The sequence below is a fragment of the Flavobacterium sinopsychrotolerans genome, assembly GCF_900110375.1.
Taxonomy (GTDB): domain Bacteria; phylum Bacteroidota; class Bacteroidia; order Flavobacteriales; family Flavobacteriaceae; genus Flavobacterium; species Flavobacterium sinopsychrotolerans.
Genome location: NZ_FODN01000001.1, coordinates 115,344 through 230,686 on the forward strand (window position 1 = coordinate 115,344; position 115,343 = coordinate 230,686).

At 34.6% G+C, this 115,343-nt stretch carries 101 protein-coding genes, 4 tRNA genes and 1 pseudogene (2 of these 106 cut by a window edge); 35 read left to right on the plus strand and 71 right to left on the minus strand.

Translation table 11 applies throughout. The features are described 5' to 3' along the window. Positions 1 to 584, plus strand: partial view of an SDR family oxidoreductase gene (locus tag BMX64_RS00495; protein ID WP_167543006.1) — the 3' portion only. 298 nt of this gene lie to the left of the window's left edge; 584 of the gene's 882 nt are visible here — the last part of the coding sequence; its start codon lies beyond the left edge, outside the window; its stop codon occupies positions 582 to 584. 117 nt (positions 585 to 701) lie between these two features. Here the strand turns inward: BMX64_RS00495 and BMX64_RS00500 are convergent, their stop codons facing one another. The 4 genes from BMX64_RS00500 to BMX64_RS00515 form a co-directional block, all read right to left on the minus strand. Beyond that, on the minus strand, positions 702 to 1,016 hold the full coding sequence (locus BMX64_RS00500; RefSeq protein WP_091164632.1) for a response regulator: 315 nt from the start codon (positions 1,014 to 1,016) through the stop codon (positions 702 to 704). A gap of 70 nt (positions 1,017 to 1,086) precedes the next feature. Then, entirely contained in the window at positions 1,087 to 1,617 is a 531-nt protein-coding gene (locus BMX64_RS00505) for a YceI family protein (protein ID WP_091164637.1), read from the minus strand. A gap of 49 nt (positions 1,618 to 1,666) precedes the next feature. Continuing rightward, positions 1,667 to 2,419 carry a pirin family protein gene (locus BMX64_RS00510; RefSeq protein ID WP_091164642.1) on the minus strand — a complete coding sequence of 251 codons (753 nt, stop codon included), beginning with the start codon at positions 2,417 to 2,419 and terminating at the stop codon, positions 1,667 to 1,669. 88 nt (positions 2,420 to 2,507) lie between these two features. Beyond that, positions 2,508 to 3,089: a Crp/Fnr family transcriptional regulator gene (locus tag BMX64_RS00515; protein ID WP_091164645.1), complete on the minus strand. Its 582-nt coding sequence runs from the start codon at positions 3,087 to 3,089 to the stop codon at positions 2,508 to 2,510. Between the two features lie 147 nt (positions 3,090 to 3,236). On the opposite strand from BMX64_RS00515, the gene udk reads away from it, so the two are divergent. From udk to BMX64_RS00550, 7 genes are all read left to right on the plus strand, one after another. Next, entirely contained in the window at positions 3,237 to 3,845 is a 609-nt protein-coding gene (gene udk, locus BMX64_RS00520) for a uridine kinase (protein WP_091164648.1), read from the plus strand. A 152-nt stretch (positions 3,846 to 3,997) separates the two neighbouring features. Continuing rightward, the gene (locus BMX64_RS00525; protein WP_091164651.1) at positions 3,998 to 4,321 is read left to right on the plus strand and encodes an FtsB family cell division protein; all 324 of its coding nucleotides are present in this window, start codon (positions 3,998 to 4,000) and stop codon (positions 4,319 to 4,321) included. A 125-nt stretch (positions 4,322 to 4,446) separates the two neighbouring features. Further along, positions 4,447 to 5,811, plus strand: a complete 1,365-nt coding sequence (locus BMX64_RS00530) for a methylmalonyl-CoA mutase subunit beta (protein WP_091164655.1) — start codon at positions 4,447 to 4,449, stop codon at positions 5,809 to 5,811. A 72-nt stretch (positions 5,812 to 5,883) separates the two neighbouring features. After that, on the plus strand, positions 5,884 to 6,117 hold the full coding sequence (locus tag BMX64_RS00535; RefSeq protein ID WP_091164657.1) for a hypothetical protein: 234 nt from the start codon (positions 5,884 to 5,886) through the stop codon (positions 6,115 to 6,117). After that, the gene (locus BMX64_RS00540) at positions 6,107 to 6,403 is read left to right on the plus strand and encodes a type II toxin-antitoxin system RelE/ParE family toxin (RefSeq protein WP_091164661.1); all 297 of its coding nucleotides are present in this window, start codon (positions 6,107 to 6,109) and stop codon (positions 6,401 to 6,403) included. The genes BMX64_RS00535 and BMX64_RS00540 overlap by 11 nt, the downstream gene beginning before the upstream one ends. 33 nt (positions 6,404 to 6,436) lie before the next feature. Next, a complete protein-coding gene (scpA, locus tag BMX64_RS00545; protein ID WP_091164664.1) occupies positions 6,437 to 8,575 on the plus strand; it encodes a methylmalonyl-CoA mutase in 2,139 nt (712 codons plus the stop codon). Between the two features lie 328 nt (positions 8,576 to 8,903). Beyond that, complete coding sequence (locus BMX64_RS00550; RefSeq protein WP_091164666.1) at positions 8,904 to 9,422, plus strand: hypothetical protein; 519 nt, start codon at positions 8,904 to 8,906, stop codon at positions 9,420 to 9,422. Positions 9,423 to 9,494: 72 nt separating this feature from the next. On the opposite strand, the gene BMX64_RS00555 is transcribed toward BMX64_RS00550, so the two are convergent. The 5 genes from BMX64_RS00555 to dapF all read right to left on the minus strand — a co-directional run bounded on the left by BMX64_RS00555 (position 9,495) and on the right by dapF (position 13,652). Then, complete coding sequence (locus tag BMX64_RS00555) at positions 9,495 to 10,136, minus strand: lysozyme family protein (RefSeq protein WP_091164670.1); 642 nt, start codon at positions 10,134 to 10,136, stop codon at positions 9,495 to 9,497. Between the two features lie 97 nt (positions 10,137 to 10,233). Then, the gene (locus BMX64_RS00560) at positions 10,234 to 11,148 is read right to left on the minus strand and encodes a DUF2279 domain-containing protein (RefSeq protein WP_091164674.1); all 915 of its coding nucleotides are present in this window, start codon (positions 11,146 to 11,148) and stop codon (positions 10,234 to 10,236) included. Positions 11,149 to 11,150: 2 nt separating this feature from the next. Then, positions 11,151 to 12,191 (minus strand): endolytic transglycosylase MltG, encoded by a 1,041-nt coding sequence (mltG, locus tag BMX64_RS00565; protein ID WP_091164678.1) that lies wholly within the window; start codon positions 12,189 to 12,191, stop codon positions 11,151 to 11,153. Positions 12,192 to 12,282: 91 nt separating this feature from the next. Then, complete coding sequence (locus tag BMX64_RS00570; RefSeq protein WP_091164681.1) at positions 12,283 to 12,816, minus strand: GNAT family N-acetyltransferase; 534 nt, start codon at positions 12,814 to 12,816, stop codon at positions 12,283 to 12,285. Positions 12,817 to 12,848: 32 nt separating this feature from the next. Then, positions 12,849 to 13,652, minus strand: a complete 804-nt coding sequence (gene dapF, locus BMX64_RS00575) for a diaminopimelate epimerase (RefSeq protein ID WP_091164685.1) — start codon at positions 13,650 to 13,652, stop codon at positions 12,849 to 12,851. Positions 13,653 to 13,789: 137 nt separating this feature from the next. Between dapF and BMX64_RS00580 the strand changes: the two genes are divergently transcribed. Further along, positions 13,790 to 15,190, plus strand: coding sequence for a trypsin-like peptidase domain-containing protein (locus BMX64_RS00580; RefSeq protein WP_091164689.1), 1,401 nt, complete (start codon positions 13,790 to 13,792; stop codon positions 15,188 to 15,190). A 158-nt stretch (positions 15,191 to 15,348) separates the two neighbouring features. Next, positions 15,349 to 16,797: a glyceraldehyde-3-phosphate dehydrogenase gene (locus BMX64_RS00585; RefSeq protein WP_091164692.1), complete on the plus strand. Its 1,449-nt coding sequence runs from the start codon at positions 15,349 to 15,351 to the stop codon at positions 16,795 to 16,797. Between the two features lie 282 nt (positions 16,798 to 17,079). Here BMX64_RS00585 and BMX64_RS00590 read toward each other — a convergent pair whose 3' ends face one another. Continuing rightward, positions 17,080 to 18,486 (minus strand): APC family permease, encoded by a 1,407-nt coding sequence (locus BMX64_RS00590; RefSeq protein ID WP_091164695.1) that lies wholly within the window; start codon positions 18,484 to 18,486, stop codon positions 17,080 to 17,082. Positions 18,487 to 18,842: 356 nt separating this feature from the next. On the opposite strand from BMX64_RS00590, the gene BMX64_RS00595 reads away from it, so the two are divergent. The 3 genes from BMX64_RS00595 (at position 18,843) to BMX64_RS00605 (ending at position 21,702) form a co-directional block, all read left to right on the plus strand. Continuing rightward, positions 18,843 to 19,211, plus strand: coding sequence for a hypothetical protein (locus BMX64_RS00595; protein ID WP_091164697.1), 369 nt, complete (start codon positions 18,843 to 18,845; stop codon positions 19,209 to 19,211). Positions 19,212 to 19,228: 17 nt separating this feature from the next. Next, the gene (locus BMX64_RS00600; RefSeq protein WP_091164700.1) at positions 19,229 to 20,734 is read left to right on the plus strand and encodes a tetratricopeptide repeat protein; all 1,506 of its coding nucleotides are present in this window, start codon (positions 19,229 to 19,231) and stop codon (positions 20,732 to 20,734) included. 89 nt (positions 20,735 to 20,823) lie between these two features. After that, positions 20,824 to 21,702 (plus strand): NAD(P)-dependent oxidoreductase, encoded by an 879-nt coding sequence (locus BMX64_RS00605; RefSeq protein ID WP_262987359.1) that lies wholly within the window; start codon positions 20,824 to 20,826, stop codon positions 21,700 to 21,702. A 120-nt stretch (positions 21,703 to 21,822) separates the two neighbouring features. Here BMX64_RS00605 and BMX64_RS00610 read toward each other — a convergent pair whose 3' ends face one another. Beyond that, positions 21,823 to 22,050, minus strand: a complete 228-nt coding sequence (locus BMX64_RS00610) for a CDGSH iron-sulfur domain-containing protein (protein WP_091164708.1) — start codon at positions 22,048 to 22,050, stop codon at positions 21,823 to 21,825. Positions 22,051 to 22,308: 258 nt separating this feature from the next. Between BMX64_RS00610 and BMX64_RS00615 the strand changes: the two genes are divergently transcribed. Both BMX64_RS00615 and BMX64_RS00620 read left to right on the plus strand, forming a co-directional pair. Further along, a complete protein-coding gene (locus BMX64_RS00615; RefSeq protein ID WP_091164710.1) occupies positions 22,309 to 23,628 on the plus strand; it encodes a serine hydrolase domain-containing protein in 1,320 nt (439 codons plus the stop codon). 272 nt (positions 23,629 to 23,900) lie between these two features. Beyond that, the gene (locus tag BMX64_RS00620) at positions 23,901 to 24,956 is read left to right on the plus strand and encodes a glycosyltransferase family 9 protein (RefSeq protein WP_091164714.1); all 1,056 of its coding nucleotides are present in this window, start codon (positions 23,901 to 23,903) and stop codon (positions 24,954 to 24,956) included. A gap of 376 nt (positions 24,957 to 25,332) precedes the next feature. Here BMX64_RS00620 and BMX64_RS00625 read toward each other — a convergent pair whose 3' ends face one another. Next, a complete protein-coding gene (locus tag BMX64_RS00625) occupies positions 25,333 to 26,826 on the minus strand; it encodes a C40 family peptidase (RefSeq protein WP_091164717.1) in 1,494 nt (497 codons plus the stop codon). A gap of 727 nt (positions 26,827 to 27,553) precedes the next feature. On the opposite strand from BMX64_RS00625, the gene BMX64_RS00630 reads away from it, so the two are divergent. After that, a complete protein-coding gene (locus tag BMX64_RS00630; protein WP_262987356.1) occupies positions 27,554 to 28,897 on the plus strand; it encodes a Kelch repeat-containing protein in 1,344 nt (447 codons plus the stop codon). A 266-nt stretch (positions 28,898 to 29,163) separates the two neighbouring features. On the opposite strand, the gene BMX64_RS15615 is transcribed toward BMX64_RS00630, so the two are convergent. The 5 genes from BMX64_RS15615 to BMX64_RS00655 form a co-directional block, all read right to left on the minus strand. Continuing rightward, a complete protein-coding gene (locus tag BMX64_RS15615; RefSeq protein ID WP_091164725.1) occupies positions 29,164 to 29,349 on the minus strand; it encodes a hypothetical protein in 186 nt (61 codons plus the stop codon). 97 nt (positions 29,350 to 29,446) lie between these two features. Further along, on the minus strand, positions 29,447 to 31,714 hold the full coding sequence (locus BMX64_RS00640; RefSeq protein ID WP_091164729.1) for an aconitate hydratase: 2,268 nt from the start codon (positions 31,712 to 31,714) through the stop codon (positions 29,447 to 29,449). A gap of 122 nt (positions 31,715 to 31,836) precedes the next feature. Beyond that, positions 31,837 to 34,608 (minus strand): bifunctional aconitate hydratase 2/2-methylisocitrate dehydratase, encoded by a 2,772-nt coding sequence (locus BMX64_RS00645; RefSeq protein WP_091164734.1) that lies wholly within the window; start codon positions 34,606 to 34,608, stop codon positions 31,837 to 31,839. A 397-nt stretch (positions 34,609 to 35,005) separates the two neighbouring features. After that, on the minus strand, positions 35,006 to 35,959 hold the full coding sequence (locus BMX64_RS00650; RefSeq protein WP_091164738.1) for an AAA family ATPase: 954 nt from the start codon (positions 35,957 to 35,959) through the stop codon (positions 35,006 to 35,008). Between the two features lie 118 nt (positions 35,960 to 36,077). After that, entirely contained in the window at positions 36,078 to 37,505 is a 1,428-nt protein-coding gene (locus tag BMX64_RS00655) for a peptidylprolyl isomerase (protein ID WP_091164741.1), read from the minus strand. A gap of 762 nt (positions 37,506 to 38,267) precedes the next feature. Here BMX64_RS00655 and BMX64_RS00660 point away from each other — a divergent pair. Both BMX64_RS00660 and BMX64_RS00665 read left to right on the plus strand, forming a co-directional pair. Next, positions 38,268 to 39,710 (plus strand): alpha-amylase, encoded by a 1,443-nt coding sequence (locus BMX64_RS00660; protein ID WP_091164742.1) that lies wholly within the window; start codon positions 38,268 to 38,270, stop codon positions 39,708 to 39,710. A gap of 188 nt (positions 39,711 to 39,898) precedes the next feature. Next, the gene (locus BMX64_RS00665) at positions 39,899 to 41,488 is read left to right on the plus strand and encodes a peptide chain release factor 3 (RefSeq protein ID WP_091164743.1); all 1,590 of its coding nucleotides are present in this window, start codon (positions 39,899 to 39,901) and stop codon (positions 41,486 to 41,488) included. A 114-nt stretch (positions 41,489 to 41,602) separates the two neighbouring features. Here BMX64_RS00665 and BMX64_RS00670 read toward each other — a convergent pair whose 3' ends face one another. The 20 genes from BMX64_RS00670 to BMX64_RS00765 form a co-directional block, all read right to left on the minus strand. Next, positions 41,603 to 41,962 (minus strand): hypothetical protein, encoded by a 360-nt coding sequence (locus tag BMX64_RS00670; protein WP_091164744.1) that lies wholly within the window; start codon positions 41,960 to 41,962, stop codon positions 41,603 to 41,605. A gap of 451 nt (positions 41,963 to 42,413) precedes the next feature. After that, on the minus strand, positions 42,414 to 42,725 hold the full coding sequence (locus BMX64_RS00675) for a DUF3467 domain-containing protein (RefSeq protein WP_073354716.1): 312 nt from the start codon (positions 42,723 to 42,725) through the stop codon (positions 42,414 to 42,416). A gap of 1 nt (position 42,726) precedes the next feature. Beyond that, positions 42,727 to 47,040: a DNA-directed RNA polymerase subunit beta' gene (gene rpoC / locus BMX64_RS00680; RefSeq protein ID WP_091164755.1), complete on the minus strand. Its 4,314-nt coding sequence runs from the start codon at positions 47,038 to 47,040 to the stop codon at positions 42,727 to 42,729. Between the two features lie 243 nt (positions 47,041 to 47,283). Beyond that, the gene (rpoB, locus tag BMX64_RS00685; protein WP_091164759.1) at positions 47,284 to 51,096 is read right to left on the minus strand and encodes a DNA-directed RNA polymerase subunit beta; all 3,813 of its coding nucleotides are present in this window, start codon (positions 51,094 to 51,096) and stop codon (positions 47,284 to 47,286) included. A gap of 276 nt (positions 51,097 to 51,372) precedes the next feature. Next, a complete protein-coding gene (gene rplL, locus BMX64_RS00690; protein WP_091164762.1) occupies positions 51,373 to 51,741 on the minus strand; it encodes a 50S ribosomal protein L7/L12 in 369 nt (122 codons plus the stop codon). Positions 51,742 to 51,831: 90 nt separating this feature from the next. Then, positions 51,832 to 52,344, minus strand: a complete 513-nt coding sequence (gene rplJ / locus BMX64_RS00695) for a 50S ribosomal protein L10 (RefSeq protein ID WP_091164765.1) — start codon at positions 52,342 to 52,344, stop codon at positions 51,832 to 51,834. 22 nt (positions 52,345 to 52,366) lie between these two features. After that, on the minus strand, positions 52,367 to 53,056 hold the full coding sequence (gene rplA / locus BMX64_RS00700; protein ID WP_091164772.1) for a 50S ribosomal protein L1: 690 nt from the start codon (positions 53,054 to 53,056) through the stop codon (positions 52,367 to 52,369). 13 nt (positions 53,057 to 53,069) lie between these two features. Then, positions 53,070 to 53,507, minus strand: a complete 438-nt coding sequence (gene rplK, locus BMX64_RS00705; RefSeq protein WP_066082293.1) for a 50S ribosomal protein L11 — start codon at positions 53,505 to 53,507, stop codon at positions 53,070 to 53,072. Positions 53,508 to 53,575: 68 nt separating this feature from the next. Next, positions 53,576 to 54,127, minus strand: a complete 552-nt coding sequence (gene nusG, locus BMX64_RS00710) for a transcription termination/antitermination protein NusG (RefSeq protein WP_091164783.1) — start codon at positions 54,125 to 54,127, stop codon at positions 53,576 to 53,578. Positions 54,128 to 54,137: 10 nt separating this feature from the next. Next, complete coding sequence (secE, locus tag BMX64_RS00715; RefSeq protein WP_066082297.1) at positions 54,138 to 54,335, minus strand: preprotein translocase subunit SecE; 198 nt, start codon at positions 54,333 to 54,335, stop codon at positions 54,138 to 54,140. Positions 54,336 to 54,352: 17 nt separating this feature from the next. Then, positions 54,353 to 54,423 (minus strand) — tRNA-Trp (locus tag BMX64_RS00720). A gap of 57 nt (positions 54,424 to 54,480) precedes the next feature. Beyond that, positions 54,481 to 55,668: an elongation factor Tu gene (gene tuf / locus BMX64_RS00725; RefSeq protein ID WP_091164787.1), complete on the minus strand. Its 1,188-nt coding sequence runs from the start codon at positions 55,666 to 55,668 to the stop codon at positions 54,481 to 54,483. Positions 55,669 to 55,721: 53 nt separating this feature from the next. Next, positions 55,722 to 55,793 (minus strand) — tRNA-Thr (locus BMX64_RS00730). Positions 55,794 to 55,877: 84 nt separating this feature from the next. Further along, a tRNA-Tyr gene (locus BMX64_RS00735) sits at positions 55,878 to 55,958 on the minus strand. A gap of 33 nt (positions 55,959 to 55,991) precedes the next feature. Next, positions 55,992 to 56,065 (minus strand) — tRNA-Thr (locus tag BMX64_RS00740). Between the two features lie 90 nt (positions 56,066 to 56,155). Then, on the minus strand, positions 56,156 to 56,458 hold the full coding sequence (hpf, locus tag BMX64_RS00745; protein WP_091164791.1) for a ribosome hibernation-promoting factor, HPF/YfiA family: 303 nt from the start codon (positions 56,456 to 56,458) through the stop codon (positions 56,156 to 56,158). Positions 56,459 to 56,488: 30 nt separating this feature from the next. Next, entirely contained in the window at positions 56,489 to 57,385 is an 897-nt protein-coding gene (locus tag BMX64_RS00750) for a tyrosine-type recombinase/integrase (RefSeq protein ID WP_091164794.1), read from the minus strand. 69 nt (positions 57,386 to 57,454) lie between these two features. Continuing rightward, the gene (gene rpsU, locus BMX64_RS00755) at positions 57,455 to 57,649 is read right to left on the minus strand and encodes a 30S ribosomal protein S21 (RefSeq protein WP_035670421.1); all 195 of its coding nucleotides are present in this window, start codon (positions 57,647 to 57,649) and stop codon (positions 57,455 to 57,457) included. Between the two features lie 307 nt (positions 57,650 to 57,956). Further along, positions 57,957 to 59,126: an acyl-CoA dehydrogenase family protein gene (locus tag BMX64_RS00760; RefSeq protein WP_091164795.1), complete on the minus strand. Its 1,170-nt coding sequence runs from the start codon at positions 59,124 to 59,126 to the stop codon at positions 57,957 to 57,959. 167 nt (positions 59,127 to 59,293) lie between these two features. Continuing rightward, complete coding sequence (locus tag BMX64_RS00765) at positions 59,294 to 60,190, minus strand: ComEA family DNA-binding protein (RefSeq protein ID WP_091164798.1); 897 nt, start codon at positions 60,188 to 60,190, stop codon at positions 59,294 to 59,296. Between the two features lie 259 nt (positions 60,191 to 60,449). Here BMX64_RS00765 and BMX64_RS00770 point away from each other — a divergent pair, with 259 nt between their 5' ends. Beyond that, positions 60,450 to 61,901, plus strand: coding sequence for an amino acid permease (locus BMX64_RS00770; protein WP_091164800.1), 1,452 nt, complete (start codon positions 60,450 to 60,452; stop codon positions 61,899 to 61,901). A gap of 74 nt (positions 61,902 to 61,975) precedes the next feature. On the opposite strand, the gene BMX64_RS00775 is transcribed toward BMX64_RS00770, so the two are convergent. The 7 genes from BMX64_RS00775 to BMX64_RS00805 form a co-directional block, all read right to left on the minus strand. Then, on the minus strand, positions 61,976 to 62,203 hold the full coding sequence (locus BMX64_RS00775; protein WP_066082307.1) for a PspC family transcriptional regulator: 228 nt from the start codon (positions 62,201 to 62,203) through the stop codon (positions 61,976 to 61,978). Between the two features lie 55 nt (positions 62,204 to 62,258). Further along, entirely contained in the window at positions 62,259 to 63,539 is a 1,281-nt protein-coding gene (locus BMX64_RS00780; RefSeq protein WP_091164802.1) for a DUF2851 family protein, read from the minus strand. A 119-nt stretch (positions 63,540 to 63,658) separates the two neighbouring features. Continuing rightward, on the minus strand, positions 63,659 to 64,141 hold the full coding sequence (locus BMX64_RS00785; protein WP_091164813.1) for a 3'-5' exonuclease: 483 nt from the start codon (positions 64,139 to 64,141) through the stop codon (positions 63,659 to 63,661). 216 nt (positions 64,142 to 64,357) lie between these two features. Next, the gene (locus tag BMX64_RS00790) at positions 64,358 to 65,719 is read right to left on the minus strand and encodes a pyridoxal-phosphate dependent enzyme (RefSeq protein WP_091164817.1); all 1,362 of its coding nucleotides are present in this window, start codon (positions 65,717 to 65,719) and stop codon (positions 64,358 to 64,360) included. Between the two features lie 209 nt (positions 65,720 to 65,928). Beyond that, a complete protein-coding gene (locus tag BMX64_RS00795) occupies positions 65,929 to 67,887 on the minus strand; it encodes a putative porin (protein WP_091164820.1) in 1,959 nt (652 codons plus the stop codon). A gap of 661 nt (positions 67,888 to 68,548) precedes the next feature. Continuing rightward, the gene (locus tag BMX64_RS00800) at positions 68,549 to 70,177 is read right to left on the minus strand and encodes a RagB/SusD family nutrient uptake outer membrane protein (RefSeq protein WP_091164823.1); all 1,629 of its coding nucleotides are present in this window, start codon (positions 70,175 to 70,177) and stop codon (positions 68,549 to 68,551) included. Positions 70,178 to 70,194: 17 nt separating this feature from the next. Next, the gene (locus BMX64_RS00805) at positions 70,195 to 73,281 is read right to left on the minus strand and encodes a SusC/RagA family TonB-linked outer membrane protein (protein ID WP_091164829.1); all 3,087 of its coding nucleotides are present in this window, start codon (positions 73,279 to 73,281) and stop codon (positions 70,195 to 70,197) included. A gap of 200 nt (positions 73,282 to 73,481) precedes the next feature. Between BMX64_RS00805 and BMX64_RS00810 the strand changes: the two genes are divergently transcribed. Then, complete coding sequence (locus tag BMX64_RS00810; protein ID WP_091164836.1) at positions 73,482 to 74,141, plus strand: ribonuclease HII; 660 nt, start codon at positions 73,482 to 73,484, stop codon at positions 74,139 to 74,141. 1 nt (position 74,142) lies between these two features. Here BMX64_RS00810 and lipB read toward each other — a convergent pair whose 3' ends face one another. Together lipB and BMX64_RS00820 are read right to left on the minus strand one after the other, a co-directional pair. After that, positions 74,143 to 74,847 (minus strand): lipoyl(octanoyl) transferase LipB, encoded by a 705-nt coding sequence (gene lipB / locus BMX64_RS00815; RefSeq protein ID WP_091164839.1) that lies wholly within the window; start codon positions 74,845 to 74,847, stop codon positions 74,143 to 74,145. Positions 74,848 to 74,929: 82 nt separating this feature from the next. Next, positions 74,930 to 75,661, minus strand: coding sequence for a hypothetical protein (locus tag BMX64_RS00820; protein WP_244273184.1), 732 nt, complete (start codon positions 75,659 to 75,661; stop codon positions 74,930 to 74,932). Positions 75,662 to 75,865: 204 nt separating this feature from the next. Between BMX64_RS00820 and lysS the strand changes: the two genes are divergently transcribed. Beyond that, positions 75,866 to 77,575, plus strand: a complete 1,710-nt coding sequence (gene lysS, locus BMX64_RS00825; protein WP_091164842.1) for a lysine--tRNA ligase — start codon at positions 75,866 to 75,868, stop codon at positions 77,573 to 77,575. Between the two features lie 84 nt (positions 77,576 to 77,659). Here the strand turns inward: lysS and BMX64_RS00830 are convergent, their stop codons facing one another. The 16 genes and pseudogenes from BMX64_RS00830 to BMX64_RS00905 all read right to left on the minus strand — a co-directional run bounded on the left by BMX64_RS00830 (position 77,660) and on the right by BMX64_RS00905 (position 93,364). Next, on the minus strand, positions 77,660 to 79,657 hold the full coding sequence (locus BMX64_RS00830; RefSeq protein WP_091166507.1) for a TonB-copper family protein: 1,998 nt from the start codon (positions 79,655 to 79,657) through the stop codon (positions 77,660 to 77,662). Between the two features lie 87 nt (positions 79,658 to 79,744). Further along, positions 79,745 to 80,593: a hypothetical protein gene (locus tag BMX64_RS00835; RefSeq protein WP_091164846.1), complete on the minus strand. Its 849-nt coding sequence runs from the start codon at positions 80,591 to 80,593 to the stop codon at positions 79,745 to 79,747. Positions 80,594 to 80,730: 137 nt separating this feature from the next. Then, positions 80,731 to 81,072 carry a hypothetical protein gene (locus BMX64_RS00840; RefSeq protein ID WP_091166508.1) on the minus strand — a complete coding sequence of 114 codons (342 nt, stop codon included), beginning with the start codon at positions 81,070 to 81,072 and terminating at the stop codon, positions 80,731 to 80,733. Positions 81,073 to 81,329: 257 nt separating this feature from the next. Beyond that, positions 81,330 to 82,592, minus strand: coding sequence for an alginate export family protein (locus BMX64_RS00845; RefSeq protein ID WP_091164852.1), 1,263 nt, complete (start codon positions 82,590 to 82,592; stop codon positions 81,330 to 81,332). 2 nt (positions 82,593 to 82,594) lie between these two features. After that, entirely contained in the window at positions 82,595 to 83,275 is a 681-nt protein-coding gene (locus BMX64_RS00850; RefSeq protein WP_244273186.1) for an SCO family protein, read from the minus strand. Between the two features lie 18 nt (positions 83,276 to 83,293). Continuing rightward, on the minus strand, positions 83,294 to 83,992 hold the full coding sequence (locus BMX64_RS00855) for a formylglycine-generating enzyme family protein (protein ID WP_396180220.1): 699 nt from the start codon (positions 83,990 to 83,992) through the stop codon (positions 83,294 to 83,296). A gap of 101 nt (positions 83,993 to 84,093) precedes the next feature. After that, positions 84,094 to 84,399: pseudogene (locus BMX64_RS00860) on the minus strand (c-type cytochrome); the annotation flags it as partial. Positions 84,400 to 84,523: 124 nt separating this feature from the next. After that, complete coding sequence (nirK, locus tag BMX64_RS00865) at positions 84,524 to 86,014, minus strand: copper-containing nitrite reductase (RefSeq protein ID WP_091164862.1); 1,491 nt, start codon at positions 86,012 to 86,014, stop codon at positions 84,524 to 84,526. A gap of 109 nt (positions 86,015 to 86,123) precedes the next feature. Continuing rightward, positions 86,124 to 86,360, minus strand: a complete 237-nt coding sequence (locus BMX64_RS00870; protein ID WP_091164864.1) for a cytochrome C oxidase subunit IV family protein — start codon at positions 86,358 to 86,360, stop codon at positions 86,124 to 86,126. A gap of 3 nt (positions 86,361 to 86,363) precedes the next feature. Continuing rightward, entirely contained in the window at positions 86,364 to 86,945 is a 582-nt protein-coding gene (locus tag BMX64_RS00875) for a cytochrome c oxidase subunit 3 (RefSeq protein ID WP_091164866.1), read from the minus strand. A 23-nt stretch (positions 86,946 to 86,968) separates the two neighbouring features. Then, complete coding sequence (locus BMX64_RS00880; RefSeq protein WP_091164867.1) at positions 86,969 to 87,694, minus strand: carbonic anhydrase; 726 nt, start codon at positions 87,692 to 87,694, stop codon at positions 86,969 to 86,971. A 122-nt stretch (positions 87,695 to 87,816) separates the two neighbouring features. Then, positions 87,817 to 88,782, minus strand: coding sequence for a DUF438 domain-containing protein (locus tag BMX64_RS00885; RefSeq protein ID WP_091164868.1), 966 nt, complete (start codon positions 88,780 to 88,782; stop codon positions 87,817 to 87,819). An 8-nt stretch (positions 88,783 to 88,790) separates the two neighbouring features. Next, positions 88,791 to 90,566 carry a nitric oxide reductase activation protein NorD gene (locus BMX64_RS00890; protein WP_091164869.1) on the minus strand — a complete coding sequence of 592 codons (1,776 nt, stop codon included), beginning with the start codon at positions 90,564 to 90,566 and terminating at the stop codon, positions 88,791 to 88,793. Positions 90,567 to 90,577: 11 nt separating this feature from the next. Then, positions 90,578 to 91,357, minus strand: coding sequence for a CbbQ/NirQ/NorQ/GpvN family protein (locus BMX64_RS00895; protein WP_091164870.1), 780 nt, complete (start codon positions 91,355 to 91,357; stop codon positions 90,578 to 90,580). 133 nt (positions 91,358 to 91,490) lie between these two features. Beyond that, the gene (locus BMX64_RS00900) at positions 91,491 to 92,918 is read right to left on the minus strand and encodes a cbb3-type cytochrome c oxidase subunit I (RefSeq protein WP_091164871.1); all 1,428 of its coding nucleotides are present in this window, start codon (positions 92,916 to 92,918) and stop codon (positions 91,491 to 91,493) included. 11 nt (positions 92,919 to 92,929) lie between these two features. Beyond that, positions 92,930 to 93,364 carry a c-type cytochrome gene (locus BMX64_RS00905; protein ID WP_091164872.1) on the minus strand — a complete coding sequence of 145 codons (435 nt, stop codon included), beginning with the start codon at positions 93,362 to 93,364 and terminating at the stop codon, positions 92,930 to 92,932. 306 nt (positions 93,365 to 93,670) lie between these two features. Between BMX64_RS00905 and ric the strand changes: the two genes are divergently transcribed. From ric to nadB, 11 genes are all read left to right on the plus strand, one after another. Next, positions 93,671 to 94,402: an iron-sulfur cluster repair di-iron protein gene (gene ric / locus BMX64_RS00910; protein WP_091164874.1), complete on the plus strand. Its 732-nt coding sequence runs from the start codon at positions 93,671 to 93,673 to the stop codon at positions 94,400 to 94,402. Between the two features lie 40 nt (positions 94,403 to 94,442). Continuing rightward, complete coding sequence (locus BMX64_RS00915) at positions 94,443 to 96,545, plus strand: ribonucleoside triphosphate reductase (protein WP_091164887.1); 2,103 nt, start codon at positions 94,443 to 94,445, stop codon at positions 96,543 to 96,545. A gap of 160 nt (positions 96,546 to 96,705) precedes the next feature. Then, a complete protein-coding gene (nrdD, locus tag BMX64_RS15545) occupies positions 96,706 to 96,867 on the plus strand; it encodes an anaerobic ribonucleoside-triphosphate reductase (protein ID WP_073203594.1) in 162 nt (53 codons plus the stop codon). Next, positions 96,851 to 97,540: an anaerobic ribonucleoside-triphosphate reductase activating protein gene (locus BMX64_RS00920; RefSeq protein WP_091164891.1), complete on the plus strand. Its 690-nt coding sequence runs from the start codon at positions 96,851 to 96,853 to the stop codon at positions 97,538 to 97,540. The genes nrdD and BMX64_RS00920 overlap by 17 nt, the downstream gene beginning before the upstream one ends. Before the next feature lie 55 nt (positions 97,541 to 97,595). Then, positions 97,596 to 98,045, plus strand: coding sequence for a CopD family protein (locus BMX64_RS00925; RefSeq protein ID WP_091164897.1), 450 nt, complete (start codon positions 97,596 to 97,598; stop codon positions 98,043 to 98,045). A gap of 11 nt (positions 98,046 to 98,056) precedes the next feature. Further along, positions 98,057 to 98,521 (plus strand): hemerythrin domain-containing protein, encoded by a 465-nt coding sequence (locus BMX64_RS00930; RefSeq protein ID WP_091164898.1) that lies wholly within the window; start codon positions 98,057 to 98,059, stop codon positions 98,519 to 98,521. A gap of 63 nt (positions 98,522 to 98,584) precedes the next feature. Next, entirely contained in the window at positions 98,585 to 99,019 is a 435-nt protein-coding gene (locus BMX64_RS00935; RefSeq protein ID WP_091164899.1) for an RrF2 family transcriptional regulator, read from the plus strand. A gap of 135 nt (positions 99,020 to 99,154) precedes the next feature. Next, on the plus strand, positions 99,155 to 99,865 hold the full coding sequence (locus BMX64_RS00940; protein ID WP_091164901.1) for an endonuclease/exonuclease/phosphatase family protein: 711 nt from the start codon (positions 99,155 to 99,157) through the stop codon (positions 99,863 to 99,865). A 206-nt stretch (positions 99,866 to 100,071) separates the two neighbouring features. Further along, entirely contained in the window at positions 100,072 to 101,331 is a 1,260-nt protein-coding gene (locus BMX64_RS00945; protein ID WP_091164904.1) for a pyridoxal phosphate-dependent decarboxylase family protein, read from the plus strand. A gap of 74 nt (positions 101,332 to 101,405) precedes the next feature. Beyond that, positions 101,406 to 102,335 carry a quinolinate synthase NadA gene (nadA, locus tag BMX64_RS00950; protein WP_091164907.1) on the plus strand — a complete coding sequence of 310 codons (930 nt, stop codon included), beginning with the start codon at positions 101,406 to 101,408 and terminating at the stop codon, positions 102,333 to 102,335. Further along, positions 102,335 to 103,864: an L-aspartate oxidase gene (gene nadB, locus BMX64_RS00955; RefSeq protein ID WP_091164918.1), complete on the plus strand. Its 1,530-nt coding sequence runs from the start codon at positions 102,335 to 102,337 to the stop codon at positions 103,862 to 103,864. Before nadA ends, nadB begins: the two co-directional genes overlap by 1 nt. A 141-nt stretch (positions 103,865 to 104,005) precedes the next feature. Here nadB and BMX64_RS00960 read toward each other — a convergent pair whose 3' ends face one another. Further along, complete coding sequence (locus tag BMX64_RS00960; RefSeq protein ID WP_091164928.1) at positions 104,006 to 105,820, minus strand: hypothetical protein; 1,815 nt, start codon at positions 105,818 to 105,820, stop codon at positions 104,006 to 104,008. Between the two features lie 259 nt (positions 105,821 to 106,079). On the opposite strand from BMX64_RS00960, the gene BMX64_RS00965 reads away from it, so the two are divergent. The 3 genes from BMX64_RS00965 to BMX64_RS00975 all read left to right on the plus strand — a co-directional run bounded on the left by BMX64_RS00965 (position 106,080) and on the right by BMX64_RS00975 (position 108,537). Then, on the plus strand, positions 106,080 to 106,673 hold the full coding sequence (locus BMX64_RS00965) for a Crp/Fnr family transcriptional regulator (RefSeq protein ID WP_091166511.1): 594 nt from the start codon (positions 106,080 to 106,082) through the stop codon (positions 106,671 to 106,673). A 6-nt stretch (positions 106,674 to 106,679) separates the two neighbouring features. Further along, complete coding sequence (locus BMX64_RS00970; RefSeq protein WP_143056042.1) at positions 106,680 to 107,912, plus strand: hypothetical protein; 1,233 nt, start codon at positions 106,680 to 106,682, stop codon at positions 107,910 to 107,912. A 67-nt stretch (positions 107,913 to 107,979) separates the two neighbouring features. Further along, positions 107,980 to 108,537 (plus strand): fasciclin domain-containing protein, encoded by a 558-nt coding sequence (locus BMX64_RS00975; protein WP_091164934.1) that lies wholly within the window; start codon positions 107,980 to 107,982, stop codon positions 108,535 to 108,537. Between the two features lie 69 nt (positions 108,538 to 108,606). On the opposite strand, the gene BMX64_RS00980 is transcribed toward BMX64_RS00975, so the two are convergent. From BMX64_RS00980 to BMX64_RS01015, 8 genes are all read right to left on the minus strand, one after another. Then, the gene (locus BMX64_RS00980; RefSeq protein WP_091164938.1) at positions 108,607 to 108,978 is read right to left on the minus strand and encodes a group III truncated hemoglobin; all 372 of its coding nucleotides are present in this window, start codon (positions 108,976 to 108,978) and stop codon (positions 108,607 to 108,609) included. A gap of 11 nt (positions 108,979 to 108,989) precedes the next feature. Beyond that, positions 108,990 to 109,283 carry a cupin domain-containing protein gene (locus tag BMX64_RS00985; RefSeq protein WP_091164941.1) on the minus strand — a complete coding sequence of 98 codons (294 nt, stop codon included), beginning with the start codon at positions 109,281 to 109,283 and terminating at the stop codon, positions 108,990 to 108,992. Then, entirely contained in the window at positions 109,283 to 110,050 is a 768-nt protein-coding gene (locus BMX64_RS00990) for an ABC transporter permease subunit (RefSeq protein ID WP_091164947.1), read from the minus strand. Before BMX64_RS00990 ends, BMX64_RS00985 begins: the two co-directional genes overlap by 1 nt. Further along, positions 110,034 to 110,756: an ABC transporter ATP-binding protein gene (locus BMX64_RS00995; RefSeq protein WP_091164950.1), complete on the minus strand. Its 723-nt coding sequence runs from the start codon at positions 110,754 to 110,756 to the stop codon at positions 110,034 to 110,036. The genes BMX64_RS00990 and BMX64_RS00995 overlap by 17 nt, the downstream gene beginning before the upstream one ends. Beyond that, a complete protein-coding gene (locus BMX64_RS01000) occupies positions 110,753 to 111,982 on the minus strand; it encodes a nitrous oxide reductase family maturation protein NosD (RefSeq protein WP_091164954.1) in 1,230 nt (409 codons plus the stop codon). Before BMX64_RS01000 ends, BMX64_RS00995 begins: the two co-directional genes overlap by 4 nt. A gap of 81 nt (positions 111,983 to 112,063) precedes the next feature. After that, on the minus strand, positions 112,064 to 113,080 hold the full coding sequence (locus BMX64_RS01005) for a nitrous oxide reductase accessory protein NosL (protein WP_244273188.1): 1,017 nt from the start codon (positions 113,078 to 113,080) through the stop codon (positions 112,064 to 112,066). Positions 113,081 to 113,144: 64 nt separating this feature from the next. Continuing rightward, complete coding sequence (nosZ, locus tag BMX64_RS01010; RefSeq protein WP_091164956.1) at positions 113,145 to 115,118, minus strand: Sec-dependent nitrous-oxide reductase; 1,974 nt, start codon at positions 115,116 to 115,118, stop codon at positions 113,145 to 113,147. A gap of 28 nt (positions 115,119 to 115,146) precedes the next feature. Next, positions 115,147 to 115,343, minus strand: partial view of a c-type cytochrome gene (locus BMX64_RS01015; RefSeq protein ID WP_091164959.1) — the 3' end only. 292 nt of this gene lie beyond the right edge of the window; 197 of the gene's 489 nt are visible here — the last part of the coding sequence; its start codon lies beyond the right edge, outside the window — the gene reads right to left on this strand; the stop codon is at positions 115,147 to 115,149.

Sequence of the window (115,343 nt, forward strand, 5' to 3'; positions counted from 1 at the left end):
ATGCTGCCGGAAATTTCATTTCTCCAACCGAAAGATTATCTGCAAATGCCTTTGATACTGTAATTGATATCGTTTTAAAAGGTTCCAAAAACTGTACACTTGCTTTTGGAAAACATTGGATTGACACCAAACAAAAATCATCTACTATCTTAAATATCGTTACGACTTACGCTTGGACAGGTTCTGCTTACGTGGTACCTAGCGCAACTGCAAAAGCAGGAGTTTTGGCAATGACACGAAGTCTTGCGGTAGAATGGGCAAAATACGGAATTCGTTCGAATGCAATTGCTCCTGGACCGTTCCCAACTAAAGGTGCGTGGGACCGATTGTTACCTGGAGATTTAGCTGAAAAATTTGATATGGCTAAAAAAGTGCCGTTAAAACGTGTGGGAGATCATCAGGAATTAGCCAATCTAGCGGCTTATTTAGTTTCTGATTTTTCAGCATATATCAACGGTGATGTCATAACAATTGATGGTGGCGAATGGCTTAAAGGCGCTGGACAGTTCAATTTACTTGAAGCAATTCCAGAAGAACTTTGGGATCAGTTGGAAATGATGATAAAAGCAAAAAAGAATAAATAATAGTTTTATATAAAATAAAAAGAGAGAGTCACATGGCTCTCTTTTTTTAGTTGACACTACTAAATATTTTAGTAAACATCCTATTTTCTTAATTTCTTAATGGTAAAAAAAGAGTTTTTAATTTTTATTGTTATGCAAGCCCAGTAAGATTTCACTTTTCAGTAAACCACTTCCACCTCCATAATGCTGGACAATACTAATATTTGGATTTTTATTTTTGAAAAAAACACACAATTCAACTTCACTTTCTTCCTGAATTCCAGAACCTAACAAGACAATGGAAAAATCTTTTTTTAGAAAAATTTCCTTCGCTTCCTCATCATTCATAACGCCTACTCCATTCCAATTCTCGTTTGCATTTATCAATCGGATAACGGTTTCTAGAATTTCGGGATGTCTTCCTATGTATAAAATATTTATGGTTTCCATCATTCTATTTTATTAAAAAACACAAACCTCAAAGAAAATAATCCTTTGAGATTTGTGTTTATTTACTTTAAAATTATTGTTGCAAAAATTGCAATTCGATGTTCAAACGAACTTCTTCGCTTACTAAAACACCTCCTGTTTCAAGAGCCGAATTCCAGTTTAATCCCCAATCTTTTCTATTAATTTTTCCTTCTAATTCAAGTGCCATTTTAGTATTTCCCCAAGGATCTTTCATTAATCCTCCGTATTCTGCAGCTAACTCTACTGATTTTGTAATGCCATGTAAGGTTAAATCCCCCACTAATACGTATTCACCTTCATTGATTTTAGTGAAAGAAGTAGCGCTAAATTTAATTTCTGGAAATTGTGTAGCATCAAAAAAATCCGCACTCAATAAATGAGTATCTCTATCTGCGTTTCCTGTTGTTATAGAATCAATTGCTCCTGTAAATTCAATTTTCGAGTTTTCTAAATTGCTGTCTTCTGCTTCAATCGTTGCATCAAATTTTGAAAATTTACCTGAAACATTAGTAAACATCATGTGTTTTACTTTAAAACCAATTTCTGAGTGTGTTGGGTCAATTACCCATTTTGTTGTTGACATAGTAGTATTTTATTTAAATTAATATTATTTATTTCTATTATTTAGCAGATTACAATTGCATTGGAACTTCCATCAATAGGATCTCTGCATTAGCTGAATTAGCGGTAATTTTTATTGTATTCGTATCCCAAATTCCTAATCCGTCACGTTCATTTAAAGCGATGTTTCCTAACGTGAAATCTCCTTTTAAAACAAAAGCATAAATTCCATTTCCTGGTTTTTTCAATTCGTAAACAGTAGAAAAATCATTGTCAAACTTCCCAATATGAAACCAAGCATCTTGATGAATCCAAACGCCTTCATCTTCTGGATTTGGTGATAAAATTTGCTGTAATTTATTGTGACGATCATTTAAATCTAAAGTGATTTGGTCATAACGAGGCGTTACATTTTTTTTATTTGGATAAATCCAAATCTGTAAAAATTTGACCAACTGATCTTTGTTTTTATTGTACTCGCTGTGAAAAATTCCGGTACCAGCACTCATCGCTTGAATATCACCTTCCTTGATTACGGTAGTATTTCCCATACTGTCTTGGTGTTCTAAATCACCTTCGAGCGGAATAGAAATAATTTCCATGTTATCATGCGGATGTTTCCCAAAACCCATTCCTTGGCTGACTCTGTCATCATTCAAAACGCGTAAGACTCCAAAATTCATACGTTCTGGATTTTGATAATTGGCAAAACTAAAGGTATGATAGGATTCTAACCAACCATGATTAGCGTGACCGCGAGTATTTGCTTTATGCAAAACCGAATTAGTAATTACACCATCTATTTTTTTATCTGTATTTTCCATTGTCCTGTTCTTTAATAGTATGATGCAAAGTTGCGTCAAAAAAAAAGCGCATGCATTGAACTAGGACAAGAAATGAAAAAAGCGAAATCTAGAGTTTAGCAATTTTAGTTCTTACTTTACTAAGAAACTCGGCTGAAATTCCCAGATAAGAAGCAATATAATGCTGGGCAACGCGCTGTGAAAGTGTGGGATAATGTTCGAGAAACTCTAAATATTTCTCGGTTGCCGATTTAGAAATCGTATTAAATAAACGGTCTTGAGTAACGGCAAGACTTCGTTGCATCAGAATACGGAAAGCACGTTCAAACTTTGGGGCTTTGGTAAATAATTCCTCTTTTGTTTCTGGACTAAAAAGGAAGAATTCACAATCTTCCAAAGTTTCAATGTACACTCTGCTGGGTTTATCCTCGTAAATACTAAAAGATATATCACTCACCCAGGCATTCTCGATAGCAAATTGTAGAATAACTTCAAAACCATTGGCATCAATATAATATTTTCGGACACAACCTTTGATGACAAATGCTTCAAAACTACACATCTCGTCCTCCTGAAGCATAATCGTTTTCTTAGGAACGGCTTTATACTCCAATAAAGAATTGAAAACTTCTAATTCATTCGCGTCAAAAGTGACATACCGACTTATATTTTTATTGATTTGTGAATACACGTTTTAAATTTTAGAAACTAAAGATAGAAAAACATCAAGTAATAACTCCCAATAAATATAGTAATTTAGCAATATTTCTTAAAAAAAGAAAAACTGCTCCCGATTAAATTCCTATTTTTGTCCCAATAAAAACATAACAAAAAATTTATGCTCATTATAGGAATTGCAGGTGGTACAGGAAGCGGAAAAACAACCGTTGTACATCAGATTATGAATGAATTACCACAAACTGAAGTTGGTATTATTTCTCAAGACTCATACTACAAAGAAAATCACGGACTTTCATTTGATGAAAGAGCATTAATTAATTTTGATCATCCGCGTGCTATTGATTTCGAGTTATTAGTGGCTCATCTCAAGGAATTAAAAGAAGGAAACAACATCAATCAGCCCGTTTATTCTTTTGTAACACATAATAGGACAGACGATACCGTTTTTACACATCCTCGAAAAGTGATGATTGTCGAAGGAATTTTAATCTTGGCAAATCCAGAATTAAGAGAATTATTTGATGTAAAAATATACGTTCACGCCGATTCTGACGAGCGATTAATCCGCCGTATGAAACGCGATATCGCGGAACGTGGCCGAGATATGCATGAAGTAATTAACAGATACCAAACAACATTGAAGCCAATGCACGAGCAGTTCATCGAACCAACCAAAGCATTTGCCGACATCATAATACCAAACGACAAATACAATACCGTAGCCATTGACGTGGTTCGTGCGGTAATAAATCAAAAAATTCTATAATTTAGTTGTAATTTTAGTGCAATAATTATTAGGAGCTATTTCCCGTCTCTTCCTGAAGACGAGATTGCAATCTTTTAGGATGTGAATCTTCCTTCGTCATCATCACATCCTAAAAGGATTTTCACTTTAATCGGGGCTAAAAAAAATAAAAAATGACAAATCCGTACAAAGACAAATCTTGGTTTAAATTCTTGAGTAACAAATATGTCTGGGTTTTGTTGTTTTTTTGTACATGGATGATTTTTCTGGACAACTATTCGTATTTTGACCATCGTATTTTGGATCAACAAATTGAAGATCTAGAGGATAATGCTACTTATTATAAAGAAGAAATAAAGAAAGATCAGCAGAACATCAAGCAATTAAAAAATTCAGAACAAATAGAAAAATACGCCCGGGAAAAATACTATATGAAAAAAGATAGTGAAGATATTTATATCATCGAATTCGAAGGTGACACGATTGAAAAAAAATAAAACCCCATCCCCAACCCTTTCCAAAGAGAAGGGAGTGTAAAATTTAGAGTAATTAATAAAACATAACACCAAGTTTCGGCTCCTCTTCTTTGTAGAGGGCTGGGGTGAGGAAAATAACAAACAAAATGGCTGCAAACCTTTTCGATGATTTCAATCCCATTTCCTCCAAACAATGGAAACAAAAAATCCAATTTGAACTCAAAGGAGCGGATTATAATGAAACCTTAGTTTGGAATTCTCCGGAAGACATTCAGGTAAAACCTTTTTATCACAAAGATGAATTTACTAAAGCTTTTCCTGTTTCCACTAAAGCCTCTGAGTTTAAAATTTGTCAAAATATATTTGTCTACGATGTTGAAAAATCAATAGAAAGAGCGCGCGACACCTTGAGTCGTGGTGCTGACAGCCTTCGGTTTACAATAGAAAATGAATCAATTGATATTACCAATCTTTTGGAGCAATTACCATTAGAAAAAGTAACCGTTTATTTTAATCTGGGATTTATTTCAATCGATTTCGTCAAAAAAATTGACGCTTTCGCAAAAAAAAATAATACTGTTATTTTTTGCAATCTGGATCCAATTGGACAATTAGCCAAAGATGGAAACTGGTTTGTAACTAACGAAAAAAGCAATTTTGACACACTGAATTTACTATCGAAAGAAACAAAATCAGTGTCATTAATCAGTATCAATTCCGCTTTGTATCAAAATGCCGGAGCTAATATGGTGCAGCAAATTGCTTATAGTTTAGGACAGGCAAATGAATATTTCAATCGAATAGAAACCATAAACCAACCTATTGTTTTTGAAGTTGCCGTTGGGACAAATTACTTTTTTGAAATTGCAAAACTACGTGCGTTGCGATTACTTTTTAATCTGATAGCCAAAGAATACAACCATAATCTAGATTGCAACATTATTGTTTCGCCAACCAAACGAAACAAAACATTATACGATTACAACGTAAATATGTTGCGTACCACAACCGAATGTATGAGTGCAATTATTGGCGGAGCAGATGCTATTGCAAATTTACCTTACGATGCCTTGTACCACAAAGACAATGAATTTGGCGACCGAATTGCGCGAAATCAATTGTTAATTCTTAAAAACGAAAGTTATTTTGACAAAGTTAATAATCCGGCTGACGGCAGTTATTATATCGAAAATCTCACCAATCAATTAGCTGAAAAAGCGTTGGCATTATTTAAAGATATTGAGGCAAATGGCGGTTTCTTAAAACAACTTAATGATGGAATCATCAAAAGAAAAATTCAGGAAAGTGCTGATACAGCTCAGGAATTATTTGATTCTGGGAAAGAAATTCTATTAGGCACTAACAAACATCCTAATAAACAGGACAAAATGAAACATGATTTAGAATTGTTTCCTTTTGTAAAAGTCAAACCTAGAAAAACCTTGATTACGCCCATAATCGAAAAACGTCTCGCAGAGAAAATAGAACAGGAAAGATTGGATCTTGAATAGTCAGGCCGAATCTGTTATTTAATTTAATACCAATGGAAAAGAGTATATTTACTTTACTAAAAACATAAAATAATGGAAGCCATAAGACAAATCGTTAAGGTGAAAAATCACAAAATAAGTATCACATTGCCGGATGATTTTAATGCTGATGAAGTTGAAGTGATTATTCTTCCAAAGTCGAATAATGTAGAAATCCCTCAATGGCAAATGGACCAAGTTAAAGAAAGAACTGAGAAATATCTTAAGAATCCTTCTTCAGCTCAAGATATCGATGATTTTCTAAAAGATATTGACAGTGAATTATAAAATTGTAATTGTAGAGGAAGCTAAACTTGATTTCAAAACAGCTTTGGATTGGTACAAAAGCATTCAACGTAGATTGGGCGATACGTTCTCCAATTCTTTTAAGAAAAGTTTAAAAATAATTAAGTCAAATCCGCTACTTTTTCAAATAAGATATGACAAGACCAGAGTAGCTTTAATTGAAAATTTTCCATACTTAATTCATTTCAACAACTACGATAACACAATTGTCATTACAGCTATTTTTCATACTTCACGAAATACTGAAATATGGATTGAAAGGAATTAAAATTTCAAAAAATATAATCTTTGCACTAAACAAATGAAAAGAAAAGATTTACAACATATAAAATTAGAGAGCACACCGTTGAAAGTGGAGAATGAAAATTCTTTGTCTGATGCTTTTCTAACCGCAGAGGGAATCGAACTAAAACCAACATATTCAGAACAAGATATTGAGCATCTTACTCATCTTGATTTTGGAGCTGGTTTTGCACCAAATTTACGCGGACCTTACGCTACAATGTACGTTCGCCGACCATGGACTGTGCGCCAATACGCCGGATTTTCGACCGCTGAAGAAAGCAATGCTTTTTACAGAAGAAATCTGGCAGCGGGTCAAAAAGGACTTTCCATCGCTTTTGATTTGCCTACACACCGCGGTTATGATTCGGATCATGAACGCGTAGTGGGCGATGTAGGAAAAGCAGGAGTTGCGATTGACTCCGTGGAAGACATGAAAGTATTATTCGACCAAATTCCGCTGGATGAAATGTCCGTTTCCATGACGATGAATGGCGCTGTTTTACCTATTATGGCTTTCTATATTGTCGCCGCCGAAGAACAAGGCGTAAAACCCGAATTGCTTTCCGGTACGATACAAAATGACATTTTGAAAGAGTTCATGGTACGAAACACATATATTTATCCGCCAACGCCTTCGATGAAAATCATTGCTGATATTTTTGAATTTACCAGCAAAAAAATGCCAAAATTCAATTCGATTTCAATTTCCGGATACCACATGCAAGAAGCGGGAGCCACTGCTGATATTGAATTAGCTTACACTTTGGCCGATGGACTGGAATACATTCGAACAGGATTAGCAACCGGAATGAAAATTGATGAATTCGCTCCAAGATTATCTTTTTTCTGGGCGATTGGTATGAACCATTTTATGGAAATTGCCAAAATGCGTGCGGGAAGAATGATTTGGGCGAAACTAGTCAAACAATTTGAACCAAAAGACGATAAATCATTAGCATTGCGAACCCATTGTCAAACTTCGGGTTGGAGTTTAACAGAGCAAGATCCTTTTAATAATGTAGCACGAACTTGTATTGAAGCTTCCGCAGCCGCTTTTGGAGGAACACAATCTTTACATACCAATGCATTGGATGAAGCCATAGCTCTACCAACGGATTTCTCGGCTAGAATTGCCAGAAACACGCAACTATATTTACAAGAAGAAACTAAAATCACTAAAACCGTCGATCCTTGGGCTGGCAGTTATTATGTTGAAAGCTTAACGAATGAAATAGCCGAAAATGCTTGGAAACTTATCGAAGAAGTTGAAGAACTGGGTGGAATGACCAAAGCCATTGAATCCGGAATTCCAAAACTTAGAATCGAAGAAGCGGCAGCCAGAAAACAAGCAAGAATAGACAGCGGTCAGGATATTATTGTAGGTGTCAATCAATACCGATTAGAAAAAGAAGATCCTTTACAGATTTTGGATGTGGATAACCAAATGGTCCGCAAGCAACAACTGGAGCAATTAGACCGAATCAAAGCCACCAGAGATTCTGAAAAAGTTCAGGATTCGCTGAAAAAATTAATCCTTTGTGCGCAAACTGGTGAAGGGAATTTACTGGAAATAGCTGTTGAAGCGGCCCGAAACCGAACAACCTTAGGAGAAATTAGTGACGCATTGGAAACGGTTTTTGGAAGATACAAAGCACAAATTAAATCCTTTAGCGGTGTGTATAGCAAAGAAATAAAAGACGACAAAAGCTTTGAAAAAGCAAAACAACTCGCAGATGAATTCGCTAAAAAAGAAGGACGTCGCCCACGAATAATGATTGCCAAAATGGGACAAGACGGACACGATCGTGGTGCAAAAGTTGTGGCTACCGGTTATGCTGATGTTGGTTTTGATGTAGACATTGGCCCACTTTTTCAAACACCGGCTGAGGCTGCCAAACAAGCGGTAGAAAATGACGTGCATATCCTGGGTGTTTCCTCTCTTGCAGCAGGACACAAAACGCTAGTACCACAAGTGATTGAAGAACTAAAAAAATACGGTCGAGAAGATATTATGGTAGTTGTAGGCGGAGTAATTCCGGCACAAGATTATCAGTTTTTATTTGATGCCGGTGCAGTTGCTGTTTTTGGACCCGGTACAAAAATCAGCGAAGCAGCTATTAAAATATTAGAAATTTTAATAGGGAGTTTCGAGTAAAAATAACTCATAAAAATTTTATGACTTACAAAGCATCAATCGAAAGGTTGGTGCTTTTTTTTTGTTAAAACACTGATAGTAAATCATTTAAATCCTATTAAAAAAATATGAAATTCTACCTTTATATTAACATTGTTTATGGAATACGTTAACACTCAAACCTTTAAAAAATAGGTAAATTTACATAAACTTATGATAATTTATATTTTAAATCATTGATAAACAGATAATTAAATATTTAAAAAAAAGGGGAAGAAAAGACAAGCCTTAGCATTCATTAGCATATTACAAGTATTAAAACTCATTAATTAATTTAAAACTAAATATTATGAAATCACTTATTATTATCATTCTTCTAAGTTTTTCTTTCACAGCATTGGCTCAGGTAACGGAGAAAGGAAAAATCAAAATTGAGGAACTCCCTGGTGTAGTCATTAAAAGGGTTGGAACTGATTTTTCAGTTTATGTCCCTGATAATAATCCGGACCAAAGAGTAAAAATAGTAGAAGAAAAATTCATTGCTTATGATCTAGGGAAAGATGCTGAAGGAGCTGAAGAATATCTAGTAGTAATGGAAGTAAAAAATGGTTCTTTGTCTGCTACTTATAATGAAAACGGAAAATTAATACGTGTTGTAGAAGAATTCAAAAACGTAAGACTTCCTAGTGATGTTATCTATTCTATCTACAGTACGTATCCGGGATGGACAATTGTAAATGATAAATTTCTCTACACACAAGAGGAAGGAGATATTATAAAAAAACAATATAACGTTAAAATTAAAAAAGATAAAGAAATTATTAAACTAGTGGTACGTCCCACTGGGGAAATTATTAAAGCTAAATAATCCTTTTAACGTAAAAGAAAGAGGCTGCTAAAATTATTTTTAGCAGCCTCTTTCTTTAGTATTTGTAACTAATTATATATTCTTGACATTTGCGTTGATATTTGCTACAATAAATGAAGTATCATAACCTCCAAACATTTTCATATAACTTTTTATAGAGCTCCCATATGCGTCTCTAAAATTACGCTTGCCTTTATTTTTAAAATATTTTTTTACAGTACCAGCTCCTCCAAGATGTGCAGCAGCCAATATACCGGATTCTGTGATACGAATGCCGTTCATAATTGTGCCCTCATATTTTTCAATTTCTTTTTTTAGCTCCCATTTATTTTTTGCCAGAAGTGCAATAAATGCTTTTTCTTGCAATTCAGGACTATTCAAAAAAGCGGACCTATTATGTATTCCAACCGATTTTAAGGTTTCTATACCAAACTGATATTTACCTAAATAGCCTAGAGAATTAACTGTTTTGTATTTACTCTCCGATTCTCTGTAGCCAATGGCTTCCTTAAAACCAATAAAGAAATTTCCGGTAAAAGGGATGTTTAAATTGGTGTATTCGCTTTGTTCTTCCGATGGATATAAGTAGTGTGTTCCATCTTGTTCACTGATAAGAAACCAAGGATTAGTTTCTAAATTAAAAGGTTTAAAACCTGAGCTCAAAAAAACTGTAATAACAGTCAGACTTGTGTAAAAATACCACTTCTTTATCATAAATTGTTTTTCTTCAAAACGCTGTCCCGTTAAGAAATTTCTATGCGCAAAGATACAACAAAAATAATAACGCTGATAATCAGTAAGTTAAACTTTTCTAAAAATAGATTAAGTGGTATTTTACATCGTTGAAACGCACAAATTCGATGGTTGGTGCAGGAATTTTAACGGTATTAAATACAGAAAAAACAGTCTTTAGAAAATGAGAATTAGTCTTTATTTTTGTTAAATCGACATCCAAACTCAGGTAAAATTGTCTGAATCGTTGTGGATTTATGGTCGAAAAAGGAATGTTAGTATCTCTATTTCCGGTTGTCATACCTTCAGCCCCATAACCCAATGCTAAATTCAGCCATTTTGGTATTTTAGAACCTTTAGCAAAAGAATGTAAATTGACCGAAAGCCAATAGGTTTGTCCATTGTAGTCTTTTAGAATTTGTTCTGTAAATGAACTTCCTAAAACCTCAGGTCTGTAGTCGGCATATTTTGTAGTATGAAAAGAGAATTTCGGCGTAATACGTTGTTCGTTCCAGATTAATTCTTGAGAAACATATAAAGCTGTACCAGAAGCGTTAGCAATGATGTCACCGGCAGAAGCACCCCATTCAGAAGAATATCCGTCTAAAACCTCAACGGCTGTTAGAAATGCTAAGCCAAGGCCAGCACCATACAGCAATTGATTTTTTTTAGTAGCTCCGCTCCAATGTAGCATTTCGGTACCAAACCGGCCCAAATGATACGACGAAAATACATGGCCGGCTTTATCCATCTGAAGCCACTCGGAATTGTCATTTATAAAATGAAAATCAGATTTGGGATACTCGGCATACCAAAGTTGGTTCAAGCCTATCAACGTTCCCGTGGCCAAAACAGCTTCCGAAATGATAACGGTATTTTGCCTTTTCTTATTTAAAGAATCGGAGGGTTTAAAAAAACTTTCCTCACGATTTTGTGAGAAACCAATTTGAAATCCAATAAACAATAAAAGTATAAGGAGTGCTTTAAATTTCAAAATTATCTTTTCACACCTTGACTGTTGATCCAATCCGAATATTTTTTGGCGTTTTTATTGTGTTCTTCTAAAGTAGCAGCAAACTCATGATACCCAAAACGCTCTACACTCGCACAGAAATAAATAAAGTTATTTTTTTCAGGATCCAAAACAGCTTCTAACGCTGTGATGTCAGGCATAGCAATAGGTCCAGGAGGCAGACCAACATTCATATATGTATTATAAGGATGCGACATTGTCAAATCATTGTAAAAAACTCTTTTGATTACCTGATTAAAATCATTCGATTTCTTTTTCATCGCAAATATTACGGTTGGATCAGCCTGCAATGGCATTCCAGCTCTTAAACGGTTCAAATACACACCTGCAATTCTTGGTCTTTCGTCTTTTTTTACGGATTCTTTATGCACTATTGAAGCCAAAATCGTTGCTTCAATTGGAGTTAACCCTTGTTTTTGCGCTTTGGTAACTCTTTCCTTATTCCAAAAATTACGGTATTCTTTAATCATTTTATCGCGAAACTTTTCAGCCGTTGTGTTCCAATAAATCTCATACGTATTCGGAATAAACATTACTAAAATATTCTCTTCATTAAACCCGTTTTCTTTCAAGAAAATAGAATCTTTGAACGTATTCAATAATGATAAACTGTCGGCTTCTATTTGAGAACCTACACGTCCCGCTAAATTTTCTACACGTTCCTGATTATTGAAAGCCAATTTTACAGGCGAATTAAGTCTCAAGGTTTTTACCAACTCATAACTGTTCATTCCTTTTGTGAATAGAAAACGCCCCGGAATTACATTATCAGAATAGCCTCTTTTACTGGCCACCATTTCAAAACGCTCCATATTCTCCACATAAGGTGCAATTATCTTCTTAACATCCTCGTATTTTGAGTCAGTTGGGACATAGACAAACACTTCTTTATCTGCAAATTTTGTATTGGCGGCAAAAATCTGACGCAAAATAATCAATCCGTAAATCATTAATATTGATATTAAAACAACAGACGTAATAGTGATGATTTTCTTGATATTCATATGTGGTATTATTTTTTTTTCTGGAATAATGATACAACTATTCCTCCTATTTGTTTGATTTTTAATTGATACTGGTTCAAAACTAAAAATTTTAAAATTTAGTATTGATTAATTGAAAAATAGCTTCGTCTTTATAAATACCGTTCACAAAGGTCCAGTCTTTCTTTACACCTATTATTTCGAATCCAAATTTAGTAAAAAGAGCTTTACTTGCTTCATTTTCGGTACCAATATTTGCATATAATTGGTGCAAATTAAGATTAAAAAAAGCATATTCGATTAATAACCCCAAAGCTTCGGAACCAATATTCTGTTTTCGGTTTTCGTTATTTTGGATAACGATGCCTACTCCAGCCCTATTATTCTTTGGATCAAAATCAAACAAATCGATTAAACCCAAAGCGGGAAAATCCTGATCCTGACAAATAGCCAATCGCAATTGCTTGGCTTCATAAATATCCTGATGGGCATTTTCTAAATATTGTTTGACTAAAAACCGGCTGTAAGGCGTATGTGTATTACTAACTTCCCAAATGCTCTGATCGTTTTCTATGGCATATACAAACTCCAAATCATTGGGTTCTAATGCTCGAATATAGATATTATCGCCTTTTAATGTTTTCATTTAGGTATTTGGTTCTTGGTTTTGGGTTTTAGTTAAATCTCAATCGTTCCTTTAAATACAAATTCAGCTGGTCCTTTCAGAAAAACATTAGTAAAATGTCCATCTTTTTTATCAAAAGAAACGACTAATTTTCCGCCTTCCACATTCAAATCAATGGAAGAAGCATCCGTTTTTCCCAACACATTCATTGCAATTGCAACTGCTGTAGCGCCTGTTCCGCAAGAAAGAGTTTCATCTTCAACGCCTCTTTCGTACGTTCGAAGCGAAAAAGTGGTATCGTCAATCTGTTTTACAAAATTGATGTTGCTTCCTGCTTTTCCGTACAAATCTCCGTATCGAATAGCGGCTCCTTTTTCCTTTATATTGTAATTTTCTAAATCGTCTACTAGTTGCACATGGTGTGGCGAACCTGTATTCAGAAACACATGATCTGGACTTATTTTTACCTCTTCAACATCAATCATTTGAAGTGAAACCAATCCGTCATCGCCAATTGTTGCGTGGTGTAAACCATCTGTGGCTATGAAAGTAGTGCTGTTCTCGATTACGTTGAGCTTTTTGGCGAAAGCCACTAAACACCTGCCACCGTTACCACACATGGAACTTTGGTTTCCATCTGAGTTGTAATAGACCATTTTGAAATCAGTGGCCGTTGCGAGATTCGAAGCAATCGTGTCATTTTCCAATAGAATAAGACCATCGCCTCCTATTCCCAAGCGTCTGTCGCATAAATGTGCAATAAGTTGTATATTCTCCTTTGGGAAAAATTCCGAACGGTTATCAACCATTACAAAATCATTTCCTGTTCCTTGGTATTTATGAAATTCTAGTTGCATTTTAATTTGTATTGAGTCCAACAAAAGTACGAACTATTAATGAAATGTTAATCATTGTTAAAGAGCGTTAAACTGTATTTTAAAAAAGCAATTTAGTTTTATTTTTACGGGTAAATATCTTAAAAAACGAATTTAATATGAAAAAATTTTCAACTCTATTTTTAGTTTCGTTGTTAAGCGGAGCGGTTACTCTTGGAGCTTACAAATTATTATTTGACACCAATGGATATTTTTCTAATGACAAAAGTTCAGCGGTTACCATGGCGTCCAATTCTTATGGCAAGAAAGTAGGATTATCAGCAGATGTCATAGATTTTACTGAGGCTGCAGAGAAAACCATCCATACGGTTGTTCACGTAAAAAACGTTTCGAGAAGAACAATAACGAATCCCATGTTAGAATATTTTTATGGGTATAAAGGCGGACAATCTCAAGAACAAGTGGGAACAGGTTCTGGAGTTATCATTTCTGAGGACGGGTATATCGTAACCAACAATCACGTAATCAAAGGCGCATCAGAAATTGAAATTACCTTAAACAACAAAAAATCATATCAGGCAAAACTTATTGGAACTGATTCAAAAATGGATATTGCCTTATTGAAAATTGACGCGGAGGAGAAATTACCCTATACCGTTTTTGCCAATTCTGATTCGGTGAAAGTCGGCGAATGGGTTTTGGCAGTCGGAAATCCATATAATTTAACTTCCACGGTAACCGCCGGAATTGTTTCGGCGAAAGCCAGAGATTTAGACACCAGCGGAATCCAATCTTTCATACAAACAGATGCTGCGGTGAATCCCGGAAATAGTGGTGGTGCCTTAGTGAATACGCGTGGTGAACTTATAGGAATCAACACGATGATTTCTTCCATGACCGGTTCTTACGTAGGCTATTCCTTTGCGGTTCCTTCGAATATTGCCCGAAAAATCATTGAGGATCTTATGGAATTTGGGAATGTACAACGCGGAATTCTGGGAGTTGAAGGTGGTGAATTAAACGGAACTGCTTCTAAAGAATTAGGGATTTCTCAAACACAAGGATTCTATATTAATAAAGTAACAAAAAATTCCGGTGCTGAAAAATCTGGGCTCACCAAAGGCGACATCATTATTAAATTAGACGAACAGAATGTTGCTACTTTTGCTGATCTTTCCGGATACATCAACACAAAAAGACCCAATGACAAAGTACAAGTTACATACATCAGAGACGGAAAAACGAAAATCATTCCTGTAATTCTGAGCAAAAATGAATTCTTCAGTACGGAATTCAAAGGCATTGAATTAGAAAATATTGAGGCTGCTGACAAAAAGAAATTCAAAATTGATTATGGCGTGCGAATTAAATCTATTAACACCCAAAATTTGAAACAATACGAAGACGAGTTGATCGGAAATATTATTTTGAGTATTGATAATATCAAAGCTACTGATGTGGAAACGGTTTCTAAACTTTTGAGTAAAAAAGAGGAAAACCAAACCGTACGCATTGAAATGATTAATAAAAACGGTGAAATACTGCGTGTAATTCTCTAACGCATTCCTTTTTTCAAAAACTAAAGCCATCTTAAAAAACAAGATGGCTTTTTTATTTTATAAATAAATCACAAAATAGCTTACGAAATCGATTGAAATGGGTAATTTTGCGCCAAATTTTAAAAAATACACTAACTTATTTTCATTAAATTTTCAACATGGACACCACAACTTTATACGAAAAAGAAGTTTCTTTTCAAGCCGACAGGCGACGTGCGGGAGTAAAACTGATTAAAATCATCAGCGATTTATGGTACGATAAATCCATTGAGATGGTCTTATTTCGCAATCAATTAATTGACCGAAATGTCAGTGACATCATCAACCTGCATGAATATGCCGGAGAATTTGTGGGCAAACCCATTTCTATCTTTGATTCTGTTAAAATTGCAAAAGCTATTTTAGAATTGAATTTACCTCCTGCAAAATTAGATATTGGAAAACTTACGTATGAATACCGTTTAGAAGATGAAAAATATCCAGACGCAAAGTATTTTGTAATTGACAAATTAAAAAACGCCAAAAACTCAGAGGAAATTCATCCAAAAGATGTGGTGCTGTATGGTTTTGGGCGTATTGGTCGTTTATTAGCCAGAGAATTAATGTCGAAAACTGGGAAAGGAAGTCAATTGCGATTACGCGCTATCGTAACACGCGATAAAAATGATGCTACTTCTCTTGAAAAAAGAGCTTCCTTGTTGCGATACGATTCTATTCATGGTGATTTTCAAGGATCCGTAACTGCTGACCCTGAAAATAATGCTTTGATTATCAACGGAACCACCGTTCATGTCATTACGGCAAACGGTCCTGAAGAAATTGATTATACACATTACGGAATTGATAATGCTTTGGTTATTGACAATACGGGTGCTTTCACCACACATGAAGCTTTGAGCAGACATTTAGTTTCTAAAGGTACCGATAAAGTATTGCTTACCGCTCCCGGAAAAGGAGTTCCTAATATTGTTCATGGTGTAAATCAAAACGAATATAATCCGGATGAAATCAACATTTTTTCGGCGGCATCGTGTACTACAAATGCTATCACGCCAATCTTGAAAGCTGTTGAAGATACCTTAGGAGTTGTCAAAGGACATTTGGAGACCATCCATGCCTATACCAACGACCAGAATCTTGTGGATAATATGCACAAAAAATACCGTCGTGGAAGAGCTGCAGCCTTAAATATGGTGATTACCGAAACGGGTGCCGGAAGTGCTGTTGCAAAAGCATTGCCTTCATTGGAAGGAAAATTAACCTCAAATGCGATTCGTGTGCCGGTTCCTAATGGTTCATTGGTCGTTTTGAATCTGGAAGTTTCAAGAACAACTTCGGTTGAAGAAATCAATGCCATCATGAAGAAATATGCATTGGAAGGCGAATTGGTGGAGCAAATAAAATATTCCATGAATAACGAGTTGGTTTCTTCGGATATCATCGGTACATCGCAGCCTGCTATTTATGACAGTAATGCCACAATTGTTTCAAAAGACGGAAAAAACATCGTGTTATACATTTGGTACGATAACGAATATGGTTATAGCCACCAAGTAATCCGATTAGCAAAATACATTGCCAAAGTAAGACGTTTTACGTATTACTAGCCTACCATTTACAGGTTGTGGCTTGCAGTTGTATTTTTTTTAGTTTTAGTTTTTAGTCTCCTTAGTTTTAAATTTAAGACAACCGCAACCCAACCTGAATTCAATAGAAAATCCGTCGCGTTATCAAAACGAGACGGATTTTTTTTGTTTTATGTTTTTTGTTATTCTACCAAATTGGAACGCAGATGACGCGGATTAAACGGATTTTCACTGATTTCTAAAAAAGTAATATTTGAAAATTCGATTTAACATCCAAAAATTCATAACTCATAATTAAAAAAACTACTCCTTAGCTTTTGTCAAATAATAAACCGGAATACCAATCAGCATAATCAAAACACCCCACCCACTGGTGCTGGTTTTAGTATACAACAAAGCAATACAAATTGCTGTGGCGATAATTAGATACAATCCCGGCAAAAATGGATATCCAAAAGCTTTATACGGTCTTTCGGCATTTGGCATTTTCTTGCGAAGAATAAATATTCCTAGGATCGTAAGGATGTAAAATATCAAAACGATGATAACCACAAAATCCAATAAATCTCCGTATTTCCCAGTAAGACATAACGCCGAAGCCCAGATACACTGAGCCCAAATAGACCAAGCAGGAACACTGGCATGATTCAATTCAGCGGCTTTCTTGAAAAAAACACCGTCTTGCGCCATCGTATAATACACTCTCGCACCCGCCATAATCAATCCGTTGTTGCAGGCAAAAGTTGAAATCATAATCATCACAGCGATAATTAGTGTTCCCACCGAACCAAAAATACTTTGCGAAGCCACAACAGCCACACGATCCGATTCGGCTGTAGCAATATCATACAAAGGCACAACAGCCAAGTACATGATATTAGCCAAAATATAAATTACACTTACAATCAAGGTTCCTAAAAACAAACTCAATCCCACATTTCGTTTTGGATTTTTTATTTCACCGGCGATAAAAGTGACTCCTTCCCAAGCCACACTGGAGAACATAGAACCTACTAATGCTGCCGAAATTCCAGATATCAAAGCCGTTCCGCTAATAGGCAACCAAGAGCCCGTTTCTACATTTAGTGTTTGTGACGTCCAGGCATTGGTCCAGTTCGCATCCCAAACTTCCGCTTTGGCAGCCATAAAACCAAAAATAATCAAACCTGCCAACGATAAAATTTTGATAACCGTCAGAACCGTTTGTAAAATCTTAGAATTTTTCACCCCGCGACTATTAATGTAACTCAACAAAATAATAGTAAAAATAGAAACAATCTGAGCCGCATTGAGTTTGAAATCCCCAATCTCATATAAAATATTTTTATCACTTAAAGGCGCGTACAAATAGGCGGCAAATTTAGCAAAAGCCACACCCACGGCGGCAATAGTACCGGTTTGAATCACGGCAAAAAAGCTCCAACCGTACAAGAAACCCACCAGTTTCCCGTACGCTTCCTTAATGTACACATATTGACCACCCGCTTTAGGAAACATCGCGCTCAACTCGCCATAACTCACGGCGGCAATCACCGTAATGGCGCCCGTAAGCACCCACATAGCAATCAACCAACCGGCCGATCCCAACTGCCGAACCATATCCGAGCTTACAATAAATATCCCGGAACCTATCATAGAACCCACCACAAGCATTGTTCCGTCAAGTAATCCTAATTCTCTTTTAAAATCGTCTGGTTTTTGGTCTTCCATATTTTTTGTTTTGGGGTTTTGGTTTTAGTTGGCTAAAGATATACTTTTTTTAGAAATTTCATAAAAAGGACGAAAAAAGTGAGATTGTTCCTTTGGGCGTGACCCTGCAGCAGCTTTGTCGTCCCTCCTCGCTACTTTGGGTCGGGCGGTACGCTGTATCTTTATTTTCTTAAAGAAAGAAAATAAAGGATGCCGCTTCCCTCCCTCACGCAAACCGAAATAACTATAACGTTTATTCTTTTCAATAAAAATTGTAAGAAAAATTTAATATATTTGAGAAAATATAAAAACGAAATAAAGTTTCGCCTATACTAGTTTGCAGCAATAAAAGCAAAAAAAAACTACAACAAATAATTATGAAAAAGGCACTAATATTTTTACTTATTACGACATTTATCACGCAGACAATTGGACAAACCAAAGAGAACAAAGCTGATTATAAAAAGTTGCAAGAAAAAATTGAAAAGATGGGATATGATAATCAAAACATTCAAAAACAATATGACAATCTTACCATCCAGTATCAACAAACTAATGACAGACTTAATAATTATCTAACTTTTACAGGAATTGTTGCGTCCATTTTTGGACTATTAATTGCATTAGCTGGAATTTATATAGGTTTCGAAAGTTTAAGATCACAAAACAGAAGAAAAGATGCAATTAAAACACTTGAAGACGCAAAGGGCTATGTAAACGAAAAAAAACGGAATTTGATATCTTAATTGATGACAAAAAGAAGTTGTTACAAAGTGAATATGATAAATTAATTCAACTCATTAAAGATAAACTTTTAAGTGACATAGCAATTGAAACTTCGAAAATTAAAGAGGCTGCAGAAAAAAAGACTGAAGAAATTCAAAGCCTTTCAGTTGAGCAGCAGACTAACAAGACAATTGAGTTACTAGAAAAAAGGCTTGAATTCTTTGAAAACGTTGGTATACCTGATGATCCAGAAATTCTTTTTTCAAAAGCAAAAATATTAAGAGAGAAAAATATGCATAAAGAAGCTATTTTACTCCTTGAAAAATTAGTTGATAAAGTGCCTTTACATAAAGAAGCTTATTGGTATTTGGGATTTGAATATTCTGAATTAAAAGACAATGATAATGCAATTAAAAATTACAAAAAACAATTAGAAATTAATCCTACTGATTCATCAGCCTATAACAATATAGCATTAAAATACAAAGCTAAAGACAACTTATTAGATGCATTAGAATCTCTGAATAAGGCTATTGAAAATTCCAACAAAAAGGAACTTTATTATACTAATAGAATTGATATTCTTAAAAAGCTAAACAGTTTTGATCGTGCAATTGAAGATTATATCAGTTTGTTAGGAATTAATCCGGATAAAGCTGACTACTATAATGAATTAATAAAGCTATTAAGGCACGAAAACAGAATTAACGATACAACAAATTTCTTTGACAAGGCAATTAACCATTTCAAAGAAAATGAACCTGAGCTTTCGAACAGCTTTAATTTTTCAAAAGCAACATTTTTAGGAGAGATTGGAAAAGAACAATCTGCAATTGAGATACTTCAAGTATTAATTGATAGTAATTACAAAATAGAAAGATGCTACATTAGAATTGCCGACTTAAAAAACAAGATTGGAAAGACCGAAGAAGCAATAAGTATTTTATCTAACGGTATTTCTAATAACCCGCTATCTTCAGAATTATATGTCTATAAAGCATACATTGAATCAGGAATTAGTGAGGATGATTCAAAATCTACCATTGATATTGGGGGTAAATCAATTAACACGGAGACATATTATTTCATTTCAGGAAGATTTTTTTATAAAAGAGATAAATTTACATTAGCTAAACATAGTTACAAAGGAGCATTGAAGTTAATAGAGGCAAAACTTCAAAATGAGAAAATTGAAGAAGGCGATTTAATGAACTACTATGAAACAACAATAATACTTCAAAAGTCATTGACTGTATTTAACGAACAATATCGCAAACTAATAGTTAGTGAAAAATATCTAATTATTTTGATGGTATTAGATATAATAAATAGACTTAATACTAACTTTAATGACGCCGAAAGAGAGAAGGCTATCACAGAAATAAAAAGCCTAAACATAGAAGCAAAAGATAAAGATTTGTTAAATTGGAATTTTGATGATATTAGTGGTTTTATCGAAAAAACAAAAGGAGGTGATTTAGCTTTTTTCACAAACAAATTAATAAAATATATAGAAAGAAAAATAAATTTAGATGAACTTTAAATTAATTACTGCTGGTAATCCCGACCGCGCTGATATGCCACAATCGTTCGCGCAGTTTTGCAAACTGTGCCCAGAATGAGCAAAATAATATAAATAACACAAAAACTATGAATACATTAAAATTAGGATGGACAGGTCTTGGCAACATGGGAAATCCAATGGTGATGAACCTACTCAAAGCAGGTTTTGAAGTAACTGTTTTCAATCGTACCAAAGAGAAAGAAGCGCCATTACTGGCTGGAGGAGCAAAATCAGCAAGCAGTTCGCAAGAACTAATGGAAACTTGCGACATCGTTTTGACCATGCTGTCCAATGACGCAGCTATCAAAGAAGTTTTTGAGGGACCATCAGGTTTATTGTCTAAATCCAATCCTGGCAAAACCATCATCAACATGAGTACGGTTGCTCCGGAAACCTCGCGTTATTTAAACACCATTTGCAAACAACATAAAGTACATTTTATAGACGCTCCCGTTTCTGGAAGTGTAAAACCGGCACAAGACGGAACGCTGGTTATTCTTGTGGGTGCTTCAACTGAAGATTACGAATTAGTAAAACCCATATTTGACGTTTTGGGTAAAATTGCGATTCATGTTGGCGAACCTGGCGTGGCAAGTTCGGCTAAATTGGCCATCAATTACTTATTAGGATTGAATCTTCAAGGCATAGCCGAAACGGTTTTATTTGCCGAGAAAAATGGCGTAAGCAAAGAAGACATGCTCAACATCATCAATCAAGGTGCTTGTGGAAACGGAATCACGAATATAAAAACACCTTCTATTCTTAACGATTCCTATCCGGCAGCATTTGCTTTGAAACATTTAGTCAAAGATTTAAGACTGGCCAAAGAAGCCGGACTCGATTCCCCGTTGATTCATCCTTTGTACGACAGTTATGCAGCAGCAGAACAAGAAGGATTAGGCGATCAAGATGTGATGGCAATTATCAGCAGTTTGAAAAATAAGTGATATTTGAATAGCAGTACATTCAGCGAATAAACCATTGATTTTAATTGGTTCAAATAATAAACAGTAAAGCTAAATCTTTAGGATTTAGCTTTTCATATTTAATCGAATCAGAAAACGATATTACTTCGTTTTCATTGGAGGCAAGTCAAATGCAGCTGATTCATGCTCAAAACCATTGCGGTGGGAACCATCACAAAAAGGTTTGTTTACGGATAATCCGCAACGGCAAAGACCTAGAGCGGTTCTTCCTTCTAATCCGTATGTTTTTCCTTCGCAGTCTGTTATTTCAAAATCGCCTTCTATTTTTATAGATCCATTGCGATTGATTGTTAGTTTAGTCTTGCTCATAATGCTTTTTAATTTTTAGAGTTCAAAGATTGCAAAATATTTCAGGACCTTTTTGCATTGCTGTGCTTTTTTATGATTCCAAATCGTAATTTACATTAATTCTATTTTGTGTAACCCGATATCGAGGAAATTTGATTGGGTAAGACTTTCCAAAAATACACTCTTTTCTGAACGAACAATCAGCATCAAATAATCAATCTACTAAACAAATAATTGACTATTTTTAGAACTTTAAACCAACCCATTAATCAAACTCTCATGACAAAGAAAATCGCAATCACCTTATTTTTTGGATTCCTAGTTGGAACAGGCTACGCTCAAAAAATGAACGTCGCCAAACTAGACAGTTTATTTCAGATTTTGGAAGCCAAAGATAAATTCATGGGAAGCATTGCCTTGTCACAAAACGGAACACTACTTTATTCGAAATCCATTGGAATGGATGACATTGAAAGCAATAAAAAAGCAAGTAATTTATCCAAATACCGTGTGGGATCAATTTCAAAAATGTTTACTTCGGCATTAATATTTAAAGCGATTGAAGAGAAAAAATTATCGTTGAATCAAACCATTGAAACTTTTTTCCGAACCATCGAAAATGCCAATAAAATAACCGTTGGTAATCTACTAAATCACCGAAGTGGCATTCATAATTTTACCAGTGCTCCGGAATACATGAACTACAACACCCAACCGAAATCTGAAAAAGAAATGGTGGAAATAATTGCCAAAGGAAAAAGTATTTTTGAACCCAACAGCAAAGCCGATTACAGCAATTCCAATTATGTTTTATTGAGTTACATTCTTGAGAAAACCTATAAAAAGCCATTCAAAACCATATTGAACGATAAAATTGTAAAACCATTAGGCTTAAAAAACACCTATGTAGGAAGCAAAATTAATATTCAAAACAACGAAAGCAATTCCTATTCATTTTCTGAAAAATGGAAAAAAGAACCGGAAACGGATATGTCGATCCCAATGGGAGCTGGCGCAGTGGTTTCTAATCCACAGGATTTGACGTTGTTTATTGAAAAGCTTTTCACCAATGCCATAATCTCAGAAAGCAGTCTGAAGCAAATGACAACGCAGCAAGACAACTACGGAATGGGGATTTTCCAATATCCATTTTATGAGAAGAAAAGCTTTGGCCATACAGGAGGTATTGATGAATTCAGATCATCATTAGCGTATTTCCCAGAAGACAAATTAGCTGTTGCATTAACCTCTAACGGCAGAACTTATGACAATAATGACATCATGATTGCCGCTTTGAGTACGTACAACAACAAACCGTTTACAATTCCAACTTTTAAAACTATTGCGCTAAAAAGCGAGGATTTAGATCCTTATTTAGGGGAGTATTCAGATGCTGGATTTCCAATGAAAATTACCATTACAAAACAAAATACTAAACTTTTTGCACAGGCAACAGGTCAATCTGCCTTTCCACTGGAACCTACTGAAAAAAACAATTTTGAATTTAAAATGGCAGGAATAAAATTAGAATTCAAACCAAATGAAAAGCAGATGATTTTAAAACAAGGCGGGGGAAAATTTACTTTGACAAAAAAATAAAAAAAATTCTATAAGAGCGAATCTTAATTACAATCCTTTGGCATACATTTTTGCTGAATTTCATAAACAGCACCTATAAAACCCGGATATTTTTAAGCACAACTTAAGATCCTATTATATTAAAGACAAGAAACTGCATTATTTCGATCTAAATTGTACATTTGCCGAGTAAAGAAGTACATTTTGGATTTAACATCACTAATTAAAAAAATCCCTAATCAACTTTAATTTCTAACTAAAAATAGGTTCAACACTATACTAGATTTCCAAACATGAGCATCTTACAAAAAATAAATGTCTACCGAAGAATTGTGACGCATGGACTAACCAAGCATATTGGTAATTCACATAAGAAGCAAAATTATGATTTGAGTCAAAAAATTGAAATCAAAAGAATTTTAATTTCCAGGCCAAATCATAGATTGGGAAATCTGTTATTAATAACTCCTTTGGTTCAAGAGATTGAAAGAACATTTCCTGATTGTAAAATTGATTTATTTGTAAAAGGCGGTTTAGCGCCAATTATATTTCAAAATTACAAAAACATTGATTCCATTATTGAGCTCCCTAAAAAACCTTTTAATCACTTAATCAGTTACTTTCAGGTTTGGATAAAAATAAAAAAGCAACGTTATGATATTGTTCTTAATGTTTCCAAAAATTCTTCATCAGGACGTTTGTCTACAAAATTTGCTGATGCAAAATATAAGTTTTTCGGTAGTTCAGATACGGAAATGGAATTAAAATACGCCGATTATCAGCATATCGCAAAATACCCGGTGTATGAATTTAGAAGTTTTTTAACCAAGTTAGGGTTTAAAGCAACCGAAAATCCAGTTCCGTCATTGAATCTCAAATTAAACGCTTTAGAAATTGCTGAAGGTGAAAAAACAGTTAAAGAACTAGTCAAAAATGACAAAAAAACCATTTCCATATTTACATATGCAACTGGTGATAAATGCTATTCAAAATCCTGGTGGGAAGAATTTTATGAAAAATTAAAATTAGAATACGCAAATGATTATAATATTATTGAAGTTTTACCAGTTGAAAACATTTCACAAATAGGGTTTAAAGCAACAACTTTTTATAGTAAAGACATTCGTGAAATTGCATCCGTAATTGCTAATACCGAAATTTTTATCGGTGCAGATAGTGGAATTATGCATTTGGCCAGCGCTTCTTTAACTCCAACAGTAGGACTGTTTTCAGGTCAAAATCAAAAAACATACGAACCGTATAACAATAATAGCGTTGCTATAAATACCAATATTGGTAGTATGGACGAATGGATTAAAACAATAAATAATATTCTTGCTAAAAATTAAATTTTAGTATGATTCTTTAAATAAAATTTATTTAATAAGACAAAATCAGTTTTTCCAATTAAATATTCAGACAGATATTAATTTTTTGTACTTCACAGTGGGATTGTGAATACTAAAACATATAAGATATTAAAAAATATTAATACGTGTCTCTTTACATCAATTCTAAAACTGACAATAATATAACTTCTGACTGAATTAAAAGTAGGAAAGGAAATTAATCATTTGGCTTTTCAGTTAAGAAACAACCAAAACAATGAAGATATAGAAAATGGGATGAACTTTTAGAAAATGGAACTTAATCCGTTGCAACATTCATAAATTTAGTAAAAACAGATAAAACTTTACTATTTTTTGAAAAGTCTAATTTTTGGAATTATTGTACAACTCTATTTATTTGACTAAAATTCTTTTCGTAATATTTTTCTTTTGTAGAAGATATAATTACACCGTTACTAACCGAAGAGTGAATAAACTTAATTTCACCTTCGCAAACTTCAACAACCATACCCACGTGGTTGATTTGGCTTCTGCCGTTAGTCTTAAAGAAAATCAAATCACCTTTTTGGGCTTCTTCTGTATTGACTTTGGTCCCAAAACCAGACTGTTCACGTGATGTCCTAGGAAGTTTAATATCAAATGCGCCAAAAGTAGTACACATTAAACCTGAACAATCAAACCCGGATTTTGTAGTTCCTCCGGTACGATAACGCGATCCTATATTCTCTGAAGCACGTTCTATCAATTGATCTAAAAAATCATGATCAAAAGTTGGTTTTGCAAAATTATTAAATTCAGTCTTGTTAGTTATAATTCCACTATCAGAATCTTTACTTATAGCAATGCTTTTTTGTGCAGGCAAATTATTCACACGAATATTCAATTTATAGCCTATAGGAAGTCTATTCTTAATACCTGGATTTTGTTTTTCTAATTCCTGTACGGAAATTCCATATTGTTTTGCAATGGCATATTTAGTTTCTTTTGGCAATACTTCGCGAACAATCTCGGAGGTAACAGCATTTTCGACTGTATTAGTTTGAGAAATTATGGTGTTGTCTACGGTTTCAACATCCGTTTTTTGTTCAGAAATTACGGAATTTTCTAAATTTGGTAAAATGGTGTTTGATTGGGAGGTAATTGCAATTTCTTCTTTTTTAGGAAACTCTTTGCTTTCTTGAATGATGTCTTTTATTTCGATGGTTGCAGATGTATTTGCAGGAATAGTGATTTGCTGACCTGCTCTAAGCGCTTTACCTTCTAATGTTGGATTTGCTCTGTCTAATTCCTTAACAGCGATTCCGTATTGTTTTGCAATAGAATATTTCGTTTCCTTTGGCAAAACTTTCCTCCTGATTTCCTCTGTCGTTGGGCTTACAGCTTCACTTGGTTTAGGGACAATTTCTAATTCCTTTTTCGGGGAAGTTTGATTTGATGGAGAAACTGATGAAGACTCAGTTGTTGAAGATGCATTTCCAGGTATAACAATTTTTTGACCAATTCTCAATCCGGATGATTCTATTGCCGGATTAGCCTGATTCAATTCTTTTAAACTAATTCTGTATATTTTTGCAATTCCGTAAAGTGTTTCTTTAGGCTGTACTTCATGCTCTTTTCCAGAATAATTTGTGGCAATTTTAGAATTTGTATTTTTTGTAGATGAACTAGGAATCAATAAAATAGAATTGAGTTTTAAAAGATTTTTAGCTTTTGGATTTAATTTTAGAATAGCACTTTGTTTAACTTCATATTTCTCAGCTATGCTAGAAATAGTTTCTCCTTTTACAATGGTGTGCTTCGTGATATTTTCCTGAGAAAAAAGAACGATACTATTCAATAAAAACAATGTTACAATTAATCTTAAACTCATATTCATTTATTTCAAATTACTTACCCCATTTTATTCTACACAGCGATTTCGGGATATAATTATTAAATCTCGCTATGGGTTGCTTTTTACTGTTCTATTCAAAAAATTGTAAAAAAATTCCTTATCTCTTTCAAAAAAAGAGGTTCAGCATGTGTTCATTTTAAATTCTAGTTGATTTTTATTTCAATTGCAAAAACAGCTGAAATAGTAATGCCGTACAATCCTACTTTGTATTGTTGGGCTGAAAATAAAAATTATAAAGAAAATTGATTCTAAAAACAATCATAAAAGGCTTCTTTAAAAAATTAAATTTTCTGAAAAGCTAATATAAATGATTTAATCAAAAAACACAGTCTTTTTTTTAATTTTAACGTTCAAAAAACAAAATTTAGCCTTTTTTTTTGAATTTCGCCCCTATTTTCAGCTTTAGTCTCTTTTCTTTTTCGAAATTTTTTTTCGTTCCAAATCAACAAATGCGAATTGAAATTCTGATTTTTGATTTGTAGCCCTGATGTGAGTGGAAAGCCTTTTGAAGCGGAATTGGCTATTTTTCCTGAGAAAAAGTTTGTAGCACAGAGCAGGATTAGCTTTTTAAAAAAGACTTTTTCAATAACTCATTATAAACAAATCAATAAATTCCTGCTAAAAATTAGTCACGCAAAACGCGTATTACTTGAAAAATAAGAGTAATTTTAAACTATTAACAAGCTCTAAATAAAAATATACTTTGAAAAAAATAATTTTAATTTTATTTTTCTATCCGATATTTTCCTTTGCACAAAATATAAAAGGTAGTGTAATGGATAAAAAAAGTAATCTGCCCATTGAAGATGTTAATGTATTGCTCACGCAATTTAACACGAGTACCTTAACTGATGAAAAGGGAAAATTTAATCTAAACATTCCTAAAGAATTCCAAGAAAAAGATTCAATATCCTTTTCTCACATTAGATACACCTCAAAAAACATTAGCCTCTCTCAATTGCAGAAAAATGAATTTTCGATTTTTCTCAATGAAAAAATAGAATATTTAGACGGCCTTACGCTTTCCGCGAATAAACAATTAAAATCAAAAATAGCCTTTAGAAAATTAGCCGCTGCAAAATATGCGATCTCAGCTTTTGGCTCAATTTTAAAAGACAACAAAATCTATGTGATTGGAGGTGACGCTTCGTCTAAAACCGACGCTTGGAAAAAAGTCCAATATGAAAAGCCCGATCCTACAATGGAAGACTACCTTAGAGAACTCAGTTTTCAATTTTCAGGCCAATCGTATAAAGGAAACCTACTGATTTATGACATAAAAACAGATAAATGGGAAATCTCTAAAATAAAATTTAGAAAAAGAGCCTATCATAATTTAAACGAATACAACGACAAAATTTATGTTCTGGGAGGCAAAAAAATTTCAGTAAATGGAGTATTTGAATATCTGGATGATAAAATTGAAGTGTATGATATAAGCAAAAACACCATTATCGTTGACAATACTAATCCTCATCAGGCTTCCGAATTTGCTTCGTTTACCCATAAAAGCACCATAATTATTATGGGGGGCTCTATAAAAATGAAAGAAAGTGGATCAAAAGAATACTCTAATAAAGTTCATTCCTATGATATAAATTCTGGCTATTGGTATGAATTAGCAAATATGCCCACAGCTAAAGAAACCAACGGAATCCTGATTAAAGACAAAATATATCTGATTGGAGGTTTTAACACAAAACCCTTGTCAGCGGTGGAAAGTTTTGATTTACTCACCGAAAAATGGAAAACGGAAGGCGAGTTGTTTTTTGGAGTAAGAAATCCTGCAATTACTCAAAACGATGGAATAATATACTTTTTTGAAAACGAAAAAATATACACCTACAATACAATCACAAAACAACTAAAGGAATACTTAATCAATTTACCTATGAAAGCCTCCAAGCTTTATTTTTCGGAAAACAAATTGTATTTACTTGGCGGCTACATTGAAAACTATTATTCTAAATATCCTTCGCCTAATCTTTTCAGCATTGACATCAATGAATTTGAAAATACAAAACCAAACAGGTCGAAATTTTTATAAATTCTTAATTTACGAATAAAAAACCCACCTTATTTGACATAAGGTCACTCCATTTTATTTTCATGTCCCGTCCTGAAATAGCGATACACAAAACAGATCGTTATGGAAGAAAACATTAATTATGTAAAGTGTACTCAAAAGGACTAGACATCATTCAAATCACGTATGAACAACATCACTCCACTTTTCAGCAAGTTTAGTGAGGTTAGCTCGCATTAAATCATCAGGAGTCATCGCTATTCTAAACTCGCAATTGGCTTCAAAATTTAAAAGCCAAGGTTTAGTATAGATAGAATTGCAGATGCATCAGGAACTTCAACTACCATAATAGCGCCTCGATGACCGTCTTGTTCGGAAAAATAAACACTCTCTGGTTTGATACCATCAATCACTCGACTGATTATTTCGCCAGCTGTTACTATTATTATCAACATTTTAACTTCAATTAACATGGTCTTAAAAAATAAATATTGTTCTTCGAAGAAAACCCATAAAACGAAAAAACTCCCAAGTTTCCTTGAGAGTTTTAGAAATATATTATTGAAATGCTTACGCTTTTCCAGCAGCAGCAATCAAGTTTAATGCTGAACCAGCAACGAACCAACCAATTTGTCCTTCGTTATAGGTATGGTTTGCCAAGATCATATCTTTGGTTCCATCAGCGTGAACGAATTCTAATGTTAATGGCTTTCCTGGAGCAAAATCAACTAAATCTGTGAAGTTGATCGTGTCATCTTCTTGAATTTTTTCGTAATCAGCTTCATTTGCAAATGTCAATCCTAAAAGACCTTGTTTTTTAAGGTTTGTTTCGTGGATACGCGCAAATGATTTTACCAATACCGCTTTCACACCTAGGAAACGAGGCTCCATAGCAGCATGTTCACGAGAAGATCCTTCTCCGTAGTTATGATCTCCCACCACAATTGAAGGAACACCGGCTGCTTTGTAAGCACGTGCTACAGCAGGAACTGCATCGTAAGTACCAGTCAACTGATTTTTCACTGTATTTGGTTTTTGATTGAATGCATTGATAGCACCAATCAACATATTATTAGAAATATTATCTAAATGTCCACGGAAACGCAACCATGGTCCAGCCATAGAGATGTGATCTGTTGTACATTTTCCGAAAGCTTTGATCAATAATTTAGCACCTGTAATGTTTTTCCCATCCCAAGGTAAGAATGGCGCTAATAATTGTAATCTTTCTGAAGTTTCACTAACCGCGATTTGAACACCTGAACCATCTTCTGCCGGTGCTTGAAAACCCGGGTCTTCAGCATCAAATCCGTTTTTCGGCAATTCGTCGCCTGTTGGCACTTCTAACATCACTTCTTCACCATCTTCGTTTATTAAGGCATCCGTCAACGGATTGAAACTTAAATCTCCGGCAATTGCCAAAGCCGTTACCAATTCCGGTGAACCTACGAAAGCCAAAGTGTTTGGATTTCCATCGGCACGTTTGGAGAAGTTACGGTTGAAAGAGTGAACGATTGTGTTGCGTTCTTCTTTTTCTGCTCCTTCTCTATCCCACATTCCGATACATGGTCCGCACGCATTCGCAAATACCGTCGCACCAATCTTATCGAAAGTATCGATAAAACCGTCACGCTCGATTGTATAACGAACCACCTCAGAACCTGGAGTGATAGTGAATTTTGATTTTAATTTTAATTTTTTGTCGGTGACTTGTTTGGCTATTGAAGCTGCGCGAGCGATGTCTTCGTAAGAAGAGTTCGTACAAGAACCAATCAAACCTACTTCAATTTTCAAAGGCCAGTTGTTTTTGATAGCTTCCTCTTTCATTTTTGAAATTGGAGTCGCTAAATCCGGAGTATAAGGACCGTTCAAATGTGGCTCTAATTCGTCTAAGTTGATTTCAATTACTTGATCAAAATACAATTCTGGATTAGCATAAACTTCCGCATCACCTGTTAAATATGGAGCAATTTTATCAGCTGCATCTGCAACATCAGCTCTATTTGTAGAACGCAAATAACGGCCCATGGAATCATCATAACCAAATGTAGAAGTTGTAGCACCAATTTCGGCACCCATATTACAGATTGTTCCTTTTCCAGTACAAGACATAGAAGTTGCGCCTTCTCCAAAATATTCAACGATAGCTCCTGTTCCACCTTTGACAGTAAGAATTCCTGCTACTTTAAGGATAACGTCTTTTGGAGCTGTCCAACCGGAAAGTTTTCCAGTTAATTTTACTCCAATTAATTTAGGAAATTTTAATTCCCAAGCCATTCCTGACATAACATCAACGGCATCTGCACCACCAACACCAATGGCTACCATTCCTAAACCACCTGCGTTTACAGTATGAGAGTCAGTACCAATCATCATTCCACCTGGAAAAGCATAGTTTTCCAAAACTACTTGGTGAATAATTCCTGCTCCTGGTTTCCAGAAACCAATTCCGTATTTATTAGATACTGAAGAAAGAAATTCAAACACTTCATTACTTTGTGTTTTTGCTCTGGCCAAATCGGTTACTGCATCAACTTTAGCTTGAATCAAGTGATCACAGTGTACTGTTGTAGGAACAGCCACTTTAGATTTACCTGCATGCATGAATTGCAACAATGCCATTTGAGCCGTTGCATCTTGACAAGCAACTCTGTCCGGAGCAAAATCAACATAATCCGCACCTCTTACAAAAGCCTTTGACGGCATTCCATCCCAAAGGTGGTTGTATAAAATTTTCTCTGTTAAAGTAAGTGGCCGACCAACTATCTCACGTGCTTTGTCCACACGAGATGTCATATTTGTGTACACTTTTTTAATCATTTCAATATCAAAAGCCATAAGATTTATATATAATTGTTACTATTTTATTTTAGACATACAAGATACAAAAAAATAGAGTATAAAAAAAGCCTGAGTCATTAGACACAGGCTTTTAAACTATAATTAACTAATTATGTGAATTATTTAACTAATAACTTATGAGAAGGCGCAAACTTAGTCAGATTGATCCCTTCCACTGCTGTTTTATATTCTTCTATTGTTGGCGTTCTACCAAGGATTGTAGATAAAACCACAACTGGTGTAGAGGAAAGTAATGACTCTCCCTTTTTACCCTCAGCATCTTCAACAACTCTTCCTTGGAAAAGACGAGTAGATGTTGCCATCACAGTATCTCCTTTAGCAGCTTTTTCTTGGTTACCCATACAAAGATTACAACCTGGACGTTCTAAGTACAACATGTTTTCGTATGAAGTACGCGCTGCGCCTTTAGGAACATTATCGTCAAATTCGAAACCAGAGTATTTTTGTAAAATTTCCCAGTCACCTTCTGCTTTTAATTCATCAACAATATTATAAGTAGGAGGAGCTACAACTAGCGGCGCTTTGAACTCTACTTTACCTTCTTGCTCATCTATATTTTTAAGCATTTGAGCAAGGATTTTCATATCACCCTTGTGAACCATGCACGATCCAATAAATCCAAGATCTACTTTTTTCACACCGCCATAAAAAGAAAGTGGTCTGATTGTATCGTGAGTATATCGTTTAGAAACATCTGCATTATTCACATCTGGATCAGCAATCATTGGCTCTGCTATTACATCCAAATCAACAACTACTTCAGCGTAATACTTCGCATTTGCATCTGGTCTTAAAGCTGGTTTTTCACCTGAAATAATTTCAGCGATTCTCTTATCAGCAATAGCAATCAATCCTTTCAGCACTTCATTTTTGTTATCCATTCCTTTATCGATCATGATCTGAATTCTACCTTTTGCCATCTCTAATGACTCAATCAAAGTATAATCTTCAGAAATACAGATAGAAGCTTTTGCTTTCATTTCTGCAGTCCAGTCTGTAAACGTAAAGGCTTGATCCGCATTAAGAGTTCCTAAGTGAACCTCAATAATTCTTCCTTGGAATACATTCTCTCCACCAAATGTTTTAAGCATCTGAGATTGTGTAGCATGCACCACATCACGGAAATCCATGTACCCTTTCATATCTCCTTTGAATGTTACCTTTACAGATTCTGGAATTGGCATTGAAGCTTCTCCAGTAGCCAATGCAAGAGCAACTGTTCCTGAGTCTGCACCAAAAGCAACACCTTTAGACATTCTTGTATGAGAGTCACCACCGATGATGATAGCCCATTCGTTTACAGTAATATCGTTAAGTACTTTGTGAATTACATCAGTCATTGCATGATAAACGCCTTTTGGGTCACGAGCTGTGATCAAACCGAAGTCGTTCATGAATTTCATTAATCTTGGAATATTGGCTTTAGATTTATTATCCCAAACTGAAGCAGTATGACAACCCGATTGATAAGCACCATCAACGATTGGCGAAATCACAGTAGCAGCCATAGACTCTAATTCCTGTGAAGTCATCAAACCAGTTGTATCTTGCGAACCAACAATATTTACGGTAACACGAACATCTGAACCAGCGTGTAAAACTTTACCTGGAGTTGAACCAACTGCGTTTTTATTAAATATTTTTTCCACTGCTGTAAGACCCTGTCCTTCAACAGAAACCTCTTTTGACGGAGCGTATACAGGTACAATATCTACACCAAGAGTCTTTGATGCAAATGTTTGCAATTTTTTTCCAAATACAATTGCGTAAGACCCACCCGCTTTTATAAATTCAATTTTCTGAGGCGTAAATGCCTTAGAAATATCAATCAATTCTTTATCTCCGTTATAAAGTTTCTTTTTCTTTGTGTTGATTGTAAGAACAGTACCAGTAGCAACAGAATACACTTCCTCAAGAATAGGGTCACCGCTTTCATTACGAAGAACGTTACCATTTTCATCTGATTTTTTCACCCAGTTTTTAAGATCCAAACCAATACCACCAGTAACATCTACAGTCGTAAGGAAAATTGGAGAAATTCCGTTTGTTCCTGCAACTATTGGAGCAAAGTTTACAAACGGAACATAAGGACTTGCTTGTTTACCAGTCCAAAGAGCTACGTTGTTTACACCTGACATTCTTGAAGAACCAACTCCCATTGTACCTTTTTCAGCAATTAACATTACCGATTTGTCTGGATGTTGTGCTTGTAATGCTTTAATTTCGGCTTGCGCTTCAGGTGTAATCATACATTTACCGTGCAATTCACGATCTGAACGTGAGTGTGCCTGGTTTCCTGGAGAAAGTAAGTCGGTTGAAATATCTCCTTCACCAGCAATAAAAGTAATTACTTTAATTTCCTCTGCTATTTCTGGTAATTTAGTAAAGAACTCAGCCTTAGCATAGCTCTCTAAAATTTCTTTTGCTATTTCATTACCGCTTTTTAATGCATTAACTAAACGATCTGTATCTGCCTCATAAAGATATACTTGTGTTTTAAGAACTTTTGCTGCTTCTTTTGCAATTGCAACATCATTTCCTAATGCCAAATCAAGAAGTACTTCAATCGAAGAACCCCCTTTCATGTGAGATAATAATTCTAAGGCAAAAGCAGGTGTAATTTCAGCAACTACTGATTGGCCTAGAACGATTTCTTTTAAAAATTTAGCTTTTACATTAGCCGCAGGAGTAGTTCCAGGCACAACATTATAAATAAAGAAGTTAAGAGAATCTGCTCTATACTCGTTATTTAAATCTTTAATTTGCGCAATGATTTCGCTTAATAATTCAGCGCCATCAATTGGTTTAGGGTGAAGCCCTTGGCCTTTTCGTTCTTCAATCTCTTGAATGTAATCCTTATAAATATTCATAATAAAAGTCTTTTCTTGGTATTTTTATTTTTTCTACGCAAATTTAGGAATTAAAGCCGAGAATTAAAAAAAATATAATAGATGTAGCTTTTTCAAAAATTATTATTACAAAATAAAGAGTTTCACTGCTTTTTATTGTCAAAAATTCAATTTTAAATTAAAATAATGAATTATCAATAATTTAAAATCTTTTCTTTGAGAAAGTTGAAATTTAATGTCACTTAGGGAGTGAGATTTTACACTACTTTGAGCTAAGAACCTTTCTAAATTATCATTTACAACGTTGTAGTTGTATTTATAAAGACTCTTTTTGGTCAAACCAACATATTAGTAAAAACAAGAAAGCCAAACAGATTTTAGAAATCTGTTTGGCTTTCTTCCCAATATAAAAAAATTATTACATTAGCTTCTGAATAATAGTTTCTTCACTAATACCTTCGGCATCGGCTTTGTAGTTCTTAATAATTCGATGACGCAAAATCCCGGTTGCCACAGCTTTTACATCTTCAATATCTGGAGAAAATTTTCCATTAAAAGCCGCATTGGCTTTCGCAGCCAAAATCAAATTCTGCGATGCTCTTGGTCCTGCTCCCCAATCCAGATAATTCTTAACAAACTCATTCGATAATGGATTATCAGGACGTGTTTTACTAACCAATGTCACTGCATATTCAATTACATTATCCGCTACAGGAATTCTGCGAATCAAATGTTGAAAATCAATAATTTCTTGAGCAGTAAACAATGGATTAATACTACTTTTAGCATCCGATGTTGTTCGTTTCACCACTTGAACTTCCTCTTCAAAAGAAGGATATTCTAATTTTATAGCGAACATAAATCGGTCTAATTGAGCTTCAGGCAAAGGATATGTTCCTTCCTGTTCAATTGGATTTTGTGTCGCCAAAACAAAATAAGGCAAGTCTAATTTATAATTTTCTCCTGCTATAGTAACAGAACGTTCCTGCATGGCTTCCAATAATGCAGCTTGCGTTTTTGGTGGAGTTCGATTTATTTCATCTGCCAAAACAATATTCGAAAAAATAGGTCCTTTTATAAATTTAAATTGACGGTTTTCATCCAATATTTCACTTCCAAGGATATCAGAAGGCATTAAATCTGGCGTGAACTGAATTCTTTTGAAATCAAGACCTAATGCCTGTGCCAGTGTATTCACCATCAAAGTCTTGGCTAATCCGGGAACACCTACCAACAAGGCATGACCACCGGAAAAAATACAAAGCAAAATTTGGTCTACCACAGCATCCTGACCTACAATAATTTTTGCGATTTCTTTTTTTAGCTCATTCCTTTTTTGAACCAAGTTATGTATTGCTGCTACGTCTGACATTTATAAAAGTATTTAAAATTAAAAAGAGTTAGCATTATGAAATCATAAAACTAACTCTTTTTATTTATTTAACGAAAAAATTTTTATTTCTATTCAATCCCAAAGAGTAGTGAAAATTCTATTTTTTAAGCCAATTGTTGGTAAAACTACAATCTCTATATTCTCCAATAATTTTGATGTACGTTTCTTTTATCTTCTCATCAAACCATTTTCCAATAGTAGTAATTTGTTTGTCTTTCAATGCCAAATCTTTGATTTTAATATAATCCTTTGCATAATCTGCAGTGTGCTCATCAATTCTATTGGTCACCGTAATTAATTTGAATTTCTTCTTCCCTTCTTCTCCTTGATCTAATATTGGAGCTGAAATTTCATTTTCTTTCAAATTAGATACTTGACTGTAAAAAGCAGGATCCATTTTTGTCAATTCAAAACGTGTATCTTGTGTTTTTGGATTAATTAAAGCACCACCATTTGCTCTAGTTTCTTTCTCATCAGATAACGTTCTTGCAGCTTCCTCAAAAGTAATTTCCTTGTCTTCGATTCTTTTTTTAATCAAAGTAATTTTTTCTTTCGCTTCATTCAGAGCCGATTCAGTAACGGTTGGCGACAATAAAATGTGACGTAATTCTACTTCTTGTCCTTTTATCTTTTCTACATAAATAATGTGATACCCAAAATCTGTTTCAAATGGAGCAGAAATCTCACCTTCAGCTAAACTAAAGGCAACATCTTTGAATTCTTTGACAAACGGTGTTTTTCGATTCATTTTATAAAATCCACCATTTGATCTTGACCCCGGATCTTGCGAATATAAAACTGCTTTAGTAGAAAAACTTGAACCTTCTTCTATTTCTTTTTTGAACCCATTTAATTTATCAATGACTTTTTGCTTATCCTCAGCTGAAACTTTAGGTGTAATTATAATTTGGGACACTTCCAATTCTGCACCAAAAAAAGGAAGATCTGAAGTAGGTATTTTTTTGAAAAAATTACGAACTTCTTCAGGAGTAATTTCTACAGCATCGACAATTTTCTTTTGCATTTCAGATGTTAACTTCCCTTCTTTTAAAATATCAGAGAAATAAGTTCTAAATTCTTCCTCAGAATCTTTCTTGTAGTATTGCACTACTTTTTCCAAAGACCCAATTTGTTCTACCATATAGTTCAATCGATCTTCCATCATGCCTTTTATTTCGGCATCCGTCACTACGATACTATCTTGAATGGCTTGATGCGCATATAATTTATCTTCCAATAACTTCCCTAACATCTGGCATCTTGTAATATCTTTTACAGAACCTCCTTGAGTTGCAATTTCAAGATACGACTTATCAATATCAGAATCTAGGATAATATAATCTCCTACAGTAGCAATTACACCATCAATTTTTTGTTTCCCATTTGATTGGATTTTTTTTACAGGAACAATAACGGTATCCTTAATAATTTCTTGCGCACTTGTTATAACACTTGAAAAAAGCAAAAGAAAAAAAGTAAGTGCAATTTTATTAATGGATTTCATTTGTAATTTTTTTATTGGCATTTTTATAATTTATGTTTATTGTAAAGTATCGATTTTTCTGTGTTTAAAGCTATTCTTCAAAGACAGTAATAATTTTGGCAAATATACATTTTAAGAATAAAGAATCGAACTGAATTTACAATACAATTTCTTACCATTCTTAAAATTTAAAACGAACAAAAATAACAATTCAATTACATAATACAAGTTTCCTACCTACTATTAACAAAAATTTATTAACGGGTTTATTTATTCTCTTTTTCAGCACCTAAAACATATGAAAACTGGATTTTAGAAATTAAAAAACTGAAATTATAATTCTATATTTCTCCAATATGAGTGAATAAATTCACTTCTTTTTTGTTTTTTTCTACTCTCAACGACAACTTTTTCCTTTCAGGCACTATTTTAGTTTTTACACAAAGTGTTGTAATTCTTTATATGCTTATCTCTCAAAAAAGAAAAACACGACCTTTAAAACTCTCATTTTAAGAGTAATGATTTAAAAGTTGTTAACACTACAACGTTTTCGAAAAGAATAAAAAAAATCCTCATATTCATCGTGTAGGAATTTGTATAAATTAGCTAAAAAAGTGCTTTTTTATCAAAATATTAAACATAAAAATAAATTTATACTAATTATTTAATTTATTTTTTTGATTTCAACAAAACGAGATTTTATTTCAAATCTTAAAAACCACTAAATAAAAAATAAATTTCTAGGAATCATAATGCTTTCTATTGTTACTCCAAAATCTATTACTTAACCTAATTTATTCATTTATGAAAAAACAAAATTTTAAAGCGTATCTGCTATCAGTCTTATTAGTTGGTATGTATTCGTGTAATTCGAATGACAATCTGACAACCGATTCAGCTGCTGAAGCATCACAATTCAAAGTAATCAATGTTACACATCACGACGGACAACCATTCAGCACGGGAAAATCAACTAATTCAACAACCGGAAGATATGTTGCAAATCCTGGCGGTGGTGTTATGATGCAGGCTTTCTATTGGGATGTTCCTGCTGGCGGAAACTGGTGGAATACTGTTAACGCCAAAATAACTGCTTGGTCAAATGCTGGTATTGGTTCCATTTGGCTTCCTCCAGTTTCAAAAGCACAAAACGGACCATTTTCTATGGGGTATGATCCTACAGATTATTTTGATTTTGGAAATTACAATCAAAATGGTACTGTAGAAACAAGATTTGGTTCCCGCACAGAATTAGAGAGCTTAATCACCAAAGTACATACAGAAAACATGCAGGTTTATGCTGATATGGTGCTTAACCACAACAGCGGCGGACAATTAGAAAGCAATCCTTTTACAGGAACACAAACGTACACTAATTTTACCAGTGTCGCTTCTGGGAAATTCAAGAGGACCAGCGCTGATTTTTATAAAAATTCTTATGGAAATAATGATGAAGGCGCTTTCGGAGGATTTCCTGACTTAGCTCACGTGGTACCAAATGTGCAAGATTGGCTTTGGAAAAGAGCAGACGGAGTAGGTAAATATTATAAAAACACGATGAAATTTGATGGCTGGAGATTTGATTACGTGAAAGGCTTCGGTCCTTGGGTTGTCAAAGACTGGAATGCAAACGTAGGTGGTTTTTCTGTTGGGGAATACTGGGATGCAAACGTAAATACATTAGAATGGTGGGCTAATAATGCTAATAGTTCTGTTTTTGATTTTGCCTGTTACTACAAAATGAATGATGCCTTCGATGGAAACAATCTTAATATTCTTAATGATGACATGATGTGGAAAAGAAACCCATACAAAGCAGTTACTTTCGTCTCCAATCATGACACCGATGAAATTTGGAAAAAAGAGTTAGCGTACGCATATATTTTAACTCACGAGGGATATCCAACTATTTTTTACAGAGATTATGAAGAGTGGTTGAATAAAACAAAACTGAATAATCTTATTTGGATTCACAACAATAAAGGAACAGGAACTACTTCTATTTTATATACTGATACTGATGAATATATCGCTCGCAGAAACGGCTACAACGGAAATCCTGGTTTAGTGGTTTACATTAATAATTCATCCACTTGGCAAGAAAGATGGATTCAGACAAATTGGGTTAATGCTCAAATTAAAGATTTCACAGGAAATTCTACTTGGTTGCCAACGACTCAAGCTGACAAATGGGTAAAAATTCAATGTCCGCCAAATGGATATTCTGTTTGGTCAATCAACATGTAACATCTAAATATCATAAAGGCTGTCTGAAAAGATAGCCTTATTTTTTTTCTGCTATTAATCTTCACAATTCTAATATTGAATTAAAATCGCATGAATTGCAACTTCAAAACCCACCTACTCTATTTAGAGTATACAATTTTTTTAATTGGCATTTATAAATAGTACTTTTGCAGACTATTTATACAAATATGGGCTTTTTAGAAGAAATACAACGCAGAAGAACTTTCGGGATTATCTCACATCCTGATGCCGGAAAAACAACACTTACTGAGAAACTCCTCCTTTTTGGTGGTGCGATTCAAGAAGCAGGTGCCGTAAAAAATAATAAAATTAAGAAAGGTGCTACCAGTGACTTTATGGAAATTGAACGCCAAAGAGGGATTTCGGTTTCTACTTCGGTTTTAGCATTCAATTACAAAGACAAAAAAATAAACATTCTTGATACTCCGGGACATAAGGATTTTGCCGAGGACACTTTTAGAACTTTAACTGCTGTTGACAGCGTTATCGTTGTAATTGACGTTGCCAAAGGTGTTGAGGAACAAACAGAGAAATTAGTTGCTGTTTGTAGAATGCGAAAAATTCCAATTATCGTATTCATCAATAAATTAGACCGAGAAGGAAAAGATGCTTTTGACTTGATGGATGAAGTGGAACAAAAACTGGGTTTAACCGTTACACCATTAAGCTTCCCGATAGGAATGGGTTATGACTTTCAAGGAATTTATAATCTATGGGAACAAAATATCAACTTATTTAGTGGAGACAATCGTAAAAACATTGAAGAAACAATTGCTTTCTCCGATGTTCAAAATCCAGAATTAGAGAAAATAATCGGTCAAAAACCCGCTGATAGATTACGTGAAGAACTAGAGCTGATAGATGAAGTATATCCTAAATTTGACCGTCAGGACTATTTGGACGGAAAACTGCAGCCTGTATTTTTTGGTTCGGCATTGAATAATTTTGGAGTTAGAGAATTATTGGATTGTTTTGTTCAAATTGCTCCATCGCCAAGACCAAAAGATTCAGAAACACGATTAGTAGATCCAAAAGAAGAGAAAATGACTGGATTTGTTTTTAAAATCCATGCCAATATGGATCCAAAACACAGAGACCGTCTGGCCTTTATAAAAATTGTTTCTGGAACTTTTGAAAGAAACAAACCCTATTATCACGTTCGCCAAAAGAAGAACTTAAAATTCTCCAGTCCAAATGCTTTCTTTGCAGAAAAGAAAGAAATTGTAGATATCTCGTATCCTGGAGATATTGTTGGCTTGCACGACACTGGAAATTTCAAAATTGGAGATACGTTAACCGAAGGAGAAATCATGAGTTTCAAAGGAATTCCGAGTTTCTCTCCAGAGCATTTTCGATACATTAACAATGCCGATCCAATGAAAGCCAAACAATTGGACAAAGGAATTGATCAGTTAATGGATGAAGGTGTAGCGCAGCTATTTACTTTGGAAATGAATAACCGAAAAATTATTGGAACAGTTGGAGCACTTCAATACGAGGTTATCCAATATCGTTTAGAACATGAATACGGTGCAAAATGTACGTATGAAAATTTTCCGGTTCACAAGGCATGCTGGGTAAAACCAAACGACCCAAAAAGCGAAGAGTTTAAAGAATTTAGAAGAATCAAACAAAAATTCTTGGCTCATGACAAGTATGGACAATTAGTATTCTTAGCTGATTCTGATTTTACAATACAGATGACACAAAATAAATATCCAAATGTTAAGTTATTCTTTACTTCTGAATTTGAGTAAATTTCTGTTTGGAGAAAATTTTTTTTTTTGAAAATCAATTTTAACACACCCGCATAAAAAAACGCTAACTCTGAGAGTTAGCGTTTTTTTTTATAACTTAAAATTAGTTTAAGACTATGCAAGCATACTATCTAAATTTACTGCTTTTTTCAAAAATGATTTTATTAGTAAACGATTAGGAGCTACGCCCGAAGTAATAATTTGTTTTTTTGTATTTGTTCCTTCTTTAGAAATTGTGCTATTAGGATCTTGTTTTGAACCCATAAACCACAACACAAAATTCATATTATTAGAAGAAGAACTTATTGAAGCATTTTCTGTTTTTTTATTAGCATTAATTTCTATAGAATTCACATCAACCACATTTTTAGTAGACTGAGCAGAAACAGAAACAGTTGATAATAAAATAAAAACAAACAAAATAACAAGGTTAAATAACGCTTTATTGTTTGCTTTCAAAGAAAAGTATTTCATAGTAATTTGCTTTTTTACAGAGGATAAAAGTCACTCCTTTATTTCGAGAGCGAAAGTATATCTTTTGTTTTCTTGTAAAAAATATTTCCGATGAAGTGCTGTAATAATCGTTTAAAGCACAAATTTGCTGTTTGTAGCGAAGATTTAACGATGAGTTAATATTCTTCTACAGAATAAATATACAAACTCAAAGCTATGAGAAACTATTAGAGTTCAAACAATGATAAGTACAGCCTAAAAAAATATAGGACCGTAATTGATTAATACTTATTAGCAAATATTGAACTTACAGAATTTAAAAACTCCCCTTTAATTTGTAGCAACATGAAAGATTATTCAGTATGACTTACTCTATTCTATTCTAAAAAATAAAGAGAACTACAGTTGTTGGTTTCATTTAAGAATTGGTTATAAATAAAAAAGGCTCCATTTCTGGAGCCTTTTTAGAATATTATGCTTGTCCCGCAGGACCAAAATTAAGCGGAATTGGTGCTTGTTCAGTGTCTTTTATTTCGCCGTGAGCGACTTCAAAACGGTGAATATTTTCTCCAATAGCTTTCAACAATCTTTTAGCATGTTGTGGTGTCAAGACAATTCTTGATTTCACCTTAGCTTTAGGAATACCTGGCATGATACTTACAAAATCTAAAACAAACTCTGATGAAGAGTGATTTATTATTGCCAAATTGGAATAAATTCCTTCAGCAATTTTTTCGTCTAACTCAATATTAATCTGCTCTTGTTGTTGATTAGAATTACTCATCTTAATAAATATATTCTTCTTTGTTAGCCATCATATCATTGTAATCTTCTTTCGAACCTACAATCGTATTATCATATTCTCTCATACCTGTTCCGGCAGGGATTCTATGTCCTACAATTACATTTTCTTTCAATCCTTCTAAGTAATCGATTTTACCTGCAACAGCAGCTTCGTTCAATACTTTAGTAGTTTCTTGGAAAGATGCAGCAGAAATAAACGATTTAGTTTGCAACGATGCTCTTGTAATACCTTGTAAAACTGGTGTTGCTGTTGCAGTAACAACATCACGAGCTACCACAAGATTTTTATCCGTACGTTTCAATAAAGAGTTTTCATCACGCAACTCACGAGGCGTAATAATTTGACCTTCTTTTAATGCACTAGAATCTCCAGCATCTTCAACCACTTTCATACCGTATAATTTATCATTTTGAACGATAAAATCTTTAGTGTGAATCAATTGATCTTCTAAGAATAAAGTATCACCTGGATCTTGTACTCTTACTTTACGCATCATTTGACGTATTACTACTTCAAAGTGTTTGTCGTTGATTTTTACCCCTTGCAAACGGTATACTTCTTGAATTTCATTAACCAAATACTGTTGAACAGCTGCTGGTCCTTGGATTCTTAATATATCATCCGGAGTAATTGCTCCATCAGATAAAGGCACCCCTGCTCTTACGAAGTCATTTTCTTGAACTAGAATTTGGCTTGATAATTTAACCAAGTATTTTCTAATATCACCGAACTTAGATTCGATAACAACCTCACGGTTTCCTCTTTTGATTTTTCCAAAAGAAACAACACCATCAATTTCAGAAACAACTGCTGGGTTTGAAGGATTACGAGCTTCTAATAACTCTGTAATTCTAGGTAAACCTCCTGTAATATCTCCTGATTTAGAAGAACGACGTGGGATTTTTACCAATACCTTACCTGCTTTAATTTTTTCACCATTTTCAACCATCAAGTGGGCTCCAACTGGTAAGTTATAAGAACGAATCAATTCATTGTCTTTACCGTAAACCAATAAAGTTGGAATTAATTTTTTAGCTCTAGATTCAGAAATTACTTTTTCTTGGAAACCAGTTTGCTCATCAATTTCAACCATGAATGATTGACCTTGCTCTAATTCTTCGTAAGCAATTTTACCGGTAAATTCAGAAACGATAACTCCATTATATGGATCCCATTTACAAATCACATCTCCTTTAGCAACAGATTGACCGTCTTTAACGAAAATACTTGAACCGTAAGGGATATTATTTGTACTTAATAAGATACCTGTTCTTTCATCAATTAATTTCAATTCAGTAGAACGAGATACAACAATATCAACTGCATTACCTTCGCTATCTTCACCTTTAACAGTTTTTAAATCTTCAATTTCAAGTTTACCATTAAATTTGGTAATGATACTTGATTCTTCAGAAATACCACCCGCAACCCCACCAACGTGGAATGTACGTAATGTTAATTGTGTACCAGGTTCTCCAATAGATTGTGCTGCAATAACACCAACTGCTTCACCTCTTTGTGTCATCTTACCAGTAGCTAAATTTCTACCGTAACATTTTGCACAAATACCTTTCAACGCCTCACAAGTTAATGGTGAACGCACTTCAACTTTCTCGATTGGAGAAGCGTCAATTGCTTTCATTATAGCTTCTGTGATTTGTTGTCCAGATTGAATTAAAACTTCATTGTTCAAAGGATTAATAAGGTCTTGTAAAACAACACGTCCTAAAATTCTTTCTCCTAATGATTCAACAATTTCTTCATTTTTCTTCAATGCTGAAACTTCAACACCTCTAAGAGTACCACAATCTTCGATATTAACGATAACATCTTGAGATACATCATGTAGTCTTCTTGTTAAATATCCTGCATCGGCAGTTTTCAATGCCGTATCCGCAAGACCTTTACGCGCACCGTGAGTAGAAATAAAGTACTCAAGGATAGAAAGACCTTCTTTAAAGTTAGAAAGAATCGGATTTTCAATAATTTCACCACCACCAGCAGTAGATTTTTTTGGCTTAGCCATCAAACCACGCATACCGGTTAACTGACGAATTTGCTCTTTGGAACCCCTTGCTCCAGAATCAAGCATCATATACACTGAGTTGAAACCTTGTTGGTCTTCTCTAATGTTTTTCATTGCTAACTCTGTCAATTGAGCATTTGCTGAAGTCCATACATCAATAACTTGGTTGTAACGTTCGTTATTTGTGATAAGACCCATGTTATAATTAGCAGAAATACCTTGAACTTGTTCTCTGGCGTCTGCAATTAATTTAGGTTTTTGATCTGGAATTCTAATATCACCTAAAGAGAATGACAATCCACCTTTGAAGGCAAATTTGTACCCCATGTCTTTCATGTTATCCAAGAAAGCAGCTGTTGTAGGTACATCAGTAGAACTTAAAACGTGCCCAATAATGTCTCTAAGATTTTTCTTAGTCAATACATCATTGATATATCCAGCTGCTTCCGGTACTACTTCATTAAATAATACACGACCAGCAGTTGTTTGAATAATTTTAAAAACTAATTCTCCAGCTTCATTAAAATCTTTAGCTCTAATTCGAACACGAGCATTCAATTCTACTCTACCTTCATTTAAAGCAATATTTACTTCTTCAGCAGAATAGAAAGTAATTCCTTCACCTAAAATTTTAAGTTCGGGAGTAGATAAACGTTCTTTGGTCATATAGTATAGACCCAAAACCATATCCTGAGAAGGTACTGTAATCGGAGCTCCATTTGCAGGATTCAGAATATTGTGAGAACCCAACATTAAAAGTTGCGCTTCCAAAATAGCTTCTGGTCCTAAAGGCAAGTGAACGGCCATTTGATCCCCATCAAAATCCGCATTAAATGCAGTACAAACTAAAGGGTGCAATTGGATTGCTTTTCCTTCAATTAATTTTGGTTGGAATGCTTGAATACCTAATCTGTGCAAAGTAGGAGCACGATTCAGTAATATTGGGTGACCTTTGATTACATTTTCAAGGATATCCCAAACTACAGGCTCTTTCTTATCAATTATTTTTTTAGCTGATTTTACCGTTTTAACAATTCCTCTTTCTATCAATTTACGGATAACGAAAGGTTTGTACAATTCTGCTGCCATATCTTTTGGGATACCGCACTCAGACAATTTCAATTCAGGTCCAACAACAATTACCGAACGAGCAGAATAATCCACACGTTTTCCAAGTAAGTTTTGACGGAAACGTCCTTGCTTACCTTTAAGGGAATCAGATAATGATTTTAATGGTCTGTTTGATTCTGTTTTTACTGCAGATGCTTTACGCGTATTATCGAAAAGTGAATCTACAGATTCTTGTAACATACGTTTTTCGTTTCTTAAGATAACTTCAGGAGCTTTAATCTCCATTAATCTTTTCAAACGGTTATTACGGATGATTACACGACGGTATAAATCATTTAAATCTGAAGTAGCAAAACGACCTCCATCAAGTGGCACAAGCGGACGCAATTCTGGTGGAATAACTGGTACCACTTTCATGATCATCCATTCTGGACGATTCTCACGGTTCAAGTTAGACTCACGGAAAGATTCTACAACTTGTAATCTTTTTAATGCTTCCGTTTTACGTTGTTTAGACGTTTCATTGTTAGCATTATGTCTCAATTGGTAAGACAACTGATCTAAATCAATTCTTGCCAATAAATCCATAATACATTCTGCTCCCATTTTGGCAACAAATTTATTAGGATCAAAATCATCAAGATACTGATTGTCAGCAGGAAGTGTATCTAAAATATTTAAATATTCTTCTTCTGTCAAAAAGTCTAATCTTTGTAATGATTCCCCTTCTGCATTTTTAGCAATACCAGCTTGGATTACTACGTATCTTTCGTAGTAGATAATCATATCTAATTTCTTAGATGGAAGACCAAGGATATAACCAATTTTGTTTGGAAGAGAACGGAAATACCAGATATGAGCAATCGGCACAACAAGATTGATGTGACCTACTCTGTCTCTACGTACTTTTTTCTCTGTTACTTCTACACCACAACGGTCACAGATGATCCCTTTGTAACGTATTCTTTTATACTTACCACAAGCACATTCAAAATCTTTTACTGGTCCGAAAATACGTTCACAGAAAAGACCATCACGCTCAGGTTTGTGCGTTCTGTAGTTGATAGTTTCAGGTTTCAATACCTCACCTCTTGATTCTTTCAAAATAGATTCAGGAGAAGCAAGTCCTATTGAGATTTTATTAAACCTTTTTACAGGGTTTTTATCTTTATTGTTATTATTTCTATTATTCATCATAGTTTTTACTATTGATTTATTTGCAATTAAAAATTGATTGTAGATTTATGACTTTCTTAAATCATTAAACTATTACCTCGAATTACTTCTCTAAACTTCAAATAAAATTTTTAAAGTGCTATTTACAAAACCTATCAGGTCTTAGTAAAAAATCGGAACGGTTTACGGGTATAAATCCTAAAAACTTTTATAAATGAATAATCAGCCCCAATAAAAATTGGGACTGATTACTTCAACTATTATTTATTCTTCTAAACGAATGTCAAGTCCAAGACCTTTCAATTCATGCATTAATACATTGAATGATTCCGGTAATCCTGGTTCTGGCATAGATTCACCCTTAACGATTGCTTCGTAAGTTTTTGCTCTACCGATAACATCATCAGACTTCACAGTCAAGATTTCTCTAAGCGTACTTGATGCTCCATAAGCTTCAAGTGCCCAAACCTCCATCTCTCCAAAACGTTGACCTCCAAATTGAGCTTTACCTCCAAGTGGTTGTTGTGTAATCAACGAGTATGGACCTATAGAACGTGCGTGCATTTTATCGTCAACCATGTGTCCAAGTTTCAACATATAGATTACTCCAACTGTTGCAGCTTGATGGAAACGCTCTCCTGTACCACCATCATATAAATGTGTATGTCCGAAACGTGGTACTCCAGCTTCATCAGTCAATGCATTGATTTGATCAAGAGATGCTCCGTCAAAAATTGGAGTAGCAAATTTTCTACCCAGGTTTTGTCCAGCCCAACCAAGAACAGTTTCATAAATTTGACCAATGTTCATACGTGAAGGTACCCCTAATGGATTCAATACGATATCAACTGGCGTTCCATCTTCAAGGAAAGGCATATCTTCATGACGAACGATACGAGCAACGATACCTTTGTTACCGTGACGTCCAGCCATTTTATCCCCAACTTTCAGCTTACGTTTTTTGGCAATATATACTTTAGCTAATTTCAAGATTCCTGCTGGCAATTCATCTCCAACAGTAATAGTGAATTTCTCTCTACGCAATGCACCTTGTAAATCGTTCAATTTAATTTTATAGTTATGAATTAAATCATTAACCATTTTATTAGTTGCATCATCAGCAACCCATTGACCTTTACTTAAGTGAGCAAAATCTTCAACAGCATAAAGCATTTTTTGAGTGTATTTTTTACCTTTTGGTAAAACTTCCTCACCCAAATCATTCATTACACCTTGAGATGTTTTTCCGTTCACGATCAGGAAAAGTTTTTCAACTAATTTGTCTTTTAATTCAACAAATTTAACTTCAAACTCCATTTCAAGTGCTCCTAAAGCATCTTTATCCTGAGTACGTTTACGTTTATCTTTTACTGCTCTTGCGAACAATTTTTTGTCTAAAACAACACCATGTAAAGAAGGAGACGCTTTTAATGAAGCATCTTTTACATCACCAGCTTTGTCTCCAAAGATTGCACGAAGCAATTTCTCTTCCGGAGTAGGATCTGATTCTCCTTTTGGAGTAATTTTTCCGATAAGAATGTCACCAGGTTTAACCTCGGCTCCAATTCTAATCATACCATTTTCATCTAAATCTTTAGTAGCTTCTTCAGAAACATTCGGTATATCGTTCGTTAATTCTTCGTTACCTAATTTAGTATCTCTAACTTCAAGTGAATAATCATCAACGTGAATAGAAGTAAAAATATCGTCACGAACTACTTTTTCAGAAATTACAATCGCATCCTCGAAGTTGTACCCTTTCCATGGCATAAATGCAACTTTTAGGTTACGACCTAAAGCTAATTCACCATTTTGAGTCGCATATCCTTCAGATAATACTTGTCCAGGAACCACTCTATCCCCTTTTCTTACGATAGGTTTAAGGTTGATACTTGTACCTTGATTGGTTTTTCTAAATTTAATTAGATTGTATGTTTTTTCATCAGGCTCAAAACTTACCATTCTTTCTTCTTCAGAACGATCGTATTTGATAGTGATGATATTTGCATCTACATATTCTATAACTCCATCTCCTTCAGCATTAATCAATACTCTAGAATCAGAAGCAACTTGACGCTCTAAACCAGTTCCAACAATTGGAGCTTCAGGACGAATTAATGGTACGGCCTGACGCATCATGTTAGATCCCATCAAGGCTCTATTCGCATCATCATGTTCCAAGAAAGGAATCAAAGAAGCTGAAATAGAAGCAATTTGATTTGGAGCAACATCCGTATAATCAACTTTTGTTGGCTCAATTACAGGGAAATCACCTTCTTGACGCGCAATTACGTCTTCGGCAGTAATTTTTCCGGTTGCATCCATTTGAATGTTTGCCTGAGCAATCATCATTCCTTCTTCTTCTTCTGCGCTTAAGTAAACTGGAGTAGATACTAAATCTACAGTTCCATTAGTTACTTTACGATACGGTGTTTCGATGAAACCCATTCCGTTTACTTTAGCATAAACACCAAGAGATGAAATCAAACCAATGTTTGGTCCCTCAGGAGTTTCAATTGGACATAAGCGTCCGTAATGCGTATAGTGAACGTCACGTACCTCAAAACCTGCTCTTTCTCTCGAAAGTCCACCTGGTCCTAGTGCAGATAATCTTCTTTTGTGCGTAATCTCGGCAAGTGGATTCGTTTGATCCATAAACTGAGACAACTGGTTTGTTCCAAAGAAAGAGTTGATAACAGATGATAATGTTTTAGCATTAATCAAATCTATTGGTGTAAACACCTCGTTATCTCTAACGTTCATTCTCTCACGAATAGTTCTCGCCATACGCGCTAAACCAACACCGAATTGTTGAGACAATTGCTCTCCAACTGTTCTAACACGACGGTTTGATAAGTGATCAATATCATCAATCTCTGCTTTAGAGTTGATCAATTCAATCAAATATTTCACAATAGTTATGATATCTTCTTTGGTCAAGACTTGCTTTTCCATTGGAGTATCTAAACCTAATTTTTTATTTATTCTATAACGGCCTACTTCACCTAAGTTGTAACGTTGATCAGAAAAGAATAATTTATCTATAATACCACGAGCCGTTTCTTCATCAGGCGGTTCAGCATTACGTAATTGTCTGTAGATATGTTCAACAGCCTCTTTTTCAGAGTTTGTTGGATCTTTTTGCAACGTATTATGAATGATAGCATAATCACCTTGATTAGCATCTTCTTTATGTAACAAAATAGATTTAACGTTAGAATCAATGATTTCTTCCACATTATCTTTGTCGATAATCGTATCTCTATCAAGGATTATTTCGTTACGTTCGATAGAAACAACTTCACCAGTGTCTTCATCTACGAAATCTTCATGCCATGTATTCAATACACGAGCAGCTAATTTTCTACCAATATATTTTTTAAGTCCTGTTTTAGAAACTTTAATTTCCTCTGCAAGATCAAAAATCTCAAGAATATCCTTGTCTCTTTCGAATCCAATAGCACGGAATAAAGTAGTTACAGGTAATTTTTTCTTTCTATCAATATAAGCATACATTACGCTGTTTATATCTGTAGAGAATTCTATCCAAGAACCTTTAAAAGGAATTACTCTGGCAGAATACAATTTTGTACCATTTGCATGGAATGATTGACCAAAGAAAACACCAGGAGATCTGTGCAATTGAGAAACAACTACACGCTCAGCACCATTAATAACAAAGGTACCACTCGGCGTCATATAAGGAATTGTACCAAGATAAACATCTTGAACAATAGTTTCAAAATCTTCATGTTCTGGATCTGTACAATATAGTTTTAACCTTGCTTTTAAAGGCACACTATAGGTAAGACCTCTTTCTATACATTCTTGAATTGTATAACGTGGTGGATCTACAAAATAATCAAGGAATTCCAATACAAAGTTATTTCTTGTATCAGTAATTGGGAAATTTTCCATGAAGGTATTGTAAAGCCCTTCGTCACCTCTTTCGTCAGATTTAGTTTCTAATTGAAAAAAATCTTTAAACGATTTAACCTGAACATCTAGAAAATCTGGATAATCAGGAATATTTTTTGTTGAGGCAAAATTCAATCTTTCAGTCTGATTTGTTATCATCAATGGACAAAATTTTGATTAAAAAAGTAATTTTTTTGTACAAATATTGAACTATTTATACTTTTCTTTTACAACCATTACATCTTTAAAAACCAATTTAAGATAACTACTTTCTTATTATCTGTTAATTTTTTTTCCTCGTAATGGGTAAAATGAATTTGTTTTAAAAGACTATTATGTAATTATACAAGGTAGACTTTTGTTATACGAAAAATGGTTTAGGTCATTGGGCGACTAAACCCAAGACCTAAACCTAATTCTTTAAACTGAGTTTAACTATTTAAGCTCAACAACAGCTCCAGCTTCTTCTAAAGATTTTTTAAGCCCTTCAGCTTCTTCTTTAGAAACACCTTCTTTTACATTACTTGGTGCGCTATCAACTACATCTTTAGCTTCTTTCAAACCTAAACCTGTAAGTTCTTTTACTAATTTTACAACTGCTAATTTAGAAGCTCCAGCCTCTTTCAATACAACTGTAAATTCTGTTTGAACATCTTCAGCAGCAGCTTCACCACCACCTGAAACTACTACAGCTGCAGCAGCTGGCTCGATTCCGTACTCATCTTTTAATATTGTTGCTAATTCGTTAACTTCTTTTACTGTTAGGTTAACTAATTGTTCTGCGAATTGTTTCAAATCTGCCATTTTTTCTATCGTTTTAAAATGATTTGTAAAAATATAATTTATTTATTGTGCGCTTTTTTAAATAAAAACTAGAGTAAAACTCTATTTTTATTATGCTTCCACTTCTTCTGTAGCCTCTTCGCTTTTTGCGAATTGGTTTTGAAGAGCAGAAATAACTCTTTGTGCTGGTGACTGCAATAATCCAATAAGTTCGCCGATAAGCTCTTCTTTAGATTTAATAGTTGCTAATGCATCTAATTGATCGTCTCCAATATAAATTTCAGCGTTAATATAAGCTCCCTTTAATACAGGTTTAGCTGATTTTTTTCTGAAATCTTTTATTATCTTACCAGGAGCATTTGCTATGTCAGAAATGAATATAGCACTATTACCAGTCAAAACTGAAGGTAAATCTCCATAATCATTAGCTGAAGCTTCCATTGCTTTTGCAAGCAACGTATTTTTAACTACTTCTAATTTTATACCTGCTTTGTAACAAGCTCTTCTCAAGTTTGAAGTTGTTTCTGCGTTCAGTCCAGAAATATCAGATACATAAACAATGTTTGTACCAGCTAACTGTGCAGTTAAAACTTCAATCGCGATTGATTTTTCTTCTCTAGTCATACTAAAAATTTTTAACTACCAATTATACTGCTTTTGGGTCCAAAGCAATTGCAGGACTCATAGTGCTAGTTAGGTAAATACTTTTGATGTATGTTCCTTTAGCAGCAGTTGGCTTAAGTTTGATTAATGTTTGAATAATTTCGTGTGCATTGTCAACGATTTGTTCGCTTCCAAAAGAAATTTTACCAATTCCTGCATGCACAATACCAGTTTTATCAACTTTAAAGTCAATTTTACCAGCTTTAACCTCTTGAACAGCTTTTGCAACATCCATAGTTACAGTACCTGTTTTAGGGTTTGGCATTAAACCTCTAGGTCCTAAAATACGACCTAATGGACCTAATTTACCCATAACAGAAGGCATAGTGATGATTACATCAACATCTGTCCAACCATCTTTAATTTTTTGCAAATAATCATCAAGACCTACATAGTCTGCACCAGCTGCTAAAGCTTCCGCTTCTTTATCTGGAGTAACCAATGCTAATACTTTAACGTCTTTACCAGTTCCATGAGGTAATGTTACCACACCTCTTACCATTTGATTCGCTTTTCTTGGATCTACACCCAAACGTACTGCGATATCAACAGACTCATCAAATTTTGCAGAAGCAACTAATTTTATTAATGCCGCAGCATCTTTAAGAGAATATAGTTTGTTCTTTTCAATTTTTGAAGCAGCCTCTTTTTGCTTTTTTGTCAATTTTGCCATGTCTTTCTCTTAATTAAAAAGGAGCGTCTCCTGATACAGTTATACCCATAGATCTAGCTGTTCCAGCAACCATACTCATTGCAGACTCCATCGTGAATGCATTTAAGTCTGGCATCTTGTCTTCAGCAATAGCTCTAATTTGTTCCCAAGTAACACTAGCTACTTTTTTACGATTAGGCTCACCAGAACCAGATTTTAGCTTTGCAGCTTCCATTAACTGAACTGCTGCTGGAGGAGTTTTTACAACAAAATCAAATGATTTGTCTTTATACACAGTAATTTGTACTGGGCATATTTTGCCGGGTTTATCTTGAGTTCTAGCATTAAATTGCTTACAGAATTCCATGATGTTTACCCCAGCAGCTCCTAAAGCAGGTCCAACCGGTGGCGACGGGTTCGCAGCACCTCCCTTAACTTGTAGTTTAACTACCTTACTAATTTCTTTAGCCATTTTTTAAAAAATTTAACACTACAATCATTGGAAGCGATTGTAATGGATATTATAGATGTAACAAAAAATTATACTTTTTCAACTTGCATAAAACTCAATTCTAATGGAGTTTTTCTTCCGAAAATCTTAACCATTACTTCCAGTTTACGCTTTTCTTCATTAATTTTTTCAACAGTACCGTTAAATCCATTAAAAGGTCCATCAATAACCTTAATTGTCTCACCGATATTGAAAGGAATTGAACGAGTATCTGTATTTACAGCTAACTCATCAACTTTACCTAACATTCTGTTTACTTCTGAAATTCTCAAAGGAACAGGTTCTCCACCTTTAATTTCACCTAGAAAACCAATAACACTTGTTATAGACTTAATAATATGAGGTATTTCACCAATAAGATTCGCTTCAATCATAACATAACCAGGAAAATAAACTTTGTCTTTGATTATTTTTTTCCCTTCTTTCACAGTAACGACTTTTTCAGTAGGAACTAAAACTTGCGAAACATAATCTCCCATACCTAATCTTGCGATTTCAGTTTCGATATATGCTTTCACTTTGTTTTCTTGTCCGCTTACCGCTCTAACGACATACCACTTTTTAATATTATTATCTGCCATAACAAAAAATTTAAGCTTTTATCCAGTTAAAAAATCCAGCTAAAGCTTTTGCGAAAATTTCATCTACTCCCCAAGTTGCCAAGGCGAATAGTACTGAAAAAACAGCAACAACAATCGTTAGACGTTGTACCTCAGGCCAAGCTGGCCAAGTTACATTTGACTTTAATTCCTCAAATGCTTCTGATATGTAATTTACAACTTTTGTCATTATGATTTATTTTTTTGCACGGGCGGAGGGATTCGAACCCCCATCAACGGTTTTGGAGACCGCTATTCTACCCTTGAACTACGCCCGTATTAAAAGCCAGTAACAATTTAAAATAGTTACCGGCCTTAATCAATTATTTATATAACTAAGCTGTGATTTCAGTTACCTGACCAGCACCTACTGTTCTACCACCTTCACGGATAGCGAAACGCAAACCAACACTTAATGCAATTGCACTAAGCAATACAACACTAATAGTTAAGTTATCCCCAGGCATAACCATCTCTACACCTTCTGGCAAAGTAATGATACCTGTTACGTCAGTTGTACGTACGTAAAACTGTGGACGGTAGTTATTATGAAATGGTGTATGACGACCACCTTCTTCTTTTTTCAAGATATAAACCTCTGCTTTGAAAGTAGCGTGTGGCTTAACTGAACCTGGCTTACAAATAACCATTCCTCTTTTGATGTCTTCTTTTTGAATACCTCTTAAAAGAATACCTACGTTATCTCCAGCTTCTCCTCTATCAAGAATTTTACGGAACATCTCAACTCCAGTAATAGTAGAAGTCAATTTTTCAGCTCCCATACCAATGATTTCAACTGGATCTCCTGTATTAGCAACACCTGTTTCGATACGACCTGTAGCAACAGTTCCACGACCAGTGATTGAGAATACATCTTCAACAGGCATCAAGAAAGGCTTTGCAACGTCTCTTACCGGCTCTTCGATCCAAGCATCAACAGCTTCCATTAATTCAAGAATTTTTGGTACCCAAACTGGATCATTATTCAATCCACCTAAAGCTGAACCTTGAACAACAGGACCATTATCTCCATCATATTCGTAGAAAGATAATAAGTCTCTGATTTCCATCTCAACTAATTCAAGTAATTCCTCATCATCAACCATATCCACTTTATTCATGAATACAACCATTCTAGGAATACCTACTTGGCGACCTAAAAGGATATGCTCACGTGTTTGTGGCATTGGTCCATCAGTAGCAGCTACAACAAGAATAGCACCATCCATTTGAGCAGCTCCTGTAACCATGTTCTTTACGTAATCCGCGTGACCTGGACAGTCAACGTGAGCGTAATGACGATTAGCAGTTTCATACTCTACGTGAGATGTATTAATTGTAATACCTCTTTCTTTTTCTTCTGGAGCATTATCAATTTGATCAAATGATTTTGCTTGACAGTAACCTGCATCAGACAATACTTTTGTAATTGCCGCAGTTAATGTAGTTTTTCCGTGATCCACGTGCCCAATTGTTCCAATGTTTAAGTGGGGCTTGTTACGGTTAAAATTTTCCTTTGCCATTTTACTTAATTTTTAATCTTGTTATATATTAATTTCTATTTCCTACTTACTTGAGCCAATGTCGGGAATTGAACCCGAGACCTCTTCCTTACCAAGGAAGCACTCTACCCCTGAGCTACACCGGCAGAATCCTTGATGTCAGAATTAGATTTGAGATTTCAGATTCAAAAAAAATTTAAAACCTTAATTTCAACATCTACTTTATTCCGTGGGGAGAGCAGGATTCGAACCTGCGAAGTTTACACAGCAGATTTACAGTCTGCCCTCGTTGGCCGCTTGAGTATCTCCCCTACTTTTTCTATTATCAAACCTTTACAGTCTTGAGCCGGCGGAGGGACTCGAACCCACGACCTGCTGATTACAAATCAGCTGCTCTAGCCAACTGAGCTACGCTGGCGAATCAATAAAAAAAGTCCGCTATTTCTAACGGACTGCAAATGTAGAGATTTTATCTCTCAATCAAAACATTTTTTAAAAAAAATTCATATTAAATGTGCGAACTTATTTTTTCTTTCCTTTTTACCAACATTCTCTGTAAGGATTCCGCCGAAAGCTCAACCGCTTCTTCGAAAGTTTTACACTGTTTTTTAACCAAAAAATCATCTCCGGGAACATTTATTTTTACCTCGGCAATTTTATTCTCTTTATCACTTGTCTTTTCAACTTTCAAAAAAACATCCGCTGACACGACTTTGTCATAATACTTTTCCAACTTGTCCAATCTTTCTTGAACAAAATCTACTAGCTTTTTGTCAACAGTAAAGTTAACTGCATGAACACTTACCTTCATAATCATCTTTTTTAATTGTTAAACACTTTATCACTTCCGTCCTCGAGGATGAGCATCTTTATGTATACTTTTGAGTTCTGACAAACTGTTATGAGTATATACTTGTGTAGACGCGAGACTGGAATGCCCTAATAATTCTTTTACTGAATTTAAATCTGCTCCATTATTTAATAGATGTGTCGCAAAAGCATGCCTCAGTATATGAGGACTTTTTTTTACCTTTTCAGACACAGTACTAAAGTAAGAATTTATTAATCGATACACAAAAGAATCATTTAATTTTAACCCTTTTTTTGTGAGAAAAAAATAATCATTATCAACAATATCCAACAATAAAGCTCTTTCATTTAAGTACAATGAAAATTGATCTGTAATTACTGGCAAAACAGGAAGAATACGCTCTTTGTTTCGTTTACCCAGCACCTTAATTGTGTTAGTTGACAAATCAATATTTGTCGTTTTTAGATAAATCAACTCCGCTCTTCGCATTCCTGAAGTATATAGCAAGTCAATTATAAGTTTATTTCTAATCTCTTCAAAACCAATTGCATCTTGCATTTGATTTAAAACAGCCTTAACTTCCTTTTCAGAAAAAGGAATCTGTATTATTTTAGGAGCTTTGAGTGCCTTGTGTTTCAACAGCGGACTAACCTCTATTTGTTTTATTTTTAATAGAAATTTATAAAATGCTTTTAAGGATGCAATTTTTCTATTAACCGAGGCATTTGATATATCATCATCAACAAGAGACACAATCCAAGTTCTAATTTGATTATAATTGACTTGCTCAATATTCTCTTGATCAAAATGAACCGAATTGAATAATTCAAAAGAAGCAATATCATTGCAATACGCAACTACAGTATGCGAAGAATATTTTTTCTCCAACTGTAGATAATCCCGAAATGCATCTTTATTAGTAGCCATAAAAAAACCGTTAGCATCAAAGTTATAAAACTTTAATGACTAACGGTACTTTATTCTAATAGATATTGACTAACTCTCTAAGTTATCTCTCATATTTTGGATATAAGCCGCTTTTTGAATTTTGATTCTATTTGTAACTGAAGGCTTAATAAAAGCAGTACGTGCTCTTAATTGACGTACAGTTCCTGTTTTATCAAATTTTCTTTTGTAGCGTTTTAACGCTCTATCGATATTTTCTCCGTCTTTAATTGGTATAATTAACATAATATAGACACCCCCTTTCTTTAAGTGTGCAAAAGTAAACATTATTTTGAATTACGAGTCATGAATTGCAATTTATTTTGAGTGTACTTGCAAAACATCAGTTCCGTTTAACGATTACGTTTTCATTTGCTACCAAGCTATTCGTTGCAGTCTTTTACATTGCGACGCACCGGAAAAGGATTTCCACTACTATCCTTTATACAAAAAAAGAGTCAAAAACAAAATGACTCTTTTTTTTCTTTATTAAACCTAAAGCATGACGTTAAGAAAAACTTATGCGCTCCAGACAAATCGTATCAAAGCCAAACTACTTTACTGCAGGCTCATAATTTTGATTATCGATGATCATTTTTCCTAAAATCTCTTTAAGAATTTCTGACGTTCCTCCACCTATTGGTCCTAAACGACTATCTCTAAACAAACGCGCTAATGGATATTCCTCCATATAACCGTAACCGCCTAACATTTGTAAACAGCTATAAATCGCATCATCTGCAACTTTTGTAGATTTCAGTTTAGCCATCGTCGCCTCTTTTACAACGTATTCTCCTTTGTCCAAACAAGCGACTGCGGCATAGTTAAACACCTTACAATGTTCTACCTCTGTAGCATGTTCAACAAGTGTATGTCTCAATGCTTGAAACTTACTTATTTTTTTTCCGAACGCTTCTCTATGCGACATGTAATCTATTGTATAATCTATCGCATATTCAGCTCTCGCATGTGCATTTATGGCCATAATTAAACGTTCCAAAGCAAAATGCTGCATGATATAAGGAAATCCTTTCCCCTCTTCACCCATTAAGTTTTCTGCTGGAATCTCTACGTTATCAAAGGCGATTTCAGCTGTATCCGATGCTCTCCAACCTAATTTATCTAGCTTGACAGCCGATATACCTTTTAAACTAGTATCCATCAAAAAGATACTAATCCCTTTATTACCAAGTTCAGGATTAGTTTTTGCTGCAACAATATAATAGTCTGCATAAATACCGTTTGTAATAAATGTTTTAGAACCATTAATAATATATTTGTCTCCTTTTTTCACGGCATTAGTGCGCATCCCCGCAACATCACTACCTCCAAAAGGCTCTGAGATACATAAAGCACCTATTTTCTTTCCAGCGATACTTGGCACTAAGTAGTCTTGCTTTATTCTTTCATCACCCTCTGCATTCAAATGGGTCATCGCTAAATACCCATGAGCCCACATTGCAGCAGCAAAACCTGAAGACTTAATTTTTTGTAATTCTTCGAGAAAAATAACCGTATAAAATAAATCGAGATTTAGACCTCCATAAGCCTCTGGATACGCAATACCAAAGTATCCCATCTCGCCAAATTTCTCCCAAATAAAACGCTCTATTACACCTGTTTTTTCCCACTTTTCAATATGCGGAACAACTTCTTTCTGCAAAAAATCTTTTAAACTTTCTCTAAATGCTTGGTGTTCTTCAGTGAAATAAATTGAATTCATATATTATATATTTTTTTAACAAATAGTATTAATTGAAACATTAATGACACAGTAATGTTTCAGATTTCGTTTTTTTAACGGTTAAGATAATTAGTGAATAAAAAAATAATACATCTATTTTAAAATGCATCACAATACTACTATCAGTAGCTCTAAATTTGACACTTCTAATTAAAGTCCAAATATAAGCCAATTAAATTTGCTTTATCAACAGGAAATCCCTTAATTTTTGTTAAATCCTCAACATTCTTAATATTTCCATTCATACTCCGGTACGTTACTATTTCCTTAGCCAGCGAGTATCTGAAATAATGAAACTTCGAAAGTTCCTTCAATGAAACGTTATTGATTTCTATTTTTTTAAATCGAGGTAAAGCCAAAACTTTGAAATGGGCATTCAAATTTTCGATTACTTCGGGAGATAATCCCCATACCTCCTTCATTTGCTCCATGGAAACAAATCCTCCCAAAAGTTCTTTTTGTTTTAAAATACGACTAGAAATCGCATCTCCAATCCCATATATTTTTACTAAATCCTCTTTCGTAGCCTCATTTATATCAATAAAAACAATTTTTTCTTTTTTGGCGAAAGCCTGATTTTGATACGATGTATATTCTTTAAATTTAGCATTCTGTTTTTTATTATTTACCCAATCGGGAAATTTAAAATAAGGAGCCATGACATTTAGTAAAGAATCTGACACTCTGGTCACATTTTGAAATTCCTTAGCTGAATTCACATATTTGTTCTCTTTTCTAAAAGCCAGCAAACGATCAATTTCCTGAACGGACATTCCTAATTTATATCCTTTATAATCCGATATAAAATTCGGATTGAAAAGATAAATTTTCGGTTTGCTATTTTTAGAATCCATTTTTAGGGAATCCATTTCAGACTGGAGAGAAAGCCATTTTTGTTTTTCAGGATATTCTTTACTCACAGTGCTAAAATCAACAAAAAAATAAACTAGTTGCAAAATGACGATAATTAAAAACAAAAAGAAAATACCTGTACGTTGTTCCTTAGTGAACTTAAAATAAGTTGGAATCGTTTTGAAACTCATGGGATACGTATAGATTTATAAGTTTAAAAAATTATTCTAAAATTAGAAATAAAATCAAGACATATCATTTTCTTTTAAAGAAAAATATTTCAGAGACAAATTAATACTTTTTGTACGTCTATTTAAAATAGTTTTATAAGAAATCAATCTTAAAAATGACAATGAATTATTTTTTACAACTTAAAATTCAATTATTGTTTTTATTTTTTATAAAAAACAATACATTTGGAGCTTAATAACAAACAAAACCATATAACCCATGTCAATTTGGAAAACTAAACCGCTTTCGGTATTGCTAAATGAAGCATCAGAATCTGAAAAAGGATTAAAAAGGACTTTGTCTTCACGTTCATTAGTAGCACTTGGAGTTGGAGCAATTATTGGAGCAGGATTATTCTCGTTAACGGGTATTGCTGCTGCTGAACATGCTGGTCCGGCAGTTACACTTTCATTTATTTTAGCCGCTGTAGGATGTGCTTTTGCAGGACTTTGCTATGCTGAGTTTGCATCCATGATACCAGTAGCAGGAAGCGCTTACACATACTCCTATGCCACAATGGGAGAATTTATGGCTTGGATTATAGGCTGGGATTTAGTTCTTGAATATGCACTAGGAGCCGCTACAGTTGGAGTGAGTTGGTCCCGTTATTTACTTGAATTATTAAACAAATATGGCATTCATCTCCCCCATGATTTAATATGTTCACCCTGGGAAACCTTAAAACTAAGCGATGGAACCATTATAGAAGGCGGTATGATAAACCTTCCTGCTATTTTTATCGTTTCGATGTTGTCTTTATTATTAATAAGAGGAACAAAAGAATCAGCATCTATCAATAACTTCTTGGTTGTAGTAAAAGTAATCGTAGTTATTATGTTCATCGTTTTAGGATGGAGCTTTATTGACACTGCAAATTACACACCATATATCCCTGAAAACACAGGTGTTTTTGGAGAATTTGGATGGTCAGGAATTGCTGCCGGAGCTGGAACTGTTTTCTTTGCTTTTATTGGTTTTGATGCCGTATCTACTGCAGCACAAGAAGCGAAAAACCCACAAAAAGGAATGCCAATTGGTATCTTAGGATCATTAGTAATCTGTACGATATTATACGTCTTGTTTGCACACGTAATGACTGGACTTGTACCTTACGGTGAATTTGCAGGAGATGCTAAACCAGCAGCAACAGCATTTGCCAGAACTGGATATACCTTTTTACAAACTGGTTTAATTGTAGCTATTTTAGCGGGTTATACTTCTGTAATGTTGGTAATGTTAATGGGACAAAGTCGTGTTTTCTACACGATGAGTAAAGATGGTTTATTACCTTCATTCTTTAGTGACATTCATGCAAAGTTCAGAACTCCATGGAAAACGAATCTTTTCTTTATGGTATTTGTAAGCCTTTTTGCAGGTTTCGTACCCGTAAGTGATTTAGGTCACATGGTAAGTATCGGAACATTATTAGCTTTCGTACTAGTATGTATTGGAGTATTAGTAATGCGTAAAAAAATGCCGGATGCACCAAGATCATTCAAAACACCATTCGTTCCTTATGTACCAATTGCAGGTATTTTAATTTGTTTGGCTTTAATGTATTCATTACCAAATGAAAGCTGGGCAAGACTTGTTATCTGGATGGCATTAGGAGTTGCTATCTATTTTATCTACGGAAAGAAAAATAGCAAATTGAACAATCCTGATAAATAGATTCTTATCATAATTTAAAAAGGGCTTATAAAGTATTCAACTACTCTATAAGCCCTTTTTCTATTTAAAACCATTTACAAATCAAAAACAGACGTTCGTTTGGCCCTTATCAAATCCTTCAATCGTATCCAAAAAGCCAAAGTTAAATAAACGGCAAACCATAATCCTGCCGTAACAAACGATAAATAAATGAAAAATAGTCGTACACTACTGGCACGCATTCCCAAAGTATCCGCCAAACGCGAGGAAACATGGAAACCGTGTTTTTCAAAAAAAAACTTGAGCTTTATAATTGCTGACATTTTATGAGTTTTGAATAATAGGCAAAATTACAAAATTATCCAATTGACACCTTAGCTAAACCACTAATTGTTTTTTGAGTAATTCTATTCCTACGCTGCACTCCAAACATTTACTTTTGTTACAATATTCATTCTTGAGTTGAAGCAACGATTGCGAATCAAAAGCACTTTTAGAAACGATTCCAAAAGAATGAAACTTATCAATAATTGCATTTTTTTCTGGTGAAACTTCATTTAACAATCGAATTAAATCCTCCGATAACTCTTTTCCTTGGCTTTTTGCGAAAGCAAACTGTAGCGGAATTATAGTATTTATAAGAATCAAATCTACAAATGATTTAGAAAGTGATTTCTTTTTCTTCGGACTTTCTTTATCAAATTGATAATGATTCAGCCAATATTCAGAAGTTGAAACTTGAAACAAATCATAGGTGCTATTTAGAGAATTTAGCGTATTGATTTTCGAAAATAGATTCTGCTGCGTATGGTATAAATTAGCTAACTGAGAAAGCCGAATCGTTGGGAAATTGTCTGGACGATGTTTAAAAAACTGAACCGGTTCAATGCAATTTTTTTCCAATTGATGTTTATGCAATAAATAGAAATACCTAAATTTTAAATCTTTAAAATAATTATCTTCCTTTTCAGAATCCAATAATCCAGCAGTCCCAAAAATTAAAGCTTCCAGGTTCTCGACCTCAAAACTTTCTTTTCTTAGAACAAAAAAAGGAATGTTTTGTGCGATTTTCAAAAAGATTTCACCATTCGTATTTAATCCAAAATTCTTCGCCAAAAGACAAAATAATACTGCTTCCCAATCGTGATTGGTTTGTTCCAATAAATCAAATATAGGTTTTGATTTTCTTTCCAAACGTTCAAAAAACAAACGTTCTTGCCAATTTTTGAAGACAAATTCATCAATTTCTTGAATTTGCTTCTCACAGAAAATCCATGATTTAGGAGAAATTAAAGATTGATAATTAGATATCGTTACAGCATCAACATATTTTTTAAGTTCCAAAACAGGAATTTCAGTGTTGTTTTTTCTAAAAATTTCCGCGTCGTGTTCCCATACCACATGAAGAATCACGTTTTCATAGGCTTCATCTCTTTCGTGATGATGCACATACCAATCAGAAGATTTAAGATGAATTTCTACATTCCCAGCCCACTTTTGATTCCCAATAGTAATCTGAGCATTAAAAAAATCAGGTCCGGCAAGTTCTAAATATTCTCCAACATTGATAATTGTAATTTCCTCACCATTGAAGGTTTTTAAATTCAAGACCTCAAACTTCTTGAATTTCCAGAGATAATGAAGGAAATCTTCTTTCATACTGAATATATTAGATTGAAGACTAATGTAGTAAAAAAAGAAATAGCAAATTATCGATAATTAAAATTTCAGAAATTTCCCTAGAAAAAGAGTAGCGAAATTGGAAAATATAAATGTTTCTATTTCATCAGGTACAATTTGGCGCAAGCCCGAGCATCCGATAAAGCTTCGTGATGATTCAATGAAATATTCATTTCTCGGCAACAATCACTCAATTTGGTTGGCTTCAATCCTTTAGCTCTGTAGATTTTAACGGTACATTCCCATCGAGAAGCGATATTCAAATCAGCGTAATCTAAATTATAAAGCGCCATTGATTTCGCCAAAACATTCCTATCAAAACTTTCATTGTGCGCCACTACTACTCTATTTTGGAGTCTTTTTTGAATTTCAGGATACACTTGAGCAAATGATTTAGCATTCACCGTATCGCGAGGATATATTCCATGCACTTGAATCGTAAAGGGCGAATACAGATTATTTGGCGGTTTAATCAAGGTAACAAACTCGTCAACAATTATTCCGTTTTCGACAGTAACGATTCCTACGGAACAGGGATGGTATCCTGTTGCAGTTTCAAAATCTATAGCGGTGAAGGTCAATTTGATTTTAGATTATGGGTTAACGATTTTTAATTTTAGATTTACAAAAGTACTATCAATTATAAAGGTTCAATGCATTCGATAACTTTTTTTTACGTCTTCTTGCAAAATTTTTGGTTCCAAAACTTTTACAGCCCCAAACTAATTAACAAAAAAACCTGCAAGATTAGAAAAACCTTGCAGGAGTATAGTTAAGAAATAAATTCTTGTTTAAGCTTATTTTATGGAACCAATAATATCATATTTAGTAATAATATGGTGACTTCCATTTTCTAATTCCACTAAAACAGCTTCATTTTCTTTAGTGAATAATTTAGAAACTTCTTCGATAGGTGTTCCATGTTTCACTATTGGAAAAGGTTTCCCCATCACATCTTTAATCGGTTTATCGGCTACATCTTTGTCTGCTACGTAACTTTGAAACAAATCACTTTCATCAACAGAACCTACAAATCCTGTGATATCAATTACAGGAATTTGAGAAATCTTGTATTTACGCATTCTCTCAATAGCATGCGAAACTAATTCTTCAGTACGCACCACAATCAATGGTTTATCGATATGATCTTTGATAACATCCTCTGCTTTTGTAATTTCTTCTTCCAGAAAACCACGTTCTCGCATCCAGTCATCATTGAACATTTTACCCACATAGCGACTTCCTGAATCATGGAAAAGTACCACAACAACATCTTCACGTTTGAAATGTTCTTTAAGCTGCAACAATCCTTTTATAGCTGCTCCAGCTGAATTCCCAACAAATATTCCTTCTTCGAGCGCAATTTTACGAGTATAAACCGCAGCATCTTTGTCGGTTACTTTGGTAAAACCATCAATTAGAGAAAAGTCTACATTCTTTGGTAATATATCTTCTCCAATTCCTTCGGTGATATACGAATAGATTTCATTTTCGTCAAAAATTCCAGTTTCGTGGTATTTTTTAAACACAGAACCGTAGGTATCAATTCCCCAAATTTTAATATTTTGATTTTTCTCTTTCAGATATTTTGCCACTCCGGAAATTGTACCTCCAGTTCCTACTCCAGATACAAAATGAGTGATTTTACCTTCTGTCTGTTCCCAAATTTCAGGACCCGTTTGCTCATAATGTGCTATAGCATTTGAAGGATTATCGTACTGATTAACATACCAGGAATTAGGAGTTTCTTCTGCCAATCGTTTAGAAACAGAATAATACGATCTTGGATCTGTTGGTTCCACATCCGTAGGACATACCACTACTTTTGCTCCGACTGCACGAAGAATATCCATTTTTTCTTTGGACTGCTTGTCTGAAATCACACAAATCAGTTTGTATCCTTTTATGATGGCTACTAATGCCAATCCCATTCCAGTATTCCCCGAAGTTCCTTCGATGATGGTTCCGCCTGGTTTCAAGCGTCCATCAGCCTCAGCATCTTCAATCATTTTTACGGCCATTCTGTCTTTTACGGAATTTCCAGGATTGAACGTTTCGACTTTTGCAAGTACCAAAGCCTCTACTTCGGCAGTTACTTTATTGAGTTTTACTAATGGTGTATTGCCTATTGTGCCTAATATGTTTTCTGCGTAGCGCATTGTATTATAAATTTAAGATTGTGATTTTGTTGTAAATACTGGTGCAAAGATAGTATTTTGTTATAAAATATTCTTCTTTACGGGATTTTGCGTTCGTGATAAAAGCGACATCCTTTACTTGCTTTTTTTAAGCAAGCGGCAGCTATAGCGGATAGCGCGATAAAACGCCCAAGAAAAACGATTTGAAAATTTGAAATTTTAAAGAAATATTAATTGAAGAAGTTCCAAATCAAACCAAATCGAATCGTGAAATCACGCGATGGATTATTGGGTGACGCATAAAAATTATTCCCCATAAGAGCCGAATTGAAATGTTCCGCTTTGAAATAGATTCTTGTTCTTTGGATTTTTGCATTGATAAAAAAATCAAGGTTGGTATGATTTCCAATTTGTTTTTCATTCTGCACAAAAAACTCTCCTATTACTGGATTGTATTCATTGGCATAATAGCTGGAAAAATAATTCAGTGAAATCCCGGTTTGCAGAAACAAAGCTTTTTTGAACAAATAATTCGTGTAGTAAATCGTATTTCGCGTCACAATTTCAGGAACATTAAGCACTGCATCTTGTTGCTCCGTTTTTTGATATAAAATTGTATTGTCCAAAGCAAAATTCCCAAACTTCAACTCTCTGCTGATTTTAAGCGACAAATAATTTATGGTTCCGTTGTATTGCGCTGGTGCAACAATTTGTGTTCTGTGAGTTTTTTGTTGTGCAGTTCCTACATCAGTAAAATACAAATGATCATTTAAGACTGAAAGCTGTAGCTCGGCATCAATCCAAGGGGAAATAGCATTTGCTTTAATTGTATTGATTTTTTCATTTTTAAAATCATTCGACCAATTGTACTGTACAAAACTGCTTTGGTGCAAATTGTAATTATTATTGGGCAGTTTATTTATATTTTGATACTGAAATGCAAGTTGAATTTCATCATTCAGTTCGTATTGTAATTTAGCATCTAAATTAGACAGCGATTGAGCCGTTACCGATCTGGAATATAAAAATTTACCATTCCATTTATTGCGTCGGTATTCATATTGCCCACCAGCACTATTAATTTCCTGACTAAACGAACTTGGTATCGTATTCTGATTATCAAAGATAAGAATTTTGTTATAGTAATAATTTGATCTAAAATCATCAACAAAAAACTGAAAAATTCCCAAAGTAGTATTCTCATATATTAATCCTACTCTATTGTACATTTTATTGTATCGGGTTTGATCATTAATACCGCTGTCTAGAAAGGAATCTCCAAAACGATATACTGTCTCAGAACCAACGGTTGACGGAACTGTTTCCTGATTGTATTCGAAAAACTTATTTTCGTAATTAAATTGGTGTGTCAGGTATAAATTATTTTCTCCTTTTTTAGAATTAATTCTGAAGTTATGATCCAGAAAAATTCTCTTCCCTTTCAGAAACGATTTAGCATCATTAAAATACACTTCAAATCGTTGTCGGTTGTTATAGTTAGGATCTTCACTTTCAAAATTCTCGATAGTTGTGATTCCTCCATTTTCCTCATTCAGAATATCTTGAAAGGTATAATGGGCTTTTGCAAAATAGCGTTTATTTTTAGTATTGTAATTGGTGGTAAATCTAAAATTACCCGTACTAGATAATTGGTTTAGATATTCCCCTTCTGAACGCAAACCTTTATAAGCAATAGAAAAATTAAGATTTTCAGAGGTGTTTAAAGTAATAAAAGCATCAACAGACTGCCCTTTTTTTACAGTGGTTTTAAAGTATAATTCGGTAACGGGAGTCGCAACGGAATAGTAGCGTATTTGGTTAGCCTCTAAAAAATTAAAATGTTTTGCCTTAAAACCAAATTCCGGATATGGTGAAAAATCGGTTAAGCTATACTGCAGCGTATTGTAGGTTTGTCCATCATTTGCAAAAGGTAAAAGTCCAAAAATGTCTTTTCGCAAATAGTTATGACTGTATTCTTTTTGAATAGTAAGAGAAGTATCGATGTAAGTAGTATCGTTATCTATGGAGATTACTTTGTAGAGATCGATGGTTGCTGATTTTTTTACACTTTTTTTAATTGTATCAGATCTATTATATTTACTATTGGACTCAAAATCTCCATTATCTTTTTCTTGAGAAAACAATAGAATCGGTAGTGCTAAACAATAAAACAAAAATAATATTCTCATTTTGAAAGGAATCTAATTAGTCGATTTAAAAAACAATTTTAATCAAGCAAAGGTATAGTAAATAAACAAAAAAAACGAGCTTGACTTACTTCAAACTCGTTTTCAAAATTAAAATTAAAGTTAATCATCGATTCGCATTAACTGATTCATCACTAAAATCATTCGCATCAATTTCTGACTGTGGAATTTTCAAAAAAGCATTCCTTGCCACCTGTAGTTAAGCTTGTCACAACATCTTAACATACTGATTGAAGAAGGAAAGAAACTTAATAAATCATAATTTGAACAAATAAAAATATCCGGAAATTTATAATACCGATTTTAAGAAAAAAGCAGTCGAGTTGAGGAATGAAATAACAAACTTAATTGGGCTGTAAGAAAACTAGACAAACGACTTTCAAGACTAAATAAATGGCGAAAAGTTATAAAATTTTTGGCTTTGGCAGTTTTCAAGAAAAGGGACTTCCAAACAAACACCTGAATAAAATATCATTAACTGCACATAAGTAGAACTGAAAGATGCTGAAATAGAACGACTTATCAAAAAAAGCAATAGGTATTTTTTACAAGAGCGAACAATGCTAAATAATTACAAAAAAATAGCTGCAAGAATAAATTCTTGCAGCTATTTAAAAAACAAATTGATTTCTAAATTTTAAATTTAGTAACCAGGATTTTGTTGTGCTCTTAAAGTTGGATTAGCATCTAATTCCAACTGCGGTAATGGCCATATGAACTTAAAGTTATCATAAGTAAATGCATTCACACCTAGCGACCCTGTATATGGAGTACCTAAAGCATAAGCAGCCAAAGCTGGTGCAGCGGTAGGAAAACCAGCATTAGCTATTTTTGCAGGAATACCGCTAATTGGGAAATTAGCATCATTTTGCAATCTAGTGATATCTGCCCAACGACGCCCTTCACAAATAAACTCAATTCGTCTTTCTTTTAATATAGCGCCTAATAAATCAATGTTAGTAGCGAAACTTGCTACTGTATAAGCCTGAGTTAATGGGTTTGCCAACGAACGATTCCTAACAGAGTTCAACCTGGTCAAGCCATTTACAACATCAGTAGTTCTTGCATAAGCTTCTGCCATGTTTAAAGCTACTTCTGCATATCTAATTATTGGAGCTGCATCCGTTTTATTGACGCCATCTTTGTATTTTTTTGTGAATTTTGTATTTGGATAATAAACAGAATTACCTGTAACAATCATCGTTCCTTCAGTTCTTCTTTTATCATCAGCCAACCAAGTTGGATCTCTCCATATAATTGGACTAATAGCAATTAACCCACGTCCATTTGCAGCAAGTGGAATTGGTGGATGATACATACTAGGTAAAGATCCATTTACGCCTGGGTTGTTTGTAGCACCATTAGCAATAGAAAAAATAGACTCACTATTCGAATTATTGCTAGCGAAAGGTGTATCTGGATTAGCAGTCATTGCATATTTACCATCTAATTTGATACCTTCCGAAATTACTTTATCCCATTTACGCATGTGTAAATAAACCCTTGTTTTGTATGCAATGGCAGCTTCTTTAGAAATTCTTTCTATTTGTGCCGCACCTGCTCTTTTAGTTTTAGAATAAAGCAATGCTTCTGCATCATCTAAATCTTTTAAGATTTTAGTATAGCAATCAGCAACCGTATTTCTTCCTTGAGCTAAACCTAATTCAATATTTGCAGGAGTTGAATAAGGAATTTCTCTGTAAGGAACACCTAAATTATCTCCATTATTATCTTGAAAAGGTCTTGCAAAGTGAATCAACAATTCATTATGAGTTATAGCTCTAAAAAACTTTGCTTGTCCAATATAGTCATTCGCTAATTCTTGCGATATAACTCCAGCTGCGGCAGCTTTTTCAACCCCATCAATAACTATATTAGTTCTATTGATCAAACGATAACCATCCGCCCAGTAATATACATTATTTGCTGACGTAGCATCATAAGTACCAGAATAGCTAAGTTGATAAAATGCAGCTAAATTCACTACATCTTCACCTCTATTATCGCCTTGTTGAATAAAGGCTGAACCAAAAATATATCCCCTAGCTCCTGCTCCATTATAGTTACCTAATTCAGCAGCATTATACATACCCGTAACAGATAAATCGATTAATGCTGGAGTTTGAAACGCAACATTTTCAGATACACTATTAAAAGGGACTAACTCTATTACACTTTCTTCACTACAAGAAGTAAATAAAAGTGACACCATTGCAAACGGAATTACTAATTTAGTAATCGAGAATGATTTAAATTTATTTTTATTTTTCATTTTTTAATTATTTAAAATTAGAAACCTACGTTAAGACCAATACTGAATATTCTAGATCTTGGAGTCCCATTATAATCATTACCCAAAACTTCCATTTCAGGATCTAATCCTTTAAAGTCTGTAATAATCAATAAGTTTTGTCCTTGTACGAAAAGTCTAAATTTCTCTAATCCTACTTTGTCTAAAACTGTTTTTGGCAAATTATAACCTAAAGTGATGTTGTCTAATTTGATGTAATCGCCTTTTTCTACAAAACGGCTAGAAGCTTGATTAATGTTAATTGTGGTTTCTCTATCATCTCTTAATCTTGGAGTCCATCCATCACCAGGATTATCAACACTTTGCCATCTTCCTAAAATTTCTGTACCGTTATTATTGAAACCTTGAGATAAAAGCTCACGTCTTGTTAAGTTATTAATTTTATTTCCACCACTAAAACGGAACATAAAACCTAGATCAAAGTTTTTGTAAGCCATATTAGAGTTGAATGCTCCAAAATAAGTTGGTAATACATTTCCTAAAACCTTTTTATCAGCTGCACCTAAAGAAGAAGCTATAGATACATCAGTTGGATTAGCCGGATCAAACTTTCTATACGCTTGACTATTAATATCTCCTTGAACCAATGTACCATCTCCTTTAGTAAATACAGGGTTACCATTAGCAGGATTTACACCCCAGTAGCTAAAGCCATATAAAACATAAGGTGACTCACCTTCTCTCAACAAGTTATTTCCTGTATTATAAGAGTTTGCATCAACAAAATTAATATCCTGACCATTAACTAACTTTTCTACTTTACTTTTCACTAAAGATAAGTTGGCACTTAATGTCCATTCAAAATTTTCATTTTTAAAAGCAGATGCTTCAATAGAAAATTCATGACCTGAATTTTTCAAAGAACCAACGTTTTTAGAAATATAATTCTCTGGAATACCAAGAGATAAAGGCTGAGGAACTTGTAAAATCAGACCGTTTTGATTATTAATGAAGTAATCATAAGTTAATTTCAAACGATTGTTTAATAAAGACAAATCAGCTCCATAGTCATACTTCACAGAAGTTTCCCATTTTAACTGATCATTCCCAGCTTGAGAATATCCTATACCATTATACTCCGCATACTTTGCATTATTATATAACCCTAAATATGGATAATTACCAATACTTGTATTACCAACTTCTGCATAAGAAGCTCTTAATTTGAAATCTGAAACTATGTCTTCCAAAGAACTCATAAAAGATTCTTTACTAACTGTCCATCCTACAGAAGCTCCTGGAAAAGTACCCCATTTATTAGCTGTAGGCAATGAAGATAATCCATCTTTACGAATAGATCCTTGAAGGAAATATTTTCCTTTATAATTATAATTCAATCTACCCGCATAAGAGATAATCCCATTTTCAGTTATACCCCCACCAGATAGTTGAGTTGCATAAGAACCTGTAATTAATCCTTTATTGAAAAAAGTATCAGATAAACCATTACCTCCGCCGAAGAAAGAACTAACTTTTTGCTTTTGAACCTCATATATCGCTACTGCACTTACATTATGTGACTCCCCAAATGTTTTATTATATGACAATACATTTTGGGTATTCCAACGCGTTAAATTTGCAAAGTTATTTCTAACAGCTCCGCCAACACTTGCACCATCACCATTAACAGGGTTTAAATAATTAAACCCTTCAGTTCCAATAGCATCAACACTTCCTTGAGTTTTAAAAGTCAAACTTGGTAAAATTTTAAAATCAGCAAACAAGCTCACTAATGATCTGTCTACTTTAGATTTATAAATATTATGATCTAAAACATAAACAATGTTAGGTAAATTATTAGCAATTACAGATAAATTCTGTCCTTGTCCGACCGTTGAGCCAGTAATATTATAACCTGTTGGATTATTAGCGTCATAGACCGGCGTGTTTGGCAATTGACGCATTGAATTAAACATAAGACCGGACAATCCGCCTGCATTATCATTCAATCCGTTATTTTCAGTTCTAGACAAAGCAATGTTAACACCAACATTTAACCAACTTTTAACTTTTTGGTCTACATTTCCTCTAACATTATATCGAGTTTGGCTATTAGATTTGGCAATACCTTCTTGCGTATTATAACCAGTCGAAAAATAGTAATTAGTCTTTTCTGTAGATCCAGAAAGAGATAAATTGTGATCCGTTTGAACAGCAGCAGAACGAAGGACTGCTTTTTGCCAGTTTGTATCAAACTCAGTACCAACTGCTAAAATTGAAGCACCTCTATTTGTTCTTTTTTCATTTTGAATTGTAATAAAATCTTTTGTTTTCAACAAATCCAAATAATCTATTGGCTGAGCAATTCCTGTATAGGTATTATAGTTCACTCTGAATTTACCACCTTTCCCTTTTTTAGTTGTAATTAAAATCACCCCATTTGCAGCTCTGGAACCATAAATTGCAGTAGCAGAACCATCTTTTAAAACTTCTGTCGATTCAATATCCGCTGGATTGATATCTCCTAAAGCATTCGTACTGGCATATCCTCCAACATCGCCAGTAAAAATTGGAACTCCATCAACAACAATTAATGGATAGCTACCTGAAGTAATAGATCCTACTCCTCTAATTCTAATTCTAGGAGCTTGTCCTAAAACACCTGAATTAGTTGTTACTTGAACGCCTGCTGCTCTACCAGCTAATTGAGACTCAAAACTTGGAGTTGCAAGATTTGCAATGGCATCCCCTTTAATTTGGGAAATCGAACCTGTAACTTCTCTCTTTTTTTGAGTTCCGTAGCCTACTACAACAACTTCCTCTAATGCATTCCCTTCTTGTTCTAATCTAAGACTAACTGTCGAAGAGGCTCCAACATTAGCTGTCATTTCCTTCATCCCTACAAAAGAAAATACTAAAACTTCTCCAGCACTCGCTTTAATGGAATATTTCCCATCAAAATCTGTTTGTGTACTTCTATTTGTTCCTTTAACAACAACGTTTGCTCCTGGAATAGGTCCGGTAGCATCTGATACTACCCCTGTAACCATTTTCTCTTGTGCAAATGCAAATTGCATTGACAATGCCAATAGCAACGAAAAAATCCATTTGAATTTTGATCTCATATTAAATTTGTTTTGAATTAGTTATTCAGCAAAAATCATAATAATTTCTTAAAGAACCAACTATTTACAAGAATTAACACATTTTATTTTTATCAATCTTTTTCATCAAAAAAAACAGAAACCGTCATTTTTTAAATTTTAAAACCTAATTATATAGTAATATTAACACATTAAACTATATTTTTGTCAAAATTAATTTAATGTTAAGCCCCTTCTTTTTAACACCATATTTAGAAACAGGAACGGATGAAGCCGGTCGTGGTTGTCTTGCAGGACCTGTTACTGCAGCCGCTGTACTATTACCTTCTGATTTTCAAAATGATATACTAAAAGACAGCAAGCAGTTATCTGAAAAAGCGAGAGAAAAACTAAGACCTATAATAGAACAACATTCCATTTCATTTGCAGTAACGCATTTAGAACCTTTGATAATTGATGAAATAAACATTCTGAATGCCTCTATAAAAGCGATGCAGGAAAGCATTCTAAAATTAGATCCAAGACCTGAATACATTATAGTCGATGGGAATGCTCCCTTAATTCACCGAAACGGAATAAAAAATAATAGCGGAAAGATATTTACCGATGCTGAAATTGAAATCCTAAATTCAATTCCAAGTACCAGCATTGTGAAAGGAGATTCAAAATATATTAGTATTGCCGCCGCTTCTGTGTTGGCAAAAACGTACCGAGATGAATATATGAATCGGATTCATGAGGAATTCCCAATGTACAATTGGAAACAAAACAAAGGATATCCTACCAAAGAACACCGAGAGGCTATCCGAATCTATGGAGTAACAAAATACCACCGAATGACATTTCGGTTATTGCCGGAACAATATTCTTTTGATTTTTGATTTAAGCTTTCTTAAATGTCGCTTCAAAAAGAATAGAGAAATGTTTCAGAATCTTTTCTTTAACTTCTTCTTCATTAACTTTTTCTACGCCAAGTTCTACATTTAAAGAAGTTACGGCTTTCCCGCGAATACCACACGGAATGATATTGTCAAAATAACCCAAATCAGCATTTACGTTTAAAGCGAATCCGTGCATGGTTACCCAACGCGAAGCGCGAACGCCCATAGCACAAATTTTTCTGGCAAATGGAGTTCCTGCGCCTAACCAAACTCCGGTTTCACCTTCGCTTCTACCGCAAGCAATTCCATATTCATTAAGAGTAAGAATAATAGCTTCTTCCAAAAAACGCAAGTATTTATGAATATCAGTAAAGAAATTTTCCAAATCTATAATAGGATAACCTACGATTTGTCCAGGACCGTGATACGTAATATCTCCACCACGATTGATTTTGTAGAAAGTTGCTCCTTTCGCTTCCAATTGTTTTTCAGATAAAAGTAAATTACTCAAATCACCGCTTTTTCCTAGCGTATACACATGCGGATGCTCCACAAAAAGAAAGTAATTAGGCGTTTCTATATCGAGTTCTTCTCTGCGATTTCGAATTTTCAAGTCAACAATTTCTTTGAACAATTCTTCTTGGTATTCCCAAGTTTCTTTGTAATCTTTAGTTCCTAAATCTTGAAGTTGGATTGTTTTGTTCATTTCTTGAAAGATGCAAAGGTTAAGTGCGGCAAAGGTACAAAGTTTTTAAGAGAAGTTGCAGACAAGAAAAGCTTCCAATGAATTACTCTAAAACAACTTCCAGATTAGTGCTCTCCGGATTTACCAAACAATCCGCTATCAGAAATTGTAATTCCAATGATTTTTTATCTTCACTAATTTTTGCTTTTGGATTTGATACCACCTTTATTTTTCTGGGAAAATGATACTTTAAAACATAAGGCTGCGTGATTTTGAATTTAGAAACTTGCGTTTTATATCCTTCAATCTTATCCTGTTGTTTCTTTAATTCTACGGAATCAGTAATTTTCACTATTCTTTTGAAAACACTTCCGTCAAAAGCATAGTTCACACTATAATAATGTTCTTCGGCAACCAGTGCGTAATTATTTTCTATATCATCCGCATATTCTTCGGTTTTGTATAAATCCGCAACTTCCTCTATTTTATTGAAATTTTGACTGATTGTTGTGCGAAATTCTTTCTCGAACGAACTTTTCTTGATATGTACTTTTACCGTAGCAAATTTTTGAAAAATGGCTTTTTCGGATGCTGGTAATCTGGAAAACGTCTCGGAATGTTTTGTTATAAAATCCTTGAAAACATAAGTTGTATCACGAAAAACTTCTTCTTTGGAGTAATTTTCACCCATCAATTGCATAAAACTGTGCTCGTCTCGCAACTCATTTATTTCAATTTTTCCAGTTCCATCTTCGTTTAAATGTATGGTTTCTGTGACTTGACAGCTTGTAGCGAGTAGCCCTAAAAGCAAAAAAGTGTAAATTTTATTTTTCAATTTTATGATTTTGAATCGTTATTTTTACCAAATGTAAAATAATAACTACAATTCATAGCCCAGATTAAAGTAAAAATCCTTTTTATTTTTTCTTTAAAAATAAAAAGATTGCAACGGAAAGCTGGAAATAGCTCCAAAAAACCTTTAGTACTTTGCTACTTTGCTACTTATACAGTATCTTTGCGCTCTTAAAAACAGCATAAAATGGCATTATCCGAACAAGAAATATTACGCAGAGAAGCACTTACTGAATTACGCAATTTAGGTATTGAGCCTTATCCAGCAGCCGAATTTATCACAACCGCTTATTCTAGCGAAATCCTAGCCGATTTCGAGAAGTACGAAGGAAAAGAAGTTGTTTTAGCAGGTCGTTTGATGGGTAAGCGCATCATGGGAAAGGCTTCATTTGCGGAATTGAAAGATGCCGAAGGACGTATTCAAGTATATGTTTCGAGAGATGATATTTCGACTGATGAAGAGAAAACAATGTACAATGTGGTTTTCAAAAAACTATTGGATATTGGGGATTTTATTGGGGTTCGCGGAACGGTTTTCAAAACACAAGTGGGTGAAATTTCAGTTCATGTTTATGGATTGACGGTTTTGGCAAAAGCCTTGAAACCACTTCCTATAGTAAAAACAGACGCTGATGGAAAAACGCATGATGCTTTTGCTGATCCAGAACAAAGATACCGTCGTCGTTACGTAGATTTAACGGTAAACGATCATGTGAAAGAAACGTTTATCAAGAGAACAAAATTGTTTAATGCAATGCGTTCATTCTTTAATGACAAAGGATATTTAGAGGTAGAAACTCCTGTTTTGCAACCAATTCCCGGTGGTGCTGCAGCGCGTCCTTTTATCACGCACCACAACTCGCTTGACATTCCGCTTTACATGCGTATTGCAAACGAATTGTACTTAAAAAGATTAATTGTTGGTGGTTTTGAAGGAGTTTATGAGTTTTCGAAAAATTTCCGTAATGAAGGGATGGACCGTACACACAACCCGGAATTTACCGCCATGGAAATATATGTAGCCTACAAAGACTACAACTGGATGATGAAATTTGCCGAAGACCTTTTGGAACATTGCGCAATTGCCGTAAATGGAAGTTCAGAAGTAACTTTTGGAGAACATACTATCAATTTTAAAGCGCCTTATGCCCGCGTTACGATGACTGATTCTATCAAACATTTCACTGGATTTGATATTTCAGGAAAAAGTGAAACAGAGTTATTTGACGCCGCCATAGGTATGGGAATTGATGTGGATGCCACCATGGGGAAAGGAAAACTGATTGACGAAATCTTTGGCGCTAAATGCGAAGGAAATTATATTCAGCCTACTTACATCACGGATTATCCAAAGGAAATGTCTCCGCTTTGTAAACAACACCGTGACAATCCGGAATTGACAGAACGTTTTGAGCTAATGATTTGCGGTAAAGAAGTTGCGAATGCCTATTCTGAATTGAATGACCCAATTGACCAAAGAGAACGTTTTGAAGACCAAATGAGATTGGCTGAAAAAGGAGATGATGAAGCTACCGGAACTATTGATGAGGATTTCTTAAGAGCTTTAGAATACGGAATGCCTCCAACATCTGGAATGGGAATTGGCATGGACCGCCTAATTATGTATTTGACAAATAATGCTTCTATTCAAGAAGTATTGTTGTTCCCTCAAATGCGACCAGAGAAAAAACAAGTAAAAATTGAATTAGAAGACGACGAAAAATTGATTGTTTCCTTATTACAAGGAAATGAAAACCAAATGGAGTTTGGTTTACTAAAAATCAAATCCGAATTGAGTGGTAAAAAATGGGACAAAGCCATGAAAAATTTATCTTCTTTAGGATTGACTGAAGTTGTCGTGAATGGCGACAGCAAAGCGTGCCGATTGAAACAATAAGTTTATTCGATAATATATTTATAAAAAAAGGAGCTTCAAATTGAAGCTCCTTTTTTATTATTACAAAATATAAATCTGATAGTTTTAAAATCCAAAACTAATATTAAAAAAGAAATTTCTTCCTTTTCGAGGAATATTGTTCCAATCTGAAAAAGAGGAATAATACGTGTCTAAAACATTTTCTACTCCTGCTTTTACGTTGCATTTGCTTTTATCAATCTGAAATGAATAACTCGATGCGAAGTTTAAAATCGCATAATCCGGCGTTCTGTCTTCTCCGTAAAAAGGACTGTATTGCGTTTGAACTGCATTTCCCTGAACCGCAATTTCAGAGGAGAATTTATTTAGTTTATATAGTAACGAAGACGAATACCGCAACGGACTTATAAAAGGTAAATTCTCTTTTTTATAATCCTGTCCGTAGCTGTAAACCAATTGCCCTGACCATTTAAAGTTCGTGTCAAATTGGTATTCAATATTCAAATCAGCATTAAAAATGATAGCATAATCAAGTGCTGTATAGATTTTTATTCCGCTTGCGCCAATAGTCATCGGAATCAAATTCTCAGCTGGTTTACCAACAATATAATTCGAGATATGAAAATAGGAAGACGATATTTTAGTGCTTATTTTTTTTGTTTTGTAACCAATAAACGCATTCGCTTCTGATGATTTTTCGTTTCTTAATTCCGGGTTTCCAACATAATCGTATCTATCAAAACTATTGAATAAATAGAATCCATATCCCTCAGAAACCGATGGAGCACGCTCACCATAAGCAAGTCCAAATCCATACTGAAAACCATTTTTATCGTATGCATAATTTGACGAAATGCTTTTTAAAATTCTATTTTTGCTGTTTTCCATATTTGGATAAAAAATCTGTAAACTTTCCAGCCCTAAATCATCGGCAACTTTATTAAAATGATTCGCAACACTAGCTGAAAACCGCAAACTGGATTGACTGTTCAAAATGACATTGTCTTCCAGAAACAACGCATTATAAAGTGTTCGCACATCCGGCCAGGTAAACATAAACATCAAACTTTCATTTGGATCACTCGGATACATCGTCATTTCAGCAACGGAACGGTTATAAAACGAATTCAAATCAACCAGAAAATGATGGTTTTTAAAAACTCCTTTGGCTTTTGAATAGAATCCGTACGTATCGCTCCAGCCTGGCATATCCATGTGAATAGGTACAAAAGGACGTTTGGTATCATCCATTATGTGCGTGATCGTGTTGTAATAAATTTTAGTTTCCCAATTTTCAATTTTTGAAGACTTTGGAACATATTCAAATTTCAATGAAGTGATTAAAGCTTCCGCCAAAGAAACATCCATTGGTAGTGCCGGATACCCAACATCAGTTGCTTTATCATAGATTAATGAAGCTTCCAACATTTTATTTTCATCAAAAGAAAAACCAGAAGTGGCAGAAATATTGAATTTTCTAAACTGTGAAAACAAAACTTCTTGATTGTTTCCTGCAGAATAATTTTCGGCATCGCGATACATGAAATCAGTATCGACATAAAAACTATTGTTTGCGTAATTGACTGCTGATCCAATAATTTTTTGATTGCCGTTACTTTCAAAACCGGAATGCAGTGAAACATCCCAACCGGAATTTATAAATCCGCTGCGGTTTCTTTTTAAATCAATAGCTCCGCCAATAGTTGCCCCATGACAACCGCCCAACTGTCCCGATGTGATTGTGGCTTCCGATAAATTAGAAACCTCAACATAGGAAGTAATTGGGTCCATTTTGTCAGTGCAAGCGCCAAAAACACGCATTCCGTCAATGGTTATCAACGTTCTTTCTGTAGCCATACTGTTAATAATTGGCTCCCATGCATAACCGCCTCTTTTTATCATTCCAACTTTTCCGGACTGTTGCAAATACTCCTCTACAGTAGCCAGAGGTTTGGTTTGTTTTTGATACAATTGCGTTTTTTTTCCAATGACAATTACTTCATTTAGTTTTTTTGGCACAACCGTATCTGTAACTTGGCCTTGTGCAAAAAGAGTTATTGAAGTGAAACATAAGAGTACAAAACCGTATAATTTCTTTTTCATGATAGAAAAATTAAAAAAAGGCCAAAAGAACAGCTGTAAATACATTTGATATTTTTGGCCTTTTTTAGTTAAGAAAATGAAATAGAATTAGAATTCTATCTCAAAATAAATACTGCTTGCCGGAACTAAATCCGTAATGGTTTCTCCTTTCAAAACAACATCAGATGCATTTAAAAGCTGTAAGTTGATTTTCCATAACCCGGTCATGGTCAATGATAATTTTCCGTGATATAATTTGTCCAAAGTAGACTGCGTTAAATCAACATTGTTTGGCGAACCATGATTTCCCATACTTGGCATTCTTGGATCAATTTTAACTTTAAAATTATCAACTACTGGAAAACTCATCATCGATTCCATTTTATAAACACCGATGGTAATATCGTTAAGTGCCACTTTTGGATGATGGGGTTCAACATAAGCCACAATATATTTTACATTATCAGAACCTGTAAAAGTAGTCACTCTTTGTTTAGCCGAAGCCGGAACATCAATCACCGAAGTTGCCGTATAAGCGGCTCCATTAATCGTATAATCAATTTTTAAATCCCAATATTCCGTGGCGTTTTGAGGCATTTGAAAAACAATATTTCCTTTGTATAAAGTTCCATCAGCCGTTACTTTTTCAACTCCCGATTTTGGACAAGAATGCGTCATCATAGTCATGTGCATCAGTGGCATCCAACTAACAGTCGCATTTTTTACATAATCGCCGCTTGTTTTGTCTTTAATTCTTAAACTGATTTCGTTATGACCTTGTTCTAAAGCTCCCATGTGCGCGTACAACTCAATAGTGTGGGTCGTGTTTGTGATTTCTTTGAATTTGGTCAATTCTGCCAATTCATCAACGACCGGAGTGTCACTATCTGAGGAACATGAGGAGAACGCAAGTGCTATAGCCACTACAGCTAATATGTTTTTTAATTGAAATTTCATTTCTTTAGTTTTTTATTTTAAATATTAGGTATTGATTTGCATACCATTTTTGGACTATTTATTTCCAAAAAAAGCAAACAGAATCTTATCCGTTGCGGAAAACGGATTAATAAAAGCACATTACATGCCTAAAAAATTTAAGAAATGAAAGTGGGTGGGTGAAATACAGAAGTACTATTCAAGTGAAAGTATAAATTAGAATAGTATGGGTTTATTTTTTCTTTGGTACCAAAACAAACGGGTACAATTTCGAAAGATTTGATTTCCTCAAAAATGAGTACATCAAGTATTGGAGCCGTTCCTTTTTTATCGGAAGAAAGTGGCTTTTCAGCATCAGAAGCCTTAGCCAATTCTTTCATCAAATGACATTTACCGTTACATTGCATTTTAGGTTTATCCCTATTGATACAAAGTACTTTTGAAATATATTCATAATTGACAACATACTCTAAAACCGGAAGAACTGGCTTTATAAGCATGATTAATACAATTATGAATATGATTTTTTTCACGGTGCAAAAGTAATATATTTTTTAAACTCTACAGCAATTAAACGCATCAGTTACAAAAGAATATTTTTAGAATTTATTTTCAAACATCTCTTATTATTTATATGCTTACCCAAAGGAAATACACATTATAATCCTTAATTGCTTATTCAACAAGATTCATAAAAACTTATATCTAAGAACACGAAACGAGAAAACTAATTTTCGTTTTAATCGCAATAAAAGCATTATTTTAAACTAAAGATTTTAGGACTAAAAGAAACCATTACCCAAGCCCAATTATTGGTATTGGCGGTATCAGCAACATTTTTTAATCTTTCTAAAGTTCCAGAAGCAAACATTTGAGAGTATCCCGCTGAAGCCACAATATCCTTCTGAATAGTGTAACTGGCAGTAAAATCAAGTTCTGTCCCTAAATAACTGTCCATTTCATTATTGGAAGCATCCAAAACAGTATTCGGCGCATTAAAAACATGTGGCATCAACGTAAATTGCCATTTATTAGACGTATAATTTAACTTTAAATAAGCATCTTGCAATCCCACACTATTTTGATGATTTCCTACATAAAAATAATCCATGAAACCATTAAAACCATGGTTGGTTCCAAAAATTGGACTAAACGATTTTATATCGAAACTGCTATCATTTTGGTTTTTACCCGAAAGATATTCATATCCTAATCCCGCTTTGAATGTATTGGTGACCGCATAACCAAGGAACGCTCCTGCATACCAGGCGTTCACCTTTTTGTCGGCGCTTTTTCCAGTTTGTCCGTAAGCCCCAAAATTAGCATCCCATTTTTTTTCCTTGAAAGAAAGATACGTACCAAAGGTTTGTTTGTAATCTATTTCTAAATTGCCAATTGTTTTTTCAAATTCATATCCGGTATTTAACAGCAGCAAACTCAAATTCAATTTACTAAACTGAGTATGATACCATGCATATTGCAAGTTTTTGTAGTTCGTCGTGTAGGCGATTTTCGGCTCCAATACATTTTCTGCATTGGCATTCAAAGCAAAACCTAAATCCAATTGATGATTCTTCGGATGAAACGTAATTACTGCAGCATCATGACTTTGTCCCTGTTGCGCCCAATCGATTTCTCCAAAAATACGCTGATTGTCATACGAAATCACTTGGCGACCTAATCGCGCACTCCATTTGGCATCAAAATCATATTGTGCCCAAGCTTCAAATAAAGCAATTCCGTTTTTATCAACTTGTGTTGTTGTTGCCACATCACCCCAAGTACGAATGTTCTGAAAAGTCAATTTGGCTTTTAATTTTTCTTGCTTGTAATTAAAATTTAATCGGGAACGTTGCGATACAAATGAGGTTGCCATTTCGCCATTTGGCATAAGGCTTTTAAAACCGTTTCGGTATTCGTAACGCGGTCTGAGTTGCAGATTGGCATCCAACTCTTGGGCATAAGTCCCAATGCTTACCATTCCTAAAAATGACAAACCAATTATTTTAAGTAGTTTCATGTTTAATTTATTTTTTGAGCTTCCTCAGTAATCTTTTGAATGGTTTGGTCTGAATTGACACCTAAACCTTCCTGTTGATAGGCTAATTCCCCGTCAGCATTAAATACACTTATGATATTGGAATGGGAGAATTCCAAAGGTGCAATTTTTTTATAATTTACAGCCAAAACTGCTGCAAATTCCCTTGTATTTTCTTCTGTTGAGCGCAAGAAAACCCATTGTGGACCGTCCATTTTATTTTCAATGGCAAATGCTTTCAAACGTTTGGGCGTATCTACAGCAGGATCGATACTCACTAAAACCAATGTTACATTATCCTTAATATTATTGGGTAATCTTTGTTCGATATTTCGCATGTCTGCCACTAATCTTGGGCAAGCAGACTTACAGGAAGTGTAAATCATTACCATAACCAGCACTTTTCCTTTCAAATCTTTCATTTCTAGATTTTCACCTTCTTCATTCGTCCATTTTGAAGGAAGATTATAAATGGATAAATCCGAAATAGGTTTGTCTATTGTTTCCGCTTTTGATTTATTAACACAAGATTGAAGTGTTAAAAGAATTAAAAGGAATCCTAAAAAAAGCGTTTTACAGCTGTTTTTTTTAGTTTTTATCTTTGAAAAATTCGCCTGTTTAGATAAGCTGGAGTTGTGACTATTTGATTTCATTTCTGTTCTCATTTGAGTTGATTTTGAGCGCTACTTTTTATCTTTCGCACATCGAAAACCGAGGTTTTTAGTAGTAAATCGTGCCTTAAGACTTCCTCGAAAAGCATAGCGCATAAAAGCGGCATAATTCATTAAATCTGTTGCATTGACAGAACCGCTTCCGCAAAATAGATTCCGGTCCGTATCCTTGTCTTTTCTGGATTCCCCGGAAAGAAAAACACTATTGAAATCGGCTGTCCATTCCCAAACCAATCCATGCATATCATAAACACCCCAATAATTTTTGAAGGTGCGGCCTACCGGATTCGCATAGGTTTTTGGCTTTTCATACCAAGACAAGATGTAATTATTAAAGCTTTCTTTAGTACGTGCGTCAATTCGTTTCTCATCGGCCATGGCGACATATTCCCATTCGTCCATGGTGGGTAATCGTTTTCCTTGGCACTCACAATATTTTTTGGCTGTAAACCAAGAAATATTCGTTACCGGAGCAGTACTTAAATTGGTAGCCCCATAATTAAAATCACTTTCCCATTGTGATAAGTAACTTTTATCGGCAAAAATACCTTTCATTCTAGAGCGACTATTTTCTGGATATTTCTTCAAAAATTCCAAAAACTGGGCATTGGTCACCGGATAAATGTCAAGGCTAAAAGCTTCAACTTGTACTGGTTTTTTACTTGTAGCTCCATAAAGGGGAACAAAAGTCCCCCTTTCTATAGATGCCATTTTAACAACTTGAGACCATAGCGATGCTGTAATAAGAAACAAAAATAGTGGCAAAAATTTTTTCATATTTAACATGGCTAATTTCTTTTAAGTTGTACGAATTATTTTCTTTGCGCTTTCACCATTGCAGGTGTAACCTTGGTTTTATTATTTCCCCAACTGGCGTAAACATACGTCATTGCATCTGCTATTTGTTGATCGCTTAATGCCTGTGCGGGCATGGCACTACTGAATTTTTTACCATTTACAGTAATTGGTCCAGTTAATCCTTTTACGACTCCTTTTATGGCGCGATTCACATCTTTATTTAAGTAATCTGATTTCGCTAAAGGAGGGAAAGCGCCCGGAATTCCTTGCCCGGCAGCTTGGTGACAAGCGATACACGTTTTCGCATAAATTCCTTTTCCTTTATCAGCGCTTTGACTGTATCCTTGTAAAGCCAATCCCATCATTCCGATGCATAAAATATACTTTTTCATTTTATTATAATTAATGTTAAATACTTATTTCAATTTGGATTAAATCCTATTTTTATTCATGAATATCTTTTGCTTTTGGAGCTACTTTTCCTCTCAATGTTTTCACCATTGCTGGCGTTACAACTGTTTTATTATTCCCCCAACTATCATAGACATAAGTCAACACGCTGGCTACTTCATCGTCGGTCAAATTTTGACTGGTCATAACATTATTGAATTTTTTACCATTTACAGTAACTTCTCCGCTCAATCCGTGTAAAACCGCATTTATTGCTCTTTCAGAATTAGCGTTTAAGAAATCTGATTTGGCTAATGGAGGGAATGCGTTAGGAATTCCTTGCCCTTCAGATTGGTGACAGGCTAGACAGGTTCTGCCGTAGAGTTCTTTTCCGGCTTTTACATGTTCAGCTACCGTTTTCACTGCAACGCTTTTAGTTGCACCTTTCACTTTAGGCATATTTTGTATAGTACCACCTTCTGGCAAATAAATTCCCTCTTGTGTTGTTCCAGAATAGACTAACTTATTATCATCTCCTTCTACTTTTAACATTCCCAATGCCCCTTTGTTGAAAGCTCTAAAAATAGAGTGATCTACCAAGATAAACGTACCGGGAACATCTACTTTAAATTCAACTATTGCAGCACCACCGGCTGGTATCAAAGTTGTTTGGACATTTTTGTTAATCAAATCCCCACCTTCTACATGAACTTTATCGAATATTTCACCAATTGCATGGAAAGAAGACACTAAGTTTGGTCCACCGTTACCCATATAAATACGCACTGTTTCTCCTTTTTTGGCTGTTAATGCTTTATCTCCTGTTAACGCCCCTACTTTTCCATTAAACACTACGTAATCAGGTTGCTCTTTAATCGCTTTATTCATATCAAATGGCTGAGACCCTTGTTCTCCATAATTTCCTTTGGTATAAAAATCACCTTGCATGATGTAGTATTCTTTATCAACTGGAGGCAAACCACCTTCAGGTTCCACTAAAATCAAACCATACATACCGTTTGCAATGTGCATCCCAACAGGAGCTGTGGCACAATGGTATACATACAAGCCTGGATTCAATGTTTTGAAATTGAATACTTTTTCATGTCCCGGTGCCACTAATGAAGAAGTTGCTCCTCCACCTGGTCCAGTTACTGCATGTAAATCTATATTGTGCGGCATTTTATTATCCGGATGATTTTTCAAATGAAATTCTACCTCATCACCAACTCTAGTTCTTATAAAACTTCCAGGAACCGATCCTCCAAAGGTCCAATAGGTATATTTAACACCATCTACCATTTCGCCCTCTTGTTCTTTTATTTCCATGTTCACAACCAATTTTGTGGCTGCACGATCGCCCACTGGTTTAGGAACAAAAGGAGGTGCAGTCAGTTCTGCTGTTTGTTGACCTTCTACCTTAATACTCTCATAATATTTTGCGTCTTTTTCCTCATTTTTAGAACAAGAAAACAGACCTAGGGCTACAAAAAAAGCAATGGCTACTACCCTACTCTGTTTGTTAAAATTAAATGTAATTTCCATAATAATCAGGTGTTAAATTAATCGTGATTTATAGTGTAAAAATAAAAGATACTTATGTCCTTTATTATGACATTTGTCATGTTTTTAACTTTTATTTAAGACCATATTATTACAAAATTAATCCTAAAACAATCAATCCTAAAACCGAAATCAAACTCACTTTCCAAAAAGAATTTGCTTTTTTAAGTTCCATGAATTCGAAAGAAACCAAGAGAAATTTCAATACGGATAATCCCATAATTAAAACAATTGCAAATCCGGAAACAGACATTGTATTAGAAATCAAAGCCGTTGAAGCCGTCAATACAATCAATAAACCATAGGTAATAAAAAGTGTCTTTTTCATTTTCTAAAAAATTAAGTATAAAACAGGAAATAGCAATAACCAGATCAAATCACACATGTGCCAGAAAGCAGCACAGGCTTCAACATCATCAATACCGGTATCAGAATTTTTTTTCATCATTCCATAGTTGGTCCAAATTAAAATCACCAAACCCATAATAACATGAATCAAATGAAATCCGGTTAGCATCCAATAAAAAGTAAAAAACATATTGGTATCCAATGAAATCCCCGAATCTATTTTATGAGAGTATTCAACTCCTTTTAAGATTAAAAATAATGTTCCACCAAGCATGGTCAATTTAAAATACAAAGACGATTTTAAACGGTTATTGTTTTTAAATTCCAAGACTGCATTGGCCATAAAAAAACCACTCGTCAACAAAAAAATAGTGTTTATTGCTCCAAAAGTAGTATTGAGTTGCAACCGTGACTGATGAAACAATTCAGGCTGCTCTTTTCCATAATAAACAAATGCCACAAGTGCCATCCCAAAGGTAAGAAGTTCCAGAAAAATAATAATCCACATCAAAATACCTCCTGGAGGGTAGTAGATGTTTTTGTAATCGATTTTGTGTGTGTTCATTTTATAGGATTGTATTAATAGTGTTATTTGAGTACTACATTGTTTTCTAAAAAAGCTACTTTTCCATTAGTAATATCGTAATAAGCACCAATGATTTTTATTTCTTTATTTTTTAATTGATGTTCTAATGTGGCACTTTTTTTTATGATTTTTTCAATGGTCAACACAACATTTTTTCTTGAAGTATCATCAATGGTATAGTCCGATAATGGATACGTTTTGTGTGGATTTATGGATGGTTTGATTTGTGAGGTGAGCTGGGTTAAATGTTCTAAACCAACATTATCAATTGCGCCTTGAACTGCACCGCAATGATTGTGTCCTAAAACCACGATAAGCTTGGTGTGTTTAATTGTAGTGGCAAATTCCATACTGCCTAAAATGTTATCGTCTTCTATATTACCGGCAACTCTTGCTACAAAAAGGTTTCCAATACCTTGGTCAAAAATAATTTCAGGAGGAACCCGTGAATCAATACACGTTAAAACCAATGTATGCGGATGTTGTTCCTTTTTTGTAAGATCAATTTCATGCGCATAATTGAGGTGAACGGACTTATTTTCTAAAAAACGCAGGTTGCCATTTTTTAAATCTGCAATCGCTTCATCAGGGGTTTTTATTTCAAGAAGATGTTCTTCTGCTTTTTCATTTTTAAAAAATATGAAACTGAAAATAGTCAGTGCAAAAAATGGACATAATACAAATAAAAGCAGTGTTCTTCTGTTATTGCGTTTGTTTTTTGGACACATATAGTTGAAATTTATTTTATTAACCCAGTGTTTTAAAAATAACCTCCCCTTCACAATTTATGAGTTGGAATCTTGTTGCAAGCAAAGAGGAGGTTAAAATAATGGCTATTTTCACATTGAAATTAATCCCAGTCTAATAATCGTTTCTCGCCTTCTATTTTCTTGATATCGGTAATATCCTGCGACATTTCAATCACACCTTTATAATTCTTATCAGCATCCCTGACCGCGAAATAGCGAATGTAAATCAGGCGCTCTTTGTAATTAATCCAAAATGAGGATTCGTTTTTTGTTCCTTTTCTAAATTCGTCCAGGATTTTAAGAACGGTTCCCACACTTTTTGGTGGATGGCAAAACTTGACTTCCCGACCAATAATTCCGGCACTTCTGGGAAAAACACGTTCTTCTCCCCGATTATAGAAAATCACTTTGTCGTTTTCATCAACATAAGTCAAATCTAACGGCAACGTTTTAAAAAGTAAATTCACCTGCTCCACCGTCATATATCCTTCATCGTAATGGGACATGTTTTCGAGCGAAAAAGACATTTCTCTTTTAGTAAAATCTTCACTAGGGTGAATGTATTCTTGTTTTGGATAAGGAGCAGGAGCTTGTGACAGCATCCAGCCAATTTCTTCCTCGCCTTTGCGCATTTCAATCCAGTCGGCTTCAGTAAGGAGTTCTAAGGCATTTGGAAACAAAACCGCTTCTTCCATCTGCAACAATCGGTCGATTCCATTGACTAGAAAAGGAGTATTGATACTAATTTTCTCTGGATTATTCATTTTAAGATAGTACTGAATTAAACGGAATTGCTCTCTTAAATTATCATGAAAGGACCACATTCCCTGAGAAGGACCGTTCCATCCTTTTTTTTCTAAAAACGGGAAAAGTTGATTTTCTTTACGGGCAAATCGTTTCTCGATGGTATGAAGCTGGTTGAATATATTCGTATATTTCTGTAAATCATTCTCAGGATTTACAGCTGATAATTCTTCTAAAAGTGCATGAATAATGTCATTTTCCTGAAAGTAAATCTGAACCGGATGTCCTTCGGGAAGTGTTGTGGTATTTGAAATATCGTTCATTATAGTATTTATTTTTGATGTTTAATTTTTTCGTACAATTGCACCAAGGATCGCAATAGCTCGACTGGTGTTGTTAGAATTTGATAGTGATTTTGCCCGAACATTTGCGGCAGATAATATTTTGCCTGGGCTTCAATAGCCAAAGCATAGGAATTAATATTCCTGTTGTTGAGTTCCCGAAGCGCTTGTTTCACATCATTGATGCCGTACTTTCCTTCGTATTTATCGTAATCATTGGGTTTTCCGTCAGAAATCAGGATAACCCATTTATTTTTGGTGTTTCTTTTATCAAGTCTTGCGCCGGCATGTCGTAAAGCGGCTCCAATTCTGGTATAGCCATTAGGTTCTATCGCTCCAATTTTATGTTTGGCGATATTCCAGTTTTCATCAAAATCCTTTACCGTTAAATAGGTCGAAAAATTTCGTGTTTTGGAATAAAAACTATCAATGGAAAAATCAATATTGAATTCATTTAAGATTTCTCCAAAAAGAATAGAAACCTCTTTCTCCACATCAATCACACGGTTTCCTGCGGCATATCCATCACTGGAAAGACTGATATCCAAGAGGATTAAAATCGACAAATCCTTCTCTTTTTTTCGATTTGAAATGTATATATTTTCAGATGGCGTTCGTTTCGAATGAACGTCAATATACAAATCCGTAATGGCGTCAATATCAAATTCGTCTCCCTGAGTCTGGCGTTTTTGCTGTTGCATTCTGTTGTTGACATTGGTCAGCATTTTTCGCAAACCCAATAAGGTCGAAGCATTTTTTGCAATGGTCTTTTTATAGTAATTAGGGTCGGTTTTCTGTTGTGATTTCGGATATACTTTACAAAAATTCTCCTTGTAAATACGCTTGCTAAAATCCCATTCGTTATAGGTAAGATGGAATCCTTTGGCATCAATTTCGGCACTTTCGGAGATGGAAGTATTCTCAATAAAATCCGATTGATAAACGGAATGTGCCGTATCATCTACCCGAACGGTGTATTTCATATTCAACTCTTCCAATGCCTCCTGATGCTCTTCTAATTCGTCCGAACCATCAAAGTCACGCCAGGTTCCATTGAATTCTTCAGCAGTTTCCACTTTTTCGAAATTGTGAAGCAAGACATAATCTTCCTGTTGTTTTTTATCGACCTCAACAGTAATCACTTCTTCTACCGCTTTTGTTTTTAAAGTGGTTAAAGCCTGATTTTCATTTGCTTTTTTGGTTTTATCAGAGAAATTTTCGAGAATGGTATTGCTGTTTTTTTCTATTTCATTTTGCATCCATTTGCCATACAGCCAAGAAAAATCAGGAGTATTTTTTCCGTTTTCCTTTTGAATGAAATGCAGTTTTGTTTCGGTATGAAATTTTTTATCGATAGAAAATTCTTCAAACAAAATGGTCAGAACAGTTTCAGATGTTTCAAATGCTTTCTGTTGTGAAAGGGCCAAAGGCTGGTCTTTTTCTTCTAAAGTCCAATTCAAATTCAACCGCTTTTGTACGCTCAGATACAAAATTCTAAAAAGATAAAAAGTAAGGTTATCTTTTTTCGTTGGCAATTTGGAAAAAGAAATGGGAAGGAAAAAATTATTGTTTTTATATCCTCCTTCTCTTTCGGCAGGGAAAATTTCGATTGGTTTACCCGTCAAAGCACGAGCCAAAATAGTCAATCGCGGTTTTATATCATTAAGCGTTACAGTTCTTGCAATAATTTCAGGATGTATCTTTTTACTTTTTTTTAAGTGTCTGAATAACTTCCCAACTATATATTCATCTATTTCGAAACCCATTTTTTTCTGATTTAAATCATCAAATCACACAAATCTTTCAATGCTTCCACCGTTTGTAAATCATCGGTTAACGGTTCTACAATAGCCACATGAACCGACAATCGTTTTGGAAGACCAGAATGAATAATTTTGGCGGCATCCACAAGAAGTCGGGTCGAAACGGTTTCTGTCAACCCCAATTCGGTTAGGTTTCTGATTTTGTTTCCAATGGCTACCAGTTTTTTGGCGACAACAGGATCAACATTTGTTTCTTTTACCAAAATTTCAGTTTCAATTTTCGTTTCCGGATATTCAAAAGAAACGGCAATAAATCGCTGACGGGTTGATGGTTTTAGTTCTTTAAAACCTCTTTGATAACCGGGATTAAAGGAGGCAACTAACATAAAATCGTCATGTGCTTTTACGGTTTCGCCTAATTTATCTATGAATAATTCCCTTCTGTGATCCGTCAGGGAGTGAATGGCTACAATAACATCTGGTCGCGCTTCGGCGATTTCATCCAAATAAATAATCGCTCCTTCTTTTACGGCAGTGGTTAATGGTCCATCCAACCAAACTGTTTCGGCACCTTTTATGATAAATCGTCCAATTAAATCCGTAGAAGACGTTTCTTCGTGACAACTAATTGTGATAATTTTTTTATCCAATTGATGTGCCATGTATTCCACAAAACGGGATTTTCCAGTTCCGGTTGGCCCTTTCAAGAGGAAAGGTATTTTGTTTTTATAGGCGTGTTCAAAGACTTCTTTTTCTTTGCCTACCGCGTGATAATATGGGATATTTACTAACATTTTTTTTATTTTAGAAAAAAAACCAGAACACGATAACTATTGTTTTTTCGGAAATGCAATTCTAAAAAACGGTGGTTAAAGCATTCTGGAAATTTTATTTTAAGTATTCCGTTACACGAAAAAGGTTTCAGTTTTAAATCACTGTTTTTCCTTTTTTATCACTTGTTCCTGTTAGATTTTCAATTATATGACCATCGATTTTATATCCATCTACTCTATGTTCTTGATTGTCGGTATCTAAAGCTTCATCTGTAGGTCTTCCGTATTTGATAAAATCAAAAATAAACAGACCAATTCCTATCGTAAACATGGTAGCACAAATAAGAAGCACTACAAAATGGATACTGATTTCGCTTTGAACAACCATGAAATCCATTTTCATTTTTCGTTCCATATAGACTTGAGCAACTCCGGCAACACCAAAGGCTACGGTCATCCCCAAGATTCCAATATTAGACAGCCAGAAAGCCATCATACCTTGTGCACTTTCGTAACGTTTACGTCCCGTCAAATTGGGTAAAGCATAACTAATCATCGCTAGAACAATCATCGCATAAGCGCCCCAGAATGCATAATGAGCATGCATTGCCGTTACTAAAGTTCCATGTGTATACAAGTTTGTTTGTGGCAATGTATGTGCAAAACCAAGTAATCCCGCACCTACAAAAGAAACGATAGCTGAACCAATAGTCCAGAATAAAGCGATTTTATTTGGATGGCTTTTTTCCCCTTTTCTGTACATGTTCACAGCAAATAATGCCATCGCTAAGAAAGCCAAAGGTTCCAAGGCAGAGAAAATTCCACCAACGATCAACCAAATTTTATTTACTCCAATGTAGTAGTAGTGGTGTCCAGTTCCCAAAACTCCGGAAAGAAAGGTAAGACCAACAATTACGTACAACCATTTTTCGATAACTTCTCTGTCCACTCCGGTCAACTTGATCAATAAGAACGAAAGGATACCTCCCATAATTAATTCCCAAACACCTTCAACCCACAAGTGAACCACCCACCAACGGAAAAATGAATCCATTACCTGACTATCAAACCAAATCATTCCGGGTATATAAAGCAAGGCTGCAAAAAACAATCCCATTGATAGTACTAAAGCCGTAGTGGTTTGTCGTTTTCCTTTATAAAGCGTCCCCAAAATTATGAATAAGAACAGTAGTACATTTACAACTACTAAATAGTCTAATTCTCTTGGAATTTCAAGAAATTTTCTTCCTTCCCAATGGTTGAAGTGGAATCCAATTATGGTAACAACGCCAACAATAGCTAAGGAAATCAGTTGAACATAAGCCCATTTCACGCTTATTAATTCGCGTTGCGCTTCTTCGGGAATAATGTAATATGCCGCACCCATAAAACCGGTTAACAACCATACTACTAACAAGTTAGTATGCACCGCTCGTGCCACGTTAAAAGGGATAATTTCATGTAATCCTTGAATTCCTATTCGGTCAAAGCCCATGATAAAGCCATAGACAATTTGCAGTGAGAACAAAAGCATGCACAATGCAAAAAACCAGTAGGCTACTTTCTGTGATTTATATTTCATTTTTAAAAATTTTAATTATTTTCTTTAGCTAAAGGGGAAACGATTCGGTCGAAACCATTTAAATCTAATTTTCCAATCCATTCGAAATAGGCTACCATGGCATTGGCATCGGCTTCATTCATTTTATAAGCTACCATTTTTCGCCCGTTTGGTGCCCAAGGAATAGGCGACATCAAAACCGCTTTGATATAGCCTTCGCCACGACGTTCCATCACTTTTGTCAACTCCGGAGCATAATACCCTCCTTCGCCCATAATGGTATGACAGCCCATACAATTGTTGGTTTCCCAAATTTCTTTTCCTCTCACTACTTCTTTAGTAATCTTACTGTAGTTTGTTTGATCATTCCTTGGCATGAACGAATAAATGGTCAATCCTATAAAGATTAAAAAGGTGACCACTGTTCCTCCTAAAAAAAATGCTCTTGCCTGTGATTTTGAAAGCATAAGTATCCGTTTTTGTTAGTTAATAAATGTACTCTATTTTAAATAAAGGATAAAAATGTCTTTTATTTGTTTGTTGCAAATTAATGACTTTAAAAAAAGCTAAAACATGATAAAAATCATCTTTTGATTATTTTTTAAATTATAAATTAATATTCATTAAAAATGAATATAAAAAAAACATATACTATTTGTAATAAGCACTTTATAAATAAAATTAATTTAAAAAATTAATTAAGGATAAATTTGTCTTTTATTGAAAATAATGATTATTTTTGTCTAAATAAATTTTAATAGAAAACAGATCATATGGAAACTTTAGAGAAAATAACAATCGGAGAATACGTTGCAAAAGATTTTAGAACCGCGGCAATATTTTCAAAATACGGAATCGATTTTTGCTGCAAAGGCAATCGAACAATCGAGGAAGCTTGTGAAAAAAAGAATGTTGATACGGATCAATTAATGGACCAGATCAACACGGTTTTGGCAACCAAAAATGACAGTACTATAGATTTCAAAATTTGGCCTTTGGATTTATTGGCCGATTATATTGAGAAAACGCATCATCGTTATGTGGAAGAAAAAACGCAAATTTTGCTTCCTTTTTTAGACAAACTGTGCAAAGTACATGGTGCAAATCATCCTGAATTATTCGAAATCAATGAACTCTTTATTGGTTGTGCAGGCGAATTAGCGCAACACATGAAAAAAGAAGAACTGATTTTGTTTCCTTTTATCAAAAAAATGGCAAAAGCAGCGCTTACCGAGGAACCAATTGCGAAACCACAATTTGGAACTGTAAAAAACCCAATTGCCATGATGATGGAAGAGCATGAAGCCGAAGGAGATCGTTTTGTAAAAATAGCAGCACTAACCAATAATTATACGCCACCGGCCGATGGTTGCAGTACGTTCCGTGTGACTTATGCCATGCTAGCTGATTTTGAGCAGGATTTACACAAACACATCCATTTGGAAAACAACATTTTGTTTCCAAGCGCTATGCTTTTAGAAAAAAAATTCGCCGAACAAGAATAAAAATAAACCCAAAGACTCTAACCTTAAATCATCACATGCTATGGAAAAATATGTTATCAAAAGAAACGGCGAATACAAACCTTTTGAAAATTTTAAAATAAAAGACGCTATTGAAAAAAGCTTTCAGAGTGTTTCCATACCATTTGATGAAATTCTTTTCGAAAAAATTATTCAGGATTTACAATCCAAAGAAACTTGGGCCGTTGAGGAAATTCAGGATTTAATCGAGAAAAACCTTTTTGAAAAACAGTATTTCGAAGTCATGCGTTCCTTTATGTTGTTTAGACATACGCGCAAATTGCAACGCGAACATGTAAATGGCTTGAACGAAGACACCACTTATGTTGACAGCACGCAAACCATTGAAGAATATATTGAACAAACGGATTGGCGCATCAATGCCAATGCCAATACCTCCTACTCTAATGCGGGATTGGTCAACAATGTTGCCGGAAAAATTATTGCTAATTATTGGCTCGACAAAGTATATACCAAAGAAGAAGGATATTCGCATCGCAATGGCGACATCCACATTCATGATTTAGATTGTTTGACCGGATATTGCGCCGGTTGGAGTCTGCGGGTGTTACTTAACGATGGTTTTAATGGCGTTCGCGGACGCGTGGAAAGCAAAGCGCCTTCGCATTTCAGAGAAGCTTTGGGACAAATGGCGAATTTCCTTGGGATTTTGCAAAGCGAATGGGCCGGAGCACAAGCCTTCAGTTCGTTTGACACGTATTTGGCTCCCTATGTTTTCAAAGATGATTTGTCTTTTGAGGATGTCTTGAAAGCAGTTCGCAGTTTTGTTTACAATTTGAATGTTCCGGCTCGTTGGGGACAATCACCTTTCACGAATATCACTTTGGACTGGGTCGTTCCCGATGATTTGAAAACCCAAATTCCGACGAAGAACGACTATCATTTTTTCGAAAATAATTTTGACTATGACCTTTTATTGCAAGCCAGGGAAAGAGGCGTTACAAAAGTAACCGAATTGCGTTACGAGCATTTTCAAAAGGAAATGAACCTCATCAACAAAGCGTATTACACGGTAATGACCGAAGGCGATGCCAACGGACAACCGTTCACCTTCCCTATTCCAACAGTAAACATTACCGAAGAATTTGATTGGGATGGAGAAAACACCGATTTGCTCTTTGAAAATACAGCGAAAATTGGTTCTTCTTATTTCCAGAATTTCATTGGAAGTCAATATATTTTGGATGAAAATGGCAATAAAACAGAAAATGAAAACGCGTATAAACCCAATGCCGTTCGCAGTATGTGTTGTCGTTTACAATTGGATTTAAGAGAATTGTTAAAACGTGGAAACGGACTTTTTGGAAGTGCAGAAATGACAGGAAGTATTGGCGTAGTGACCATTAATATGGCACGTTTGGGCTATTTATTCAAAGGAAATAAAGCAGAATTATTCAAACAATTAGATCGTTTATTATATATTTCTAAATCTACTTTAGAGAAAAAAAGAGTATTTATCCAAGAAATGTACGACCGAGGTTTGTATCCGTACACGAAACGGTATTTACAGCATTTCAGAAATCACTTCTCGACCATTGGTGTAAACGGAATGAACGAAATGATTGCGAATTTTACCGAAAATCAAGATGCTATTACTTCATCGTCAGGAATCGAATTTGCATCAGAAATCTTGGAACATATTCGGAACCGAATGAAAGAATTCCAGGAAGAAACCGGGAATTTATACAATCTGGAAGCCACACCGGCCGAAGGTACCACCTACCGATTTGCCAAAGAAGACAAAAAACGCTTCCCGAACATTTTACAAGCCGGACAGGGCGACAATATTTATTACACCAACAGTTCCCAGATTCCGGTGGATCACACGGAAGACCCTTTTGAAGCGTTGTTTTTACAGGACGAATTGCAATGTAAATATACCGGCGGAACAGTTTTACATTTGTATATGAGTGAAAAAATCAGTTCTCCAGAAGCCTGCAAACAGTTTGTTAAGAAAGTAATCTCCAATTTCAAATTGCCATACATCACCGTTACGCCAGTGTTTAGCGTGTGTCCGGTTCATGGTTATTTGAATGGCGAGCACGAATATTGCCCAAAATGCGATGAAATTCTAATTGAAGAAAAAAAGTTTAAAGTTGAGTAATTAAAAAAGTTTAAAGTTTAAGGTTTAAAGTTGAGCAGCTAACCTGAAACCTTAATTTTCTTAATTTCTTAATGGTTCAAAAAAAATCTCAATTTTAAAATTTAGTCTTTATAGAAAAACTAGTGACGTCAAAACTTTAAACTTTAAACCTTTTAAAAATATGAAAACAACCAACCCGATTTTAGAACAAAACCAACATTTGAGAACCAAATGTTTAGTGTACACAAGAGTAATGGGCTATCATAGACCCGTAGAAAGTTTCAATATTGGAAAAAAAGGAGAACACAAACAGCGCACTCATTTCAATGAAGGAAAATGTTAATACTCCCATTTACAGCATAACGCCTTTCACTTTATTAGATTATGCGCATAAATCAGCTTGCATTCTTTGGTTTGCAGGCTGTAATATGCGTTGTTTGTATTGCTACAATCCTGAAATAGTAATGGGAAAAGGAACTATTTCATTCGAAAAAGCGCTTACTTTTCTTCATTCCAGAAAAAATTTATTGGACGCGGTAGTTTTTAGCGGAGGCGAATGCCTGTTGCATAAAAACAGTATTCAACTCATAACCGAAGTCAAAAAAATGGGCTTTTTGGTAAAAATTGATACCAATGGTTCACGACCTGAGGTTTTGCAACAAATACTTGAAAATGAATTGATCGATTATGTGGCGCTGGATTTTAAAGCCATGCCTGTTCATTTTGAAAAGATAACACAGTCCAATCTTTTTCTGCCTTTTGAAAAATCGTTGCGTTTATTAGTAGAAAGTGGGCTCCCGTTTGAAGTTCGCACCACGGTACATTCGGATTTGATTGATACGAATCACATGCAAGCGATGATACAGTATTTAGAGCAGCAAAACTATCAGGGAAATTACTATATTCAGCATTTTGTAAATGGAGTAACAACGTTAGAGAAATTGGGCTATTCTGTTAGGGAATTGGAAAAGGAAAATCTTTCTACCGCACGTATTAAAGTACATTTTAGAGGTTGATTCTAAAGTAGAGTTGCTGACAAAAGCGTATCTTTAAAAACAAATAAAATTTTACATGAACCATCATTTATTGTTAATTATCCATCTTTTAAGTGCCACAATTTGGGTGGGCGGCCATTTGTTATTGGTCTTTGGCCATTTGCCGCAAGCCCTTAAAGAGAAAGACCCAAGCATCATTCTAAATTACGAAAAAAAGTATGAGCCTGTAGGAATGACAGCCTTGGTTTTACTGGTCATTACGGGAATTTTAATGGCTTATAAATACGGCGTTAGCATCGAATATTGGTTCCAGTTTGCCACTCCTATTGAGAAAGTGGTTTCTACAAAATTACTTTTATTGTTCTTGACGGTAGCCTTCGCCTTGAGCGCACAGTTCAGGGTAATTCCCAAACTTAAAAATAATCCAGACAAGTTGCCTGAAATGGCTTTTCATATACTATCCGTTACGATAATTGGCGTATTGATGCTCATTTTTGGCTCTTTCATCCGTTTTGGCGGGTTTTAAATTTATACCTTATGATATCAAATAAACCATTAAAAAGAGCTCCGGAATTACAACCTTTAAGTCACGATCATCATCATGGTTTACAATTATGTTGGAAAATACGAACTGGTTTTTCGAAGCAAATTGAACCCGATCGCATCAAAAAATATTCGGACTGGTTTTTTAAAACGCATTTGAAACCTCATTTTGAATTGGAAGAAAAACATGTATTTCCCATTTTAGGTACAGAAAACGACCTTTTAAAACGAGCGATTACAGAACATCGTCGTTTGAAACGCTTATTCAAGCAAACTACCGATATAGAAAAGTCTTTAGGGCTCATAGAAGAAGAACTAGAAGCACATATTCGTTTTGAGGAACGCATTTTATTTGTTGAAATCCAAAAAATAGCCACCCAAGACCAATTGGCTAAAATCAAAGAAATTCATACCGAAGAATCTTTTGTAGAAAAGGACGATGATCCTTTTTGGATTTAAAAAATAGCCAACCCAAAGAATAAAGGATAGCACTTATTTCTATAAATTTGTAAAAAAATAATTATGTTTTCTAAAACCTGTGAATACGGAATCCGAGCCACCATTTTTATAGCATCAGAATCCTATCAAAATAATAGAGTTGGGCTTAGAGATATTGCTAAAAAAATAGATTCGCCCGAGGCTTTTACGGCCAAAATTTTACAAATACTATCCAAGGATAATATCATCCATTCTATTAAAGGCGTTGGTGGCGGATTTGAAATCCCAAAAGAAACCATGAGCCAAATAAAACTATCGCAAATAGTAACGGCACTAGATGGAGATCGCGTTTTTACCGGTTGCGGTCTGGGATTAAGTCATTGTTCCGAAGATCATCCTTGTCCGGTTCACGATAAATTCAAGTCCATCAGAAATGAATTGGCTTTCATGCTCGAAAACACCAATCTGGAAGAATTAGCAATGGGAATAAAATCAGGCGATACTTTCTTGCGGTATTAAGCAAAAGTAATCTTATATTTTACAAAACTGTTTTGTGACATAATAGCTAAGATTTCAGATGGATTCTAGCCCCTTTATTTGTACTTAAACAAGTTACCTAGAACTGTATCGTACAAAATAACAACAACAAACAGAATGAAAATAATAACTTGGAATTGTAATATGGCTTTCCGTAAAAAAGCGGAATTTATTCTGACAGAGCAGCCAGATATTCTAATTGTGCCTGAATGCGAACATCCTGACAAATTGATTTTCAAAAATGATATAGCTAATCCGACAGACCTATTTTGGTTCGGACAAAACCCAAACAAAGGGCTTGGAATATTTTCATATTCAGACTTTAAGATTGAACTTCTAAGTATTCACAATCCTGACTTTAAATATGTTTTACCATTATCCGTAAGCAACGATGAAATCGAGTTTACAATTTTTGCAATATGGGCTCAAAAACCTAAAAATCACGATTGCTATACAGAACAAATTTGGAACGCAGTTCATTTTTATAGCGACTTGTTGAATAATGAGAATATAATTCTTGCAGGTGATTTTAACAGCAGTTCAATTTGGGACAAGCCAAACAGAATTTATAACCATTCTAACCTTGTTGAACTTTTGAAAAATAAGAATATATATAGCACCTACCATAGTTTCTACAATCAGGAACAAGGAAAAGAAACTGCTTCAACTCTATTTATGCATAGAAAAATTGATAGACCATATCACATTGATTTTTGCTTTGCATCGAATAATCTAATTAACAAAATTACAAGTGTACAAATCGGAGAATATGAAAATTGGACTAAATATAGCGACCACAAACCTGTAACTGTAATATTTGAAATATGACGACAGAAATCGCAAGCTCCACAAAGTTTCCCTCTCATTAAAAATTTTCTCATTAAGGCTGCGCAAATGTCTCTAAATTTACGCAATTTCCTGAATCCAAACTATCAAAATTACACTTATAAAATTTCTATTTTTTAAAACCAAAAGCTAACATTTATCATATTTTCTGATTTTTTTAGCATGTAGCTTTGGTAAAAATAGTAATCATGCAATTCTGGAAAAAAATTACCCCCACAGAAAGGCAAATTCGCATTCAAAAAGCATTAGGCGAGAATGTAAATTTTTCTCATGATGCCTCTTTGGGGTATCCTGCATCCAAGTTAGATGGAAAAGTATTCAATGAAGAAGCTCAATTTCTAAAAGATGCGCCCATTTTACAAACCTATGTTGCCAATCCCAATCATATTGGCTGCCATACTTTTGGCACTTCTGAAAAAGCTTTTAGAGGAACACAGGAAATAGAACGGGAGGTTTTGAATGTGCTCGCCGTTGATGTTTTTAAAGCTGAACCCAATTCTTTTGACGGTTATATTGCTCCTGGTGGCACCGAAGCGAATATTCAGGCCATTTGGATGTATCGCAACTATTTCATTAACAAACTGAATACCAGTCTGTCCGAAATTGCTATAATAGCTTCAGAAGACACCCATTATTCCATTCCGAAAGCAGCCAATCTATTGATGCTGGATTGGTTAAAAATCCCTGTTGATTTCGAAACCCGCACTATTGATATATTCGCGCTAGAAAATAGCATTATCAATGCTAAAAAACGAGGAAAAAAATATTTTATCGTAGTTTCAAATATGGGAACGACGATGTTTGGCGCGATTGACAACCCGAATGATTATGTTGAAATTCTCGAAAAACACGACTTAAAATACAAATTACATATTGATGCTGCTTATGGTGGTTTTGTATATCCTTTTAGCAATAAAGCCTCCGAAATCAATTTTGAAAACCCAAAAATCAGTTCCATCACCATTGATGCACACAAAATGCTTCAGGCTCCTTATGGAACGGGAGTTTTTATTTGTCGAAAAGGATTAATCGAAAATGTTTTGACAAAAGAAGCCGAATATGTCGAAGGAATGGATTTGACGCTCTGCGGAAGCCGTTCTGGTGCAAATGCCGTAGCGGTTTGGATGATATTATTTACGTACGGCCCTTTTGGATGGTGTGAAAAAATTCGGATTTTACAAATGAGAACAGAATGGTTGTGTGAACAATTGGATGCGTTACACGTGAAGTATTTCAGAGAACCTTTCATGAATATTGCAACCATTCAAGCCGAATATATTACACCAGAATTAGTGAAAAAATTCGATTTGGTTCCCCAAAAACACGACGGAAATAATCAATGGTACAAAATTGTAATTATGGATCATGTCGAAATAGACCATTTGATGGCTTTTATAACAGACTTAAAAACTACACTTCAACAGAAAAACGAAATTGTTCCAGTGTGATGCACTATAAAATCTGCTTCTAGAATTTGAAGTGGGAATGCATAACAAATGATGCTTTTTTTAAAACTTAACTAATGAAAAATCTTAAAGAGCGCATACTGGAATTGAAAAAAGAGAAAAATGCGGTTATTTTAGCCCATTATTATCAAGAAGCCGATATTCAGGATATTGCGGATTATGTGGGTGACAGCTTGGGATTATCACAAGAAGCCATGAAAGTGGATGCCGATATCATCCTTTTTGCAGGCGTACATTTTATGGCCGAAACTGCCAAAATATTGAACCCGACAAAGAAAGTAATTCTACCCGATTTGAAAGCAGGTTGCTCATTAGCAGAATCGTGCCCGCCGGATTTATTCAAAAAATTTATTGATGAACATCCCGATCACATTGTCATCACATACGTGAATTGTTCCGCCGAAATTAAAGCGTTGAGTGATATTGTCTGTACTTCATCAAATGCTTTGAAAATAGTGGAATCCATTCCCAAAGAAACGCCTATTATTTTTGCACCGGATAAAAATTTAGGAAAATACATCATCAGCAAAACAGGAAGAGACATGCAGCTTTGGGATGGTTCTTGTGTGGTTCATGAAGCTTTTTCGCTGGATAAATTAATCGAAGTCCATAAACAATATCCTGATGCAACCATAATAGCACATCCCGAATCGGAAACACATATTCTGCAAACAGCAAGCTATATTGGTTCAACAGCAGGGATGATTGACTATGTAAAAACAAATCCGAACAATCAATTTATTGTGGCTACCGAAGCGGGAATTTTACATAAAATGCAACAGGAAGTCCCGCATAAAACATTGATTCCGGCTCCTGCAAAAGAGGATAATACCTGCGCTTGCAGCGAATGTGGCTACATGAAAATGAATACATTACAAAAAGTATATGATTGCTTGCTTACTGAAAGCCCAGAAATTGATGTCCCTGAAAATATTAGAAAAAAAGCCTTAGTTCCCATTGAACGAATGCTTGAATTATCAAAATAATGATTGCTACAAATTACTTAATCATTGGTTCTGGCGTGGCAGGATTGACTTTTGCCATAAAAATTGCAGAACGATTTCCTGATAGAAAAATCACGATAATTACCAAGTCGAACGAAGATGAATCCAATACAAAATATGCACAAGGCGGGATTGCCATTGTCACTGACGAAACCGAAGATTCGTATCAAAAACACATTGACGACACCCTCATTTGCGGAGACGGTTTGTGTGATGTTGATGTCGTCAAAATGGTCGTCACTGAAGGCCCGAAACGATTGAAAGAGCTCATTGCGTGGGGTGCCAAATTTGATAAAACGGTCAAAGGAAATTTTGATTTAGGCAAAGAAGGCGGCCATTCACGCAACAGGGTGGTACATCATAAAGACCAAACGGGTTATGAAATTGAACGTGCCATTTTAGAGCAAGTGCATCAAAAAGAAAACATAACCGTTCTGAATCATTATTTTGCACTTGATTTGATAACCCAAAACAATCACTGTTTTGGCGCTTATGCCTTGCATGAAAAAACAAACGAAATTATCCCATTCCAATCTGATTTTACGGTGCTGGCCACTGGAGGAATAGGTCATCTTTATGGTCATACGACCAATCCGGTTATAGCAACTGGAGATGGTATCGCCATGGCTTTTCGTGCAAATGCAGCCATCAAAGACATGGAGTTTATTCAATTTCATCCTACCGCTTTATATGATGCTTCAGCAGGATCTAAATTTTTAATTTCGGAGGCAGTTCGAGGTTTTGGAGCGTATTTGCGTACCCAAAAAGGACTTCGGTTTATGATGAATTATGATGAAAGGGGCGAATTAGCATCTAGAGATATCGTTTCGCAAAGCATTGATTTGGAACTAAAAAAATCAGGAGACGATTGCGTTTATTTAGATTGTACTCATCTGAATTTAGACGCTTTTATCAAGCACTTTCCCATGATTTATGAGCGTTGCAAAAGCATAGGGATTGATATAGCAAAAGACTGGATTCCCGTGGTTCCCGCACAGCATTATTTGTGTGGCGGAATTACAGTTGATAAAAACGGAAAAACATCTATAGAAAATTTATTTGCCTGTGGCGAATGTTCCCGTACAGGATTGCATGGCGCCAATAGATTAGCCTCTAATTCCTTGTTGGAAGCGCTCGTATATTCAGAGAAAATTTATGATTATTTGGCGCATGTTTCTATTGAGAAAAGCCAATTCAATGGGATTATCTCGAATTGGGAATCCACTGAAAAACCTAAAATCAGTTCAGATTATTTGGCTAAAATGAAAGCCAAATTACAGCTTTTGATGCGTCAGAATGCAGGAATTGTGAGAAATGAATTGGATTTACCGAAAGCCAAAGAACAGCTTTTACATTGGAAAAATGAAATGGAAGAAATTATTAAAACCCATCAAATTAGTGTTGCACTGTACGAATTACTGAACATGATTACAATTGGGAATTTAATTGTGCAGCACTCCATTGAACGGAAAGATAATCGTGGTGGTTTTATGAAAATCAATGCTTTATAGGAAATATAGAAATAATTTTTTTTACTTAAAAAGCAGTAACATTCTAAAAAAATTATTCCGAACTAAGAGCCTTTTTAAACTTTAAACAGGCTAATAAAAAATAAAAAAATCGGCTTGAAAATCAATCAAGCCGATTTTTTATTATGCCAATTTTAATTCTGGAATCTCAAAAGCAATAAGTTCGCTTTTATAAATATCGAATTGACTCAGAATCTCATTTTTAGTGCTTTCGAAAAAAGGAATTTTTGAAAATAAATCTTCATAATATCCGATTCCTAGTAGCAAATTATTTTTAAACGAATTCCATTTTTTAATTTGTCCCAAAGTTATTTCTTCAGTAACCGCTGAAATTTCATTTTTCAGATAATCCAAATACATTTTTAACTCTTTCACAAATAGATTTGGTCGATCAGTAACCGTCAATACAGATGCGTTTCCATAAATATGCTGCACCATTTTAGACAGTGAAACTTCTTTATCAAAATAAGCCATATTGGGTCCTGGACAAATGATTACACCCTGCGCCTGCCCTTTTATCTTAATGTCATTTTCAAGATAGGAAGCATTGGCTAAACCCACACAAAGACAGGCTTTCTCCGTAATACTATTTTTCTTTTTTTCGAAAATTTCAGCAGTTAAAATATCTTTTTCAAGCAGTAATTCTTCCAGTTTCAAGTCTTGGTATTTCTTGGAAGACGTACAAATTCCTTTCGCATCGTATTCTTTGCTTAACGCCAAAAATCGTTTTGGACACGAACTTCCTGCTTTGCTTTCCTCAATTCGTTTCAATTTCAATTTTTCATTCGTCGTTCCACGCAACGTATTGAAAGGAATTCCCAACGGCGAAATATGACTTAAATACAAATCATCTTCTTTGGCTCCAGCCAATAATGCTCTGGTGTGTTTATCAACCGAAGTGGCTTCAGGAACCAATAAAAACGGCGAACCCCAACCCACAGAATCCACATCATAATGATCCAATAGAAAATCGTGTTCTTCAGCAGTTCCTACGCCGCCTTGAACCGTGATTTTTAAATCCAACGGTCGTTCCGGAACATGCATTTCTTTTTGTCCCAATGCTTTCACCATCAACTCATGTGCAGATTGAATCAATTGCTCTTTTTTCTGTTTGAATTCTTCTAGAATCGGTCCCAACAAATAGCCTTCGGTGGCAAAAGCGTGTCCGCCACAATTCAGTCCGGATTCAATTCGATATTCAGAAACCCAAAGTCCTTTTTTAGCTAAAAAATTCCCTTGAATCATTGCCGAACGAAAGTCACTTACTTTCAGCGTGATTTTCTTTTTCAGTGCATTATTCGCATCCGGAAAGAAAGCCGAAAAACTTTCGAAATAGCTGTATAATCTTGGATTCATCCCTGCCGATAAAACAACAGATGATTCTAATGTACTGTTCACAAACCCGCGCAATGCGGCATGCGCGTCATTAAAAATAATGGGCAATTGTTCATCTTTGATGAAATTATCCTTATCCAATTTGGTCATAATATTCACATCAATATCACCCGGATAAAGATTTTTCTCCAGATAATTTTTGATATTTTCTTTGAAAGCGAAACCGTCTTCCATCAAGTTTTGCAAACCTGCTTTAATCTCTGATTTGTTGGGCAGCATAGCGATGTAATTTTCCAAAGCGGATTTACTTTCCGATAATTCCGTTTTGAAATTTTCGAATTTTTCCTTAACGATTTTGTCTACCAAATTCAGATAAGAAGTAATGCGTTCTGCACGATAATCATGTATTTTTTGGGTAATTTCCTGATACGGCAAATCAAATTTCTTGCTGTAAAAAGCATTCATTTTTTCGATAAGCTCATCATCCATAATTGAAATAACGGATGAAATACCATACTTCGCCACTCGTATCGGACTATCAATCGTATAAGCAAGTCCCATAACCGGGATATGAAAAGTATGGAGTGGTTTAAGTGTTGTCATGCTAAAATGATTTAAATAAATAAACCACAAAAGTCGAGAAACTAAAAACTATAAAAACTGATAAATATCATACGCTATGATACTTTAATAAAATACTTTAGCCATTTTATAGCACTATTTTGAGATTATTTCAAAATCAACACATTTTACACTTTTCTAGTATGATTACAATCATAATATTGTTAAATTTATAGAAATTATATTTGCAGCAATTGCAAATATGCGTCCTAAAAAACACATTCTTAAATCCACTTTAATTATGCAAATAGACATAGATTTACTTTTTTCTTGGGGTGCTGTTGCGAAAAAATACAAAAAAAACGAAGTAGTTTTTAATGAAGATGAAGTGGCTCATTTTTATTATCAAATTATTGATGGAAGCGTGAGAATGTTTAATTCAAATGACGAAGGAAAAGAGTTCACGCAAGGACTTTTTTGTAAAGGAGAGAGTTTTGGTGAACCTCCATTGTTTATTGACCAACCGTATCCGTCAAAAGCAGTTTGCATTCAAGATTGTACCATTATGAAGTTATCAAAAGATAAATTTTTGAAAATTCTGGATGAATATCCTTTAATTCAAAAATCATTTTTGGTTTTACTTGCCAATAAAATTCATTCAAAATCCAATACTTCAAAAGAGATCATCAACCAGAAACCGGAGTTTAGAATTCTTGCTTTTTTGAACACACACAAAAGAAAATCGGAGTGTAATGACCAAAAAGTATTAATTCCTTACACACGTCAGGAAATTGCAAATTTTACCGGTTTGAGAGTCGAAACGGTGATTCGGGTTTTTTCGAAAATGAATGATTGCAACAAAGTTGACATCATCAATCACAAAATATTTTATTAAAAAAAAATGAAATTAAACATACAATTCTGGCTAAAATTTTCGTTGCTAAATCTATGTATTGTCGCCTTCCTTGGGGTTTTAATGCGTTATAAAATTGGTTTTGAATTCCCTTATTTCAATCAAAAAAACATATTACATTCCCATTCCCATTTTGCATTTTCAGGATGGATCACCCATACTTTGATGACGTTGATGGTGTATTATCTTCAGAATAAAACTGCCAACTTTCAAGTACATAAATACCGAAAAATACTCATAGCCAATCTAATTTGTTCTTATGGGATGCTGATTTTCTTTATTATTCAGGGCTACGGAATGATTTCCATCTTTTTCTCAACAGCATCGATCTTGGTTTCCTATTTTTTTGGCTATTATTACATCAAAGATTTAAGAAAACTGGATGCTGATTTTGCTGCAATAAACTGGCTTAAGGCCGCCTTATTTTTTAATATTATTTCTTCTTTCGGAACTTTTTACTTGGCTTACATGATGGCAAGTAAAAATGTCATTCAGGATTTGTACTTATCATCTATCTATTATTTTCTCCATTTTCAATATAACGGTTGGTTTTTCTTTGGTTGTATTGGTTTGTTTTTTGGCTTTTTAAATCTAAAAAAATCAGAACATTCCTTTTACGAAACTTCCTTTAAGCTGTTTGCTGTTTCTTGTATTCCTGCCTATTTTTTGTCCACACTTTGGTTGGATTTACCCGTTTGGCTTTACACAATCTCTGTCTTTGCAGCAATAATTCAGGTTTTTGCATGGTTTAAACTTCTTTTAATTTTAATACAAAAACAAAAAGAGTATCTGAAAAATTTCGCTTCATTGTTACGCTATATTTTACTCTTTTCCTGTTTGGCATTAAGCATAAAATTCATTCTGCAATTGGGTTCAACAATCCCATCTTTAAGCCAGCTTGCCTTTGGCTTCAGACCAATTGTAATCGCCTATTTACACTTGGTTTTATTGGCGGTAATCACGTTGTTCTTGTTGTTTTACATCTATGCCAGTCATCTGATTATTATCAATAAAAAGATAAAAATTGGCTTGGTTCTATTTTCCGTTGGCGTTCTATTAAACGAGTTGGTTCTCGCCATTCAAGGTGTCGCATCGTTCACTTATACTATTATTCCGTATGTGAATGAACTTCTTTTCGTTGTCGCCTTACTCTTGCTTTTAGGAATCGGGTTTACTACTTATTTTTCTATCAAAAAAGTTAAAAACAACCCGCCTTTATGATTGAACGCATAGAATAAACAATTGATAATTAAGTACTTTGCTATATAAAACCAAAATAACCTTAATTATGAAAAAATCAATTCAATTAGTAGCCGTCGTTTGTTTCTTTACCATTTTTGGTTGTAAACAAAATAGCGAAGCTCCATCTGAAACAACAACAGAAAATACAGCAACTCAAGGTCCTGGACAGTCTGCCGTGGTTGACGAAGCTTCTAGTCCAAATATCGTTCAGACAGCCTCCGGAAGCAAAGATCACTCCACACTTGTAACAGCCGTAAAAGCAGCAGGATTAGTGGATGTATTGAGCAATGCCGGACCGTTTACCGTTTTTGCACCAACAAACGCTGCTTTTGATAAACTCCCAAAAGGAACCGTTGAAGGATTATTAGAACCTGGAAAAAAAGATGATTTGAAAAACATATTAGAGTATCATACTTACGTAGGAAATCTAAAAACAGAGTACATGCAAGACGGGCAGGAATATGAACAAGTAAATGCCGGAAAAATAAAAATCACCAAAGTAGGTGATAAAGTATTTGTAAATGGTTCCGAAATAGTAACTTCAATCCCAACATCAAACGGAATTATACACGTAATCAATGATGTTTTACTTCCAAAAAAATAATATTATTAATTCATTTTGCCAGATTGAAAAAAGCGTAAACTAAAATAGTTTACGCTTTTTTTATGCTTTTCAACCTATTGTTTTGTACATCAATACCCCCGAAATATTCATAGCTCTTTGTTTGATTTCTTCAGCTTTTTCTCCTGTGAATAACTCATCAACAGTTTCATTAAACAAGGCATTCCAATGCTGAAAATGAGCTTCTTTCATTTCACTTTTTTGATGCAACTCTTTGTGCTTACTCATCGGGTTTCCGGTATAATTCCCTTTCGAAAACATAATATTTTCCCAAAAATCATACATTTTAGGCAAATGCTCTTCCCAATTCACCTTGGCTACATCCGTAAAAAAATAACCGATTTTAGTATCTGTTTTTATTTTACCGTAGAAAGCGTTTATCAGCTTCTCAATGTCGTTTCTGTTCTTTATATCTGTTTTCATTTTTAGATTTTTTAGCCTTTAAACAATAAACACAAACTGTCTTCCATTGCTTCAACGGAATGCAAAACTGCTACCTGAATTTCTTGTTCGTCATAAAGAAAGAGTTCATTTTGTTGGTTCTCCTCTTTATAAATCACGTTTCCTTTTATCACCAATAATTTGGCAGGAACATCCGTTTTATGCTCCTTGAGAATCATTCCTTTTTTGAAAGCAATCACCATTACTTTACTGCAAGAAGTATTTTGAACCACTTGCGCCACTGGATTAGCGGCATTTTCTAGTTTTTGAAGTATATCTTTAAACATTATAAATCTTTGTTTTTAAATTTAATTAATGAAATGAAAAATGGAATAATAATCCACAAACAGAGCAGCGAAAAAGAAAGAAGCAGTCCCAATGATGTCCCGAAAAAATCTTTGAAAATTGCTCCGGTATATCCCATCATCGCTGAAACGTCCAGATGCAAAAGGATTTGAATTCGGGCTAAATCTATTGGACTGAACGCCGTAACTACAATCATTGCTTTCTCGATTGGATAATCTGAAAATTGAAACAGCAAATACAAAATTATTCCATCAAAAAGCAGTGCAAAATATAACCAACCCATGATGGCAATACCTATTCCTTTTGCCTTGTCTCTGGTCAGTATCGAACTTAAAAATGCCAAAGCCACGAAGACCAACGTAATCAGACAACCTATGATGAGCATCATTATGCCAACGCTATCCGGCGCATTGATTAAAAGCGGAATTCCGGCACCAATAAAAAAGGCTAAAACCATTGCTAACGAAAGTCCGAGAAATAAACTCAACCAAATTTTCTTGCGTTTAATGGGTTGGCTTAATAAAAGCTCAATAAACTCTGTACTATTATACAAATAAATCGTGGCAAAAAGAATGGAAACTAGCGGAACCGTGAATAAAATTATATTCAAAATGGTAAGCAATCCTTTGGCAGAATTATCTTCCAGCCCAAATGAACTCCAGGAAAGAATGGCTAAAATAAGCGTGTACGCCAGTATAATCTTGTTCTTTAAAATGTCTAGAAAAATGATTTTAATGATTCTGTTCATTGCTTTTGTTTTTTAGAATTTTGGCAATTGCTTTGGATATTTTTTGTTCGTTTGTTGATTCCAATAAACCCGCGATACTTTGATGAAAATGCACTGTTCCGTCTTGCATGTAAATAATTTGCGTAATCAAATCATCTAATTCGCTCAAAAGGTGAGAAGTAATCAAGATGAGTTTTCCCTTTTCTTTTTCTTTTATAATTTTTTCTTTCAATATTTCAGAAGCCAATGGATCTAATCCCGCTGTAGGTTCATCTAAAATCAACACCTCTGGATTAAACAAAAAAGCCAGCGTAGCACTTACTTTTTGCGTTGTTCCACCCGAAAGTGTCCGCATTTGTTTGTCGACTATTTTTTCGAGTTGAAATGCATGGACTAAATCCTCATCTAAAACCTGATCCGAATTTCGAATTTTTTTTATCATTTCGATGATTTGCCCAACTGTCATGTAATCCGGATAACGCCCTATTTGGGGCATGTAGCCTATTTGTTCCCGATATTTAAATTCCTTTAAAATTGATTTTTCATTGAATAAAATATCGCCTTTAGAAGGAATGACCATTCCCAAAATACTTTTTATCAAAGTCGTTTTTCCACAGCCATTCGGACCAATTAGAGCAATGCATTCTCCTTTTTTAAAAGAAAGATTGACATCATTTAAAACCTCTAATTTTCCAAATTTTTTATATATATTTTTTATTTCAATCATAATGGTAATGAATGCATTAATGGCGAATTGTCAATGAAATTATCTGGGGTTATACTGGGCAACACTTTTTCGGATTTATCCAAAAGTGTAATCATAAAACTCCGGAACAGCAACATCGCCGAGGGATTATTTTCAACTAAAACTGCAAATAAACTCAATGGATGATACGGCACATCGCCGACACCATTTTTGTCTAAATCATATCCTTCGTATTTATCCCAATAATTGGTATTGAACTTGTTTAAAACTAAACTTCCGTTAGTTCCCATATCAAAAGTATTCCCAATAAAATTATTATTTACGATTTCATTATCTACGCAACTGGCCTGGATTTTCATCGCCCAACCGTTGGCTTCAAATACATTTTTTTCAATTCGAATTCGATTGGTTCCTTCCATGTGAATTCCAGAAGTGTTTTTAGAAAATTTATTTCCAATGATGTAGCTGTCCGTGATTTCCTTAAGGAATAATCCATAAGCGCCATCACCCCAATTTTCTTCGAAATAGTTATTGAACATCTTGACATTTTTGGTAAACATTACCGCAACGCCGGCACCGTTATTCTTGAAAATATTGGTAATATACGCGTCGTCATTAGAGAACATAAAATGCAAACCATACCGAATATTGTTAGTTGAAATATTTCTCCAGATAACGGAATTGGTCACAAATTCAAAATAAATCCCATCCCGGTGACCAGAAATAGTGTTGGCGATAATTTGGAGATTTTCACTTTTCCAACAATGAATTCCGTTGCCTATTTGCTGTTCTTCTTTGCCATATGCTACAATGGTATTGTTTTTTATCAGGCAGTTTTTCCCATTTTGGATATAAATCCCAAAGAAATTATCATCTAGAATATTATTCTGAATAACAACATGGCTTTTATTGTAGACTTTAATCGCGCAGGGATCTTCGAGTGAGGCATAACCAGATTTTATTACTTTAAAACCTTGAACAACCACACTATCCGCTTTAATGGAAAGTACTTCATACTTTTTTTGTCCATCTAAAACCGGATATCCTTTACCCAGAAAAACAATTCTTTTATCAATAACAATATTGCCTTCTCGATACACACCTTTATGAACCAAAATCGTGTCGCCTATTTTAGCCAGACTAATGGCTTTTTTTATTGATTTTACAGGTTTATTAGCACCTACTTCAATCACATGCGCATGAAGGAATGAAGAAAAAAACAGAAATATGTAGAGGAGTTTTTTCATTATTTTTAAAATTAAACCATCTGAATTTAATTAAGAAAACACACTGTTCTTAATTTTTTACTGATTCAAAAAACGACTGGTTTATTTTGTACTTACAGCTTCCCAAGTAACTGGTTTTGCTTTTAATTTTATTCCAAATTCCTTTGCCTCATTTTCAGAAGAAAAAGCAATAATTCCGCCCCTCATAGGGCTTTGAACAGTTCCTCCAGAAAGGAAGAAAGCAGTTTTGGCAGGAATTAAAACATTGTCTTGCGTATAATCATTCACATAATGAGCCGTCATTTTTGTATTGGAATTTTCTTTTCCATAATGTATCATACACATGATGTCGTCAAATTTGAAAACTCTGCCTTTTTCACTAATCACTTCTGCCGCATATTTACCATCGGCGATAGTCATTTTACAAAAATCGCACGTATCAACATTCAATTTAATGGGAACCACTTCTGTTTTGGCACAAGAAAAAAAAGATAAAGATAAAAAGACAAACAAAGCTGTTGTTGTACTTGATTTTTGGAATTTCTGTAACAGATTAGTCTCTTTGATAACCAATAAAAACAATAAAAATCCCGAAGCAATTAACATCCATCCTCCAATATCCGGAATAGAATACGCTCCAAAATTCAGGAGTTGTTTGTATCCTATTAATGGTGGCTGATACGACATTCCGGGTACTTGAATAGCGGCATTTGGATCCAGATTATGTCCGTATTCATAGTTCCATCGGTAAAAATCGACTCCTGCTAATATTCCAAAAAGAATAAACGAAATGAACAAAGCATAGAGTCCTTTTTTTTTGGCAACTACCGCAACTGCCAAAGCACACAATGCAAAAAAACCAATAATATAAGGCAATACGGTAAACTCTATAAAATCTTCTTTATGTAGGGTTTTCATGCCAATGTAATGGTTTAATCCATTAATAATCTCGACATCACCACCAATTTTATTAGCATGCAACTGCAATACTAAACCTTCAGGATATTGAGGAGCTGACAATTCAATTCTCCACATTGGAACAAAAACAGATGACACTAATAGCACCATCACCAACAAAAGCATCACTTTTGAAAGCGTTGAAATTTTTGGATTATTCATGATTTTTTTATTAAAAAAGGGAACAAACTAGATAATTTGTTCCCTCTTGAATTTGAAGTGATTCTTATTTAGCCGGCATATTTGTTCCTAAGCTAAACGTTAGGGGAACACTACTTCCCGTTGGAGAAACTCGCAGATATCCTGACATTTCCTGATGCAGCGCACTACAAAAATCAGTACAATAGAAAGGAAATATCCCTACTTTTTTTGGTATCCATTTCAAAGTGGCTGTTTCACCCGGCATGATTAACAACTCGGCATTATCAGCACCTTTTATAGCAAATCCATGGGGTACATCCCAATCTTGTTCTAAATTAGTGACATGAAAATACACCTCATCCCCTACTTTGACCCCTTCGATATTATCAGAAGCGAAGTGAGAACGTATGGAAGTCATATAGACATGAACTTGGTTTCCTTTTCTGATTACTTTAGCTTCTTTTTCTCCTTTGGCAACAAAAGGGTGATTGTTTTCTTCGATTTTATAAAATTTCAACTGACCATTGTTTCTAATCAAATCAGCTGGAGCAGATTGTGCATAATGCGGTTCTCCAATAGTTGGATAATCTAACAGAAGCTTCATTTTATCCCCACTAATATCAAACAATTGTGCCGCTTGCGCTAATTCCGGTCCTGTTGGCAAGTATCTGTCTTTGGTGATTTTATTATAAACGACCATGTATTTTCCAAATGGTTTTTTACTGTCTCCACCAGGAATAGAAAGATGTCCAGGAGAATAATAAACAGGTACTCTGTCCAAAATTTTCAATGATTTAATATCCCATTTCACCACTTCTGAAGAAACAAAGAAAGTTGTATACGCATTCCCTTTTCCATCAAACTCAGTATGCAAGGGTCCTAATCCCGGTTTTTTAACCTCACCATATAAAGCAGCCTCATATTTGATAACCGGAATACCTTCATATTCGCCATCAAATTGTTTTTTTGCAATAGCATTTTTCATTTTGTCAAAACTAAAAACAGGAATTAAAGCAGCTAATTTTCCGCTGCCTATGATGTATTCTCCAGTAGGATCTACATCACATCCGTGAGGTGATTTTGGACAAGGAATCATGTAGCAAATGTCTTTTAACACTTTAGAATCTAAAACTAATACTTCAGTTCTCATTTCAGATTTTGCAGTATGTGTTTTTTCATCCCACGTATTATGTACGTATTTAGCTTTTACCTTTTTCCCTTTTCCAGCTTTAATGTATTCTTCAGCTTTTTTCCAGTTTACCGCCATAATATAATCTTTGTCATTCTGTGAAGCATTCACTTCCAGCAAAGTATTGGCTTGTTCTGTATTGTAACAAGAGAAGAAAAACCAACCGTGAGATTTACCTTTACCGGCATGACTTAAGTCGAAATTTACTCCCGGCGCTTCAATTTGGAAAGCAATATCCATCTGACCTTCCTTCCCTACTTTTACAAAACTCAAATAGCCTTTGAAATTTTGTTTGTAGGTATTAATAGGCACATCTCCATTAGCATTATCCGTAGGAACGCTGAATCGGGTTCCTGCCACCACATATTCTGTATTTTCAGTAATAAATGGAGAAGAGTGGTTTCCCGCACTATTCGGTAATTCAATTATTTCAACCGTTTTGAACGTTTTCAAATCAACACGGGCAATTCTGGGCGTGTTATTGGCATTGGCAAAAATCCAACGACCATCAACTTCACCATTGGTTTGAGATAATTCTAAATGGTGCTGATCATCCCAAGGCACGTAACCGTGAGAAGTATTCAACATTGGTTTCGTTTCTTCGCTGTATCCGTAACCACTTTGTGGATCTTGAGAAAATATTGGAACTACTCTCAACAATCGTGCACTTGGCAAACCATACACACTCATTTGTCCGCTAAAACCACCTGAAACGAAATTATAGAATTCGTCATATTTTCCCGGAGCAACATAGACTTTTTGAGCTGCGTCACCACCTACGGCATCTGCAGTATCTTTAGGTCTGCAAGAGCCAAAAAATGCACTAACCAAAACTATGGCAAGACTTGATTTTATAAATATATTGTTCATTTTATTTAAATTAAATTTATTTATAAAATTATTTTACTCCGTCATTTTTACGCATAAATTCCAGTAAGTTTCTTGCATCAATGTCTGTCAGGGCTTGGTTTGGCATACGAACCAAACAAAGTTCCAGTTGCGCTTGAAGTTTTGGATCTTTATCAATCATTGGATCTGGATTAGTGATAAAGTTCATAATCCATTCTGGTTTTTGTCTTTCAGTAACTCCTTTCC

Bases quoted from the DNA above. Each gene is read 5' to 3' on its own strand.
- BMX64_RS00500 (WP_091164632.1), bottom strand. From the start codon at position 1,016: ATGATGGAAACCATAAATATTTTATACATAGGAAGACATCCCGAAATT.
- BMX64_RS00505 (WP_091164637.1), bottom strand. From the start codon at position 1,617: ATGTCAACAACAAAATGGGTAATTGACCCAACACACTCAGAAATTGGT.
- BMX64_RS00510 (WP_091164642.1), bottom strand. From the start codon at position 2,419: ATGGAAAATACAGATAAAAAAATAGATGGTGTAATTACTAATTCGGTT.
- udk (WP_091164648.1), top strand. From the start codon at position 3,237: ATGCTCATTATAGGAATTGCAGGTGGTACAGGAAGCGGAAAAACAACC.
- BMX64_RS00525 (WP_091164651.1), top strand. From the start codon at position 3,998: ATGACAAATCCGTACAAAGACAAATCTTGGTTTAAATTCTTGAGTAAC.
- BMX64_RS00530 (WP_091164655.1), top strand. From the start codon at position 4,447: ATGGCTGCAAACCTTTTCGATGATTTCAATCCCATTTCCTCCAAACAA.
- BMX64_RS00535 (WP_091164657.1), top strand. From the start codon at position 5,884: ATGGAAGCCATAAGACAAATCGTTAAGGTGAAAAATCACAAAATAAGT.
- scpA (WP_091164664.1), top strand. From the start codon at position 6,437: ATGAAAAGAAAAGATTTACAACATATAAAATTAGAGAGCACACCGTTG.
- BMX64_RS00550 (WP_091164666.1), top strand. From the start codon at position 8,904: ATGAAATCACTTATTATTATCATTCTTCTAAGTTTTTCTTTCACAGCA.
- BMX64_RS00555 (WP_091164670.1), bottom strand. From the start codon at position 10,136: ATGATAAAGAAGTGGTATTTTTACACAAGTCTGACTGTTATTACAGTT.
- mltG (WP_091164678.1), bottom strand. From the start codon at position 12,191: ATGAATATCAAGAAAATCATCACTATTACGTCTGTTGTTTTAATATCA.
- BMX64_RS00570 (WP_091164681.1), bottom strand. From the start codon at position 12,816: ATGAAAACATTAAAAGGCGATAATATCTATATTCGAGCATTAGAACCC.
- dapF (WP_091164685.1), bottom strand. From the start codon at position 13,652: ATGCAACTAGAATTTCATAAATACCAAGGAACAGGAAATGATTTTGTA.
- BMX64_RS00580 (WP_091164689.1), top strand. From the start codon at position 13,790: ATGAAAAAATTTTCAACTCTATTTTTAGTTTCGTTGTTAAGCGGAGCG.
- BMX64_RS00585 (WP_091164692.1), top strand. From the start codon at position 15,349: ATGGACACCACAACTTTATACGAAAAAGAAGTTTCTTTTCAAGCCGAC.
- BMX64_RS00590 (WP_091164695.1), bottom strand. From the start codon at position 18,486: ATGGAAGACCAAAAACCAGACGATTTTAAAAGAGAATTAGGATTACTT.
- BMX64_RS00595 (WP_091164697.1), top strand. From the start codon at position 18,843: ATGAAAAAGGCACTAATATTTTTACTTATTACGACATTTATCACGCAG.
- BMX64_RS00610 (WP_091164708.1), bottom strand. From the start codon at position 22,050: ATGAGCAAGACTAAACTAACAATCAATCGCAATGGATCTATAAAAATA.
- BMX64_RS00615 (WP_091164710.1), top strand. From the start codon at position 22,309: ATGACAAAGAAAATCGCAATCACCTTATTTTTTGGATTCCTAGTTGGA.
- BMX64_RS00620 (WP_091164714.1), top strand. From the start codon at position 23,901: ATGAGCATCTTACAAAAAATAAATGTCTACCGAAGAATTGTGACGCAT.
- BMX64_RS00625 (WP_091164717.1), bottom strand. From the start codon at position 26,826: ATGAGTTTAAGATTAATTGTAACATTGTTTTTATTGAATAGTATCGTT.
- BMX64_RS15615 (WP_091164725.1), bottom strand. From the start codon at position 29,349: ATGTTAATTGAAGTTAAAATGTTGATAATAATAGTAACAGCTGGCGAA.
- BMX64_RS00640 (WP_091164729.1), bottom strand. From the start codon at position 31,714: ATGGCTTTTGATATTGAAATGATTAAAAAAGTGTACACAAATATGACA.
- BMX64_RS00645 (WP_091164734.1), bottom strand. From the start codon at position 34,608: ATGAATATTTATAAGGATTACATTCAAGAGATTGAAGAACGAAAAGGC.
- BMX64_RS00650 (WP_091164738.1), bottom strand. From the start codon at position 35,959: ATGTCAGACGTAGCAGCAATACATAACTTGGTTCAAAAAAGGAATGAG.
- BMX64_RS00655 (WP_091164741.1), bottom strand. From the start codon at position 37,505: ATGCCAATAAAAAAATTACAAATGAAATCCATTAATAAAATTGCACTT.
- BMX64_RS00660 (WP_091164742.1), top strand. From the start codon at position 38,268: ATGAAAAAACAAAATTTTAAAGCGTATCTGCTATCAGTCTTATTAGTT.
- BMX64_RS00665 (WP_091164743.1), top strand. From the start codon at position 39,899: ATGGGCTTTTTAGAAGAAATACAACGCAGAAGAACTTTCGGGATTATC.
- BMX64_RS00670 (WP_091164744.1), bottom strand. From the start codon at position 41,962: ATGAAATACTTTTCTTTGAAAGCAAACAATAAAGCGTTATTTAACCTT.
- BMX64_RS00675 (WP_073354716.1), bottom strand. From the start codon at position 42,725: ATGAGTAATTCTAATCAACAACAAGAGCAGATTAATATTGAGTTAGAC.
- rpoC (WP_091164755.1), bottom strand. From the start codon at position 47,040: ATGATGAATAATAGAAATAATAACAATAAAGATAAAAACCCTGTAAAA.
- rpoB (WP_091164759.1), bottom strand. From the start codon at position 51,096: ATGATAACAAATCAGACTGAAAGATTGAATTTTGCCTCAACAAAAAAT.
- rplL (WP_091164762.1), bottom strand. From the start codon at position 51,741: ATGGCAGATTTGAAACAATTCGCAGAACAATTAGTTAACCTAACAGTA.
- rplJ (WP_091164765.1), bottom strand. From the start codon at position 52,344: ATGACTAGAGAAGAAAAATCAATCGCGATTGAAGTTTTAACTGCACAG.
- rplA (WP_091164772.1), bottom strand. From the start codon at position 53,056: ATGGCAAAATTGACAAAAAAGCAAAAAGAGGCTGCTTCAAAAATTGAA.
- rplK (WP_066082293.1), bottom strand. From the start codon at position 53,507: ATGGCTAAAGAAATTAGTAAGGTAGTTAAACTACAAGTTAAGGGAGGT.
- nusG (WP_091164783.1), bottom strand. From the start codon at position 54,127: ATGGCAGATAATAATATTAAAAAGTGGTATGTCGTTAGAGCGGTAAGC.
- secE (WP_066082297.1), bottom strand. From the start codon at position 54,335: ATGACAAAAGTTGTAAATTACATATCAGAAGCATTTGAGGAATTAAAG.
- tuf (WP_091164787.1), bottom strand. From the start codon at position 55,668: ATGGCAAAGGAAAATTTTAACCGTAACAAGCCCCACTTAAACATTGGA.
- hpf (WP_091164791.1), bottom strand. From the start codon at position 56,458: ATGAAGGTAAGTGTTCATGCAGTTAACTTTACTGTTGACAAAAAGCTA.
- BMX64_RS00750 (WP_091164794.1), bottom strand. From the start codon at position 57,385: ATGGCTACTAATAAAGATGCATTTCGGGATTATCTACAGTTGGAGAAA.
- rpsU (WP_035670421.1), bottom strand. From the start codon at position 57,649: ATGTTAATTATACCAATTAAAGACGGAGAAAATATCGATAGAGCGTTA.
- BMX64_RS00760 (WP_091164795.1), bottom strand. From the start codon at position 59,126: ATGAATTCAATTTATTTCACTGAAGAACACCAAGCATTTAGAGAAAGT.
- BMX64_RS00765 (WP_091164798.1), bottom strand. From the start codon at position 60,190: ATGAGTTTCAAAACGATTCCAACTTATTTTAAGTTCACTAAGGAACAA.
- BMX64_RS00770 (WP_091164800.1), top strand. From the start codon at position 60,450: ATGTCAATTTGGAAAACTAAACCGCTTTCGGTATTGCTAAATGAAGCA.
- BMX64_RS00775 (WP_066082307.1), bottom strand. From the start codon at position 62,203: ATGTCAGCAATTATAAAGCTCAAGTTTTTTTTTGAAAAACACGGTTTC.
- BMX64_RS00780 (WP_091164802.1), bottom strand. From the start codon at position 63,539: ATGAAAGAAGATTTCCTTCATTATCTCTGGAAATTCAAGAAGTTTGAG.
- BMX64_RS00790 (WP_091164817.1), bottom strand. From the start codon at position 65,719: ATGCGCTACGCAGAAAACATATTAGGCACAATAGGCAATACACCATTA.
- BMX64_RS00795 (WP_091164820.1), bottom strand. From the start codon at position 67,887: ATGAGAATATTATTTTTGTTTTATTGTTTAGCACTACCGATTCTATTG.
- BMX64_RS00800 (WP_091164823.1), bottom strand. From the start codon at position 70,177: ATGAAAAATAAAAATAAATTTAAATCATTCTCGATTACTAAATTAGTA.
- BMX64_RS00805 (WP_091164829.1), bottom strand. From the start codon at position 73,281: ATGAGATCAAAATTCAAATGGATTTTTTCGTTGCTATTGGCATTGTCA.
- BMX64_RS00810 (WP_091164836.1), top strand. From the start codon at position 73,482: ATGTTAAGCCCCTTCTTTTTAACACCATATTTAGAAACAGGAACGGAT.
- lipB (WP_091164839.1), bottom strand. From the start codon at position 74,847: ATGAACAAAACAATCCAACTTCAAGATTTAGGAACTAAAGATTACAAA.
- lysS (WP_091164842.1), top strand. From the start codon at position 75,866: ATGGCATTATCCGAACAAGAAATATTACGCAGAGAAGCACTTACTGAA.
- BMX64_RS00830 (WP_091166507.1), bottom strand. From the start codon at position 79,657: ATGAAAAAGAAATTATACGGTTTTGTACTCTTATGTTTCACTTCAATA.
- BMX64_RS00835 (WP_091164846.1), bottom strand. From the start codon at position 80,593: ATGAAATTTCAATTAAAAAACATATTAGCTGTAGTGGCTATAGCACTT.
- BMX64_RS00840 (WP_091166508.1), bottom strand. From the start codon at position 81,072: ATGCTTATAAAGCCAGTTCTTCCGGTTTTAGAGTATGTTGTCAATTAT.
- BMX64_RS00845 (WP_091164852.1), bottom strand. From the start codon at position 82,592: ATGAAACTACTTAAAATAATTGGTTTGTCATTTTTAGGAATGGTAAGC.
- BMX64_RS00850 (WP_244273186.1), bottom strand. From the start codon at position 83,275: ATGAGAACAGAAATGAAATCAAATAGTCACAACTCCAGCTTATCTAAA.
- BMX64_RS00855 (WP_396180220.1), bottom strand. From the start codon at position 83,992: ATGGCATCTATAGAAAGGGGGACTTTTGTTCCCCTTTATGGAGCTACA.
- nirK (WP_091164862.1), bottom strand. From the start codon at position 86,014: ATGGAAATTACATTTAATTTTAACAAACAGAGTAGGGTAGTAGCCATT.
- BMX64_RS00870 (WP_091164864.1), bottom strand. From the start codon at position 86,360: ATGAAAAAGACACTTTTTATTACCTATGGTTTATTGATTGTATTGACG.
- BMX64_RS00875 (WP_091164866.1), bottom strand. From the start codon at position 86,945: ATGAACACACACAAAATCGATTACAAAAACATCTACTACCCTCCAGGA.
- BMX64_RS00880 (WP_091164867.1), bottom strand. From the start codon at position 87,694: ATGTGTCCAAAAAACAAACGCAATAACAGAAGAACACTGCTTTTATTT.
- BMX64_RS00885 (WP_091164868.1), bottom strand. From the start codon at position 88,782: ATGAACGATATTTCAAATACCACAACACTTCCCGAAGGACATCCGGTT.
- BMX64_RS00890 (WP_091164869.1), bottom strand. From the start codon at position 90,566: ATGGGTTTCGAAATAGATGAATATATAGTTGGGAAGTTATTCAGACAC.
- BMX64_RS00895 (WP_091164870.1), bottom strand. From the start codon at position 91,357: ATGTTAGTAAATATCCCATATTATCACGCGGTAGGCAAAGAAAAAGAA.
- BMX64_RS00900 (WP_091164871.1), bottom strand. From the start codon at position 92,918: ATGAAATATAAATCACAGAAAGTAGCCTACTGGTTTTTTGCATTGTGC.
- BMX64_RS00905 (WP_091164872.1), bottom strand. From the start codon at position 93,364: ATGCTTTCAAAATCACAGGCAAGAGCATTTTTTTTAGGAGGAACAGTG.
- ric (WP_091164874.1), top strand. From the start codon at position 93,671: ATGGAAACTTTAGAGAAAATAACAATCGGAGAATACGTTGCAAAAGAT.
- BMX64_RS00915 (WP_091164887.1), top strand. From the start codon at position 94,443: ATGGAAAAATATGTTATCAAAAGAAACGGCGAATACAAACCTTTTGAA.
- nrdD (WP_073203594.1), top strand. From the start codon at position 96,706: ATGAAAACAACCAACCCGATTTTAGAACAAAACCAACATTTGAGAACC.
- BMX64_RS00920 (WP_091164891.1), top strand. From the start codon at position 96,851: ATGAAGGAAAATGTTAATACTCCCATTTACAGCATAACGCCTTTCACT.
- BMX64_RS00925 (WP_091164897.1), top strand. From the start codon at position 97,596: ATGAACCATCATTTATTGTTAATTATCCATCTTTTAAGTGCCACAATT.
- BMX64_RS00930 (WP_091164898.1), top strand. From the start codon at position 98,057: ATGATATCAAATAAACCATTAAAAAGAGCTCCGGAATTACAACCTTTA.
- BMX64_RS00935 (WP_091164899.1), top strand. From the start codon at position 98,585: ATGTTTTCTAAAACCTGTGAATACGGAATCCGAGCCACCATTTTTATA.
- BMX64_RS00940 (WP_091164901.1), top strand. From the start codon at position 99,155: ATGAAAATAATAACTTGGAATTGTAATATGGCTTTCCGTAAAAAAGCG.
- BMX64_RS00945 (WP_091164904.1), top strand. From the start codon at position 100,072: ATGCAATTCTGGAAAAAAATTACCCCCACAGAAAGGCAAATTCGCATT.
- nadA (WP_091164907.1), top strand. From the start codon at position 101,406: ATGAAAAATCTTAAAGAGCGCATACTGGAATTGAAAAAAGAGAAAAAT.
- nadB (WP_091164918.1), top strand. From the start codon at position 102,335: ATGATTGCTACAAATTACTTAATCATTGGTTCTGGCGTGGCAGGATTG.
- BMX64_RS00960 (WP_091164928.1), bottom strand. From the start codon at position 105,820: ATGACAACACTTAAACCACTCCATACTTTTCATATCCCGGTTATGGGA.
- BMX64_RS00965 (WP_091166511.1), top strand. From the start codon at position 106,080: ATGCAAATAGACATAGATTTACTTTTTTCTTGGGGTGCTGTTGCGAAA.
- BMX64_RS00970 (WP_143056042.1), top strand. From the start codon at position 106,680: ATGAAATTAAACATACAATTCTGGCTAAAATTTTCGTTGCTAAATCTA.
- BMX64_RS00975 (WP_091164934.1), top strand. From the start codon at position 107,980: ATGAAAAAATCAATTCAATTAGTAGCCGTCGTTTGTTTCTTTACCATT.
- BMX64_RS00980 (WP_091164938.1), bottom strand. From the start codon at position 108,978: ATGAAAACAGATATAAAGAACAGAAACGACATTGAGAAGCTGATAAAC.
- BMX64_RS00985 (WP_091164941.1), bottom strand. From the start codon at position 109,283: ATGTTTAAAGATATACTTCAAAAACTAGAAAATGCCGCTAATCCAGTG.
- BMX64_RS00990 (WP_091164947.1), bottom strand. From the start codon at position 110,050: ATGAACAGAATCATTAAAATCATTTTTCTAGACATTTTAAAGAACAAG.
- BMX64_RS00995 (WP_091164950.1), bottom strand. From the start codon at position 110,756: ATGATTGAAATAAAAAATATATATAAAAAATTTGGAAAATTAGAGGTT.
- BMX64_RS01000 (WP_091164954.1), bottom strand. From the start codon at position 111,982: ATGAAAAAACTCCTCTACATATTTCTGTTTTTTTCTTCATTCCTTCAT.
- BMX64_RS01005 (WP_244273188.1), bottom strand. From the start codon at position 113,080: ATGAATAATCCAAAAATTTCAACGCTTTCAAAAGTGATGCTTTTGTTG.
- nosZ (WP_091164956.1), bottom strand. From the start codon at position 115,118: ATGAACAATATATTTATAAAATCAAGTCTTGCCATAGTTTTGGTTAGT.